General features: G+C 64.1%; 115 protein-coding genes, 2 tRNA genes and 2 riboswitches (2 of these 119 only partly in view). Of the genes, 33 read left to right on the plus strand and 84 right to left on the minus strand.

The window, feature by feature from the left end:
• The 3 genes from clpB to rluD all read right to left on the minus strand — a co-directional run.
• On the minus strand, positions 1-1,322 hold the 5' portion of the coding sequence (gene clpB / locus G7026_RS19315; RefSeq protein WP_181072594.1) for an ATP-dependent chaperone ClpB. 1,243 nt of this gene lie to the left of the window's left edge; only the first 1,322 of its 2,565 coding nucleotides appear in the window; its start codon is at positions 1,320-1,322; the stop codon falls past the left edge of the window.
• A gap of 137 nt (positions 1,323-1,459) precedes the next feature.
• Positions 1,460-2,209: a peptidoglycan editing factor PgeF gene (gene pgeF, locus G7026_RS19320; protein WP_181072595.1), complete on the minus strand. Its 750-nt coding sequence runs from the start codon at positions 2,207-2,209 to the stop codon at positions 1,460-1,462.
• Positions 2,206-3,180 (minus strand): 23S rRNA pseudouridine(1911/1915/1917) synthase RluD, encoded by a 975-nt coding sequence (gene rluD / locus G7026_RS19325; RefSeq protein WP_181072597.1) that lies wholly within the window; start codon positions 3,178-3,180, stop codon positions 2,206-2,208. The genes pgeF and rluD overlap by 4 nt, the downstream gene beginning before the upstream one ends.
• Positions 3,181-3,327: 147 nt before the next feature.
• Between rluD and G7026_RS19330 the strand changes: the two genes are divergently transcribed.
• The 4 genes from G7026_RS19330 to G7026_RS19345 all read left to right on the plus strand — a co-directional run bounded on the left by G7026_RS19330 (position 3,328) and on the right by G7026_RS19345 (position 7,704).
• On the plus strand, positions 3,328-4,326 hold the full coding sequence (locus G7026_RS19330; protein WP_181072599.1) for an outer membrane protein assembly factor BamD: 999 nt from the start codon (positions 3,328-3,330) through the stop codon (positions 4,324-4,326).
• Positions 4,327-4,424: 98 nt separating this feature from the next.
• Positions 4,425-4,658, plus strand: coding sequence for a PP0621 family protein (locus tag G7026_RS19335; protein ID WP_181072601.1), 234 nt, complete (start codon positions 4,425-4,427; stop codon positions 4,656-4,658).
• The gene (locus G7026_RS19340) at positions 4,648-6,240 is read left to right on the plus strand and encodes a sensor histidine kinase (protein ID WP_308811818.1); all 1,593 of its coding nucleotides are present in this window, start codon (positions 4,648-4,650) and stop codon (positions 6,238-6,240) included. Before G7026_RS19335 ends, G7026_RS19340 begins: the two co-directional genes overlap by 11 nt.
• Before the next feature lie 123 nt (positions 6,241-6,363).
• Positions 6,364-7,704: a sigma-54-dependent transcriptional regulator gene (locus tag G7026_RS19345; RefSeq protein WP_181072605.1), complete on the plus strand. Its 1,341-nt coding sequence runs from the start codon at positions 6,364-6,366 to the stop codon at positions 7,702-7,704.
• 66 nt (positions 7,705-7,770) lie between these two features.
• Here G7026_RS19345 and G7026_RS19350 read toward each other — a convergent pair whose 3' ends face one another.
• Entirely contained in the window at positions 7,771-8,829 is a 1,059-nt protein-coding gene (locus G7026_RS19350) for a DUF2333 family protein (RefSeq protein ID WP_181072607.1), read from the minus strand.
• A 277-nt stretch (positions 8,830-9,106) separates the two neighbouring features.
• On the opposite strand from G7026_RS19350, the gene G7026_RS19355 reads away from it, so the two are divergent.
• Complete coding sequence (locus G7026_RS19355; RefSeq protein WP_181072609.1) at positions 9,107-10,702, plus strand: response regulator; 1,596 nt, start codon at positions 9,107-9,109, stop codon at positions 10,700-10,702.
• A 110-nt stretch (positions 10,703-10,812) separates the two neighbouring features.
• A complete protein-coding gene (locus tag G7026_RS19360) occupies positions 10,813-12,783 on the plus strand; it encodes a methyl-accepting chemotaxis protein (RefSeq protein WP_181072611.1) in 1,971 nt (656 codons plus the stop codon).
• A 49-nt stretch (positions 12,784-12,832) separates the two neighbouring features.
• Here the strand turns inward: G7026_RS19360 and G7026_RS19365 are convergent, their stop codons facing one another.
• The 10 genes from G7026_RS19365 to rnr all read right to left on the minus strand — a co-directional run bounded on the left by G7026_RS19365 (position 12,833) and on the right by rnr (position 25,341).
• Entirely contained in the window at positions 12,833-15,127 is a 2,295-nt protein-coding gene (locus G7026_RS19365) for a YgiQ family radical SAM protein (RefSeq protein ID WP_181072612.1), read from the minus strand.
• Between the two features lie 111 nt (positions 15,128-15,238).
• Complete coding sequence (alr, locus tag G7026_RS19370) at positions 15,239-16,312, minus strand: alanine racemase (protein ID WP_181072614.1); 1,074 nt, start codon at positions 16,310-16,312, stop codon at positions 15,239-15,241.
• 92 nt (positions 16,313-16,404) lie between these two features.
• Positions 16,405-17,799 carry a replicative DNA helicase gene (gene dnaB, locus G7026_RS19375; protein ID WP_181072616.1) on the minus strand — a complete coding sequence of 465 codons (1,395 nt, stop codon included), beginning with the start codon at positions 17,797-17,799 and terminating at the stop codon, positions 16,405-16,407.
• A 108-nt stretch (positions 17,800-17,907) separates the two neighbouring features.
• Positions 17,908-18,354: a 50S ribosomal protein L9 gene (gene rplI / locus G7026_RS19380; protein ID WP_181072618.1), complete on the minus strand. Its 447-nt coding sequence runs from the start codon at positions 18,352-18,354 to the stop codon at positions 17,908-17,910.
• Between the two features lie 21 nt (positions 18,355-18,375).
• Positions 18,376-19,269, minus strand: coding sequence for a hypothetical protein (locus tag G7026_RS19385; RefSeq protein ID WP_181072620.1), 894 nt, complete (start codon positions 19,267-19,269; stop codon positions 18,376-18,378).
• 37 nt (positions 19,270-19,306) lie between these two features.
• Positions 19,307-19,537, minus strand: coding sequence for a 30S ribosomal protein S18 (gene rpsR / locus G7026_RS19390; RefSeq protein ID WP_003283112.1), 231 nt, complete (start codon positions 19,535-19,537; stop codon positions 19,307-19,309).
• A gap of 27 nt (positions 19,538-19,564) precedes the next feature.
• Complete coding sequence (gene rpsF / locus G7026_RS19395) at positions 19,565-19,984, minus strand: 30S ribosomal protein S6 (RefSeq protein WP_181072622.1); 420 nt, start codon at positions 19,982-19,984, stop codon at positions 19,565-19,567.
• 177 nt (positions 19,985-20,161) lie between these two features.
• Positions 20,162-21,835 (minus strand): ATP-binding protein, encoded by a 1,674-nt coding sequence (locus G7026_RS19400; RefSeq protein ID WP_181072623.1) that lies wholly within the window; start codon positions 21,833-21,835, stop codon positions 20,162-20,164.
• A gap of 198 nt (positions 21,836-22,033) precedes the next feature.
• Complete coding sequence (gene rlmB, locus G7026_RS19405; protein WP_181072624.1) at positions 22,034-22,777, minus strand: 23S rRNA (guanosine(2251)-2'-O)-methyltransferase RlmB; 744 nt, start codon at positions 22,775-22,777, stop codon at positions 22,034-22,036.
• Positions 22,774-25,341: a ribonuclease R gene (gene rnr, locus G7026_RS19410; protein ID WP_181072626.1), complete on the minus strand. Its 2,568-nt coding sequence runs from the start codon at positions 25,339-25,341 to the stop codon at positions 22,774-22,776. The genes rlmB and rnr overlap by 4 nt, the downstream gene beginning before the upstream one ends.
• A gap of 209 nt (positions 25,342-25,550) precedes the next feature.
• Between rnr and G7026_RS19415 the strand changes: the two genes are divergently transcribed.
• Positions 25,551-25,637 (plus strand) — tRNA-Leu (locus G7026_RS19415).
• Positions 25,638-25,754: 117 nt separating this feature from the next.
• Positions 25,755-25,841 (plus strand) — tRNA-Leu (locus G7026_RS19420).
• A 150-nt stretch (positions 25,842-25,991) separates the two neighbouring features.
• Here the strand turns inward: G7026_RS19420 and G7026_RS19425 are convergent.
• The 11 genes from G7026_RS19425 to G7026_RS19475 all read right to left on the minus strand — a co-directional run bounded on the left by G7026_RS19425 (position 25,992) and on the right by G7026_RS19475 (position 38,928).
• Positions 25,992-27,284, minus strand: coding sequence for an adenylosuccinate synthase (locus G7026_RS19425; RefSeq protein WP_181072628.1), 1,293 nt, complete (start codon positions 27,282-27,284; stop codon positions 25,992-25,994).
• 87 nt (positions 27,285-27,371) lie between these two features.
• Positions 27,372-28,559, minus strand: coding sequence for an ATP phosphoribosyltransferase regulatory subunit (locus G7026_RS19430; protein ID WP_181072630.1), 1,188 nt, complete (start codon positions 28,557-28,559; stop codon positions 27,372-27,374).
• 267 nt (positions 28,560-28,826) lie between these two features.
• Positions 28,827-29,693 (minus strand): protease modulator HflC, encoded by an 867-nt coding sequence (hflC, locus tag G7026_RS19435; RefSeq protein WP_181072632.1) that lies wholly within the window; start codon positions 29,691-29,693, stop codon positions 28,827-28,829.
• On the minus strand, positions 29,693-30,877 hold the full coding sequence (gene hflK / locus G7026_RS19440; protein ID WP_181072634.1) for an FtsH protease activity modulator HflK: 1,185 nt from the start codon (positions 30,875-30,877) through the stop codon (positions 29,693-29,695). The genes hflC and hflK overlap by 1 nt, the downstream gene beginning before the upstream one ends.
• Positions 30,878-30,975: 98 nt before the next feature.
• Positions 30,976-32,277, minus strand: a complete 1,302-nt coding sequence (gene hflX / locus G7026_RS19445; RefSeq protein ID WP_181072636.1) for a ribosome rescue GTPase HflX — start codon at positions 32,275-32,277, stop codon at positions 30,976-30,978.
• A gap of 10 nt (positions 32,278-32,287) precedes the next feature.
• Positions 32,288-32,542 carry an RNA chaperone Hfq gene (gene hfq, locus G7026_RS19450; RefSeq protein WP_181072638.1) on the minus strand — a complete coding sequence of 85 codons (255 nt, stop codon included), beginning with the start codon at positions 32,540-32,542 and terminating at the stop codon, positions 32,288-32,290.
• Positions 32,543-32,628: 86 nt separating this feature from the next.
• Entirely contained in the window at positions 32,629-33,600 is a 972-nt protein-coding gene (miaA, locus tag G7026_RS19455; protein WP_181072640.1) for a tRNA (adenosine(37)-N6)-dimethylallyltransferase MiaA, read from the minus strand.
• Positions 33,601-33,678: 78 nt separating this feature from the next.
• Positions 33,679-35,553 carry a DNA mismatch repair endonuclease MutL gene (gene mutL, locus G7026_RS19460; protein ID WP_181072642.1) on the minus strand — a complete coding sequence of 625 codons (1,875 nt, stop codon included), beginning with the start codon at positions 35,551-35,553 and terminating at the stop codon, positions 33,679-33,681.
• Positions 35,550-36,974 (minus strand): N-acetylmuramoyl-L-alanine amidase, encoded by a 1,425-nt coding sequence (locus G7026_RS19465; protein WP_219858511.1) that lies wholly within the window; start codon positions 36,972-36,974, stop codon positions 35,550-35,552. The genes mutL and G7026_RS19465 overlap by 4 nt, the downstream gene beginning before the upstream one ends.
• 5 nt (positions 36,975-36,979) lie before the next feature.
• Positions 36,980-37,450 carry a tRNA (adenosine(37)-N6)-threonylcarbamoyltransferase complex ATPase subunit type 1 TsaE gene (gene tsaE / locus G7026_RS19470; RefSeq protein WP_181072646.1) on the minus strand — a complete coding sequence of 157 codons (471 nt, stop codon included), beginning with the start codon at positions 37,448-37,450 and terminating at the stop codon, positions 36,980-36,982.
• Positions 37,438-38,928: an NAD(P)H-hydrate dehydratase gene (locus tag G7026_RS19475; protein ID WP_181072762.1), complete on the minus strand. Its 1,491-nt coding sequence runs from the start codon at positions 38,926-38,928 to the stop codon at positions 37,438-37,440. The genes tsaE and G7026_RS19475 overlap by 13 nt, the downstream gene beginning before the upstream one ends.
• 72 nt (positions 38,929-39,000) lie before the next feature.
• Here G7026_RS19475 and queG point away from each other — a divergent pair, with 72 nt between their 5' ends.
• Positions 39,001-40,074 (plus strand): tRNA epoxyqueuosine(34) reductase QueG, encoded by a 1,074-nt coding sequence (gene queG, locus G7026_RS19480; protein WP_181072648.1) that lies wholly within the window; start codon positions 39,001-39,003, stop codon positions 40,072-40,074.
• Here the strand turns inward: queG and G7026_RS19485 are convergent.
• Positions 40,071-41,027, minus strand: a complete 957-nt coding sequence (locus G7026_RS19485) for a LysR substrate-binding domain-containing protein (protein ID WP_258190362.1) — start codon at positions 41,025-41,027, stop codon at positions 40,071-40,073. The two genes, queG and G7026_RS19485, sit on opposite strands and share 4 nt — an antisense overlap.
• A 156-nt stretch (positions 41,028-41,183) precedes the next feature.
• Here G7026_RS19485 and G7026_RS19490 point away from each other — a divergent pair, with 156 nt between their 5' ends.
• Together G7026_RS19490 and G7026_RS19495 are read left to right on the plus strand one after the other, a co-directional pair.
• Positions 41,184-42,920: an IlvD/Edd family dehydratase gene (locus G7026_RS19490; RefSeq protein ID WP_181072650.1), complete on the plus strand. Its 1,737-nt coding sequence runs from the start codon at positions 41,184-41,186 to the stop codon at positions 42,918-42,920.
• Positions 42,921-43,027: 107 nt separating this feature from the next.
• Positions 43,028-44,173 carry an aldose epimerase family protein gene (locus G7026_RS19495; protein WP_181072652.1) on the plus strand — a complete coding sequence of 382 codons (1,146 nt, stop codon included), beginning with the start codon at positions 43,028-43,030 and terminating at the stop codon, positions 44,171-44,173.
• 51 nt (positions 44,174-44,224) lie between these two features.
• Here G7026_RS19495 and dgoD read toward each other — a convergent pair whose 3' ends face one another.
• From dgoD to G7026_RS19540, 9 genes are all read right to left on the minus strand, one after another.
• Positions 44,225-45,373 carry a galactonate dehydratase gene (gene dgoD / locus G7026_RS19500; RefSeq protein ID WP_181072653.1) on the minus strand — a complete coding sequence of 383 codons (1,149 nt, stop codon included), beginning with the start codon at positions 45,371-45,373 and terminating at the stop codon, positions 44,225-44,227.
• A 23-nt stretch (positions 45,374-45,396) separates the two neighbouring features.
• The gene (locus tag G7026_RS19505) at positions 45,397-46,020 is read right to left on the minus strand and encodes a 2-dehydro-3-deoxy-6-phosphogalactonate aldolase (RefSeq protein ID WP_181072655.1); all 624 of its coding nucleotides are present in this window, start codon (positions 46,018-46,020) and stop codon (positions 45,397-45,399) included.
• Positions 46,013-46,975 carry a 2-dehydro-3-deoxygalactonokinase gene (locus tag G7026_RS19510; RefSeq protein WP_181072657.1) on the minus strand — a complete coding sequence of 321 codons (963 nt, stop codon included), beginning with the start codon at positions 46,973-46,975 and terminating at the stop codon, positions 46,013-46,015. Before G7026_RS19510 ends, G7026_RS19505 begins: the two co-directional genes overlap by 8 nt.
• 39 nt (positions 46,976-47,014) lie before the next feature.
• A complete protein-coding gene (araH, locus tag G7026_RS19515) occupies positions 47,015-47,983 on the minus strand; it encodes an L-arabinose ABC transporter permease AraH (RefSeq protein ID WP_181072659.1) in 969 nt (322 codons plus the stop codon).
• Positions 47,984-48,004: 21 nt separating this feature from the next.
• Positions 48,005-49,519: an L-arabinose ABC transporter ATP-binding protein AraG gene (gene araG / locus G7026_RS19520; RefSeq protein ID WP_181072661.1), complete on the minus strand. Its 1,515-nt coding sequence runs from the start codon at positions 49,517-49,519 to the stop codon at positions 48,005-48,007.
• Positions 49,520-49,594: 75 nt separating this feature from the next.
• On the minus strand, positions 49,595-50,596 hold the full coding sequence (locus tag G7026_RS19525) for a substrate-binding domain-containing protein (protein WP_181072662.1): 1,002 nt from the start codon (positions 50,594-50,596) through the stop codon (positions 49,595-49,597).
• A gap of 122 nt (positions 50,597-50,718) precedes the next feature.
• The gene (locus tag G7026_RS19530) at positions 50,719-51,537 is read right to left on the minus strand and encodes an SDR family oxidoreductase (protein ID WP_181072663.1); all 819 of its coding nucleotides are present in this window, start codon (positions 51,535-51,537) and stop codon (positions 50,719-50,721) included.
• A gap of 61 nt (positions 51,538-51,598) precedes the next feature.
• Positions 51,599-52,477: an SMP-30/gluconolactonase/LRE family protein gene (locus tag G7026_RS19535; RefSeq protein WP_181072664.1), complete on the minus strand. Its 879-nt coding sequence runs from the start codon at positions 52,475-52,477 to the stop codon at positions 51,599-51,601.
• Positions 52,478-52,505: 28 nt separating this feature from the next.
• Complete coding sequence (locus G7026_RS19540) at positions 52,506-53,219, minus strand: FadR/GntR family transcriptional regulator (RefSeq protein WP_181072665.1); 714 nt, start codon at positions 53,217-53,219, stop codon at positions 52,506-52,508.
• 197 nt (positions 53,220-53,416) lie between these two features.
• Here G7026_RS19540 and G7026_RS19545 point away from each other — a divergent pair, with 197 nt between their 5' ends.
• On the plus strand, positions 53,417-54,370 hold the full coding sequence (locus G7026_RS19545) for a LysR family transcriptional regulator (protein ID WP_181072666.1): 954 nt from the start codon (positions 53,417-53,419) through the stop codon (positions 54,368-54,370).
• Positions 54,367-55,299, plus strand: coding sequence for a 2-hydroxyacid dehydrogenase (locus tag G7026_RS19550; protein ID WP_181072667.1), 933 nt, complete (start codon positions 54,367-54,369; stop codon positions 55,297-55,299). The genes G7026_RS19545 and G7026_RS19550 overlap by 4 nt, the downstream gene beginning before the upstream one ends.
• Before the next feature lie 59 nt (positions 55,300-55,358).
• On the opposite strand, the gene G7026_RS19555 is transcribed toward G7026_RS19550, so the two are convergent.
• The 3 genes from G7026_RS19555 to mpl all read right to left on the minus strand — a co-directional run bounded on the left by G7026_RS19555 (position 55,359) and on the right by mpl (position 58,268).
• A complete protein-coding gene (locus tag G7026_RS19555) occupies positions 55,359-55,655 on the minus strand; it encodes a YceK/YidQ family lipoprotein (RefSeq protein WP_181072668.1) in 297 nt (98 codons plus the stop codon).
• A 348-nt stretch (positions 55,656-56,003) separates the two neighbouring features.
• On the minus strand, positions 56,004-56,633 hold the full coding sequence (gene ubiX, locus G7026_RS19560) for a flavin prenyltransferase UbiX (protein ID WP_181072669.1): 630 nt from the start codon (positions 56,631-56,633) through the stop codon (positions 56,004-56,006).
• Positions 56,634-56,918: 285 nt separating this feature from the next.
• Positions 56,919-58,268, minus strand: a complete 1,350-nt coding sequence (gene mpl, locus G7026_RS19565) for a UDP-N-acetylmuramate:L-alanyl-gamma-D-glutamyl-meso-diaminopimelate ligase (protein ID WP_181072670.1) — start codon at positions 58,266-58,268, stop codon at positions 56,919-56,921.
• Positions 58,269-58,460: 192 nt separating this feature from the next.
• Between mpl and exaC the strand changes: the two genes are divergently transcribed.
• The 10 genes from exaC (at position 58,461) to G7026_RS19615 (ending at position 71,196) form a co-directional block, all read left to right on the plus strand.
• On the plus strand, positions 58,461-59,981 hold the full coding sequence (gene exaC / locus G7026_RS19570) for an acetaldehyde dehydrogenase ExaC (RefSeq protein ID WP_181072671.1): 1,521 nt from the start codon (positions 58,461-58,463) through the stop codon (positions 59,979-59,981).
• Positions 59,982-60,214: 233 nt separating this feature from the next.
• Positions 60,215-61,663 carry an ethanolamine permease gene (gene eat, locus G7026_RS19575; protein ID WP_181072672.1) on the plus strand — a complete coding sequence of 483 codons (1,449 nt, stop codon included), beginning with the start codon at positions 60,215-60,217 and terminating at the stop codon, positions 61,661-61,663.
• A 12-nt stretch (positions 61,664-61,675) separates the two neighbouring features.
• Positions 61,676-63,070: an ethanolamine ammonia-lyase subunit EutB gene (locus G7026_RS19580; RefSeq protein WP_181072673.1), complete on the plus strand. Its 1,395-nt coding sequence runs from the start codon at positions 61,676-61,678 to the stop codon at positions 63,068-63,070.
• 127 nt (positions 63,071-63,197) lie between these two features.
• A complete protein-coding gene (eutC, locus tag G7026_RS19585) occupies positions 63,198-64,004 on the plus strand; it encodes an ethanolamine ammonia-lyase subunit EutC (protein WP_181072674.1) in 807 nt (268 codons plus the stop codon).
• 85 nt (positions 64,005-64,089) lie between these two features.
• Positions 64,090-64,914 carry a M90 family metallopeptidase gene (locus G7026_RS19590; RefSeq protein WP_181072675.1) on the plus strand — a complete coding sequence of 275 codons (825 nt, stop codon included), beginning with the start codon at positions 64,090-64,092 and terminating at the stop codon, positions 64,912-64,914.
• A 144-nt stretch (positions 64,915-65,058) separates the two neighbouring features.
• Positions 65,059-65,586: an inorganic diphosphatase gene (gene ppa / locus G7026_RS19595; protein ID WP_138408884.1), complete on the plus strand. Its 528-nt coding sequence runs from the start codon at positions 65,059-65,061 to the stop codon at positions 65,584-65,586.
• A 171-nt stretch (positions 65,587-65,757) separates the two neighbouring features.
• Positions 65,758-66,000, plus strand: a complete 243-nt coding sequence (locus G7026_RS19600) for an exodeoxyribonuclease VII small subunit (protein ID WP_138408883.1) — start codon at positions 65,758-65,760, stop codon at positions 65,998-66,000.
• A complete protein-coding gene (locus tag G7026_RS19605) occupies positions 65,997-66,884 on the plus strand; it encodes a polyprenyl synthetase family protein (RefSeq protein ID WP_181072676.1) in 888 nt (295 codons plus the stop codon). The genes G7026_RS19600 and G7026_RS19605 overlap by 4 nt, the downstream gene beginning before the upstream one ends.
• Positions 66,885-67,024: 140 nt before the next feature.
• A complete protein-coding gene (gene dxs / locus G7026_RS19610; protein WP_181072677.1) occupies positions 67,025-68,950 on the plus strand; it encodes a 1-deoxy-D-xylulose-5-phosphate synthase in 1,926 nt (641 codons plus the stop codon).
• A gap of 29 nt (positions 68,951-68,979) precedes the next feature.
• Positions 68,980-69,189, plus strand: a riboswitch (cobalamin riboswitch).
• 99 nt (positions 69,190-69,288) lie between these two features.
• Positions 69,289-71,196, plus strand: a complete 1,908-nt coding sequence (locus G7026_RS19615) for a TonB-dependent receptor domain-containing protein (RefSeq protein WP_181072678.1) — start codon at positions 69,289-69,291, stop codon at positions 71,194-71,196.
• Here the strand turns inward: G7026_RS19615 and G7026_RS19620 are convergent.
• The 12 genes from G7026_RS19620 to nrdR all read right to left on the minus strand — a co-directional run bounded on the left by G7026_RS19620 (position 71,193) and on the right by nrdR (position 80,279).
• Positions 71,193-71,999 (minus strand): cobalamin-binding protein, encoded by an 807-nt coding sequence (locus tag G7026_RS19620; protein WP_181072679.1) that lies wholly within the window; start codon positions 71,997-71,999, stop codon positions 71,193-71,195. The two genes, G7026_RS19615 and G7026_RS19620, sit on opposite strands and share 4 nt — an antisense overlap.
• Positions 71,999-72,415 (minus strand): hypothetical protein, encoded by a 417-nt coding sequence (locus G7026_RS19625; protein ID WP_181072680.1) that lies wholly within the window; start codon positions 72,413-72,415, stop codon positions 71,999-72,001. Before G7026_RS19625 ends, G7026_RS19620 begins: the two co-directional genes overlap by 1 nt.
• Positions 72,412-73,029, minus strand: coding sequence for a GTP cyclohydrolase II (gene ribA / locus G7026_RS19630; protein WP_181072681.1), 618 nt, complete (start codon positions 73,027-73,029; stop codon positions 72,412-72,414). The genes G7026_RS19625 and ribA overlap by 4 nt, the downstream gene beginning before the upstream one ends.
• A gap of 274 nt (positions 73,030-73,303) precedes the next feature.
• A complete protein-coding gene (locus G7026_RS19635) occupies positions 73,304-73,945 on the minus strand; it encodes a retropepsin-like aspartic protease family protein (protein WP_181072682.1) in 642 nt (213 codons plus the stop codon).
• 116 nt (positions 73,946-74,061) lie between these two features.
• A complete protein-coding gene (locus G7026_RS19640; protein WP_181072683.1) occupies positions 74,062-74,562 on the minus strand; it encodes a phosphatidylglycerophosphatase A family protein in 501 nt (166 codons plus the stop codon).
• A gap of 42 nt (positions 74,563-74,604) precedes the next feature.
• Positions 74,605-75,564 (minus strand): thiamine-phosphate kinase, encoded by a 960-nt coding sequence (gene thiL / locus G7026_RS19645; protein ID WP_181072684.1) that lies wholly within the window; start codon positions 75,562-75,564, stop codon positions 74,605-74,607.
• Positions 75,565-75,577: 13 nt separating this feature from the next.
• Positions 75,578-76,066 (minus strand): transcription antitermination factor NusB, encoded by a 489-nt coding sequence (nusB, locus tag G7026_RS19650; RefSeq protein ID WP_181072685.1) that lies wholly within the window; start codon positions 76,064-76,066, stop codon positions 75,578-75,580.
• Positions 76,063-76,539: a 6,7-dimethyl-8-ribityllumazine synthase gene (gene ribH, locus G7026_RS19655; protein ID WP_181072686.1), complete on the minus strand. Its 477-nt coding sequence runs from the start codon at positions 76,537-76,539 to the stop codon at positions 76,063-76,065. Before ribH ends, nusB begins: the two co-directional genes overlap by 4 nt.
• A gap of 61 nt (positions 76,540-76,600) precedes the next feature.
• Positions 76,601-77,689: a bifunctional 3,4-dihydroxy-2-butanone-4-phosphate synthase/GTP cyclohydrolase II gene (gene ribBA / locus G7026_RS19660; RefSeq protein ID WP_181072687.1), complete on the minus strand. Its 1,089-nt coding sequence runs from the start codon at positions 77,687-77,689 to the stop codon at positions 76,601-76,603.
• A 14-nt stretch (positions 77,690-77,703) separates the two neighbouring features.
• Positions 77,704-78,366, minus strand: a complete 663-nt coding sequence (locus G7026_RS19665) for a riboflavin synthase (RefSeq protein ID WP_181072688.1) — start codon at positions 78,364-78,366, stop codon at positions 77,704-77,706.
• Positions 78,367-78,485: 119 nt separating this feature from the next.
• Positions 78,486-78,640, minus strand: a riboswitch (FMN riboswitch).
• Between the two features lie 68 nt (positions 78,641-78,708).
• Complete coding sequence (gene ribD / locus G7026_RS19670) at positions 78,709-79,815, minus strand: bifunctional diaminohydroxyphosphoribosylaminopyrimidine deaminase/5-amino-6-(5-phosphoribosylamino)uracil reductase RibD (protein WP_181072689.1); 1,107 nt, start codon at positions 79,813-79,815, stop codon at positions 78,709-78,711.
• Entirely contained in the window at positions 79,815-80,279 is a 465-nt protein-coding gene (nrdR, locus tag G7026_RS19675; RefSeq protein ID WP_181072690.1) for a transcriptional regulator NrdR, read from the minus strand. The genes ribD and nrdR overlap by 1 nt, the downstream gene beginning before the upstream one ends.
• A gap of 115 nt (positions 80,280-80,394) precedes the next feature.
• Between nrdR and G7026_RS19680 the strand changes: the two genes are divergently transcribed.
• The 4 genes from G7026_RS19680 to trxA all read left to right on the plus strand — a co-directional run bounded on the left by G7026_RS19680 (position 80,395) and on the right by trxA (position 82,973).
• Positions 80,395-80,823 (plus strand): YbaY family lipoprotein, encoded by a 429-nt coding sequence (locus tag G7026_RS19680; RefSeq protein WP_308811819.1) that lies wholly within the window; start codon positions 80,395-80,397, stop codon positions 80,821-80,823.
• Positions 80,824-80,879: 56 nt separating this feature from the next.
• The gene (locus G7026_RS19685; RefSeq protein WP_219858521.1) at positions 80,880-81,473 is read left to right on the plus strand and encodes a class I SAM-dependent methyltransferase; all 594 of its coding nucleotides are present in this window, start codon (positions 80,880-80,882) and stop codon (positions 81,471-81,473) included.
• Positions 81,474-81,490: 17 nt separating this feature from the next.
• Positions 81,491-82,021: an RNA 2',3'-cyclic phosphodiesterase gene (thpR, locus tag G7026_RS19690; protein ID WP_181072693.1), complete on the plus strand. Its 531-nt coding sequence runs from the start codon at positions 81,491-81,493 to the stop codon at positions 82,019-82,021.
• A gap of 79 nt (positions 82,022-82,100) precedes the next feature.
• On the plus strand, positions 82,101-82,973 hold the full coding sequence (gene trxA / locus G7026_RS19695; protein WP_181072694.1) for a thioredoxin: 873 nt from the start codon (positions 82,101-82,103) through the stop codon (positions 82,971-82,973).
• A 14-nt stretch (positions 82,974-82,987) separates the two neighbouring features.
• Here trxA and G7026_RS19700 read toward each other — a convergent pair whose 3' ends face one another.
• Complete coding sequence (locus G7026_RS19700) at positions 82,988-83,320, minus strand: hypothetical protein (protein ID WP_181072695.1); 333 nt, start codon at positions 83,318-83,320, stop codon at positions 82,988-82,990.
• A 101-nt stretch (positions 83,321-83,421) separates the two neighbouring features.
• On the opposite strand from G7026_RS19700, the gene G7026_RS19705 reads away from it, so the two are divergent.
• The 4 genes from G7026_RS19705 to G7026_RS19720 are packed head-to-tail and all read left to right on the plus strand — an operon-like array spanning position 83,422 to position 86,563.
• The gene (locus G7026_RS19705) at positions 83,422-84,033 is read left to right on the plus strand and encodes a DUF2796 domain-containing protein (RefSeq protein ID WP_181072696.1); all 612 of its coding nucleotides are present in this window, start codon (positions 83,422-83,424) and stop codon (positions 84,031-84,033) included.
• Positions 84,034-84,062: 29 nt separating this feature from the next.
• Positions 84,063-84,770 (plus strand): ABC transporter ATP-binding protein, encoded by a 708-nt coding sequence (locus tag G7026_RS19710; RefSeq protein ID WP_181072697.1) that lies wholly within the window; start codon positions 84,063-84,065, stop codon positions 84,768-84,770.
• A complete protein-coding gene (locus G7026_RS19715) occupies positions 84,771-86,036 on the plus strand; it encodes an ABC transporter permease (RefSeq protein WP_181072698.1) in 1,266 nt (421 codons plus the stop codon).
• A gap of 8 nt (positions 86,037-86,044) precedes the next feature.
• The gene (locus G7026_RS19720) at positions 86,045-86,563 is read left to right on the plus strand and encodes a DUF3299 domain-containing protein (protein ID WP_181072699.1); all 519 of its coding nucleotides are present in this window, start codon (positions 86,045-86,047) and stop codon (positions 86,561-86,563) included.
• A 29-nt stretch (positions 86,564-86,592) separates the two neighbouring features.
• On the opposite strand, the gene G7026_RS19725 is transcribed toward G7026_RS19720, so the two are convergent.
• Genes G7026_RS19725 through G7026_RS19750 form a run of 6 tightly spaced genes read right to left on the minus strand, consistent with a single transcriptional unit; the run spans position 86,593 to position 91,456 of the window.
• Entirely contained in the window at positions 86,593-87,681 is a 1,089-nt protein-coding gene (locus G7026_RS19725; protein ID WP_181072700.1) for a tetratricopeptide repeat protein, read from the minus strand.
• Position 87,682: 1 nt separating this feature from the next.
• Positions 87,683-88,384, minus strand: a complete 702-nt coding sequence (locus G7026_RS19730) for an energy transducer TonB (RefSeq protein ID WP_181072701.1) — start codon at positions 88,382-88,384, stop codon at positions 87,683-87,685.
• Positions 88,384-88,797, minus strand: a complete 414-nt coding sequence (locus G7026_RS19735) for an ExbD/TolR family protein (RefSeq protein WP_138408857.1) — start codon at positions 88,795-88,797, stop codon at positions 88,384-88,386. Before G7026_RS19735 ends, G7026_RS19730 begins: the two co-directional genes overlap by 1 nt.
• Before the next feature lie 10 nt (positions 88,798-88,807).
• Positions 88,808-89,350 (minus strand): MotA/TolQ/ExbB proton channel family protein, encoded by a 543-nt coding sequence (locus tag G7026_RS19740; protein WP_181072702.1) that lies wholly within the window; start codon positions 89,348-89,350, stop codon positions 88,808-88,810.
• On the minus strand, positions 89,343-90,689 hold the full coding sequence (locus G7026_RS19745) for a MotA/TolQ/ExbB proton channel family protein (RefSeq protein WP_181072703.1): 1,347 nt from the start codon (positions 90,687-90,689) through the stop codon (positions 89,343-89,345). Before G7026_RS19745 ends, G7026_RS19740 begins: the two co-directional genes overlap by 8 nt.
• Entirely contained in the window at positions 90,686-91,456 is a 771-nt protein-coding gene (locus G7026_RS19750; RefSeq protein ID WP_181072704.1) for a DUF3450 domain-containing protein, read from the minus strand. The genes G7026_RS19745 and G7026_RS19750 overlap by 4 nt, the downstream gene beginning before the upstream one ends.
• Before the next feature lie 263 nt (positions 91,457-91,719).
• Here G7026_RS19750 and G7026_RS19755 point away from each other — a divergent pair, with 263 nt between their 5' ends.
• Positions 91,720-92,403 carry an OmpW/AlkL family protein gene (locus G7026_RS19755; protein WP_181072705.1) on the plus strand — a complete coding sequence of 228 codons (684 nt, stop codon included), beginning with the start codon at positions 91,720-91,722 and terminating at the stop codon, positions 92,401-92,403.
• 64 nt (positions 92,404-92,467) lie between these two features.
• On the opposite strand, the gene G7026_RS19760 is transcribed toward G7026_RS19755, so the two are convergent.
• Genes G7026_RS19760 through G7026_RS19775 form a run of 4 tightly spaced genes read right to left on the minus strand, consistent with a single transcriptional unit; the run spans position 92,468 to position 96,177 of the window.
• Positions 92,468-93,394 carry an NAD-dependent epimerase/dehydratase family protein gene (locus G7026_RS19760; RefSeq protein WP_181072707.1) on the minus strand — a complete coding sequence of 309 codons (927 nt, stop codon included), beginning with the start codon at positions 93,392-93,394 and terminating at the stop codon, positions 92,468-92,470.
• Complete coding sequence (locus G7026_RS19765; protein ID WP_181072709.1) at positions 93,387-94,271, minus strand: sugar nucleotide-binding protein; 885 nt, start codon at positions 94,269-94,271, stop codon at positions 93,387-93,389. The genes G7026_RS19760 and G7026_RS19765 overlap by 8 nt, the downstream gene beginning before the upstream one ends.
• A 16-nt stretch (positions 94,272-94,287) precedes the next feature.
• A complete protein-coding gene (locus G7026_RS19770; RefSeq protein WP_181072711.1) occupies positions 94,288-94,776 on the minus strand; it encodes a single-stranded DNA-binding protein in 489 nt (162 codons plus the stop codon).
• A gap of 15 nt (positions 94,777-94,791) precedes the next feature.
• On the minus strand, positions 94,792-96,177 hold the full coding sequence (locus tag G7026_RS19775; protein ID WP_181072713.1) for an MFS transporter: 1,386 nt from the start codon (positions 96,175-96,177) through the stop codon (positions 94,792-94,794).
• Between the two features lie 131 nt (positions 96,178-96,308).
• Here G7026_RS19775 and uvrA point away from each other — a divergent pair, with 131 nt between their 5' ends.
• Positions 96,309-99,146 (plus strand): excinuclease ABC subunit UvrA, encoded by a 2,838-nt coding sequence (gene uvrA, locus G7026_RS19780; protein ID WP_181072715.1) that lies wholly within the window; start codon positions 96,309-96,311, stop codon positions 99,144-99,146.
• Between the two features lie 56 nt (positions 99,147-99,202).
• Here the strand turns inward: uvrA and G7026_RS19785 are convergent, their stop codons facing one another.
• The 23 genes from G7026_RS19785 to rplV all read right to left on the minus strand — a co-directional run.
• On the minus strand, positions 99,203-100,663 hold the full coding sequence (locus tag G7026_RS19785; RefSeq protein ID WP_181072717.1) for a catalase: 1,461 nt from the start codon (positions 100,661-100,663) through the stop codon (positions 99,203-99,205).
• Between the two features lie 164 nt (positions 100,664-100,827).
• The gene (gene rplQ, locus G7026_RS19790) at positions 100,828-101,217 is read right to left on the minus strand and encodes a 50S ribosomal protein L17 (RefSeq protein ID WP_102824664.1); all 390 of its coding nucleotides are present in this window, start codon (positions 101,215-101,217) and stop codon (positions 100,828-100,830) included.
• 45 nt (positions 101,218-101,262) lie between these two features.
• A complete protein-coding gene (locus G7026_RS19795) occupies positions 101,263-102,264 on the minus strand; it encodes a DNA-directed RNA polymerase subunit alpha (protein ID WP_138408828.1) in 1,002 nt (333 codons plus the stop codon).
• Between the two features lie 22 nt (positions 102,265-102,286).
• Positions 102,287-102,907: a 30S ribosomal protein S4 gene (gene rpsD, locus G7026_RS19800; protein ID WP_138408827.1), complete on the minus strand. Its 621-nt coding sequence runs from the start codon at positions 102,905-102,907 to the stop codon at positions 102,287-102,289.
• Positions 102,908-102,924: 17 nt separating this feature from the next.
• Entirely contained in the window at positions 102,925-103,314 is a 390-nt protein-coding gene (gene rpsK, locus G7026_RS19805) for a 30S ribosomal protein S11 (protein WP_002555466.1), read from the minus strand.
• Positions 103,315-103,332: 18 nt separating this feature from the next.
• Positions 103,333-103,689 carry a 30S ribosomal protein S13 gene (rpsM, locus tag G7026_RS19810; RefSeq protein ID WP_003289190.1) on the minus strand — a complete coding sequence of 119 codons (357 nt, stop codon included), beginning with the start codon at positions 103,687-103,689 and terminating at the stop codon, positions 103,333-103,335.
• 132 nt (positions 103,690-103,821) lie between these two features.
• Positions 103,822-103,938 (minus strand): 50S ribosomal protein L36, encoded by a 117-nt coding sequence (gene rpmJ / locus G7026_RS19815; protein WP_003281814.1) that lies wholly within the window; start codon positions 103,936-103,938, stop codon positions 103,822-103,824.
• Between the two features lie 28 nt (positions 103,939-103,966).
• Positions 103,967-105,295 carry a preprotein translocase subunit SecY gene (gene secY / locus G7026_RS19820; RefSeq protein ID WP_181072719.1) on the minus strand — a complete coding sequence of 443 codons (1,329 nt, stop codon included), beginning with the start codon at positions 105,293-105,295 and terminating at the stop codon, positions 103,967-103,969.
• Positions 105,296-105,730, minus strand: coding sequence for a 50S ribosomal protein L15 (rplO, locus tag G7026_RS19825; protein ID WP_138408825.1), 435 nt, complete (start codon positions 105,728-105,730; stop codon positions 105,296-105,298).
• Between the two features lie 3 nt (positions 105,731-105,733).
• A complete protein-coding gene (rpmD, locus tag G7026_RS19830; RefSeq protein WP_003281818.1) occupies positions 105,734-105,913 on the minus strand; it encodes a 50S ribosomal protein L30 in 180 nt (59 codons plus the stop codon).
• A 2-nt stretch (positions 105,914-105,915) separates the two neighbouring features.
• A complete protein-coding gene (rpsE, locus tag G7026_RS19835; RefSeq protein ID WP_181072720.1) occupies positions 105,916-106,416 on the minus strand; it encodes a 30S ribosomal protein S5 in 501 nt (166 codons plus the stop codon).
• A 3-nt stretch (positions 106,417-106,419) separates the two neighbouring features.
• On the minus strand, positions 106,420-106,770 hold the full coding sequence (rplR, locus tag G7026_RS19840) for a 50S ribosomal protein L18 (protein ID WP_181072723.1): 351 nt from the start codon (positions 106,768-106,770) through the stop codon (positions 106,420-106,422).
• A gap of 10 nt (positions 106,771-106,780) precedes the next feature.
• Positions 106,781-107,314 (minus strand): 50S ribosomal protein L6, encoded by a 534-nt coding sequence (rplF, locus tag G7026_RS19845; RefSeq protein ID WP_181072725.1) that lies wholly within the window; start codon positions 107,312-107,314, stop codon positions 106,781-106,783.
• Between the two features lie 12 nt (positions 107,315-107,326).
• Positions 107,327-107,719, minus strand: a complete 393-nt coding sequence (rpsH, locus tag G7026_RS19850; protein ID WP_181072727.1) for a 30S ribosomal protein S8 — start codon at positions 107,717-107,719, stop codon at positions 107,327-107,329.
• Positions 107,720-107,910: 191 nt separating this feature from the next.
• Positions 107,911-108,216 (minus strand): 30S ribosomal protein S14, encoded by a 306-nt coding sequence (gene rpsN, locus G7026_RS19855; RefSeq protein ID WP_138408820.1) that lies wholly within the window; start codon positions 108,214-108,216, stop codon positions 107,911-107,913.
• Between the two features lie 13 nt (positions 108,217-108,229).
• Complete coding sequence (gene rplE / locus G7026_RS19860; protein WP_138408819.1) at positions 108,230-108,769, minus strand: 50S ribosomal protein L5; 540 nt, start codon at positions 108,767-108,769, stop codon at positions 108,230-108,232.
• Between the two features lie 20 nt (positions 108,770-108,789).
• Positions 108,790-109,104 carry a 50S ribosomal protein L24 gene (rplX, locus tag G7026_RS19865; RefSeq protein WP_003293031.1) on the minus strand — a complete coding sequence of 105 codons (315 nt, stop codon included), beginning with the start codon at positions 109,102-109,104 and terminating at the stop codon, positions 108,790-108,792.
• A gap of 11 nt (positions 109,105-109,115) precedes the next feature.
• Positions 109,116-109,484: a 50S ribosomal protein L14 gene (gene rplN, locus G7026_RS19870; protein WP_181072729.1), complete on the minus strand. Its 369-nt coding sequence runs from the start codon at positions 109,482-109,484 to the stop codon at positions 109,116-109,118.
• Between the two features lie 23 nt (positions 109,485-109,507).
• A complete protein-coding gene (gene rpsQ / locus G7026_RS19875; protein ID WP_138408818.1) occupies positions 109,508-109,774 on the minus strand; it encodes a 30S ribosomal protein S17 in 267 nt (88 codons plus the stop codon).
• Between the two features lie 2 nt (positions 109,775-109,776).
• Complete coding sequence (gene rpmC, locus G7026_RS19880; RefSeq protein WP_003289209.1) at positions 109,777-109,968, minus strand: 50S ribosomal protein L29; 192 nt, start codon at positions 109,966-109,968, stop codon at positions 109,777-109,779.
• Positions 109,968-110,381: a 50S ribosomal protein L16 gene (rplP, locus tag G7026_RS19885; RefSeq protein WP_028238758.1), complete on the minus strand. Its 414-nt coding sequence runs from the start codon at positions 110,379-110,381 to the stop codon at positions 109,968-109,970. The genes rpmC and rplP overlap by 1 nt, the downstream gene beginning before the upstream one ends.
• 12 nt (positions 110,382-110,393) lie before the next feature.
• A complete protein-coding gene (gene rpsC / locus G7026_RS19890; RefSeq protein WP_138408817.1) occupies positions 110,394-111,080 on the minus strand; it encodes a 30S ribosomal protein S3 in 687 nt (228 codons plus the stop codon).
• Between the two features lie 13 nt (positions 111,081-111,093).
• Positions 111,094-111,326 carry the 3' portion of a 50S ribosomal protein L22 gene (gene rplV, locus G7026_RS19895; protein ID WP_003103908.1) on the minus strand. The gene runs 100 nt beyond the window's last position, so only the last 233 of its 333 coding nucleotides appear in the window; its start codon lies beyond the right edge, outside the window — the gene reads right to left on this strand; the stop codon is at positions 111,094-111,096.

Genomic DNA, 111,326 nt, shown 5'->3' on the forward strand with positions numbered 1-111,326 from the left:
AGACGCTTCTTGGTCGCCTCGTCGTCTTCCTTCTTCAGCGCCTCGCGCTCGATCTTCAACTGGATCAGGCGGCGGTCGAGCCGGTCCAGCTCCTCCGGCTTGGAATCGATTTCCATACGGATGCGGCTGGCCGCCTCGTCGATCAGGTCGATCGCCTTGTCCGGCAACTGACGGTCGGTGATGTAGCGATGCGAGAGCTTGGCGGCTGCGATGATGGCGCCATCGCTGATGCTCACCCCGTGATGCACTTCGTAGCGCTCCTTCAACCCCCGCAGAATGGCGATGGTGTCTTCCTCGCTCGGCTCATCCACCAGCACCTTCTGAAAACGTCGCTCGAGTGCGGCGTCTTTCTCGATGTACTGGCGGTACTCGTCCAGCGTGGTGGCACCAACGCAATGCAATTCGCCGCGCGCCAGGGCCGGCTTGAGCATGTTGCCGGCGTCCATCGAACCCTCGGCCTTGCCAGCCCCAACCATGGTGTGCAACTCGTCAATGAACAGGATGACGCGCCCTTCCTGCTTGGACAGTTCGTTGAGCACCGCCTTCAGGCGCTCCTCGAACTCGCCGCGGAACTTGGCGCCGGCGATCAAAGCACCCATATCCAGGGCGAGCAGGCGTTTGTCCTTCAGCCCATCCGGCACCTCGCCGTTGATGATGCGCTGGGCCAGGCCCTCGACGATGGCGGTCTTACCCACGCCCGGCTCGCCGATCAACACCGGGTTGTTTTTGGTCCGCCGCTGAAGCACCTGAATCGTCCGACGGATCTCGTCGTCGCGACCGATCACCGGGTCGAGCTTGCCGTCCTCGGCGCGTTTGGTCATGTCCACGGTGTACTTGTCCAGCGCCTGGCGCGCCTCTTCGGCGTTGGGGTCGTTCACCGCCTCGCCACCGCGCAGGTTGGCAACGGCATTCTCCAACGCCTTCTTCGATACGCCCTGCCCCAGCAGCAACTTGCCCAGCCGGGTGTTCTCGTCCATGGCGGCGAGCAGCACCAGCTCGCTGGAGATGAACTGGTCGCCCTTCTGCTGGGCCAGGCGATCGGCCTGATTGAGCAGGCGCGCCAGGTCCTGCGACAGGTTCACGTCACCGGTGGGGTTCTGGATTTTCGGTAGTTGATCGAGCTCTTTGGTCAGCGCTTTGCGCAGCCCATTGATGTCGAAGCCGACCTGCATCAGCAGCGGCTTGATGGAACCGCCCTGCTGCTCGAGCAGCGCCTGCATCAGGTGCAGGGGCTCGATGGCGGAATGATCGAGGCCAACGGCAACGGACTGGGCATCGGACAGGGCAAGCTGCAGCTTGCTGGTCAAACGGTCGATACGCATGGATTCACCCTCAAGTAAGGCAGGCCGGCGCAATGAACCGCACCTCGAACAAAGCCTGCGCGATTGCAGCTTAGATAAGGGTCATTGTTGGAGATTCAAGCCGAACAGGGTTGATTCAGGTCAGCAGCAAGCTGTGATCAGCAAGCTTGGCGGGAATCGATCCAGACCAGGCTGGCCAGTCGGCCGGTGCGTGGCGCCCGTCGATAGGAGTAGAAGCGCGCTTCGCTGAAAGTACACAGCCCGCCGCCGTAAACAGCCGCGACACCGTGCGAGGCCAGGCGAATACGCGCCAGGGCGTACAGGTCGCCCAACAATCGCCCGGCATTGGCGCTTGGCACGAAGGCGTCCATCGCCTCGGGGTGCCGGGCGACAAAGGCTTCGCGTACCTCCGGCCCCACCTCGAACACCGCGGGGCCGATGGCCGGGCCCAGCCATACCAGCAATTGATCGGCCGGCACCGCCAGCGCTTCCATCGTTGCTTCCAGGATGCCGCCGGCGAGTCCGCGCCAGCCGGCATGTGCCGCCGCCACGCGGGTGCCGTCCCGGTCGCAGAACAGCACCGGCAGGCAATCGGCGGTCAGCACGGCGCAGGCGATACCGGCGCGGGCGGTCCAGCAGGCATCCGCCTCTAACCCCCGAGCAGGATCGGCCTCGACGGCGATGGACGAGTGGACCTGGCTCATCCAGGCAGGACGGCAGCCCAGGGTATCGGCGAGCAACTGCCGGTTACGGGCCACTGCGACGGGGTCGTCGCCCACATGGTCGCCTAGATTGAATGTCTCGAAAGGCGCCTGGCTCACGCCACCGCTGCGGGTCGTCACGCAGGCTTTTATCCGTGCGGCGACCGGCCAGTCCGGAACGATCCAGTCCTGCGGCCAGGCGCTCACCCGACGAACGCCTCGCGGTCCTGCTGTAGCAGGGTCAGCAGCCAGACGAAGTCGTCAGGCAGGGTCGACTCCCACTTCATCCGTTTTCCAGTTGCCGGATGGTCCAGCTCGAGGAAGCGCGCATGCAGCGCCTGACGGGGAAAATCACGCAGCGATTGCACCAGCGTCTGGCTGGCCGCTGGAGGAATGCGGAAACGTCCGCCATAGGCCGGATCACCCACCAGCGGGAATCCTACATGGGCCATGTGCACGCGAATCTGGTGGGTGCGCCCGGTCTCCAGCTTGACCCGCACGTGGGTGTGGGAGCGGAAGCGTTCGAGCACCCGATAATGGCTGACCGCCGGCTTGCCGCCGTCGATTACCGCCATGCGCTGGCGCTGCTGGCCATGGCGTCCGATCGGCGCATCGACGGTGGCACCGGCAGTCACCACACCAATCACGATCGCCTCGTAGATACGACTGACGCTACGTTGCTGCAGCTGCTCGACCAGGCGCGTCTGCGCCTGCAGCGTCTTGGCCACCACCATCAGACCGGTGGTGTCCTTGTCCAGCCGATGAACGATGCCGGCCCGCGGTACGTTCACCAGATCAGGCACGTGGTGCAGCAGGGCGTTGAGCAGCGTGCCGTCCGCATGGCCGGCCGCTGGATGCACCACCAGCCCGGCGGGCTTGTTCAGCACCAGGATGTGCTCGTCTTCAAAAACGATGTCGAGCTCGATGTCCTGGGCGACCCACTCCCCCTGCGCCTGCTGCTCGGCGCTGAGCTCGAGCACCGAGCCGGCGTGTACGGTGTCGCGCGGGCGCAGCGACGCGCCGTCGACCGTGAGTTGCCCGTCTTTGATCCAGGCGGCCAGGCGCGAGCGTGAATGATCGGAAAACAGCTGCGCCGCGACCTGATCCAAGCGTTGCCCGCCCAGTTCGAAAGGCACTTCTGCACGCAGGTGGATGGTCTGGTTCGGGATAGTGGACATAGAGGACTGCGGCGAGGGCGCGGCCTTTGGTTCGGCTGCGCGCTTTGTGTTTAAATACGGCATCTTTGTCCCGGAAAATCCGGGGCGCTCATCATAACAGGACGGCTCCGCGCGAGACAGCCAGCCGTCACAGGGACGCAAGCCGCCATGCAAGTGAAACACCTGCTGCTTATCGCCATCCTCGCCCTTACCGCCGCCTGCTCCTCCAACGAACCCATCAGCGAGAACCTGAGCGAAGCGGAGCTGTATCAGCGCGCCCAAACCGACCTGGACAACCGCAACTACACCAGCGCCATCAACAACCTCAAGGCACTGGAATCGCGGTACCCCTTCGGCCGCTTCGCCGAGCAAGCGCAGCTGGAACTGATCTACGCCAACTACCGCAACCAGGAGCCTGCCGCGGCACGCGCCGCCGCCGAGCGCTTCATCCGCCTGCACCCACAGCATCCAAACGTCGATTACGCCTATTACCTCAAGGGCCTGGCCTCCTTCGACCAGGACCGCGGCCTGCTGGCGCGCTTTCTGCCGCTGGACATGACCAAGCGCGATCCGGGTGCGGCGCGCGACTCGTTCAATGAATTCGCCCAGCTGACCGCTCGCTACCCCAACAGCCGCTACGCACCGGACGCCAAGGCGCGGATGATCTACCTGCGCAACCTGCTGGCCGCCAACGAGATTCACGTCGCCCACTACTACCTCAAGCGCCAGGCCTATGTAGCCGCAGCCAATCGCGGGCGCTACGTGGTGGAGAACTTCCAGGAAACGCCGTCGGTCAGTGATGGCCTGGCGGTAATGACCGAAGCCTACCAGCGCATGGGGCTCGACGAGCCGGCCGCGAGCAGCCTGGCGACGCTGAAATTGAACTACCCGGATCACCCCAGCCTGCGCGACGGGCAGTTCGTGCCGCGCGAACGCGAAGAAGATTCGCGCTCCTGGCTGGCCAAGGCCACCCTCGGCCTGATCGATGGCGACGTACCGCGCCCGCAGAGCGCCACCCGCGCCAGCCAGGACGTGATCCGTCAGTACGAAAATGCCCAGCAGGACCTGCCCCGCGACCTGATCCCCGAACTCGAAGAAGCCGCCCAGCAGGAAGAAGGCCCACGCCGCTCCTGGTGGAGTCGCCTCACCTTCGGCCTGTTCGACTGAACGCAGCGCGGCGCCCGCAAGGGTCGACTTAGCACACCAGAGCCCGGCACCTTGCCGGGCTTTGGCCGACATCCACCCGGTTTTTCTGGAAGCGCGCCATGGGCCTGTTTCGTCTGTTGATACTGATCACACTGATCGCGGCGGCCGTCTGGCTGTGGCGACGGATGACGCAAAAGAAGCCGACCCGCAATGCCGAGCCCGGCGCCGCGCCGATGGTCCGCTGCGCCCATTGCGGAGTGCATGTACCGCGCCAGCAGGCGCTACTGGCGCATGGCCAATGGTTCTGCAGCCGTGCCCACCTCGAGCAGGGCGAGAAAGACGGTGGCCGATAAGCCGCTGTCCCTCGGCGGCAGCCAGGGACGTCGCATCCTTCGCCTCTACCATCTCTATCGCCTCACCATTGGCCTGGCGCTGGTGGCGCTGGTCACCAGCGACCTGCACAGCGATCTGCTGGAGATGGCCAACCCGACGCTATTTCGCCAAGGAGCCTGGCTCTACCTGGCGCTGAACATGCTCGCCGCGGTCCTTATCCAGAACCCCCGCCGCGGCGGTCATGTCTTCGCGCTCGCGCTGCTCGATGTCAGCCTGCTCTCGGCGTTGTTCTATTTCGCCGGCGGCACACCGAGCGGCATCGGCAATTTGCTGATCATCGCCGTGGCGATCGCCAACATCCTCCTGCGCGGACGGATCGGCCTGCTGATCGCCGCGGTCGCCGCCATCGGCCTAATCTACCTGACCTTCTACCTCAGCCTGAGCGTGCCGGCCGCCAATGGCCAGTTCGTTCAGGCCGCGGCCCTGGGCACCCTGTGCTTCGCCGCGGCGCTGCTCGTTCAGGAATTGAGCAAGCGTTTGCAACTGAGCGAAACCCTGGCCCAGCAGCGGGCCGAGGACGTGGCCAACCTCGAGGCGCTCAATGCACTGATCCTGCAGCGCATGCGCACCGGCATCGTGGTGGTGGATCGCCACAACCGTGTACTGCTGGCCAACCAGGGAGCGCTCAGCATGCTCGGCCAGGAAGCGCTGGCGGGCCAGCTCCTCGACCCACTCTGTCCGGAACTGGTCAAGCGCCTGCAACAATGGCACCACAACCCCACCCGGCGCCCGGCAAGCCTGCAGAGCAACGACAGCGGCCCGACGCTGCAGCCGAGCTTCGCCTCCCTGCAGCACGGCGAGCAGCACGACACTCTGATCTTTCTGGAAGACATCTCGCAGATCGCGCAGCAGGCTCAGCAACTCAAGCTCGCCTCGCTCGGGCGCCTCACCGCCGGCATCGCCCACGAGATTCGCAACCCGCTGGGTGCAATCAGTCATGCCGCGCAGCTGCTGCAGGAGTCCGAAGAACTCGAGGGCCCGGATCGCCGACTGGCGCAGATCATCCAGGACCACTCCCGCCGGATGAACCTGGTCATCGAGAACGTCCTGCAACTCTCGCGCAGGCGCCAGTCGGAGCCCCAGCTGCTGGACCTCAAATACTGGCTGCACCGCTTCGCCGGCGAGTTTCGCGTCGGTTTGTCGGCCAGCCAATCGCTGCACGTCGAGACCAGCGGCAGCTCGCTGCAGACGCGCATGGACCCCAACCAGCTGATCCAGGTGCTGACCAACCTGGTACAGAACGGCCTGCGCTTCAGCGGCAAGAATCACCCGCAGGCGCAGGTCTGGCTGCGCCTGTATCGTGACGCCGACAGCGATCTACCGGTGGTAGAGATTCTGGATGACGGGCCCGGCGTCTCAGACGAACAACGTCAGCATATTTTCGAGCCGTTCTTCACCACCGAAGCCAAGGGAACCGGCCTGGGCCTGTATATCTCCCGCGAGCTGTGCGAGAGCAACCAGGCGCGCCTGGACTATCGCCCGCGCGAGGAAGGGGGCAGCTGTTTCCGCATCTTCTTCGCCCACCCGCGCAAGCTCAGCTGAACGACCGCCACACGGCATGGCAACAGATCACACAACGGCCACGCCCCTGCGTACAGCCTGCCGTCTAAGGGGTAACATAAACGCCAATACTCCAGACCACCCGCCAGGACTGCAGACCGATACATGACTGCCCGCCAGAAAGCGCTGATCATCGATGACGAGCCGGATATCCGGGAACTGCTGGAAATCACTCTCGGCCGCATGAAGCTCGACACCCGCAGCGCACGCAACGTCAAGGAAGCGCGCGAGTGCCTCGCTCGCGAACCTTACGACCTGTGCCTCACCGACATGCGACTCCCTGATGGCACCGGGCTGGAGATCGTGCAGTACATCCAGCAGCAGCATCCGCAGATGCCCGTCGCGATGATCACCGCCTATGGCAGCCTGGACACCGCAATCAGCGCGCTGAAGGCCGGCGCGTTCGATTTTCTGACCAAGCCAGTCGATCTCACCCGCTTGCGCGAGCTGGTCAACACCGCTCTGCGGCTTCGCGAAGCCAGCGAAGAGGAGACGCCAGTCGACAACCGTCTGCTCGGCGACTCGCCTCCAATGAAAGCGCTGCGCAAGCAGATCGGCAAACTGGCGCGCAGCCAGGCGCCGGTCTACATCAGTGGCGAGTCAGGCAGCGGCAAGGAGCTGGTCGCCCGGCTGATCCATGAGCAAGGGCCGCGACGCGACGGCGCGTTCGTCCCGGTCAACTGCGGCGCCATCCCCTCTGAGCTGATGGAAAGCGAGTTCTTCGGCCACAAGAAAGGCAGCTTCACCGGCGCCACCGAAGAAAAGCTCGGCCTATTCCAGACGGCCAACGGCGGCACCCTCTTCCTCGACGAGGTGGCCGACCTGCCGCTGCCAATGCAGGTCAAGCTGCTGCGCGCGATCCAGGAAAAAGCCGTGCGGGCCGTCGGGGGCCAGCATGAACTACTGGTCGATGTACGCATCCTTTGCGCAACCCATAAGGATCTGGCCACCGAAGTGAGTGCCGGACGCTTCCGCCAGGATCTCTACTACCGCCTCAATGTGATCGAGTTACGCGTACCGCCGCTGCGCGAGCGCCGCGAAGACATCACCCAACTGGCAACGGTGATGCTTCAGCGCCTGGCCAAGGACTACGGCGAGAGCGCCGCCAGACTGCATCCCGATGCACTGGAAAAGCTGAAGAACTATCGTTTTCCTGGCAACGTCCGCGAGCTGGAAAACATGCTCGAGCGTGCCTACACGCTCTGCGAAGACGATCAGATCAAGCCGAGCGACCTGCGTCTGGCCGATGCGACTGGCGCCACCGAAAAGGGCGACGCGAGCCTGGCACAGATCGACAACCTGGAAGACCACCTGGAAGAGATCGAGCGCAAGCTGATCATGCAGGCGCTCGAGGAAACGCGCTGGAATCGCACGGCCGCTGCCCAGCGCCTGGGCCTGAGCTTTCGCTCGATGCGCTATCGGCTGAAGAAGCTCGGCCTGGACTGAAACCCGCCGGCATGAAAAAGGGGACGTGTCCGCATGGACCGTCCCCTTTTTTTTGGACCGACCGGCTCAGCCCTGGGCGAGCAGATTGCGCAGGTCGATGATCGCGGCGTTGGCCCGGGAAATGTAGTTGGCCATTACCAGCGAATGGTTGGCCAGCAGCCCATAGCCACTGCCGTTGAGCACCATCGGACTCCACAGCGGTTCCTGAGCGGCCTCGAGCTCGCGGATGATCTGTCGCACGCTGATCGTTGCGTTCTTCTTGGCCAACACATCGGCGAAATCCACCTCGATCGCGCGCAACAGGTGCGACAGCGCCCAGGCCTGGCCGCGCGCCTCATAGAACACGTTGTCGATCTGCAACCAGGGCGTCACCACGACCTCTTCCTTGACCTGCGGCGCGACGCCAGCCTGGGCCTGCTCCGGGTCGGCGTTGCCGTTCAGGCGCACACGCCCGACACTCGCCGACAACCGCTGGGACAGAGAACCCAGCCGCGTATTGACGTCACCGAGCCAGTTGTTGAGGTTGTCGGCGCGGGTATAGAACAGCGCCTGCGGCTCAGGCGCACTCAGCCGTCCGAGGTAGCGATCCAGCGCCCGGATCCCTTCGCGATACTCGGACTCCGATGCCGGCAGGGCCCAACTGCGGTTGTTGAAGTGAAACAGCGGCTCGCCCTTGGACAGGTCCGGATCCTCGGTCGACTGAGACTGTGAACGGGCGAAGTCCTTGCGCAACGCCCGGGTCAGATCGCGTACCTGCACCAGTACGCCATATTCCCAGCTGGGCATGTTGTCGAGCCAGACGCCGGGCGGCGCGATGTCGTTGGTCAGGTAGCCGCCAGGCTTGTCCAGCAGTGTGCTGGCAACATGACGCAGGGTCGCCACCGTGGTGTAACCGTTCACCAGAGGTCGCTGCGTTGCCTCGGCCATTTCGCGGGCGTTCTGCTGGACGGAGAAAGAGCCCGGCTCGCGACTCCAGTACCAACCGAGGATCAGTACCACAAGCAGGTAGAGCCCCAGCAGCAACGCCAGGCCGCGCAGTAGCGGATTGTCGACCCATCGGCCGGTGCGCGTAGCGCTACCGGGAGTGCGGCCGAAGCGACCGCCGCGATTCTTCCAGTCCAGCATGTCAATGTGTCCTTTCTCTCGAATTCATCGTTCGACCGCAGGGCCGTGACAGGGTTGCGAAGCAGGTCCCGCACTATAACGCAGGCCAGGGCATGCTCCGCGTCACAACGTCCGACGGCACGGTAAAAACTGCGACTGGCACCGCAGGCAACGGTGGTAGCATTACGCCATGCTCCACCCTCGACAGCACTGAACAGCATACCTGCCACGCCCCGCTCCCAAGCCGGCCTCCGGCCTGTTCATCCCTGGTCGACCACGGCGCTCTCAGGAAGCCAGCATGTCGGATCAAGAAATACTCAAACAGCTTTTTGCCCAGCGGGTCATACACCAGGCCCGCGAAGTGCTCGAGGTCTGGCAACGCCTGCAGCGCAGCGAATGGAACGCCGACTACCTCGCCGCGCTGGGCGACGCCAACCTGCGGCTGCGCCGCTTCGCCGACCGTTTCAAGCAGGCCGAGCATAGCGAACTCGCCACCGCCATCGGCGAGTGCCTGAGCGATGTACAAGACAACCGTGGACGGCTGTCCAGCGCGACCATCTCCTCGCTGAGCCATCTGATGCACCGCCTGGCACGAACCGGCCTGCGCCAGAACGACCCGCTGGAAAACACCTACCTGCCCCCGCTGCGCAAGCCGGTCTACCTTGCCCTCGAAGATCATGAGCGCGCCACGCGCCTGGTGCGCCAACTGGAGTTCTTCGGCATGTCGGCCCAGGCGTTCGACGACGTCACGGCCTTTCGCGCCGCGATGCGCGAGCGCCACCCGGCCGCCATCGTCATGGAGGTCGACTTCAGCGGTGCCGGCGAAGGCCTGCGTCTGGCCGAGCAGATCCAGCAAGGCGTCGAGCAGCGCATTCCGCTGCTGTTCTTCAGTGAAGACGAGACCGATACCCCCACACGCCTGGCCGCAGTACGCGCCGGCGGACTGGATTTCTTCACCGGCACCCTGGATGCCTCCAGCCTGCTGGAAAAGGTCGAGGTGGTGACCAGCTCGGCACACTACGAACCCTTCCGCGTGCTGATCATCGATGACTCGCGCGCCCAGGCCACCCACACCGAGCGCGTGCTCAACAACGCGGGGATCGTCACCCGCACGTTGATCGACCCGATCAATGCCCTGAACGCGCTGGCAGAGTTCCAGCCGGACCTGATCATCCTCGACATGTACATGCCCGATTGCATCGGCACCGAGCTGGCCAAGGTGATTCGTCAGCACGAGCGCTACGTCAGCGTACCGATCATCTACCTGTCCGCCGAGGACGACCTCGACAAGCAGCTCGACGCCATGAGCGAGGGCGGTGACGACTTCCTTACCAAGCCGATCAAACCCAGCCATCTGATCGCCACGGTCCGCACCCGTGCAGAACGCGCCCGCAACCTCAAGGCACATATAGTGCGCGACAGCCTCACCGGCCTGTTCAACCACACCCATACCTTGCAACTGCTCGAAGATGCCCGCCTGCGGGCGCGACGGGACAACCAGCCGCTGAGCTTCGCCATGCTCGACATCGATCATTTCAAGAAGGTCAACGACGAGTACGGCCATCCCATGGGCGACCGGGTCATCAAGAGCCTTGCGCTGTTCCTCAAGCAGCGCCTGCGCAAGACCGATCAGATCGGTCGCTACGGCGGCGAGGAGTTTGCCGTGGTACTGCCCGATACCGATGCCGCCTCGGCCGCCAAGGTGCTCGACGAGATCCGCCGGCGCTTTGCCGAGATTCGTTATCCCGCGCAGCCACAGGACCTGCTCTGCACCTTCAGCTGCGGCATCGTCGAACTGAGCGCCGATGCTGACGTGAAAACCCTCACCCAACGAGCCGACGAAGCGCTCTACCGCGCCAAGCGTGGCGGCCGCAACTGCGTCGAGTGCTTCTGAACCACTAGCCTGCCCCTGGCAGCGGCGCCCCGATGAGAGGAGCACCGCCGTCACTAGACTGACATCAAAACGCCATATCGTCAGCGCTCCCGTCTTACTGCGAGGCGAGCATGCGCCTGAAGTCGCTCACTACTCTAAATACCCTCCTCCTCATTGGCGTCTGCGCGGCGCTCGCTGCCACCCTATGGTGGTCGGAACGGGCACTGGAGAAGCCCTACCTGCTGATGGCTCGCTACCTGAGCATCTCGCAACAGTTTCAGCACGACGTTGAGCAGAACATCCAGGGCTACCTTGCCAGCGGCGATGCCATTCGGCACAGCGAAGCCTTACAAGCACTGCAGGCGCTTGAAGGCGAACTGCGCCAGGCGCTGCCCTCATCGCTGCTTGAGCAGGTTCGACCGAGCCTGCAGGACCTGCTCCGGTTCAGCGAAGCCGATTTGCTTGCGGCCGGGAAGCTCGCCGGTGATCCGCAGGGCCTGCTACTGCAGGCCGAACGGGAAATGATCGCGGCGCTCGGCACCCTTCATGGGTATACCGAGAACGCCCAAGCCTCGGTCGCGGCGGACTACCAAAGCGCACTGTTCGCCAGCGCTCAGCACCTGCTGCGCCTCGCCCATGCTCGTGGACGACTGATGGACAGCGGCCGCGAGGAACTAGCCGGCGACATCGATCAGATTCTGCAACTGTTGAACGCCGACGCTCGACGCCTCGACAGCCTCCCCGCCCTGGGCGTCAGCGAAGTCCAAAGCTCCACGACCGACGATTTCGCCGCGCTGCTGGGCCTTGAGCGTGACGCCGAGGCGGACAAGCCATCCGTAGACCCATCGGCATCGGTGAAGCGCGACTTCGCGAGCCTGGTAGGCCGCTATCCAGCCGAGCTGAAACGAACTCTCGAATCGACCCGACAGCGCATAACGCTGGCCGAGACCAGCCTGCGCAAGCTGGCCGACCTGCAGAGTGCCCTGGCTGGCCTGGAGCCCGCCGTCCGCCAGGAGCATGGAAGAATCCAGGGTGAAGTTCGCCTGGTTCAGGGCATCATCATCGGAGTCATCCTGCTGATCGCCTACGCCATCGACAGCCTGCAGCGCCAACTCACCCGCACGCTGGGAAGCCTCGCCCCGGCACTCGGCGCATGGGCAGCCGGCGACTTCAGCCAGCCGGCCACCGTCCGCTCGCGCACCCGGGAATTACTCGACATCGAAGCATCGCTCAACCACCTGCGCGCCTATCTGCTGCAATTGGTCGGCACACTGCGTCAGCATGCCGGCGAGGTGACGGACAGCAGCGGTCGCCTGGCACAGGTGAGTAATGAGCTGCATCAGGGCGCCCAGCGCCAGGCCGGAGGCACCGCCCAGATCCGCGACTCACTGAGCGAGCTCGAAGCCACTATCCAACAGGTCGCCGACGGGGCCAACCAAGCCGCACGCGCGGGCCGGGATGCAAGCCGAGCCGTGGTTCAAGGTCAGAAGGTCATCGGTGAGAGCTTCGGGGAACTTCGCGACCTGGTCGAAGAGGTTCAGCGTAACGAGCAGGCTATCGAGCACCTGGCGAACGAAACGTCCAGCATCGGCAACATCCTGGGCGTCATCCGTGCCATCGCCGAACAGACCAATCTGTTGGCGCTGAACGCGGCGATAGAGGCCGCTCGCGCAGGCAGCAATGGACGCGGTTTTGCCGTGGTGGCCGAAGAGGTGAGGTCTCTGGCCCAGCGCTCGAGCGCTGCCACCGAGGAGATACAGAAGCGCATTGTCAGCCTTCAGCAAGCCGCACAGCATTCGGTAGCAGGCATGCGCGCACAGGCCACGCAGGCCGAATCCACGGCGAAGGGCGCCAAGTCAGCCGATGGAGCCCTGGAAGCAATCGTCGCTGCCATCGCCACGATCGGCTCGATGGCCGACCAAATTGCCCAGGCGACCGCTCAACAGAGCGAGACCGTCAGCGAAATCCGCAGCAACGGCGAGCGAATCCACCAGCTTGGTGACGCCAATCTCGAGTACATCCGCCGAGCCCGCGACCAGAGCGAGACGCTGCTGAAGCTGGGCAGCGACCTGAGCGCCGCGACCCAGACGTTCCGGATCTGATGTTCGAGCAGGACCGATAAACCGACAAGCGCGGCCTGACCAGGCCCGATCAGCGCGGCGCCACGGGACGCTTGCCCGGCTTGCCCTTGCCGGCTGGCTTGCCGCCCGCCGCGCCACGGCGCCGCGCTTCGGCAGCCGCCTTGGCCTGTTCGCGCTTCTCCCATGGATTCCCATCGTGACTGCGCGGCGGCAGCCCGGTGTGCTGGGTCAGCAATGGCTTAGCGGCCTGCTTGCCGACTTTCTTGCTACCGGCCGGCGTGGAGTTCTTGCGCCGCGCACTCTGATACTCGTCCGTTGCCGGCTGGAAGGTCGGGATCAGTTGATGCTTGCCATTGCCGATCAGGTCGGCACGCCCCATGCGTTGCAACGCCTCGCGCAGCATCGGCCAACCCTTGGGGTCGTGGTAGCGCAGAAAAGCCTTGTGCAGGCGGCGCTGCTGCTCGCTCTTGACGATCTCAACGCTATCGCTCTTGTAGCTGACCTTGCGCAGCGGGTTCTTGCCCGAGTGGTACATGGCTGTCGCCGTGGCCATTGGCGAGGGGTAGAACGCCTGCACCTGATCGGCGCGGAAACCGTTGCGCTTGAGCCACAGCGCGAGATTCATCATGTCCTCGTCGGTGGTGCCCGGGTGCGCGGCGATGAAGTACGGGATCAGGTACTGCTCCTTGCCCGCCTCCTTCGAATACTTCTCGAACATCTGCTTGAAGCGGTCATAGCTGCCAATGCCCGGCTTCATCATCTTGTCCAGCGGGCCGCGCTCGGTGTGCTCCGGCGCGATCTTCAGGTAGCCGCCGACATGGTGAGTCACCAGTTCCTTGACGTACTCAGGCGACTCGACGGCCAGGTCGTAGCGCAGGCCCGAGGCGATCAGGATCTTCTTCACACCCGGCAGCGCGCGCGCCTTGCGATACAGCTCGATCAAGGACGAGTGGTCGGTGTTGAGGTTCTCGCAAATACCAGGGAACACGCAGGACGGCTTGCGACAGTGGCGCTCGATTTCCGGATCCTTGCAGGCGATGCGGTACATGTTGGCGGTCGGCCCGCCGAGGTCGGACACCACGCCGGTGAAGCCCGGCACCTTGTCGCGCATCTCCTCGATCTCGCGGATGATCGAGTCGTGGGAGCGGTTCTGGATGATCCGGCCTTCGTGTTCGGTGATCGAGCAGAAGGTGCAGCCACCAAAGCAGCCACGCATGATGTTCACCGAGAAACGGATCATGTCGTAGGCCGGGATCTTCTCCTTGCCATACGCGGGATGCGGAACCCGTGCGTAAGGCATGCCGAACACGTAGTCCATCTCTTCGGTGGTCATCGGGATGGGCGGCGGATTGAACCAGACGTCCACCTCGCCGTGCTTCTGCACCAGCGCACGGGCGTTACCCGGGTTGGTCTCCAGGTGCAGCACGCGGTTGGCGTGGGCATAGAGCACGGGGTCGTTGCGCACCTTCTCGAAGGACGGCAGGCGGATCACCGTCTTGTCCCGCTCCAGGCGAGGATGCGAGAGCAGTTGCACGACCTTGGCCTCATTGGGGTCCTCGGCTTCGTGCGCGCCCTTTTCCTGCTCGATGGCACAGGCAGCGGTGTCCTGGGTGTTGACGTAGGGGTTGATGATCTTGTCGACCCGACCCGGACGGTCGATGCGCGTGGAGTCGACTTCGAACCAGCCCTGCGGCGCATCGCGACGGATGAACGCGGTGCCGCGAATATCGGTGATGTTCTCGATGTTCTCGCCGAACGCCAGGCGCTGGGCGATCTCGACCACGGCACGCTCGGCATTGCCATAGAGCAGGATATCCGCCGTCGCATCCATCAGGATCGAGCGACGCACCTTGTCCTGCCAGTAATCGTAATGGGCGATGCGCCGCAGCGACGCCTCGATTCCGCCGAGCACCACAGGCACATTGCTGTACGCCTCCTTGCAACGCTGGCTATAGACCAGGCTGGCGCGGTCCGGACGCTTGCCGGCCAGGCCGCCAGGGGTGTAGGCATCGTCGGAGCGGATTTTCTTGTCCGCGGTGTAGCGGTTGATCATCGAGTCCATGTTGCCCGCAGCGACGCCGAAGAACAGGTTCGGCTGGCCGAGCTTCATGAAGTCGTCTTTGGAGCGCCAATCGGGCTGGGCGATGATGCCCACGCGAAATCCCTGGGCTTCGAGCAGGCGGCCGATGATCGCCATGCCGAACGACGGATGATCAACGTAGGCATCGCCGGTCACGATGATGATGTCGCAACTGTCCCAGCCGAGCGTGTCCATTTCCTCACGGCTCATGGGCAGGAAAGGCGCCGGACCGAAACATTCGGCCCAGTACTTGGGATAGTCGAAAAGCGGCTTGGCTGCTTGCATCACGGGGACCGGCGACAGGTTTTTCAGGGGCGCGGAATATAGCACAAAAAATGAACAAACCCGACCACCCCGCTCGGCCTTTACGACGAGCCGCGTCTGGCTGCCGGTCTGCTAGACATAGCGCCGTGGCACGCGCCGGGTGACTTTGGTCAGCAGCTCATAGCCGATGGTGCCGCAAACCTGGGCCAGCTCATCGACCGGCACCTGCGCGCCCCACAGCTCGACCGCATCGCCCAGCTGCGCGTCGGGCAGGTCGGTGAGGTCCACCGCCAGCATGTCCATCGAAACCCGGCCAGCCAGCGGGACGCGCCGCCCACGGATTGCCACCGAGGTGCCCGAAGGCGCGGTGCGCGGATAACCATCGGCGTAACCGCAACTGACCGTGCCGATTCGCGAAGGCCGCTGCGCCATCCAGCCCGCGCCGTAGCCGACGCTCTCGCCTGCGGGCACGTCCCGAATGGCGATCAGGCCGGCAGTGAGCGTCATCACAGGCTTGAGCCCCAGCGCTTCGGCCGACAGCTCGGAGAATGGCGTCGCGCCGTAAAGCATGATGCCGGGACGCAGCCAGTCCATATGCGCCGCCGCCAGGGTCAACACCGCGGCGGAATTGGCCATCGAGCGATGATCGAATGCCAGCTCCGAGAGACTACAAAACTGCTCCAACTGCAGATCGTTGAGCGGATGCCCTCGCTCATCGGCACAGGCGAAGTGGCTCATCAAATTCAGCTCGCCCACCTGGGTGGCCTGGCGCAACTTGGGATGCCACTCGCGCACCGCTTCCCCGGTGAAACCCAATCGGTGCATGCCCGAATCGAGCTTCATCCAGACATTCAGCGGTCGCGGCAACGACGCAGCGATCAATTGCTGCGCATGCACAGGGCTCTGTACCGCCACATCCAGCCGCAACTCGGCGGCAGCTTCGTATTCCGAGGCCTCGAAGCAGCCTTCGAGCAGAAGAATTCGGGCCTGCTCGTCAACCGCACGAATCTCGACGGCCTCTTCGAGGCTGCATACGGCAAAGCCGTCGGCCACGCCACTCAAGGCAGCAACGACCTGGCGTGCGCCGTGGCCATAGGCATCGGCCTTCACCACCGCGAAGGCCTTGCGCCCAGGCGCGCACTGGCGGGCCAGGCTGTAATTGTGGCGAAGGGCGGCCAGATCGACCGTGGCGATGAGAGGACGCATAGCAAGATCCCAGTGAGGAAGGTGACGCTAGCTTCAAGCTTCAGGCGCCAGGCTTCAAGCTCAACCGCTTGCAGAAGCGTCAGGCAGCACTCTTACTCATCGTCAAACTGGTAGCTGCCCGGTGCCAGGTTCTCGAAGCGCGAGTACTTGCCGAGGAAGGCCAGCCGCGTGGTGCCGATAGGCCCGTTACGCTGTTTGCCGATGATGATTTCGGCAACGCCCTTGTACTCAGTCTCCGGGTGATACACCTCGTCCCGGTAGACGAACATGATGATGTCGGCGTCCTGCTCGATGGCCCCCGATTCACGGAGGTCGGAGTTCACCGGACGTTTATTGGGCCGCTGTTCCAGCGAGCGGTTGAGCTGCGACAGCGCCACCACGGGGCAATTGAATTCCTTGGCCAGCGCCTTGAGCGAGCGCGAGATCTCGGAAATCTCGTTGACTCGGCTGTCACCGCTGGAACCGGGAATCTGCATCAGCTGCAGGTAGTCGACCATGATCATGGCGATCTCACCGTGCTCGCGCGCCAGGCGGCGGGTACGCGCCCGCATCTCCGAAGGGCTGATGCCGGCCGTATCATCGATGAACAGCTTGCGATCGTTGAGCAGGTTGACCGCCGAGGTCAGCCGCGGCCAGTCGTCGTCGTCCAGACGACCAGCACGGACCTTGGTCTGGTCGATGCGACCGAGCGAGGCCAGCATACGAATGACGATGGATTCGGCCGGCATTTCCAGCGAGTAGACCAGCACCGCCTTGTCGGTGCGCAACACGGCGTTCTCGACCAGGTTCATGGCAAAGGTAGTCTTACCCATCGACGGGCGTCCCGCGACGATAACCAGGTCCGCGGGCTGCAGGCCACTGGTCTGGCCGTCAAGATCGTTGAATCCGGTCGAGAGCCCGGTAATCGCATCGCCGTTGTTGAACAGGCTGTCGATCCGGTCGATGGCCTTGACCAGGATATCGTTGATCCCTATCGGACCGCCGGTCTTCGGCCGCGCTTCAGCGATCTGGAAGATCAGCCGCTCGGCCTCATCGAGTATTTCCTCGCCCGTACGGCCCTGGGGTGCATAGGCGCTGTCGGCGATTTCGTTGCTGATGCCGATCAGCTGGCGCAGGGTGGCCCGCTCGCGAATGATCTGGGCGTACGCCTTGATGTTGGCGACCGACGGCGTGTTCTTCGCCAACTCGCCGAGGTAGGCCAAGCCGCCGACTTGGGACAGTTGCCCCTCCTTGTCCAACTGCTCGGACAGGGTCACCACGTCAAACGGCGAATTGCGCTCGGCAAGCTTGAAGATGGCGCGGAAGATCAGCCGATGGTCGTGACGGTAGAAGTCGCCATCGGATACCTGGTCGAGGACGCGCTCCCAGGCGTTGTTGTCCAGCATCAGCCCGCCGAGCACGGCCTGCTCGGCCTCGATGGAATGGGGCGGCACCTTCAGCGCCGCGGTTTCCAGATCGTACTGCTGGGGAATGCTGATGTCGTTCATGGGACTCGAGAAAATAGGGGCTCAGAAAGACAAAGGGCACGTCCCGCTGACGCGGAAACGTGCCCGATGTTACTCGTCAGGCACCGTCGGTGCCAGACGACGGCTTTGTCAGCCAGCGACCACGATCAGCTTGACGGTGGCTTCAACGTCGGTGTGCAGGTGCACAGCCACGTCGTATTCACCGGTCTGACGGATGGTGCCGTTCGGCAGACGGACTTCGCTCTTGGCCACTTCGACGCCAGAGGCGGTCAGTGCGTCGGCGATGTCGTGGGTGCCGATGGAACCGAACAGCTTGCCCTCATCGCCCGCGGTCGCGGTGATGGTGACTTCCAGTTCGGCCAGCTGAGCCGCGCGGGATTCGGCCGAAGCCTTCTTATCGGCTGCAGCCTTTTCCAGCTCGGCACGACGCTCTTCGAAAGCGGCCACGTTGGCAGCAGTCGCAGCGGTCGCCTTGCCTTGCGGCAGCAGGTAGTTACGACCGTAACCGGATTTGACGTTTACCTTGTCGCCCAGGTTGCCCAGGTTGGCGATCTTTTCCAGCAGGATGACTTCCATTTGAGTCTTACCTCTTAACTTTTAACCTTCACCGTTCGCAGGCCCCGCACCGTTGTTTCGGGAGGCGCGGCCGCGAAAATCAAACAAGCTGTCGACAACGGCCACTACGGCCAGTAACGGATAAATCATGTGCATGAACAGCACCAGGGTGACGTACAGCCCGACCAACCAGAACCGCGCCAATCTGCCCTGCGCAACCAGCCCGTGGATCAGGGCCAGGCCGGCAAAGGCCAGTGGCACGCTGCACAACGGCGTTAATACCGCCATCTGCACACCGAGGTTCGGGCCGATCAACATGCCCATCAGCAGCAGGAATGCCAGCAGCGGCCGAAAGCGCAGCGTCTGGAACTCGCGGCCGAAGCCGCCAGGGTTGTACAACACCCCCTGCCAGTAACGGCCGAGCATCAGGCTCAGCAGCGTCACCATCTGCATCAGCGCCGCCAGCAGACCAGTCAGAACCGGTGCCAACAACCCTTCGAGCCGCTCACGCTCGGCTACCGAAAGCTGCTCATAGGCACCCGACAAGGCGCCTGGAAGGACTTTCTGCAGCTCGCCCGCGACGGCCGCAATCGGCTCGCCGAACACTTCACCCAAGGCCCAGGCATACAACAACCCAAGCCCCACACTGCACAACATCACGCGGCTCCACGAGCCACTGCTTCGCAGCAGCAGCGCCAGGCCCAGCGCCCCCAATAGCACCAACAGCGTGCGGGGATCGCCGAAATACCACCAGACCAATGCCGGCAGCAGCGCCCAACCGATGACGCCAATCGCGTCGTTCAGGCCTCGCCGCAGCAGCACCAGACAGCCTGCCGCGGCACTTAGCCAGAACAACAGCGGCAGCGCCGCGGAACCGACCACCACCAGGGTGGCCTGCATGCGCCCGCGCATGATGAACTCAGCCAGCGCGCGCATGCGATTTATCCTTTACGTCTTTGTCGAGCAACCTGGTTCAACGACCGTGGCTGTCGGTGTAAGGCAGCAGGGCCAGGTAGCGCGCACGCTTGATGGCCGTGGCCAGCTGACGCTGGTAACGGGCCTTGGTTCCGGTGATACGGCTGGGGACAATCTTGCCGGTCTCGGAGATGTACGCCTTCAGGGTGTTGAGATCCTTGTAATCGATCTCTTTTACGCCTTCAGCGGTGAAACGGCAGAACTTACGACGACGGAAAAAACGTGCCATGAATAGGCTCCTCAATAGACCCGTGGATTACTCGTCAGCGTTGTTATCGCTGCTGTCGCTGTCGCGCTCGTTGGAGCCATCAGCGTTATCAGGGCGATCACGACGCTCGCGGCGCTCGCTACGGTTTTCCTCGGCCTTGAGCATTTCGGACTGCTCGGTGACGGCTTCATCGCGACGGATGACGAGGTTACGGATGACGGCGTCGTTGTAGCGGAAGTTGTCTTCCAGCTCGGCCAGGGCCTTGCCGCTGCACTCGACGTTCAGCATGACGTAATGGGCTTTGTGCACGTTGTCGATGGCATAAGCCAGCTGACGGCGGCCCCAGTCTTCCAGGCGATGGATCTTGCCACCGTCTTCTTCGATCAGCTTGGTGTAACGCTCCACCATACCGCCGACCTGCTCGCTCTGGTCCGGATGAACCAGGAAGATGATTTCGTAATGACGCATAGATGCTCCTTACGGGTTGCAGCCTGCCGGCAAAGCGGTCAGGCAAGGAGTGAATGAGTAGTTATTCCTGCCGGCAAGACGGGCGCGCGAGCGCCTGCCGTACGGGCAAGGGGCGCCATTCTAGAGAAGGCCCCGCGCGCGTGCAAGGCGAATGATGGTTTTTTGACCAGCCGCCGATCAGTGCTGCGCCATGCCCTGCCGAGCTGACTGAATCCCGGCCAGCATATCCCGCACCCGGTGGATATCGTAGGGCTTGAGCATGGTGTGCAGCGGCTTGAGCCCCTCTTGCCGAGGATCGACCGCATAGCCCGATGCGATAACCACACTCAACTGCGGGTAGCGCTCCTGCACTTTTCGCACCAGCTCGATTCCGCTCATGCCAGCAAGCCCGACGTCGGTGAACAGAACATCGAAGCGCTCGTTCTCCAGACGCGCCAGCGCATCCTCGGCCGACTCGCTGAGACTCACCTCATGACCCAACTCCATCATCACCTCGCCGGTGAGCATGCGCAGGGTCGGGTCGTCCTCGACGAACAGCACCTTGAGGCCTGCCGACTCGTCGGCCACAGCCGCTTCTTCAGCGGGGATCGCCGCCGCCGAGGACTTGGCAGACGTCGATTCAGCTTCGACTTCGTTACGCGGCAGCAGGACCACTACCGTGGTGCCCTTGTCCACTTCGCTTTGCAACGTCACGTGGCCGCCGCTCTGCTTGACGAAACCGTACACCATGCTCAACCCGAGACCGGAAGCATTGCTGGCCTGCTTGGTGGTGAAGAAAGGCTCGAAGGCACGCGCCTGCACATCGGACGCCATTCCGGGACCATAGTCGGTCACCTGCAGCCGAACGTAGTCGCCGGGCGCCACCTCGGGATATTCCACCGAGCCCGCCTCGACCCTCTGGTTATGCACGCCAATCAGCAATTTCCCACCAGCGCCCATGGCGTCGCGGGCATTGACAGCCAGGTTGAGAATCACCGTCTCGAGGTTGGACACATCGGCGAAGACCGGCCAGGCGCGCGGATCGATGTCAACCTCGACGTCGGTCGCCTGGCCGAGCGAGCCGTGCAACAGCTCGAGCATGCGCGGCACCAGCTCACCGAGATGGATGGATTGGGGCTGCAGCGGCTGACGACTGGCGAAGGCGAGCAGCTGGCTGGCCAGTCGAGCGCCTTTTTCCACGCCACTGACCGCCGAATCGAGCCGGCGCAGTGCCGTGGCGTCGCCGGACAGGTTGCGCCGCAACAACTGCAGGTTGCCGCCGATGATCTGAAGCATGTTATTGAAATCGTGGGCGATACCGCCGGTCAACTTGCCGACGGCCTCGAGCTTCTGCGCCTGGAACAGCGCGGCCTCGGCTGCTCGCCGCTCCGCCTCGCTTCGCTCGAGCTCTTGAGTGCGCTCGCGGACCAGATCTTCCAGATGCTGACGATGGCTGGCCAACTCTACCTCGCTGCGTTGCTCGCGGGTCACATGCTGCAGGACCGCCGTGACCTCACCCTGCTCACCCATGATCGGCGTATGCGTCACACTCCAGCAGCGGTCGTCGTCAACCGCGCCCTGCCCACTATCACGGCCGATGGCATAACGAATCACTGGCAGTGAGTCGGCCACTTTGCGCTCGAGCGCGCGCGTGAAGGAATCCAGCAGTTCCTGCACGTGACTGGACTCGGGCTGCTCGGGATTGGCTGCGAACGCCTCATGCAGGCGCCGCCCGCGAATCTCGTCCAATGCTCGGCCGGTGAGGCGCAGGTAGGCCGCATTGGCGTCGAGGATGACCAGCTCGGGATCGAGCAGCACATAGGCATTTGGTGACAGCCGGAACAGGCTCTCGAACGACGGGCTTTGCAGCATTACCACCTCCAACACGCGGGCCTGGCGACGCACGGCGGCGTTCTTGACAGCCAGATCCCAGCAACTGGCTCAGGGCCTCGGACTTGATTAAAAAAGGAGCCGGGCTTTGCGGCTCGGGCTAGCCATTGACCGCGAAACCCGCTATCGGTTGCCGGCCGATCGCCAAAGTGCGAACCAACCGACAGGGCGCGCCGCCGATCAGCGTGCCCGACGCTGGCGCAACGCTTCGAACAGGCAGACCCCGGTGGCGACCGAGACATTGAGGCTGCTGACGCTACCTGCCATGGGTAGCCGTACCAGGTAATCGCAATGCTCGCGGGTCAACCGTCGCATGCCCTTGCCCTCGGCGCCCATGATCAGCACCGTTGGCCCAGTCAGATCCTGAGCATAGAGCTCCTGCTCCGCCTCGCCCGCGGTGCCGACGGTCCATAAGCCACGCTGGCGCAGTTTCTCGAGCGTGCGCGCAAGGTTGGTCACGGCCACCAGCGGAATCACCTCCGCCGCACCGCATGCCACCTTGCGCACCGTCGCATTAAGCGTGGCCGATTTGTCCTTGGGTACGATCACCGCGAGCACGCCAGCGGCATCCGCGGTGCGCAGACAGGCGCCAAGGTTGTGCGGGTCGGTGACGCCGTCGAGCACCAGCAGCAGCGGCGGCGTCTCGGTACGGTCGAGCAACTCCTCAAGCATCGCCTCGCCCCACACCTGGCTGGGGCTGACATCGGCGACCACACCCTGATGCACACCATCAACCCAGGCATCCATCTCGCGGCGCTCGCATTGTCCGACCGATACCCGCGCCTGCCCGGCGAGATCGAGCAGTACCTGAACGCGAGGATCACCGCGGCCTTCGGCGAGCCAGACCTGCTTGACCCGCTTGGGATGATGTCGCAACAGCGCTTCTACGGCATGCAGGCCGTAGATTTTTTCGAGATCACTCATGATTTGGCCTTGCGCTTACGAGGAGCCGAGCCCGCATCCTTGCTTGCGCTCGGTTTGGCAGCAGCCGGCTTGCTCGAGGTACTGCTGCGCTTTTCACCCTTCGGCGCACCGGCCTTGGCCTTTTTCGGCGCCTTGGCTTCGGCCAGTAGCGCCTTCTTCAACTCGCGACTCTTACGCACCTCGGCGTTGCCGCGCGTCTCGTCCGGCATGAAGGACTCGTCCGCGCCGCGCTTGGCGCTCTCGTCCTTACGCTTGCCGCGTGGAGCCTTGCCCGCAGTGGCCCCGTTCGATGCGCGGTCGCCACGGCCGACAGTACCGCCGCTGCTGAGCTCGAAATCGATCTTGCGCTCGTCGAGCGCAACGCGCATGACTTTGACCTGGACGGTGTCACCGAGACGGAAACTGCGCCCGGTCTTTTCGCCGGCGAGGCGATGATGCAGCGGATCGAAGTGGTAATAGTCGCCGGGCAGAGCGGTGACGTGGACCAAGCCTTCGACATAGATGTCGGTCAGCTCGACGAAGATACCGAAGCCGGTCACTGCCGTGATCACGCCTGGGAAAACCTCGCCGACGCGATCCTTCATGAACTCGCACTTGAGCCAGTTGACCACATCGCGCGTCGCCTCGTCGGCACGCCGCTCGGTCATCGAGCACTGCTCGCCGAGCTGTTCGAGCGCCGCCTCGTCGTACGGATAGATCTTGGCCTTGGGCATCACCGCTGCGCCCTCGCGCCGCACGTGCGGCGTCTCACGCTTGGAGCGGATGACGCTGCGAATGGCACGGTGAATCAACAGGTCCGGATAGCGCCGGATAGGCGAGGTGAAATGCGCATAGGCTTCGTAGTTGAGACCGAAGTGACCGTTGTTCTCGGCGCTGTACACCGCCTGGCTCAGGGAGCGCAGCATCACGGTCTGGATCAGGTGATAGTCCGGGCGCTCGCGAATGGCCTCGAGCAGTGCCTGGTAATCCTTGGGTGTTGGACCTTCCTTGCCGCGGTGCAGCGTCAGACCGAGTTCGGCGAGAAAGGCTCTCAGCTTTTCCAGACGCTCCGGCGGCGGGCCGTCGTGCACGCGGTAGAGCGCCGGTATTTCGTGCTTACGCATGAACTCGGCGGTCGCCACGTTGGCGCAGAGCATGCACTCTTCGATCAACTTGTGCGCATCGTTGCGTTGGGTCGGGCGAATCTCGGCGATCTTGCGCCCGGACCCGAAGATGATCCGGGTTTCCTGGGTTTCAAAATCGATGGCGCCGCGCGTATGACGGGCCTTGAGCAGAATCTTGTAGAGATCGTAGAGCTGCTTGAGATTCGGTAATACGCCCTCGTACTCGTTGCGCAGCTCCTTTCCCTCGGCGGAGCGCGCCTGCTCGAGCATGCAGCTGACCTTGTTGTAGGTCAGCCGGGCGTGGGAATGGATGACCGCCTCATAGAACTGGTAGTCGGTCATCTTGCCGGACTTGCTCAAGGTGATCTCGCAAACCATCGCCAGGCGATCGACATGCGGATTGAGCGAGCACAGGCCGTTGGAGAGCTCTTCCGGCAACATCGGCACGACGCGCTCGGGGAAATACACCGAGTTACCGCGATTCTTCGCCTCTTCATCAAGCGCCGAACCGACCCTGACGTAATGGGACACATCGGCGATCGCGACATACAGCCGATAGCCGCCGGAAAACAGCTTCCAGCCGCTGAGCTTCTCGCAGTAGACGGCGTCGTCGAAATCGCGCGCATCCTCGCCATCGATGGTAACGAACGGCAGGTGGCGAAGGTCGACGCGCTTCTGCTTGTCCTTCTCTTCCACCTCGGGCTTGAGCTTGGCCGCTTCGCGAACCACCGCCTCTGGCCAAACATGAGGAATATCGAAGCTGCGCAGGGCGACGTCGATCTCCATGCCCGGCGCCATGTAGTTGCCGATTACCTCGACCACATCGCCCTGCGGCTGGAAGCGCGGCGTGGGCCAATGGGTAATCTTGATTTCGACGAACTGCCCGGGCCGGGCATTCATGGTCCGCCCCGGCGTGACCAGCACTTCCTGCTGGATCTTCGGGTTGTCGGCCTGCACGAAGCCGATGCCGCTTTCTTCCTGATAGCGCCCGACGATGGTCTCGTGCGCCCGACTGATGACCTCGACGATGGCGCCTTCGCGGCGGCCACGGCGATCAAGCCCGGAAACCCTGGCCAGGCCGCGGTCACCGTCGAACACCAGGCGCATCTGTGCAGGACTGAGGAACAGGTCATCGCTGCCGTCATCCGGCACCAGGAAGCCGAAACCGTCCCGGTGCCCGCTGATACGGCCACAAATCAGGTCCAGCTTGTCCACCGGGGCATAGGTACCGCGGCGGGTATAGATGAGCTGGCCATCGCGCTCCATGGCGCGCAGGCGACGACGAAGGGCTTCGATGTCTTCTTCGGAAACGAGGCCGAACTCGTCCACTAGCTGCTCGCGACTGGCAGGCGAGCCACGCTCACTCAAGTGCTGGAGAATCAGCTCACGGCTGGGGATGGGATTTTCGTATTTTTCCGCCTCGCGGGCGGCCTCGGGATCGAGAGATTGCCAGTCGGCCATTAAGTGAAGTCACCTTTTATTCGTGTGCGGAGGCTGTTGCCTCTTGTCTGTTTCTATTGAAGCGCGAAACGCTCGTCGGAGGCACCTTTCAAGCGAATTATTTTTCGTAATCCGGGGTTTACAACCCAACACCCCCTCCGTATAGTTCGCGCCCACAATGTCGAGTAGATGTTGTAACACGGAAACAATTAAGTATCATCGTTTCCCGTGCCCAGGTGGCGGAATTGGTAGACGCACTAGGTTCAGGTCCTAGCGGTGGCAACACCGTGGAAGTTCGAGTCTTCTCCTGGGCACCACTTACAACGACACAAGGCTCAACCGATGGTTGCAGTTTTGTGGAGCGCAAGACGAAGTGACCGACTTCGGCTGATACATCAGCAAAACGGTCAGCCGATGAGTGATCATCGCAACGTGCCCAGGTGGCGGAATTGGTAGACGCACTAGGTTCAGGTCCTAGCGGTGGCAACACCGTGGAAGTTCGAGTCTTCTCCTGGGCACCACTCTTCATAAAAAAACCGAGCCACTGGCTCGGTTTTTTTATGTCCGCAAATCTCATCAGCCGGCTATGCGCCTGCCCTTCCCCTGGCGGCTGGAGATCTCTTCGACCACAAAAAAGCCGACCCTGGGTCGGCTTTTTTTACCAGCGCAAATCAGGCGTACGGATGACGCAGCACGATCGTCTCGTTGCGATCCGGCCCTGTGGAAATCACGTCCACCGGAGCGCCGACCAGCTCCTCGATACGCTTGATGTAGGCGCGGGCATTTGCCGGCAGCTCGTCGAGGCTCTTGGCTCCGACCGTGGATTCACTCCAGCCAGGCATATCTTCGTAGACCGGCTGCAGACCGTCATAGCTGTCAGCATCGGTGGGCGCCTCGATGACATTGCCGTCGCGATCCTTGTAAGAAGTACACAGACGCACCGTTTCCAGCCCGTCGAGCACGTCCAGTTTGGTCAGGCACAGGCCGGAGACGCTGTTGATCTCGATAGCGCGACGCAGCACAACGGCGTCGAACCAACCGCAACGCCGCGCGCGGCCAGTGGTGGAACCGAACTCGTTACCACGCTCGGCCAGGAACGCACCGGTCTCATCGAACAGCTCGGTAGGGAACGGGCCGGAGCCAACGCGGGTGGTATAGGCCTTGGTGATGCCGAGGATGTAATCCAGGTACAGCGGACCGAAACCGGACCCGGTCGCGGTGCCGCCAGCCGTGGTGCTGGAACTGGTCACATAAGGGTAGGTGCCGTGGTCAATATCCAGCAGCGAGCCTTGCGCGCCTTCGAACATAATTCGAGCGCCCTGCTTGCGCAGCTCGTGCAGGCGCGTCGCCACGTCAATGACCAACGGTTTGAGCGCTTCGGCGTAACCGAGGGCCTCGTCGAGAGTCTTCTGGAAATCCACCGGCTCGACTTTGTAGAAGTTCTGCAGGATGAAATTATGGTACTCCAACAGCTCGCGCAGCTTGACCGCGAAGCGCTCGGGGTTCAGCAGATCGGCGACCCGCAGCGCACGACGAGCGACCTTGTCTTCGTAGGCCGGGCCGATGCCGCGCCCGGTGGTGCCGATCTTGCCTTCGGAACGCGCTGCCTCACGCGCCTGATCCAGGGCGACGTGATAGGGCAGAATCAGCGTACAGGCCGGGCTGATCCGCAGGCGCTCACGCACCGGCACACCCTTCTCTTCGAGCTTGGTGATTTCGCGCATCAGCGCATCAGGCGCCAGAACCACGCCGTTGCCGATCAGGCATTGCACGTTCTCACGCAGGATGCCCGACGGAATCAGATGCAGAACGGTCTTCTCACCGTCGATCACCAAGGTGTGACCGGCATTGTGGCCACCCTGGAAACGCACGACGGCCGCCGCCTGCTCGGTCAGCAGATCGACAATCTTGCCCTTGCCCTCATCACCCCACTGGGTGCCCAGGACCACGACATTCTTACCCATAACCCTTTGCCCTCTTCGGCGAAGCTATGCCGGCGACGAGCCGGCGAAAATTCGTGCAGCGCTATTGGAGCGCCACGCTGTGGACGATCAACCAGCCAGCGGCCTCACCGCCCAGCCCCCGTCCTCGGGTACCAGCCGGCGATCGCAGCCGGCCATGGCAGCGGCGTGCTGATCCTGCCCATCGAGCGCCTGGACCACCCGCTCACCGGCCCGACGCAACTCGCATACCTGCTGCCAGAGCCCGGTATCGGTCGATTGCGGCGCCCAAATTCCGGTGGGCGCCGTGCACAGCTGCGCCACACCAAGGCTCACCAACGCCTTGAGATCGGTAGAAAAGCCCGTCGCTGGGCGCGCACGCCCGAAATCGGCACCGATGTCGTCATAGCGACCGCCCTGGGCGATCGACTGCCCCACGCCCGGGACGAAGGCGGCGAACACCACCCCGGTATGGTAGTGGTAGCCGCGCAACTCACCGAGATCGAAATACAGCGGTAGTTCAGGGTAGCGGAGCGCACACTGGTCTGCGATCTGGATCAACGTTTGCAGCGCGTCCTGCACCTGCGCGGGAGCGCCAGCGAGCTCACGCTCTGCCACATCGAGCACGTTGCGCCCACCACACAGGCCGACCAGGGCTCGAATCATCCGCGCCAGAGCCGGCTCGACAGCGGCCGTCAGCGCTTCGACCTCATCGATCGCCTTGCGCTGCAGCGCATCGAACACTTGCTGCTCGGCACTGCCAGACAGCCCGGCGGCACGCGCCAGCCCTCGATAGATGCCGACATGACCGAGATCCATGTGCACGTCCGGCACCTGCGCCAGCTCGAGCATCTCGAGCATCAGGCTGATCACCTCGATATCGCTGCCGACGCCGCCGTCACCATAGAGCTCGGCGCCCAGCTGGATCGGACTGCGCGAGGTCGACAGGGCCCGAGGCTTGGCATGCAGCACGCTGCCCGCGTAACACAGGCGGCTCGGCCCATCGCGACGCAGCGTATGGGCATCGACGCGCGCGACCTGGGGCGTGATGTCGGCACGCAGCCCCATCTGCCGCCCCGAGAGCGGATCAATCACCTTGAAAGTTTTCAGGTCGAGCTCCTGGCCAGCGCCGGTGAGCAGCGATTCGAGAAATTCGATATGCGGAGTGATGACCAGCTCGTAGCCCCAGCGCTGGAAAAGATCCAGAACCCGGCGTCGGGCGGTCTCGATGCGCGCCGCTTCGGGCGGCAGCACCTCTTCGATGCCATCTGGCAGGAGCCAGCGGTCTACCGTTGCCATTTCGCCATTCACCTCTCGATCCGGCAAGCCTAGTCAAGCAGACGAAGACCGTACCAGACCTGGCCAGCCTTCGTTTGACGTGCAGTTATGTGCGGTCCGCAGGACCTTCCCACCACCCGGACTGCTCCAGAGGGCGAGCCGCCCGGCCAATCGCTGGACGCAGACGCAAAAAAGCCGGGGTTTTCCCGGCCGGCGGATCATAGCAATGTTTTGCCGATGGGTCACCCGACGGCGCGTCGCGCCGTCGGGTGTTTCGACCCGATCAGGTTATTGACGCTTTTCCAGGTAGCGGAAAAATTCGCTGCTTGGATCGAGCACGAGCACGTCTTCCTTGCTCGAGAAGCTCTCGCGATAGGCTTGCAGGCTGCGATGGAAGGCATAGAACTCCCGATCCTGCCCATAGGCCTGGGCATAGATCGCAGCCGCTCGCGCATCACCGTCACCGCGCATCTCCTCGGCCTCACGGAAGGCCTCGGCCAACAGCACGCGGCGCTGACGATCGGCGTCGGCACGAATACCTTCGGCCAGCTCCTTACCCTTGGCGCGATGCTCGCGCGCCTCGCGCTCACGCTCGGAACTCATCCGTTCGAACACGCTGCGATTGACCTCACGCGGCAGGTCGATTGCCTTGACCCGCACATCGACCACCTCGATACCCAGCTCCTGCTGCGCCGCTCGATTGAGGCTCGCAGTAACCTGAGCCATCAGCTCGTCGCGCTGACCGGATACCGACTCGTGCAGGGTGCGCTTACCGAACTGGTCGCGAAGCGCCGCTTCCAGACGACGCGACAGACGCTCGTCGGCGATCTGCTTCATGCCGGACGTCGCAGTGTAGAAGCGCTCAGCATCATCCACACGCCACTTGGCATAGGCATCGACCATGAGCGCCTTCTTTTCCAGGGTCAGGAAGCGCGAGGTCGTCGAATCCAGCGTCATCAGGCGCGCATCGAACTTGCGCACGCTGTTGACGTACGGAATCTTCATATGCAGACCTGGCTGGACATCGGGCTCGACGATCCGGCCGAAACGCAGCATAACGGCGCGCTCGGTTTGCGAAACGATGTAGAAGCTATTCCACAGGACCAGCGCCAGCACCACGCCGACGATCAGCGCAGTCAGAGATTTATTGCTCATCAACGGCTCTCCCTGGTACGCAGATCACGCGGTTCCAACTCTGCTGGGAGACGAGTGGCCTGGCTCAACGGATCTGCACTGGCCGCTCTCGACTGAGGCGTATCACTACCACCAGAGCGATTGTTGATCATCTTGTCCAGCGGTAGATAGAGCATGTTGTTCTGCCCACTGTCGCCAGTGACCAGAACCTTGCTGGTATTGCTCATGAGTTCCTGCATGCTTTCAAGATACAGACGTTCACGGGTCACTTCCGGTGCACGGCGATACTCGGTGAGCAGTTTGGTGAAGCGATCCGCCTCACCCTGCGCTCTCGAGATGACCGCATCGCGATAACCGCTGGCCTCTTCCAGCATACGCTGGGCCTGACCACGCGCCTCCGGAATCACGCCGTTGGCGTAGGATTCGGCCTGGTTCTTTTCGCGCTGCTCGTCTTCACGGGCACGGATCACGTCATCGAAGGCTTCCTGCACTTCACGCGGGGCCGCCGCGCTTTGCAGGTTGACCTGGGTTACGAGGATGCCGGTGCGGTAGTTGTCGAGGAAACGCTGCAAACGCTCGCGCACGTCGGCCGCCATGGCCTCACGGCCCTCGGTGAGTACCTGATCCATCACGGTCGAACCGACCACGTGACGCACCGCGCTGTCGGTCGCATGCTGCAAACTGACTTCCGGCTGGTCGACGTTGAGCACGAAGGCTTGCAGGTTGTTGATCTTGTACTGAACGGTCAACGGCACTTCGATGATGTTCTCGTCTTCGGTCAACATCTGCCCCTGCTTACTGTAGGAGCGCTCGCGCGTGACGTTTTCCTGATACTTGCGATCGATCGGCGGGAAGTAGATGTTCAGGCCCGGACCAACGGTCTCGTAGTACTTTCCGAAGCGCAGCACGACAGCCTGCTCCTGCTCGTCGACGATATAGATCGCGTTGAACAGCCAGACCACCAGCAGCAGCGCAAGGCCGATCCAGATCAGACCGAAGCCACCTTTGCTACCGCCTCCGGTGCTTCCTCCACCACTGCGTTTTTTGCCGCCAAACATACCATTGAGGTTTTCCTGCAGTTTACGGAAAGCCTCGTCGAGGTCCGGCGGACCTTTCCTGTCTCCGCCGCCACCACCACCGCGACGGCCACCGCCGCCCCAGGGATCCTGATTGTTCGAGTTGCCACCCGGCTCATTCCAAGCCATAGCGCTCTCCATTCAAAAAAAGCTAAAGACGCGCCCACGGCACGCCCGCCAATGCTACAGAAAGCCCGAAAGCAGCGGCAAAGCCGCGCTTGCGGGCTTTATTGCAAAGTATGTTGCTCGAGGAACTCGGCAGGCTTCATGCCTTCGCGACTAATGAGGCGATACAGCTCCACACGCGGCACACGGACAGCCAGGACGCTGCCGCCCTGCTCGTCGTGATCTTCGCTCTGAACCGAATTGAGCTCGAACAGCTGTGCTCTAAAGCGTCCCAGCCGCTGCGGCAAACGCAACGTTCCGATGAAAAGGTCATTGCCGAGCAATTCGGCTACAGCCTGACGCACCAGATCCAATCCCAGACCATCCCGAGCCGATACCCAGACGCGCACGGGCTTGCCATCCGCGTCGCGCTGAATCTGCGGCTCGATCCCATCCATCAGATCGACCTTGTTATAGACCTCGAGGATCGGCAACGTCTCGGCGCCAATCTCGGCCAGCACCGCAAGGACTTGCTCGATCTGCTGCTCGCGCTCGGGCTCGTGCGCATCGATGACGTGCAGCAGCAGATCGGCGTTGCTGGACTCTTCCAGCGTCGCGCGGAACGACTCGACCAGCTTGTGCGGCAGATGCCTGATGAAACCCACCGTGTCGGCCAGTACGACCGGCCCCAGGTCCTCCAACTCGAGCCGGCGCAAAGTCGGGTCGAGGGTAGCGAACAGCTGGTTGGCGGCGTAGACCTCGGCGTCGGTCAGGGCGTTGAACAACGTCGACTTGCCGGCGTTGGTGTAGCCGACCAGCGAAACCGAGGGTATGTCCGCGCGACGGCGGCCACGACGAGCCTGCTCGCGCTGACTCTGCACCTTCTCCAGGCGCTGCTTGATCTGGCGGATACGCACGCGCAGCAGACGCCGGTCGGTTTCGAGCTGAGTTTCACCAGGGCCACGCAAGCCGATACCGCCCTTCTGCCGCTCAAGGTGCGTCCAGCCGCGCACCAACCGCGTACTCATGTGCTCGAGCTGGGCCAGTTCGACCTGCAGCTTGCCTTCGTGGGTACGTGCACGTTGCGCGAAGATATCCAGGATCAAGCCGGTGCGATCGAGCACACGGCATTCGAGCGCGCGCTCAAGGTTGCGCTCCTGGCTGGGCGTGAGGGTGTGATTGAAGATCACAAGCTCGGCCTCGTCCTGCTTGACGAGGTCGTGCAGCTCGTCGACCTTGCCGCTGCCTATCAGAAACTTGGCGGACGGCTGGTGACGGGCCACGTTGACGAAACCGACCGTCTCCGCACCTGCGGATCGGGCCAGCTCGCGAAACTCTTGTGGATCTTCACGCGCCGCAGGATCCTGGCCTTCCAGATGCACCAGGATGGCCCGTTCCCCTCCACCGGGGCGTTCGAAGAACAAGACCGCCGCCTCAGACGCTTCCCGAGTCGGCCTGGTCGTTTTCACCAGCGCTCGGCAAACGGACCGGGCGGCTCGGGACAACAGTGGAAATGGCGTGCTTGTAGACCATCTGGCTGACGGTGTTCTTCAGCAGGATGACGAACTGATCGAAGGACTCGATCTGGCCCTGGAGCTTGATGCCGTTGACCAGGTAGATCGAAACCGGGACGCGTTCCTTACGCAGGGTGTTGAGGTAAGGGTCTTGTAGCGAATGCCCTTTTGACATGTGCCGCACTCCTTAGAGGATCTTAGTAATATGAGGCCGAAAAACCGGCCGAATCGCCGTCCACATGGACGGTCGTTTTTGCAGTGTCAGCTCAATATGGTGAGCGATTGCAGGTATTTCAATGCTCGCGGCAGATTGTCGCACGCCAGGCTGTCCAACCAGTGTACTTCGTCCCAGCTTCGCAACCAGGTGAACTGCCGTTTGGCCAGTTGCCGGGTGGCGATGATGCCGCGCTGGATCATCTCGTCTCGGGAAAGCCTGCCCTCCAGATGATCCCAGACCTGCCGGTAGCCCACCGCTCGGATGGAGGGCAGACCGGGGTGCAGATCACCGCGGGCGTACAGGCCTTCGACCTCTTCGACGAATCCCTGTTCAACCATGCCCACGAAACGCCGCTCGATGCGTTGGTGCAACGTTTGGCGCTGCGCCGGCGCGATCGCGAGGTGCGCCACAGTATACGGGAAGAGATTCGCGCCTGCTTCGCCGCTGGCGCTTTTTTGCGACCGCTGCCGGGCCAGGTGCTCACTCATCGTCAGGCCGCTGACACGATACACCTCCAGCGCCCGGACCAGCCGCTGCGGATCGTTCGGATGAATGCGCGCAGCGGATTCCGGGTCGATCTCGGCGAGCTGGCGATGCAGCGAGGCCAGCCCTTCGGCATCCGCCTGCGCTTCGAGGTCGGCGCGAACCGCCGGGTCGGCACCGGGCATCTGGGCCAGGCCGTCGAGCAGCGCGCGGTAATAGAGCATGGTGCCGCCGACCAGCAGCGGAATCCGCCCGGCGGCGGTGATTTCCTGCATGACGGTCGTCGCGTCGTCGACGAATTCGGCTGCCGAATAACTCTGCGCGGGATCGCGGATGTCCACCAGGCGATGCGGATAGCGCGCCAGGATCTTGGGGGAAGGCTTGGCTGTGCCGATGTCCATCCCGCGATAGACCAGCGCCGAATCGACGCTCACCAGCTCGCAGGGGAGCACGCGGGCGAGTTCCAGCGCCAGGTCCGTCTTGCCGGAGGCGGTCGGCCCCATGAGGAAAATCGCAGGTGGCAAAGAGGGCATCTCAAGGCTCGGGCAAGGGGGCCGCATAGTTTCAGGGCAGCCCCGGAACGTCGCAAGAGGCCAGTTCCGCAGCGACGGTCAGCGACCGCGCATAAACAGCTTGTCCAGATCGTCCATGCCCATCTGGGTCCAGGTCGGACGACCATGATTGCACTGCCCGCTGCGCTCGGTGTGTTCCATGTCGCGTAGCAACGCGTTCATTTCCGGCAGGGTCAACCGGCGATTGGCCCGCACGGCGCCATGGCAGGCCATGGTCGCCAGCAGCTCGTTGAGATGCGCCTGGATGCGATCGCTGCTGCCATATTCCAGCAGGTCGGCCAGCACGTCGCGCACCAGCTGGGTGGCCACCGCCTGCTTGAGCAGCGAGGGTATCTGGCGGATCGCCAGCGACTCCGGCCCCAGGCGCTGCAGCTCGAAGCCGAGCTTCTGGAACCACTGCCCGTGCTCCTCGGCGCAGTCCGCCTCACGCTGGCTGACCGCAACGCTTTCCGGCACCAGCAACGGTTGGCTGCGCAACCCCTCGCTGGCCATCGCGGTTTTCAGGCGCTCATAGGTGATCCGCTCGTGCGCCGCGTGCATGTCCACCAGCACCATGCCCTGGGCATTCTCCGCCACGATGTAGACGCCCTTGAGCTGGGCGACCGCATAGCCCAGCGGCGGAATGTCGCCCTGGGTTTCAGGCAGGCCGACCGGCTCGGCGAGCGGCGCATAGTAGTCGCGATAGGCCCCCTGCACCTCGGCGGCCTGGGTCGGCCCGAGCGACGGCCGCGGCGCCTGGTAACCAGCTCCGGCGCCTTGCCAGGCCGGGACCTGCTGCAGCGGGCGCTCGAGCACGCTGGCCGACAGGCTCATCTCGTTCTGGCCGCGGAACTCGCCGGCCGCGGCACCTGACAACGGCGTCGCCACAGGCGCACCCGCTGGCGGGGCCAGTTGATCTTCGGGACGAACGTCGCCCAGCGCGCGATGCAGGGTGCCATAGAGGAAATCATGGACCATGCGGCTGTCGCGGAAACGCACCTCATGCTTGGTGGGGTGCACGTTGACGTCCACGACCGCCGGGTCGACGTCGAGAAACAGCACGAAGGTCGGATGACGGCCGTTGAACAGCACGTCGCGGTAGGCCTGGCGTACGGCGTGGGCGACCAGCTTGTCGCGCACCATGCGGCCGTTTACGTAGAAATACTGCAGGTCAGCCTGGCTGCGCGAGAAGGTGGGCAAACCGACCCAGCCCCACAGACGCAACCCGTTGCGCTCGATCTCGATGGGCAGCGCCTGCTCGAGAAAGGCCGGGCCGCACACCGCACCGACGCGCCGCGCCCGCGAGGCATCGTCCGCCGCCTCGTGCAGCGCGAGGATGCCCTTGCCGTTGTGCCGCAGATGGAAGGCCACGTCGAAGCGAGCCAGCGCGAGCCGCTTGATGACTTCCTGCAGGTGATCGAATTCGGTTTTCTCGGTACGCAGGAACTTGCGCCGCGCCGGGGTATTGAAGAACAGGTCGCGCACCTCGACCGAGGTGCCGACCGGGTGCGCGGCAGGCTGCACCCGTGCGTCCATGTCACGACCCTCGGTCTCGACCTGCCAGGCCTGCTCGGCGTCGGCGGTGCGCGAGGTCAGCGTCAGGCGCGAGACCGAGCTGATGGACGCCAGCGCCTCGCCCCGAAAGCCGAGGCTCATCACCCGCTCGAGGTCTTCGAGGTCGCGGATCTTGCTGGTGGCATGACGGGCAAGCGCCAGGGGCAGGTCATCGGCCGGAATCCCGCTGCCGTTGTCGCGCACCCGCAACAGCTTGATGCCGCCCTGCTCGACATCCATTTCGATGCGCCTCGCCCCGGAGTCCAGGCTGTTTTCCAGCAACTCCTTGATCACCGAGGCCGGGCGTTCGACCACTTCCCCGGCGGCGATCTGGTTTGCCAGCCGCGGATTGAGCAGCTGGATGCGCGGCATCTGGCTCATGGTTGCGCGGCCAGCGTCGTCGCTGGAATCGTCAGGGTCTGGCCGACCTTGATGACGTCGCCGCTGAGGTTGTTGGCGCTGCGCAGGGCCGCAAGGCTGATCTGATAGCGTTGCGCGAGCAGCGCCAGGCTTTCGCCGGAGCGCACCACATGCTCCCGGGGGCCATGGACGATCTTGCCCGAATCACGCTGCCAGGCCACGTAGGTTCCCGGCGGCGGGTTTTCCTGGAAGAACTGCTGCACGCCGCTACGGATCGAACGGGCCAGGGCCTGTTGGTGGGCGGCAGTCTGCAGCTTCTTCGCCTCGGACGGGTTGGAGATGAAGCCTGTCTCGACGAGGATCGATGGGATGTCCGGCGACTTCAACACCATGAAACCGGCCTGTTCGACGCGCTTCTTGTGCAGCGGCGTGATGCGTCCCATGTTGCTGAGCACCTTCTGCCCGACGTTCAGGCTCGAGGACAGCGAGGCGGTCATCGACAGGTCCAGCAGCACGCCAGCGAGCATCTGGTCCTTGTCGCCGAGGCTGACGTTGCCAGCACCGCCAATCAGGTCGGAGCGGTTTTCGCTGTCGGCCAGCCAGCGCGCGGTTTCCGACGTCGCGCCGCGGTCGGACAGCGCGAACACCGAGGCACCGTAGGCCGACGAACGCGGCGCCGCGTCGGCATGAACCGACACGAACAGATCGGCGCCCTTCTTGCGGGCGATCTCCGTGCGTTTGCGCAGCGGAATGAAGTAGTCACCGGTGCGCACCAGCTCGGCCTTGAAGCCTTTCTCGGCGTTGATCTGGCGTTGCAGCTCCTTGGCGATCTGCAGCACCACGTGCTTTTCATAGACCTTGCCGGGGCCGATGGCGCCCGGGTCCTCACCGCCGTGGCCGGCGTCGATGGCGATCACGATGTCGCGTTTGCTGCTCGGCACGATCGGCAACTTGGCTGCCGGCAGGGTCGGGCTGACGGGGGCGACGGGCGAGCTCGGCGCGGTATTCGCTGGCACATCGGCAGTAACCGGCGCCGCGCCCGGATCGAACAGGTCGACGACCAGGCGATGGCCATACTGTTGGTTAGGGGGCAGCGTGAAGCTCTTTGGCGTGACCTGGGACGACAGGTCGATCACTACGCGCAGCTCTTCCGGCGAGCGCTGCGCCGAACGCATGCCGGTGATCGGGGTGTCTTTCAGAGGCAGCTGATCCAGCGACGTGGTCAGGTTGGCACCGCTGACGTCGATGACGATGCGCTCAGGCGCCGAGAGAGTGAAGACGTTGTGCTGCACCGGCCCCGAGAGGTCGAAGACCAGCCGGGTGTTGTCCGGAGCCCGCCACAGGCGCACGCTTTGCACATCGGACGCAGCCCAGGTCTGGACCGCCACAAGCAGTAAAACCAATCCGGTAACCAGCGCGCGTATGCGCATACCCAACCCCATGCTTGTTATGACTCTCCGATGGTCAGGACGGCGCACCAGGCTTCGCCCCGCTCGCTGAGCGGCGACAGGCGCAGCGAACGGCCGGCCCCATGCGGCGTAATGGTAATGTCCATATCGGCCTTTGGCAAAATGCCTGCCCCGCGCTCCGGCCACTCGACCAATGTCAGGGCGTCGCCTTCGAAGTAATCGCGGATGCCGAGAAACTCCAGCTCCTCCGGATCGACCAGACGATAAAGGTCGAAGTGGAACACCCTGACCTCGCCGATCTCATAGGGCTCGACCAGTGTGAAGGTAGGGCTCTTGACCTTGCCCTGATGGCCGAACCCCTGCACCAAACCGCGTGACAGCGTGGTCTTTCCGGCACCCAGATCACCGTGCAGGTAGATGACGCCGCGCCCGCCCGTGGCGTGGGCGATGCGCCCGCCCAGGGCCGTCATCGCCGCTTCGTCGGGTGCCAACAGAGTTACTTCAGGCATGGCGACTGCTCCTCGAGGATTTGACGGATGGCGGGTATCAACTCGCTGGCGGCCAGGCCGCGCCCGAGACTGCCGAGCCTTTCGCCGGCCCGGGCGTGCAGCCAGGCGGCAAGGCAGGCCGCCTCGAAGGGCGCCAGATGCTGCGCCAGCAACGCCCCGATCAAGCCGGACAGCACATCGCCGAGGCCAGCCGTAGCCATGGCTGGATGACCGCGATCGCAAAGAGCCAGGCGACCTTCAGCATCGGCGATCAGGGTACCGGCGCCCTTGAGCAGCGCGACGCAACGATAGCGCTCGGCCAGGGCGCGCACCGCCGCTGGGCGATCGGCCTGTACCTCTGCCGTGGACCAACCGAGCAGGCGCGCCGCCTCGCCAGGATGCGGCGTGATCACGCAGCGCTGCGGCAGCTCCACTGCGCCAGCAGCCAGCAGGTTCAGCGCATCGGCGTCCCACACCTGGGGCATTTCGCACTGGCCGGTGATCGACAGCAGGCTTCGCCCCCAGGGCGCCTGGCCGAGACCTGGGCCGATCACCAGCACATCGGCGCGCTCGATCAGCGCCCCCAGGCCATAGGTGGACTCCACGCCGCTGCACATCACCTCAGGCTGGCGCACCAGCGAGGCAACGACGTGCTCCGGCCGGGTCGCCAGGCTGACCATGCCGGCACCGCTGCGCAACGCAGCCTCGGAGGCCAGCAGTGCGGCGCCTCCGGTGCCCAGATCACCGCCGATGACCAGCACCTGGCCGAAGCTGCCTTTGTGGGCGGTGCGCGAGCGCGGGGCGAGGGTCGGCAATTGCTCTCCGGCCAGCCGCTGTGCGGACGATGTCACCTGGGCCAGAATCTCGGCGCCGGCCTGCAGCTCGTCGAACACCAGTTCACCGGTCAGCGCAGGGCCTTCGCCGGTCAGCAGTCCGAGCTTGAGCCCGATGAAGGTCACGCAGAGATCGGCCCGTACCGCAACGCCGAGGACCCGCCCGGTGTCGGCGCACAGCCCGGACGGCAAATCCACTGCCAACACCGGCTGGCCGCTGGCATTGATCGCCGCGATGGCACTCGCGTAGGGCTCGCGCACCTCGCCCCGCGCGCCGGTGCCCAGCAGTGCGTCCACCAGCACGCCCTGCAACGGTGCCGTAATCGACCAGGGTTCGATATCGACCCCAGCGGCCCGTGCCTCGACCAGCGCCTGCGCCGCGTCTGCCCGCAACGCCGTCGGCTCGCCGACCGCCAGCACCTTGACCTGCCAGCCCGCCTTGCGCGCCAGTGCCGCCATCAGGTAACCGTCACCGGCGTTGTTGCCATGACCGGCCAGCACCGTAAGCTCGGCGGCCTCGGGCCAGCGTCTGCGCAGCGCGCGCCAGGCGGCGTGGGCGGCGCGGTGCATCAGCTCGAAGCCAGGCGTGCCGGCCGCAATCAGGCGAGCGTCGAGGTCGCGGACCTGGCTGGCCGAGTAAAGGGCACGGGGAAGTGGGTCGTTCATCAGTGGCATGGATCATCACATGGGATTGTCTGGCAGAATTATACGCCCCCGCCTCGCCAGCCGCCGTAGCCGATGTCCACCGCCACGCTCGATACCACCGAACTCGCCGATACCATCAAGCAATGGGGACGCGAGCTGGGCTTTCAGCAGGTCGGCATCACCGGCATCGACCTGGGCGAGCACGAGGCGCACCTGCAACGTTGGCTCGAGGCCGGCTACCAGGGCGAGATGGACTATATGGCCGCTCACGGCAGCAAGCGTTCCCGACCGGCCGAATTGGTGCCCGGCACGCTGCGCGTGATCTCCCTGCGCATGGACTATCTTCCGGGCGACACCCGGATGACCGAAAGGCTCGGCGAACCCGAGCGGGCCTACGTATCGCGTTATGCCCTTGGCCGCGACTACCACAAGCTGATCCGCAAGCGCCTGCAGCAACTGGCCGAACGCATCGAGGAACGGGTCGGGCCGTTCGGCTACCGCGCCTTCGTCGACAGCGCGCCGGTGCTGGAAAAGGCCGTCGCCCAGCAGGCAGGCCTCGGCTGGATCGGCAAGAACACCCTGGTGCTCAACCGTAAAGCCGGGAGCTGGTTCTTTCTTGGCGAGCTGTTCGTCGATATCCCACTGCCGGTGGACGCGCCACAGGAGACCAGCCACTGCGGCAGTTGCAGCGCCTGTCTGGACGTCTGTCCGACCGACGCCTTCGTCGGGCCTCAACTGCTGGACGCGCGCCGCTGCATTTCCTACCTGACCATCGAGCACAAGGGACCGATACCGGTCGAACTGCGCGCGAAAATCGGCAATCGCGTGTTCGGTTGCGACGACTGCCAGATCGTCTGCCCGTGGAACCGCTTCGCCCGCCCCACCGAACAGCCGGACTTCCAGCCGCGCCACAGCCTGGACAATGTCGAGTTGGCCGAACTGTTCCGCTGGAGCGAGGAGGAATTTCTCAGCCGCACCGAAGGCTCGCCGCTGCGCCGCGCCGGCTATGAGCGCTGGTTGCGCAACCTCGCGGTAGGGCTCGGCAATGCGCCATCGACGATTCCGGTGCTCGAGGCGCTGCAGTCGCGACGCGAACACCCCTCGGCGCTGGTGCGCGAACACGTCGACTGGGCGCTGGCGCAGCACGACGCGCAGCGCGCCAGCTAGCGCCCCACTCCGGCGGTCTGCCTGAGCAACCCAAGTACCGCCCTCGCCGCGGGCGAAAGCAGTGCCTCATCCTGGGTGATGATGCCGTACGCCATCAGGTTGCGATTGAGCGCCTCCTCGATGCCCTCCTCCAGCGCCACCGCCTCGAGCATGCCATAGCGAGCGTAGTGGGCCAGCACATCGCGGGGCAGCACCGTGAGCATGTCGCAGCTCTCCAGCAGGGTGGTCACCATCAGCAGGTTCTCGGCATTGACCACCCGCCCCGGCGGCGACAAGCCAACCCTGCGAAACAGGTCATCGAACTCCTGACGCAGCACGCTGCCCGACGGCGGCAGCACCCAGTCGGCCTGCCGCAGCCGCTCGAGCGACCAACGCCCCGCCGCCCGTCCGGGCCGGGCACACACGCAGAGGCGCTCGTTGTGCAGCGGCTCGAAGCGCAGGCCGACGTGCTGGCTCTGGGCGAAGAACCGCGCCACCAGAAAATCCAGCTCGCCGGCCTCGAGGTCGGCCATCAGGTCGCGGCTCGAACCGGTCCGCACGCTGATTTCCAGCGTCGGATAGGCCTGCCTCGCGTTGCGAATGACGGCCGGCAAAAGGTCCGCACAGGGCGTCAGTATGGTGCCAAACGCCACCTGCCCTCGGTGCCCGTCCCGCAAGGCGCTGACCTCGGCGAAGGCTTCGTCCAGACTGGTCAGCATGCGCCGCGCGTGGCGGATCAACGCCTCGCCGTATTCGGTCGGCACCACGCCGCGCGCGTGGCGCTCGAACAGCGTCACGCCCAGCCCTTCTTCCAGTTCCTTGAGCAGCTTGGAGGCTGCCGGCTGCGAGATGCCCAACCCCTCGGCCGCACGGTTGAGGTTCAAGGTGTCCCCCAGCCCCACCAGCAACGGAATGTGCCGGCTCTTGAGACGGACCCGCACGAACCAGTTCTGTGCCAGTGGCTTCATCAACATACCCATTCGTATATGTGGAAGGCGGAATCGGATATTTGTTGATGATGGCTCGACTGTCTAGCGTTTATCGAGCGCGTCGCGCGCACGCCTATAAAAACAAAAGGGAGGCCCAGGCCCGGACGTGTCTGGACCGCCCGCCGACCGGCAGGAAATCCCATGACCGACAAGCGCCCCTTGCGCTCCGCGCAGTGGTTCGGCACCACCGACAAGAACGGCTTCATGTACCGCAGCTGGATGAAGAACCAGGGTATCCCCGACCACGAATTTGACGGCAAGCCGATCATCGGTATCTGCAACACCTGGTCGGAACTCACTCCGTGCAACGCGCACTTTCGCAAGATCGCCGAGCACGTGAAGAAGGGTGTGCTGGAGGCAGGGGGCTTTCCGGTGGAGTTTCCGGTGTTTTCCAGCGGCGAGTCGAATCTGCGCCCCACCGCCATGCTGACCCGCAACCTCGCCAGCATGGACGTCGAAGAGTCGATCCGCGGCAACCCGGTGGACGCCGTGGTGCTGCTCACCGGCTGCGACAAGACCACCCCCGCGCTCTTGATGGGCGCGGCCAGTTGCGACGTGCCGGCCATCGTGGTCACCGGCGGGCCGATGCTCAACGGCAAGCACAACGGCCGCGACATCGGCGCCGGGACCATCGTCTGGCAGATGCACGAGGCCTATAAGGGTGGACTGATCAGCCTCGACGAGTTCCTCTCGGCCGAGGCCGGCATGTCGCGCTCGGCCGGCACCTGCAACACCATGGGCACCGCCTCCACCATGGCCTGCATGGCCGAAGCACTGGGTACCTCGCTCCCTCACAACGCAGCGATCCCGGCCGTGGATTCGCGCCGCTACGTGCTCGCGCACCTGTCCGGCATGCGCATCGTGGAAATGGTCTGGGAAGATCTGCGCCTGTCCAAGGTGCTGACCAAGCAGGCCTTCGAGAACGCCATCCGGGTCAACGCGGCCATCGGCGGCTCGACCAATGCGGTCATTCATCTGAAGGCGATCGCCGGGCGCATCGGCGTCGAGCTCGAGCTGGACGACTGGACCCGCATCGGCCGCGGCATGCCGACCCTGGTCGACCTGCAACCGTCCGGGCGCTTCCTCATGGAAGAGTTCTACTACGCGGGTGGGTTGCCTGCCGTGATCCGCCGGCTGGGCGAGCACGACCTGCTGCCCAATCCCGAGGCGCTCACCGTCAACGGCAAATCGCTCTGGGAGAACTGCGCCCTGGCGCCGATCTACGGCACAGACGAGGTCATCCGCACGCTGGACAACCCGCTGCGGGCCGACGGTGGTATCTGCGTGCTGCGCGGCAACCTGGCACCGGCCGGCGCGGTGCTCAAGCCGTCCGCCGCAACCCCGGAGCTGATGATCCATCGTGGCCGGGCTGTGGTGTTCGAGGACTTCGACGACTACAAGGCGCGCATCGCCGATCCCGATCTGGACGTCGACGAAACCTGCGTACTGGTAATGAAGAACTGCGGGCCCAAGGGTTATCCCGGCATGGCCGAGGTCGGCAACATGGGCCTGCCGCCGAAGGTGCTGGCCAAGGGCATCACCGACATGGTGCGCATTTCCGATGCGCGCATGAGTGGCACCGCCTACGGCACCGTGGTACTCCACGTGGCGCCGGAAGCCGCGGCGGGCGGCCCGCTGGCGGTGGTGCGCAACGGCGACATGATCGAACTGGACTGCAACGCCGGGCGGCTGCACCTGGACATCGACGATGAAGAGCTCGCCCGTCGCCTGGCCGATTGGCAACCGCCGCAAGGTCTGCTCTGGGACGGCGGCTATCGGCGCCTCTATGTGGACCACGTACTGCAGGCCGATCAAGGCTGCGATTTCGACTTTCTGGTGGGCTGCCGCGGCGCTGAAGTCCCCAGGCACTCCCACTGAGCAGCACAGGCCGGATCCGCCGTCCGGCCACCCAGGTCCGCCCCGTCCGTCATCGAACGGGCGCGCGACGATCCTCCACGAAAACAACAACGCAAACGGTGGTCAAGATGAAAGCGGCACCCCTTCTCAGCGGTATCGGACTTGCACTGATGATCAACTTATCTGCCCAGGCCGCCGGCCTGTCCAATGAGCGCGGCGCCTTCGGCCAGACGCCCGACGGCCAGGCGGTGGAGAAATTCACCCTGAAGAACAGCCATGGCGTCGAGGCGGTAGTCATTACCTACGGCGGCATCCTGCAATCGCTGAAGGTGCCGGACAAGAACGGCAAGCTCGACGATATCGTGCTCGGCTTCGACGATGTGGCCGGCTACGTCGAGAACGGCAACGTCTATTTCGGCGCGACCATCGGCCGCTTCGGCAATCGTCTGGCCAACGGCCGCTTCGAGCTCGACGGCACCACCTATCAGGTTCCGCAGAACGACGGCAACAACGCGCTGCACGGCGGGCCGCAGGGCTTCGACAAGCGCGTATGGGAGGCTCGGCAGGCCGACCAGGACGGCCGGGTCGGCGTCGAGCTGACCTACGTCTCGCCGGACGGCGAAATGGGCTTTCCCGGTACCCTGACCACCCGGGTGACCTACAGCCTGGACGACGACAACACCTTGCGCATCCAGTACCACGCCACCACCGACAAGCCGACGGTGCTGAACCTGACCAACCACAGCTATTTCAACCTGTCCGGTGCCGGCAGCCCAAGCATCCTGGAGCAGGTCGCCACACTGCATGCCTCGCGCTATACGCCGGTGACCGAGAAGCTGATTCCCACCGGCGAGCTGCCCGAGGTGAAAGGCACCCCGATGGACTTTCTCACGCCCACCGCCTTTGGCGCCCATATCCGCGACGACCATCCGCAGCTGAAATTCGCCGAGCCCGAGCAGGGCGGCTTCGACTTCAACTGGGTGCTCGATACCGAGGGCGATGTGAGCAAGCTCGCCGCCGAGGTGCATGACCCGGCGTCAGGGCGAAGGCTGTTGATGTACACCACCGAGCCGGGCGTGCAGCTCTACACCAGCAACTTCCTCGACGGCAGCATCAAGGGCAAGGGCGGCAAGACCTACCCGCACTGGAGCGCCTTTACCCTCGAGACCCAGCACTTCCCGGATGCACCCAACCAACCCGACTTCGCCAGCACACGGCTGAATCCGGGGCAAACCTACACCCAGACCACGCTGTACCGCTTCCCGACGCCCTGACGGCGCCGAGCGCTGACATCCCGGCGGCGATCAGCCGCAGGGCTGCCCGACTCACCACTCCGCCAGGCTGCCATCGGCATGGCGCCAGATCGGGTTGCGCCAGCGGTGCCCGATGCGGGCCTGCTCGATGACGAACTCCTCGTTCACCTCGATGCCCAGCCCCGGCCCGTTCGGGATCGCGACGAAGCCGTCCTGATAATGGAATACGTCGGGGTTGGCGAGGTAGTCCAGCAGGTCGCTGCCCTGGTTGTAATGAATGCCGAGGCTCTGCTCCTGAATGAACGCGTTGTAGCAGACGCCGTCGAGCTGCAGGCAGGCCGCCAGCGCAATCGGGCCGAGCGGGCAATGCAGCGCCAGGGCGACATCGTAGGCCTCGGCCATGGTCGCGATCTTGCGCGTCTCGGTGATGCCGCCTGCGTGGGAGGTGTCGGGCTGGATGATGTCGACATAGCCCTCGGCGAGGATGCGCTTGAAGTCCCAGCGCGAGTAGAGCCGCTCGCCCAGCGCGATGGGGGCACAGGAAAGCGGCGCCAGCTCCTTGAGCGCCTCGTAGTTTTCGCTCAGCACTGGCTCCTCGATGAACATCGGCCGATAGGGTTCGAGTTCCTTGATCAGGATCTTGGCCATGGGCTTGTGTACCCGGCCGTGGAAGTCCACGCCGATGCCAATGTCTCTGCCCACCGCGTCGCGCACGGCGGCCATGTTCGCCAGCACCGCATCGACCTTGGCGTGGCTGTCGACGAACTGCATTTCTTCGCTGGCGTTCATCTTCACCGCGCTGAAACCGCGCGCCACCGCCTCACGCGCGGCATTGGCGGTGTCGGCCGGGCGATCGCCGCCGATCCAGGAATACACCCGGATCCGCTCGCGCACGCGCCCACCCAGCAGCTCGCTGACCGACACGCCCAGCGCCTTGCCCTTGATGTCCCATAGCGCCTGGTCGATGCCGGCCACGGCGCTCATGTGGATTGGCCCGCCGCGGTAAAAACCGCCGCGGTACATCATCGTCCAGAGGTCCTCGATGTTTCGCGGATCGCGGCCGACCAGGTAGTCGGCCAATTCCTGCACCACGGCAGCGACGCTGTGCGCCCTGCCCTCGACCACGGGCTCGCCCCAGCCAGCGATGCCCTCGTCGGTTTCGATCTTCAAAAACAGCCAGCGCGGCGGCACCACGTGGGTGGTCAGGCGAGTGATTTTCATCGTCGTTCTCTCGAGGGTTGCGATCAGCCCGCCGTCATGTGGCGAGCTTGGATGAAGGTCTGCGCCAGGCGTCCGACCTCGGCGGACGACATGCCCGGACGGTAGAGCGCGCCGCCAAGGCCAAAACCGACCGCGCCTGCGGCGAGATACGGCGCCATCCGTTCGGGTGTGATACCGCCGACCGGCAGCAGCGCAGTGTCCTCCGGCAGGACAGTCAGCCAGGCCTTGAGCGCACCGGGGCCTATCTGCTCGGCGGGGAAGATTTTCAAGGCATCGGCGCCTGCAGCCAGCGCCGCGAAGGCCTCGCTCGGAGTCGCCACGCCCGGCGCGCATGACAGGCCAGCCGCTACGGCCGCCTGTATGACCGTTGCATCGCAATGGGGCATGACCACCAGCTGCCCCCCCGCATCCTTGAGGTGCTGCACCTGCTGCGCGTGGAGCACCGTACCGGCACCGACCAGGCAATCCTCGGGCAGGGTCCGGCGCAGGGTTTCGATGCTGCGCAGCGGCTGGGGCGAATTGAGCGGGACTTCGACGATGCGTATACCCGCCGCGTACAGCGCCTGGCCGATCGCCTCGGCCTCGTCGGGTGCGATACCGCGCAGGATGGCGATCAGCCCGTTGCGGGCCAGAGCCGTGTCAAACATGAGCGCTGCTCCCTGACGAGGCGCCAACCAACCCGGCGCCGACAGCGATCTTCCACAGCCCCGTCACGGTGGCTTGCGGAGCAAAGCGCAGCGACTCGAAACCGCAGTGCTCCAGCGCCCAGAGATAACGCGAGCAGAGCGCGCCGTTGCCGATCAGCACGATGGGCTGATCCGCCGACGCGTGGCACAGCGTGCGCATCGCCATCAGCTCATGACCGATCAGCAGCCCGGAGAGGTAATCGGGCTGCGCCTCGCCGCTCAGGGCACCGGTGAGCACCAGCGTGCGGCTGCTGAAGATGGTCGACAGCGGCCCGCCCAGCCCGTCGCTCGACTGCGCCACCCGCAGGCCGCGCTCGAACGCCTGGGCGTCGAAGGCATCCCTCATGACCGCCGTGCGACCGAGGATCGTATGGGCGAGCAAGGCGCTGTAGACCTCGCCGGTCATGAACGTGTGAAAGCGACTGAGCTGCCCCTGCTCGACCGTGACCCATTTGCTGTGGCTGCCGGGCAAACCGATCAGCAGCGAGCCCTGGTCCTGCGAATGTTCTTCGAGCAGACCGAACACCTGGGTTTCCTCGCCGCGCATCACGTTGGGCAGCGCGCCGCGTTGAATCACCCCTGGTACTAGCCACAGCGGCATGCCATCGGTGCGCTCGACCGGCCGCAACGCGGCGCCGAGGTCCGCAGCAGTCAGTGGCGCCTCGACATAGGCGGCCTCACGCCAGCCCTGGACGCTGCCAACCATGCCGCAGGCGATCAGAGGCACATGTGGGTCGGCCTCCTGCCAATCCCCGCAGGCCTGTTGCAGCGCCCGCTCGAAGCCGGCATCGCTGCCGTCCAGCTGCATGATGCCGAGCGCCAGGCTGCGCTCCTCGATCAGCTGGGCAGCCGCACCCAGCCGATATGCGCGCAAGGAACTGGTGCCCCAGTCCAGCGCGATCAGTTCTGTCTTCACGAGGCAGTCTCCAGGCGCCGTCTCGGCGGCGCGGCGGTATCAGCGCTGCTTGAGCCGATCGATGATCACCGCCAGCAGCAGGATGGTCCCGCGGATGACGTACTGGTAGAAGGTGTCGATGTTCTTCAGGTTCATCGCGTTCTCGATGATCGCGAGGATCAGCACCCCGGCGATCACATGACGGATCATGCCGATGCCGCCGCTGAGGGAGACGCCGCCGAGTACGCAGGCGGAAATCACCGTCAGCTCGAAACCCTGGCCGATCATCGGCTGGCCCGAGGTCATCCGCGAGGCCAGCACCACACCGGCCAGCGCACCGACCAGGCCGTGAACCGCGAAGATGATGATCTTGGTCCGGTCGACGTTGACCCCGGCCAGCAGCGCGGCTTCCTGGTTGCCACCGATGGCCATGGTGTTGCGCCCGTAGGTGGTGTAGTTGAGCAACCAGCCGAAGAAGATGAAGCAAGCGATGGTGATCAGGATCGGCACCGGCACGCCGAACAGCTGGCCGTTGCCGAAGATGAAGAAGTCTTCCTGCATCACTCCGACCGCCTTGCCGTTGGAGAAGATATAGGCCAGCCCGCGGACGATCTGCATCGTCGCCAGCGTCGTGATCAGGGCGTTGATGCGCAGCTTGGCGATGACGATACCGTTGATCAGCCCGACCACCAGCCCCATGGCGAGCGCCGCAGCGACGCCAAGCATCACGCTTTCGGTATCGCGCATCACCACCGCCGCGACCACCCCGGCGCAGGCGATCACCGACCCCACCGAGAGATCGAAATGCCCTGACGCCAGGCAGAACAGCATGGTGCAGGCGGCGATGCCCACGGTGGAAATCGCCAGCCCCAGTCCGCGCATGTTCAGCGGCGAGAGGAAGTTGTCGATGAACAGCGCCGACAGCGCGAAGATGCCCAGCGCCGCCAGCAGCATCACCCAGTCATCGAGAAAGCGGCGCATGTTCAGACCCTGCCGTGGCGCGGCCAGGGCGTTTTGTTGAGCGGACATAAAGCACCTCGTTCTTGTCGTTCAGCCGCGCGTACGCGGGAGTGCCAGTTGCAACAGGCGGGACTCTTCGGCCTGCTCGCGCGGGACTTCACCGGTAATGGCGCCCTCGCTCATCACCAGGATGCGGTCGGAGATGCCGATCACTTCCATCAGGTCGCTGGAAACCACGATCACCGCGATGCCGCTGGCGGCGAGGTTGTGGATGATCTGGTAGATCTCGGCCTTGGCGCCGATGTCGATGCCCCGGGTCGGCTCATCGAGCAACAGCACCTTCATCTCCATCGAGAGCCAGCGGCCGAGGATGACTTTCTGCTGGTTGCCACCGGAGAGAAACATGATCTGCTGTTCGGGCGAAGGGGTCTTGATGTTCAGAGCGCGGATCTGCCGTTCGGCGTTGTCGCGCTCCCAGCGCCCTTGCACCAGGCAGCCCATGCGGGCGTTGCGCCGGCGCGCGCCGATGTTGATGTTCTCCGCGACGCTGGCCAGCGGCACGATGCCCTCCTTCTTGCGATCTTCCGGGCAGAGCAGGATGCCGGCCTCGATGGCGTCGCGTGGCGAGCGCAGTGCCAGCGCCTTGCCTTCGAGCGCGAGCGTGCCGGCCTTGTGGGAGGCGAGCCCGGCGAGCAGGCGCAGCAGCTCGGTACGCCCGGCGCCGACCAGGCCGAAGAAGCCGAGCACCTCGCCACGGCTGACCGAAAAGCTCACCGGCTCCTGCAGGCCGTGACCGAGCAGGCCTTCCACCCGCAGCGCTTCGCCCTGGTGTTCGCGGGGGCGGTAGTTGTAGATGTCCTGGATATCCCGGCCGACCATGCAGGTCACCAGCTGATCATGGGTGAGCTCGCTCATCTGATCGAAGGTGCGCACGAAGCGGCCGTCCTTGAAGACAGTGACGGCGTCGCAGATGCGGAAGATCTCTTCCATCCGGTGCGAGACGTAGAGCACCACCCGCCCCTCGTCGCGCAGCCTGGCGATGATCGCCATCAGCCGCTCGATCTCGCGTGAGGACAGGCTGCTGGTGGGTTCGTCGAAGGCGATCACATGGGCGTTGCGCGACATCGCCTTGGCGATTTCGACCAGCTGCCGCTGCCCAAGCGACAAGCTGCCGAGCCGGGTGCCGGGGTCGATCTCATCGGCCAGCCCCTTGAGCAGCTCGCGCGCCTGACGCTGCATGGCGCGCCGGTTGACCAACCCGAAACGCGCCGGCATGTGGCCGAGCAACAGGTTCTCGGCCACGGTCATTTCCGGCACCAGATGCAGCTCCTGATGGATCACTGCAATACCGCTGGCAATGCTCTCGCCGGCCGATTTGAAGGCCATGGTGCGCTCGCCGATCTGCAGGTTGCCGCTGCTCGGCGCATAGGCGCCGCCGAGGATCTTCAGCAGCGTCGACTTGCCGGCGCCGTTCTCGCCCATCAGCGCGTGCACGGTGCCGGGCCGGGCGACGAAGCTGATGTCCGACAACGCACGCACGCCCGGAAAATTCTTGCCGATGGCATTGAAGCGCAGGCTGTCGCCCGCTTTGACTTGCTCGAACATGCTGCCTCCACCCCTCGCCCGATGGGCGAGGTATCTGATCCAGGCCTTTTCAGGCCATCCGGGAGCGCACCGACCTCAGTTCCAGAGGCCGATCTTTTCCAGCTCCTGCTGGAAGTTCTCACGGGTAATCAGGGTGACTTCGTCCATGGCGGTGTACTTGGGCGGCTCCTTGCCGGTAGTGACCCACTCGAACATCATCCGCGCGGTTTCGTAGCCCTCGATGTGGGGGCTGGGCAGCATCGAGCCGAAGAAACCGCTGTTGGGCTTTTTAAGCTCGCCGATGGCATCGGTGCCGTTGATGCCGATGCCGATCACGTTCTCGGCTTTGAAACCCGCACTCTCGGTCGCGCGCACGCCGCCGAGCACGGTGTTGTCGTTCATGCCGCCGATGATCAGGTTCTTCGCGCCGCGCGGCAGCTTGACCAGGGCCGAGTTGGTCGCGTCCATGCTGCCCGGCACGTCGAGGGTCTTCTGCGCGGTGAACAAGATGTGGTCCTCGGGGAAGCCGGCCTTCTTCAGCGCATCCACCGATCCGTCCGTGCGTCTCTTACCGGTATCGAGCTCGTTGTAGGTGTTGACCACCGCATAGGTTTCGCCCCAGTCCCAGCCGCGCTTCTTCGCCTCCTCGGCCATCGCCGCGCCCTGCTTCTGGCCGACCTCGAAGGCCGCCATGCCGAGATAGGGGACCTCTTCCATGAACTCGCCCTTGGCATCGACGAAACGATCGTCGACGGCCATGACCTTGAGGTCGTTGAGCTTGGCCTTGGCGACGATGGCCGGGCCGAGCGCCACGTCGGGCGGGCAGATGACGAAGCCCTTGGCGCCGTTGGCGGCCAGGCTGTCGATGGCGGCCAGGGTTTTCTCGCCGTCCGGCACGGCGATCTTCAGCACGGTGAAACCGTGCTCCTTGCCGGCCTTCTCGGCGAAGGCCCATTCGGTCTGGAACCAGGGTTCTTCGGGCTGCTTGACCAGGAAGCCGATCTTCACCTCTTCGGCAGAGGACAGGCTGGAAAAGCCGACCGCGCCAGCGGTCAGTGCGGCAAAGCACAGGGAGCGGATCCCATGGCGACGAAACATAGCTACCTCCTTATTTTTATTGAATAGCTACAGCGTCCAGCGATTTGGCGCGCGTCGCCGAGTGGCAACGGCGTCATTCATTAAGTCATATCATATTATCAATGGCGCAACGTAACGTAGTGTCACTCGTGGTACATCACCGAGCGGCCACCGTCGATGGTGATGCAGGATGCGTTGATGAATGGGGCTTCGTCGGTGGCCAGGAACAGCGCCGTCATCGCCACTTCGATCGGCTGCCCGATGCGCCTGGGCGGATGCATATCCAGCGCACGCTGGCGCTCGACATGGGGGTCGTCGAAGCCGTTCCAGTAGTCGATGTTGAGCTGGGTTTCGATGTAGCCGGGCGCGATGGCGTTGACCCGGATGCCCTTGGGCGCGTACTCGATGCCCAGCGCCCGGGTCAGCCCCAACAGGCCGTGCTTGGCCACCGGATAGGGAAAGCAGCCGGGAATGATGTTGGTCGAGTGCACCGAGGCGATGTTGATGATGTTGCCAACACCGCGCTCGAGCATGTGCGGCAGCGCCGCCTTGCAGCCGTACCAGACGCCATCCAGATCGATGGCGAAGCAACGGCGCCAATCCTCGTCGGTCATCTCGAGCGGGTCACGGAACACGTTGACCCCGGCGCAGTTGACCAGCACATCGACACGACCGTAACGCTCGATGGCCATGCCGATCAGCGACTCTAGCTGGGCCGGCTGGGTGACATCGGCCTGCATTGCCCAGACCTCCCCACCCCGCTCGCGCCAGCCGGCGGCGACCCGCTCGACCTTCTCGCCCTGGATGTCGCCGACCACCACGCGGGCCTGCTGAGCCTGAAAGCACGCCACGATCGCCTCGCCGATGCCTTGGGCACCGCCCGTGATCACCACCACCTTGTCCTTCAGACGTTCGCCACGCAGCGGCTCGGGGACCGGGGGTAAAGAAAGAGGTGTCGCCATTTTCGGTACGCTCCTGAGACTAACGGGGTGCACCGAACGGGCCGGCACACGGGAAGGGAAATCAGCCGGCGAAACGGGTACAGGGCGTGCCAACCACGCCGACATCGGCCACCAGCACGGCGCCATCCAGAGGGTTGTCGCTGCCCGGAACCGCCGCACTGGTGACGAACAGCTGGTCAAGATCGCGACCGCCGAAGACGCAACTGGTGGGCTGACTGACCGGCAGCTCGACCACCCGATCGAGGCTGCCGTCCGGCGCGAACCTCAGCAGGCAATGGCCGCCCCAACGGGCATTCCAGACGAAACCCTCGGCATCGAGCGCGGAACCGTCCGGTGCGCCGCGCGGGTGCTCGGCCACCCAGACTTCGCGCGCACCGAGGGCGCCGTCCGCCTGAATCGGGTATCGGTAGATGACGCCATCGAGCGTGTCAGCACAATAGAGATGCGCCGACGTCTCGCTCCAGAGCAGCGTGTTGACGATGCCGAAATCGCTGGCCAACTGCGTGACCGAAGCGTCGGCGTCGATCCGGAAAAGCCCGCCCGAGCGGCGGGTGATCGGCAGATCGCCGCCTTGAGGATCCAGGTTGTTCTGCATGCTGCCCAACCACAGCCGTCCGTATCTGTCGCAGCGCGCCTCGTTGGCGCGGTTGCCGACCGTGCGGTCCGGCACGCAGAGTGGAGTGAGCGCTGGCGTTTCGGCATTGACGCCGGGATCGAAGCGGTAAACGCCGCTGGCCAGCGTGACGAGCGCATCGCCGCGGTCGGTCGGAATGAACGCGGAGATCGGCTCGTGAAATCGCCATTGCTCGAACCGACCCTCGGTCAGCCGGCAAGCCAGGTGTGCGGCGATATCGACCCAATACAGAGCCTGTTGCGGGCCGTCCCAGAAGGGACCTTCGGCCAACGTGAAGCGGTGTTCCGACACGGGCAGCCATTGCATAGCGGCCTCCGATTTATTGTTGTTCTGTTCATTCGCGGCGCTGTGCAACCAGCTCCGGGTAAAACTGGGCGATGGTCACCGCCGCCCGCTCGATCAGACTCATGCAGGCCCAGACCCCGCGTGCCGCGTCTCGTGTCGCGATCGCATCGGCCAGATCCTTGTGCAGTGGCAGGGTCTTGCCCAATTCCTCGGGCACCGTGGAGGACACCTCGAAGGACACCGCCAGCAGCGCGCCGAGTGCCGGCAGCATCTGCTCGATGAACTGGTTGTGGCTGGCCGCCAGCACCGCCTCGTGAAACCGGCGATCGGCCAGGTTGTAGTCGCCCTTGTCACCCAGCGAAGCCTCAAGCATCCGATAGGCCTCCTGGATCTCCTCGATCTGCGCCGGCGTGGCGCGCTCGCAGGCCCAGCGCACCGCCATTGGTTCGATACTGCGGCGCAGATCCAGCAGGTCCATCACGAAGTTTTCCGGCAGTCCCTTGGCCGCCAGCCAACCCACGACCTGCGGGTCGAACAGGTTCCAGCTGCGCACCGGCAGCACCCGGGTACCTACCTTGGGCCCCACGTCGAGCATGCCCTTGGCCACCAGCGTCTTGATCGCCTCGCGGACCACCGTCCGGCTCACGCCCAGCTCTTCGCAGAGCACCGCTTCGACCTTGAGGGTCTGCCCGGCCGCCACGGCGCCCGAGGCGATCAACAAGCCTAGGCGATCCACGGTCGCTGCATGAAAACTGCTGGACATCCGCACCTCTAAGGTTCCGCCTGACGGCACTGCATTTGAGGCTAATCATCATATGATTGACTGTCAAATGCGGCGACCTTGATCTAAACCCTGTGCAAACGCCTCGCCTGGACAACAACCGCAGGGGCCACTTTAAAAATCGGGGTCGTTGCTGCCTAATGACAGCTGTTGATTGAGCGATAACTGGCGCTTATCCCATGATCGCACCGCTTACCACCATCGCTTCACGGCTGCGCATCAAGCAGTTGCGGTTGCTCATCGCCCTCGACGAGCAGGGCTCGCTGCATCGCGCCGCAGAGCAGGTCGCCATCAGCCAGCCGGGCGCGACCAAGGCGCTGCACGAGATCGAAAGCACCTTCGGCACCCCGCTCTTCACCCGCACCAGCCAGGGCCTGGTGGCCAACGACCTGGGACGTTGCGTGATCCGCTACGCGCGACTGATCCATAGCGACCTCGCCCATCTGCGCGAAGAAATGGTTGGCATCAGCCAGGGCTTCGGTGGGCGCCTCGCGGTCGGCATCATCATGGGCGCGGTACCGCTGCTGATGCGCGGACTCACCCGGCTTCGAGCCAAGCAACCGGAGCTGTCGGTGGAGATCATCGAAGACACCAGCGCGCGCCTGCTCGGGCTGATCGATCAGGGCCGGCTGGATCTGGCCATCTGCCGCAACAGTGTCAGCCGCAGGCCCGACGCCTATACCTGCGTCAGCCTGCACGAGGAGCCGGTGGTGCTGGTCGCCCATCCCGAGCATCCGCTGGCGGGCAGCGCCCAGTTGGAACTGGGCCAGCTGCAGGGTTACCGCTGGGTGATCTTCCCGACCAACATGCCGATGCGCCTGTTGCTCGAGCGCGAGTTCAGCCAGGCCGGCCTGGAATTTCCACGCTACCCGCTGGAAACGGCCTCCACCTTCACCACCCTCAGCCTGTTGCGCGAAGACCGCGAACTGGTGGCCTTGATGCCGCGTGATGTCGCCCAGTTCAGCGAAGGCTTCGGCATGATCCGCCGCCTCCCCCTGACGCTGCAGTCACGCAGCGAACCCTACGGGGTGGTGACCCGCAGCGGCGCCAGCCTTGCGCCCCCCGCACAGCTGCTACTCGAAGAACTTCAGCGCGAAAGCGCAGCCGACCCTAGCTCCGAGGACCTTGCATGAAACCGCAGCTGCTGATTCTCGCGCCCCTTTCCGCCGACAGCCTCGAGCGCATCAGCCAAGGCTACGACACGCTCTACGCACCGGACGCCGCCAGCCGCGATAAAGCGGTGATCGAGCACGGCGCAACGATCCAGGCAGTGCTGACCATCGGCACCATCGGACTGAGTGCCGATGAAATCGAGCGGATGCCGCAGCTCTCTTTCGTCGCCGCGCTGGGCGTGGGCTACGAGAAGATCGACCTGGACGCCGCTCGAGCGCGGGGCATCGTCATTGCCAACGGCGCCGGCAGCAACGCCGCCTGCGTCGCCGACCACGCCATGGCGCTGCTGCTCGCGGTGATCCGCGATCTCAACCGGCTCGATCGACTCTGCCGCGAGGGCGTCTGGCGCGACGCCCTGCCGATGCAGGATGGCGTGACCGGCAAGCGGCTGGGCATCTTGGGCCTGGGCAGCATCGGCGAGCAGCTGGCACGCCGCGCCACGGCGTTCGACATGAGCGTCGGCTACCACAGCCGCCGCGCCCGTAACGACTACGCGTACCGCTACTTCGCCGACGTGCACGAACTCGCGCACTGGTGCGATTGCCTGGTCGTGGCGATTCCCGGCGGCGCCGCCACGCACCACATGGTCGATGCCTCGGTGCTGCAAGCCCTGGGGCCGGAGGGTTACTTGGTGAACGTCGCGCGCGGTAGCGTCGTCGACACCGCGGCGCTGGCTCACGCGCTGGAAGAAAAGCAGATCGCCGGGGCGGCACTGGATGTCTACGAAAGCGAACCGGAACCGCCACAGGCGCTGCTACACCTGGACAACCTGATCCTCACACCCCATGTCGGCGGGCGCTCACCCCAGGCGCTGGAGCAATCGATCCAGCTGTTCCTGCAGAACATCGACCGCCATTTCGCTGGCGAGCCACCGCTCACGCCCGTCTAGCCTGACCGGGTCTACCCGACGGGTCAGGCCCTGACCGGGTCCAGGCTGCCTCGGCGGGCTCAACGACCGCCCTGCACGTTGAGCCCCAGCCCCAGCACGGCCGCCAATGAGAATGGCAACAACAGGGTGTCGAGCAGCAGGCTGCCCGGCAGGTCGAACGCCGCGTGGCGCGGGGCCTCGGCTCCGAAGCGATCCAGTGGGCAACAGCCGCCATGGAGCGAGTACCAGTCCAGCCGGGTGCCGGCATACACGAGCGGCGCCCCCGGCTTCGATGCATCCAGGGTACGCACGGTGGCGCAGCCGTTGAGCAACAGCGATGAGGTGAGGGCCACTGCGATCCATGGGAATCGTTGCATGTGCTGCCTCCGATGGTGATGCTCGGGTTGCGGGGTGCCGACGGTGCTTGGTATCCGACTGCCTTCTATGGACCACCGCCCTTGGCGCACTGCACCGGGCGCGCATGTCATATTGCATGCCGGCTTGAGCGGTGATGGTGCGTGGTGTCAGGTCGCGACCATGGCTATCTGGAGGCCCGCTCGCGGTCAAGACTGGGCGTCCCCGACCGCTCCCACGACTGCGGGAGGCCTCGTCCGATCAAGCAGTCGAGTCGCAGCACTCGCCTGAGCCTTCACACGAGGCTCCACCGCAAAGCGACCGCACCGACCCGCCAATACGGCCGGCGCCCTTCATTCGCGCCTTTGCGGCTACTCGTCACTGACCAGGTGATGCTCGCCCCAACGCGGCAGCATGTCCTGGGGGATGTTGAGCAGGTTGAGGATGCGCGCCACGACGAAGTCGATCAGGTCGTCCAGCGTCTGCGGCTGGTGATAGAAGCCGGGCGACGCCGGGAGGATCACCGCGCCAAGGTTCGACAGCTTGAGCATGTTTTCCAGGTGGATGCTCGAATACGGCGCCTCGCGCGGCACCAGGATCAACTGGCGGCGCTCCTTGAGGGCCACATCCGACGCGCGCTCGATGAGGTTGTTGCAGGCACCGGTGGCGATGGCCGACAGGGTTCCGGTGGAACAGGGCACCACCACCATCGCGGTCGGCGCGCCGGAACCGGAAGCCGGTGGCGCCATCCAGTCCTCCTTGGCGAACACACGGATCTGCCCGGCGGCCGCACCGGTGTATTCCGACAGAAACGCCTGCATCGCTTGGGGCTTGGCCGGCAGCGTCACGTCGGTCTCGGTGGCCATTACCAGCTGCGCCGCCTTGGAGATGAGGAAATGCACCTCGCGATCTTCCTGCACCAGGCAATCGAGCAGGCGCAGGCCGTATTGCGCGCCGGACGCGCCGGTCATGGCCAGGGTGATGCGTTCCGGTCCGCTCATCGATCTGCTCCGTCGGGCGGGTGCAGCCCCGCCAATTCATTCATGCGGGATGCACCCGCGCTACTGGCTGAAAATACGTGGAAACGCCTTCGGTGATTTCCACCGTGCGACCGCCCTGTCCGTAGGGTGGAAAACCGCGAAGCGTTTCCACCCTCACGTCCGCACGCGTGGAGGAAAAGCCTTCGGCCTTTCCACCCTACAACCGCTCTGTCTTCGTAGGGTGGAAACCGCGAAGCGTTTCCGCCATCACGTCCACACGGGGAAAAGCCTTCGGCGTTTTCCACCCTACGCCAGGGCGTCTGCCAGCTTGACGTGCAAGCCGCCGAAGCCGCCGTTGCTCATGATCACCACTTGGGTACCCGGCTTCGCATCGGCCTTGACCTTGGCGATGATCGCCTCGAGCGAGCCGCACACCGTCGTCTCGACGGGCGAGCCGGCCACGGTCGCGGCCAGGTCCCAGCCCAGGTTCGGCGGCGCGTACCAGATCGCCTGATCGGCCAGCGCCACCGATTCGGCCAGGCCCTCGCGGTGCGCGCCCAGCTTCATGGAGTTGGAGCGCGGCTCGACCACGGCGATGATCGGCGCATCGCCCACGCGCTTGCGCAGGCCGTCGAGCGTCGTGGCGATGGCGGTCGGGTGATGGGCGAAGTCGTCATAGAGCGTGACGCCTTTGATCTCGGCGACCTTCTCCATGCGCCGCTTGACGCTCTTGAATTCGCTCAGCGCTTCGGCGCCCTGTCGGGGCAATACACCAACGTGACGCGCCGCCGCCAGGGTCGCCAGGGCATTGCTGACGTTGTGCAGCCCGGTCAGCTCCCAATCGACCACGCCTTGCACGGCACCATCGAAGATCACCTCGAAGCGCGAGCCGTCGGCGCTGAGCAGGTTGGCCTGCCACTGTCCGCCTTCACCGGTGGTCTGCACCGGCGTCCAGCAACCCATGCCGATCACGCGCTTGAGCGCCTCTTCCGATTGCGGGTGGATGACCAGCCCTTCGCCCGGAATGGTGCGCACCAGATGATGGAACTGCCGCTCGATCGCCGCAAGGTCCGGGAAGATGTCCGCATGATCGAACTCGAGATTGTTCAGGATCGCCGTGCGCGGGCGGTAGTGGACGAACTTGCTGCGCTTGTCGAAGAAGGCGCTGTCGTACTCGTCCGCCTCGACCACGAAGAACGGCGTGCCGCCCAGGCGCGCCGAAATGCCGAAGTTCTGCGGCACGCCACCGATGAGAAAACCCGGGCTCATGCCGGCGTGCTCCAGCACCCAGGCCAGCATGCTGCTGGTGGTGGTCTTGCCATGGGTCCCGGCCGCCGCGAGGACCCAACGCCCCTGTAGCACATGGTCGGCCAGCCACTGCGGGCCGGACACATAGGGCAGCCCCTTGTTCAGCACGTATTCGACCGCAGGGTTACCGCGCGTCATCGCGTTGCCGACCACCACCAGATCCGGTGCGGGCTCCATGTGCGCCGGCTCATAGCCTTGCATCAGCTCGATGCCTTGGGCTTCGAGCTGAGTGCTCATCGGCGGGTAGACATTGGCATCCGAACCGGTGACCCGATGGCCAAGCTCCTTGGCCAGCACGGCCAGCGAACCCATGAAGGTGCCGCAGATGCCGAGAATATGGATATGCATGTCGTTTCTCTGCAAAGGGGTGAGGCGCGCTCGAAAGGCGCGGCTGAGGCCGCCGATGGCAGCCAGGAATGGGCCGCAGATTACCACAGGGCCTGTTGGCGATCGGCGGATCACTTCGTTCGCCGGTTGCCAGCCGGTGATCTACGCTTGATGCACAGCAGTCCATCACAATTACAAGATCAGGAGACTCCCATGCGTTACGCCCATCCCGGCAGCGAAGGTGCCCTCGTTTCCTTCAAGTCTCGCTACGGCAACTACATCGGCGGCGAATTCGTCGAGCCGGTCAAAGGCCAATATTTCACCAATTTGTCTCCCGTCAACGGCCAGCCCATCGCCGAATTTCCGCGCTCCGATGCCGCCGATATCGAGAAGGCGCTGGACGCCGCCCACGCCGCCGCCGATGCCTGGGGCAAGACCAGCGTACAGGCGCGCTCGCTGATCCTGCTGAAGATTGCCGATCGCATCGAGCAGAACCTCGAGATGCTCGCCATCACCGAGACCTGGGACAACGGCAAGGCCGTGCGTGAAACCCTGAACGCCGACATCCCCCTGGCCGCCGACCACTTCCGCTACTTCGCCGGCTGCATTCGCGCCCAGGAAGGCACCAGCGCCGAGATCGACGAACACACCGCCGCCTATCACTTCCACGAGCCGTTGGGCGTGGTTGGGCAGATCATTCCCTGGAACTTCCCGATCCTGATGGCCGCGTGGAAGCTCGCCCCGGCGCTGGCTGCCGGCAACTGCATCGTGCTCAAGCCCGCCGAGCAGACCCCGCTGGGCATTGCCGTACTGATGGAGGTGATCGGCGATCTGCTGCCACCGGGCGTGCTCAACGTCGTGCAGGGCTACGGCCGCGAAGCCGGCGAAGCCCTGGCTAGCAGCAAGCGCATCGCCAAGATCGCTTTCACTGGCTCCACGCCGGTGGGCTCGCACATCATGAAGCGCGCCGCCGAGAGCATCATCCCGAGCACCGTGGAGCTGGGCGGCAAGAGCCCGAACATTTACTTCGAAGACATCATGCAAGCCGAGCCGACCTTCATCGAAAAGGCCGCCGAAGGCCTGGTGCTGGGCTTCTTCAACCAGGGCGAGGTCTGCACCTGCCCGTCTCGGGCCCTGGTGCAGGAATCGATCTACGCGCCCTTCATGGAAGCGGTGATGAAGAAGGTCGCGCAGATCAAGCGCGGCGACCCGCTGGACACCGACACCATGGTCGGCGCCCAGGCCAGCCAGCAGCAGTTCGACAAGATCATGTCGTATCTCGAAATCGCCCAGCAGGAAGGCGCCGAAGTACTCACCGGCGGCGGCGTGGAAAAGCTCGAAGGCTCGCTCGCGACCGGCTATTACATCCAGCCGACCCTGCTCAAGGGCACCAACAAGATGCGCGTCTTCCAGGAGGAGATCTTCGGCCCGGTGATCGGCGTCACCACCTTCAAGGACGAAGCCGAAGCGCTGGCCATCGCCAACGACACCGAGTACGGCCTTGGCGCGGGCGTCTGGACCCGCGACATCAACCGCGCCTACCGCATGGGCCGGGCGATCAAGGCCGGACGCGTCTGGACCAACTGCTACCACCTCTACCCCGCCCACGCGGCCTTCGGCGGCTACAAGAAGTCCGGTGTCGGGCGCGAGACCCACAAGATGATCCTCGATCACTACCAGCAGACCAAGAACCTGCTGGTGAGCTACGACATTAACCCGCTGGGCTTCTTCTGAGTCACGGCGAGGCGGGCACCCGCAGGGCTGCCCGCCTGGTGTTCATCGATCCGGAGCCCAATATCCCGGCTGACGCACCGTGTGTGCCACACCGGCCCCATGCGGCGCCCCAAATGCGTGCAGAACGTAGGCCCAACACCGCGCCGACCGGCACGAATCGGCCTTCCCAGCCCAGGGCACACCGCTTGCTAGCAGAACCGTCGTAGGCCCAACCTTCTCCAGAGGATTTCCGCATGGCTCTTGAACACGGCAGTTCAACCCCATCCAGCAACGCCATCGATTTCGAAGCGGTAGGCAGCCAATACTTCCAGCAACGTGAACTGAAAAAAGGGGCCGCCGGCTGGGTGCTGCTGGTCGGCCTCGGCGTCGCCTATGTGATTTCCGGTGATTACGCCGGATGGAACTTCGGCCTAGCCCAGGGCGGCTGGGGCGGGTTGTTCATCGCCACGCTGCTGATGGCGACCATGTACCTGTGCATGTGCTTCTCGCTGGCCGAGCTCTCCTCGATGATTCCCACCGCCGGAGGCGGCTACGGCTTCGCACGCAGCGCGTTCGGCCCGCTGGGCGGGTTCCTCACCGGCACCGCGATCCTCATCGAATACGCCATCGCCCCGGCCGCCATTGCGGTATTCATCGGCGCCTACTGCGAGTCGTTGTTCGGTATCGGCGGCTGGGCGATCTACCTCGCCTTCTACATCATCTTCATCGGTATCCACATCTTCGGTGTCGGCGAAGCACTCAAGCTGATGTTCGTCATCACCGCCATCGCCGCGCTGGCGCTGGCCGTGTTCATCGTGGCGATGGTGCCGCACTTCTCCGTCGACAAGCTGCTCGACATCACCCCGACCACGGCGGCAGGCGCCAGCGCCTTCCTGCCATTCGGCTACGTCGGCATCTGGGCGGCGATCCCTTATGCGATCTGGTTCTTCCTCGCCGTCGAAGGCGTGCCGCTGGCCGCCGAGGAAACCAAGAACCCGCAACGCGACATGCCGCGCGGGCTGATCGGCGCCATGCTGATACTCGTCGCCTTCGCCGGGCTGATCCTGCTGGTGGGGCCGGGCGGCGCAGGCTCCAGCACCCTGGTCGAGTCCGGCAACCCGCTGGTCGAAGCACTGACCACGGCCTATGGTTCGTCGACCTGGATGAGTGGCTTCGTCAACCTGGTCGGCCTGGCCGGCCTGATCGCCAGCTTCTTCTCCATCATCTATGCCTACTCGCGGCAGATCTTCGCGCTATCGCGAGCCGGCTACCTGCCGCGCAAACTCTCGCTGACCAACAAGAACAAGGCGCCGGTAATGGCGCTCATCATTCCGGGCGTGATCGGCTTTCTGCTTTCGCTGACTGGCCAGGGCGACCTGCTGATTCTGGTGGCGGTGTTTGGCGCGACCATCTCCTACGTGCTGATGATGGCCTCGCACATCGTTCTGCGCCTGCGCCGGCCGGATATGCATCGCCCGTACAAGACGCCCGGCGGCATCCTGACCTCGGGCGTCGCCCTTGTGCTGGCCTGCATCGCGGTCATCGCGGGCTTCTTGGTCGATCCGCGGGTGATCATTGGCGCGGCGATTATCTATGGCATCTTCATCGCCTACTTCGCCTTCTACAGCCGCCACCATCTCGTCGCGGGCACGCCCGAGGAAGAGTTCGCGGCCATCGAGAAGGCCGAGGCAACGCTCAACTGACTGGAGGCGACGATGGCGGGTTACTCCTATAGCGTGGGCGGCACCACCTGGCGCTTCGACAGCCTGCGGGAGGTGATGGCCAAGGCCAGCCCGGCGCGCTCCGGCGACTACCTCGCCGAAATCGCGGCGGGCAGCGACGCCGAACGGGTCGCCGCGCAGATGTGCCTGGCGCAGCTGCCGCTCAAGCGTTTCCTCAACGAGGCGCTGATTCCCTACGAAACGGATGAGGTCACCCGCCTGATCATCGACAGCCACGACGCCGAGGCCTTCGCCCCGGTCAGCCACCTGACCGTCGGCGATTTCCGCAACTGGCTGCTGGGCGACGAGGCCGACGAGGCATCGCTCAGGGCTCTGGCGCCGGGGCTGACGCCCGAGATGGTCGCCGCGGTATCGAAGATCATGCGGGTGCAGGACCTGATCCTGGTGGCGCAGAAGGTTCGGGTGGTGACCCGTTTTCGCAATACCATCGGCCTACGCGGACGCATGTCCACCCGCCTGCAACCTAACCATCCCACCGACGACGGTGCAGGCATCGCGGCCAGCATCGTCGACGGGTTGCTCTACGGTAACGGCGACGCGGTGATCGGCATCAACCCGGCCACCGACAGCACCAGCGGGATCTGCGAGCTGCTGAAGATGCTCGACGCCATCATCCAGCGCTACGAGATCCCCACCCAGGGCTGCATCCTCACCCACGTCACCACCTCGATCGAGGCCATCGCGCGCGGCGCGCCGCTGGATCTGGTATTCCAGTCCATCGCCGGCACCGAAGAGGCCAACACCAGCTTCGGCATCAACCTCGCGATGCTGCAGGAAGGCTACGAGGCGGGCCTGTCGCAAAAGCGCGGCACCGTCGGCGACAACCTGATGTACTTCGAGACCGGCCAGGGCAGCGCGCTTTCGGCCAATGCCCATCACGGCGTCGACCAGCAGACCTGCGAGGCCCGCGCCTATGCCGTGGCGCGCCGCTTCAAACCGCTGTTGGTGAACACCGTGGTCGGTTTCATCGGCCCGGAATACCTCTATAACGGCAAGCAGATCATCCGCGCCGGGCTGGAAGACCACTTCTGCGCCAAGCTGCTCGGCGTACCCATGGGCTGCGACATCTGCTACACCAACCATGCCGAAGCCGACCAGGACGACATGGACGTGCTGCTGACCCTGCTCGGTACCGCCGGCATCAACTTCATCATGGGTATCCCGGGTTCGGACGACGTGATGCTGAACTACCAGACCACCTCGTTTCACGACGCGCTCTACCTGCGCCAAAGCCTGGGGCTCAGGCCCGCGCCGGAGTTCGAGGAGTGGCTGGCGAAGATGGAGATCCTGCGTCAGGACGGCGGCCGCATCCAACTGGGCGAGCAGTTGCCCGCCGCGTTCCGCCAGGCACTGGAGCGCATGGCGTGAGTCGCCCCGACCTGGTGGCAGATGCGGCCTCCGCTACTGCTATCCAGCAGGCCGACCTCCATCCATCGCACCGCACCCGCTTGCCCTTGCAGCGAGCCTGCCAACCGTCCAGTGATCCGAGGCCACCATGCCCGAGAAGCCCACCACCGTCGCCAACCCCTGGAACCACCTGCGCCAGCTCACCCCGGCCCGCATCGCGCTGGGACGCGCCGGTGCCAGCCTGCCCACCGACGCCCAGCTGGACTTCCAGTTCGCCCATGCCCAGGCGCGTGATGCCGTGCACCTGGCGCTGGATACCGACGCGCTCGCCGAACGACTCGAGCAGGCAGGCTTCGACAGCCTGCAATTGCACAGCGCCGCCGCGGATCGCAACACCTACCTGCAACGGCCCGATCTCGGCCGCCGCCTGGACGAAGCCTCGACCGCGACACTGGACAACCATGCCGCAGCGCACCCCGACGGTTATGACCTGGCCGTGGTGATCGCCGACGGCCTGTCCGCCCTCGCCGTCGAGCGTCACGCCCTGGCGCTGCTCACCCGCTTCGCCGAGCAGGCCGCAGCCGATGGCTGGTGCCTGGCGCCGATCTGCCTGGTGCAACAGGGCCGTGTGGCGCTGGGCGACGAGGTTGGCGAACGGCTCAGGGCGAAAATGACGGTCATGCTCTTGGGCGAACGCCCGGGCCTCAGCTCGCCGGACAGCCTGGGCCTGTACTTCACCTATGCCCCGAAAGTGGGCCGCACCGATGCCGACCGCAACTGCATCTCCAACATTCGCCTGGAAGGGCTGAGCTACAACCTGGCCGCCCATCGCCTGCTCTACCTGATGCGCGAGGCCTGCCGGCGTCAGCTCTCCGGTGTGAAACTCAAGGACGACGCACAGATGCTCAGCGTTGACGACGACGCGCCTAAGCACGGCAATTTCCTGCTGGGTTAGATCGGCCCGTCATCGAGGACGCTTCGGCTTGCCGCTATCCAGCGGCCCGCTTAAGGTTGTCGCCTTCCCCGCTGGAAACTCTCCCATGTGGTCATTTCGCGACTGGCGCCGCAAACGCACCCTCGCTCGCCTGGCGGTCGAACCCGCGCTCTGGCAGAGCGTGCTCGACAGCCTGCCGATACTGGATGGCCTGAGCCTCGACGAGACCGAGCGTCTGCGTGAACGCAGCCTGTTGTTCCTGCATGCCAAACGCCTGACCACCCTGCCCGGCGTCGAGCTCGACATCGCCGATCGCCTGCGCCTGGCCGCACAGGCACAGCTGCCGCTGCTGCATCTGGCCGACCTCAACTGGTACCAGGGCTTTCACGAAATCGTGATCTATCCCGACGACTTTCGCAGCCCACAGAAACACCGCGATTCGGCGGGCGTCGTGCATGAGTGGGATGCCGAGCACAGCGGCGAAGCCTGGCTGCAGGGGCCGGTGATCCTCGCCGCGCCCGGGGTGCAGGAGAGCGGAGGCTGGGAGGCCTACAACCTGATCATCCACGAGCTGGCCCACAAGCTGGACATGCTCAACGGCGACGCCAACGGCCTGCCACCCCTGCATGCCTACATGCGCATCACGGACTGGGCGCAGGCCATGCAGAGCGCCTACGACACACTCAATGCCACGCTCGATGCCGACCCCGGGGCACAGACGCCGATCGATCCCTACGCCGCAGAAGATCCGGCCGAGTTCTTCGCCGTCACCAGCGAATATTTCTTCAGCGCACCAGACCTGCTGCTGGAGGCCTTTCCAGCGGTCTACGAGCAGCTCAAGGGCTTCTATCGCCAGGACCCGGCGGCGCGCCTGCGTCAGCTGCAGGCCGAACATCCCGAATATGCCGTGCCACCAACGGAACCCGCCTGACTTCCACACGTCGAATGGCGACCCGCAATCACGACCATTGGCTAGCCCCCTCGGTCATGGCAACGAAACGGGAATCTGCCTATAATCGCGGCCACTTTTTCCGCCCCACCAGGCCAGCGCTGGCCGATCACGGAGCCTTCATCCATGAGCTACAGCAAGATCCCGGCCGGTAAAGACCTGCCGAATGACATCTACGTCGCCATCGAGATCCCGGCCAACCACGCGCCGATCAAGTACGAAATCGACAAGGACAGCGACTGCCTGTTCGTCGACCGTTTCATGGCCACTCCGATGTTCTACCCGGCCAACTACGGCTACATCCCCAACACCCTGGCCGACGACGGCGACCCGCTCGACGTGCTCGTGGTCACCCCCTACCCCGTCGCGCCCGGCTCGGTGATCCGCGCCCGCCCCGTCGGCGTACTGCACATGACCGACGAAGCCGGCGGTGACGCCAAGCTGATCGCCGTCCCCCACGACAAGCTCAGCCAGCTGTATGTGGACATCAAGGAATACACCGACCTGCCTGCCCTGCTGCTCGAGCAGATCAAGCACTTCTTCGAGAACTACAAGGATCTGGAGAAGGGCAAGTGGGTCAAGGTAGAGGGCTGGGGCAACGCCGACGCGGCCCGCGCCGAAATCACCAAGGCGGTTGCGGCTTACCAGAAGTAAGCCTGCGCCACCCCCTGAAGCCGGCCACAAGCCGGCTTTTTTATTGCCCGCGTTTCAGCCAGCACGATCGAACGCCCTGCCCGTCGCAGCCTGCAACAGCCCGGCGTTGGCGATAGCGGACAAGCTCTGCTAGTGTCGCGCCGGTTCAGCCGCCCCACACAGGTTTCCATCATGGCCCGCAAGAAAGCCGCGCTCGATTTCGAACAGTCCATCGCCGACCTGCAGCAGCTGGTCGAGCGCCTCGAGAGCGGCGAGCTCTCGCTTGAGGACTCGCTGACCTGCTTCGAGCAGGGTATCCGCCTGACCCGCGACTGCCAGGCTGCGCTGACCCAGGCCGAGCAGAAGGTACAGATTCTGCTCGAGCGTGACGGAGAACTGCAGGAAGCGCCTTTCGAGACGGATACCGACGCATGATCGTCCAGTACCAAAAGGCCTGCCAGGCTCGCGTCGACGGCTGTCTCAGTACCCTGTTCCAACCGCCGCGAACCGAGCTCACCCGGCTCTATCAGGCGATGCGCTACAGCGTGATGAACGGCGGCAAGCGGGTTCGACCGCTGTTGGTCTACGCCGCCAGCGAAGCCCTCGGCGGCGATCCGGTGCAGGCCGACGGCGCGGCCTGCGCCGTCGAGCTGATTCATGCTTACTCGCTGGTGCACGACGACCTGCCCGCGATGGACGACGATGATCTGCGCCGGGGTCAGCCAACCACCCACAAGGCCTTCGACGAAGCCTGCGCGATCCTTGCGGGCGACGGGCTGCAGAGCCTGGCGTTCGAAGCGCTTGCCGTCAGTGAACTCAACCCGGCGGATGCAAGCCTGCGCCTGGAGATGCTGGTGACGCTCGCACGCGCCGCCGGTCCGTCGGGAATGGTCGGCGGGCAGGCGATCGACCTCGGATCGGTGGGACACAAGCTCGACCGCCAGGCGCTAGAGACCATGCACCGGCATAAGACTGGCGCACTGATCGAAGCCAGCGTTCACCTCGGCGCGCTGGCCAGCGGCAACGCCAGTCCCGAAGCCCTGGCAGCGCTCGGTGAATACGCCCGGGCGATCGGGCTGGCTTTCCAGGTGCAGGACGACATCCTGGATGTCGAGAGCGATACCTTGACCCTCGGCAAGCTTCAGGGTGCCGATATCGCGCGCGATAAACCCACCTACCCGTCACTGCTCGGTCTCGTGCCCGCCAAGGCCTATGCCATCGAGCTGTGCGACCAGGCACTGGCGGTTATCGAACCTCTGGGCGCTCCCGCGCAACCGCTTCGCGAGCTGGCTCGCTTCATCGTCGAACGGCGCAGCTGAGGGCCCCGGCCCGGCGCCGCGTATGTCGGCTTTTTGCCAGAGCCCACGGCCCGCGCCGCACCTTGAGGTCGAGCGGCGTTCTTATCAGGGAATCCATCGGTTAAACTGCCGCTCTTTTTCCAAATAAAACGATTCGCCTGATGCCCAAGACGTTCCATGAGATTCCTCGGGTGCGCCCGTCGACGCCCGTTCTTGACCGCGCGGCCACGCCCGAGCAACTGCGCCGGCTGGGCGAAACGGAGCTGGAGGTCCTCGCAGACGAGCTGCGCCAGGAGCTGCTGTTCAGCGTCGGCCAGACCGGCGGGCACTTCGGCGCCGGGCTCGGCGTCATCGAGCTGACCATCGCCCTGCACTATGCCTTCGACACGCCCGACGACCGACTGGTATGGGACGTTGGCCATCAGGCCTATCCGCACAAGATTCTCACCGGACGCCGCGAGCGCATGGCCAGCCTGCGCCAGAAGGACGGTCTTGCCGCCTTCCCGCGCCGCACCGAAAGCGAGTACGACACCTTTGGCGTCGGCCACTCGAGCACATCCATCAGCGCAGCCCTGGGCATGGCGATCGCGGCACGCCTGCAGGGCCAGTCGCGCAAGACGATCGCCGTCATAGGCGACGGCGCGCTGACCGCCGGCATGGCCTTCGAGGCGCTCAACCACGCCCCCGAAGTCGGCGCCGACATGCTGGTGGTGCTCAACGACAACGACATGTCGATCTCACGCAACGTCGGCGGGCTGTCCAACTACCTGGCCAAGATCCTCTCCAGCCGCACGTACAGCAGCATGCGCGAAGGCAGCAAAAAGGTGCTCTCGCGGCTGCCGGGGGCCTGGGAAATCGCTCGGCGCACCGAGGAATACGCCAAGGGTATGCTGGTGCCCGGCACCCTGTTCGAAGAACTCGGCTGGAACTACATCGGCCCCATCGACGGCCACGACCTGCCGACCCTGATCGCCACACTGCGCAACATGCGAGACCTGAAAGGCCCGCAGTTCCTGCACGTCGTGACAAAGAAGGGCAAAGGCTTCGCGCCTGCCGAGGTCGATCCGATCACCTGGCATGCGATCAGCAAGCTGGACCCGGTCGACGCCCCGAGCGCCCCCAAACCCGTCACCGGCCCGAAGTATTCCAACGTCTTCGGCCAGTGGCTGTGCGACATGGCCGAAGCCGACCCACGCCTTGCCGGCATCACCCCGGCGATGAAGGAAGGTTCGGATCTGGTGGCATTCAGCGAACGCTTCCCGGATCGCTACTTCGACGTCGCGATCGCCGAACAGCATGCCGTCACCCTCGCTGCCGGCATGGCCTGCGAAGGCGCCAAACCGGTGGTGGCGATCTACTCGACCTTCCTCCAGCGCGCCTACGACCAGCTGATCCACGACGTCGCCGTGCAGAACCTCGATGTGCTCTTCGCCATCGACCGTGCCGGCCTGGTCGGCGAGGACGGCCCAACCCACGCCGGCAGCTTCGACCTCTCCTACCTGCGCTGCATCCCGGGCATGCTGGTGATGACGCCCAGCGACGAGAACGAGATGCGCCGCATGCTCACCACCGGTTTCCACTACACCGGCCCGGCGGCGGTGCGCTACCCGCGCGGCAACGGACCGAACGCCGCGATCGAGCCGGGCCTGCAGCCGTTGGAAATCGGCAAGTCGGTGGTTCGCCGCGAGGGCAAGCGGACTGCGCTGCTGGTCTTCGGTGTGCAGCTGCCGCAGGCGATGGAGGTGGCCGAGAAGCTGGATGCGACGGTCGTCGACATGCGCTTCGTCAAGCCCTTGGATGAAGCCCGCGTGCGTTCGCTGGCCGAGCAGCATGAGCTGCTGGTGACCATCGAGGAAAACAGCGTCATGGGCGGTGCCGGCAGTGCGGTCAGCGAGTACCTCGCCGCCCAGGGCATCGTGGTTCCGCTGCTGCACCTCGGTTTGCCGGACACTTACGTCGAGCATGCCAAGCCGAACCAGATGCTCGCCGAGTGCGGGCTGGATGCCTCCGGCATCGAGGTCTCGGTCCGTGCACGGCTGGCCGCGCTCGACGCCGCGACGCCACGTACCGCCGGCTCTGGCGCTTGAGTTTTATCCGACCGCGACTTATGGTGCGCGGCGTTTCGATTGACCGAGGTCGCCCGCACTGAAGGTGCGGGCGTTAAAAGGGAAGCAGGTGCGCCAATTGGCAAAGCCTGCGCTGCCCCCGCAACGGTAAGTGACCGCGATCTTTGATCGCCGCGTTTCCGACAACCACTGGGCGTGCCCGGGAAGGTGGAAAAGTGAGCGTCGCAAGCCCGGAGACCTGCCTCGGACAGTAGCGACTGGTGCTGCGGAGGGCTGCACCGTCAAGCGCAGCCCGCCGCGACTGCCTGCGCTTGCTCCTGCCCTCCTCAAAAAGCTGTTCGATTTTTTGAGGATTCCCAATGAAATTGCTCCCTGTTGTCCTGGCCGTGGCACTCCTGCCCGCGGCTGTACATCACGCCTGCGCCCAAGGCAGGCCCGACCTGCTGCTCGACGATGTGGTGATCACCGCCAACCGCAGCGCACAACCCCGCAGCGAAAGCTCCGCCGCCGTCACGGTGTTCACCCGCGAGGACATCGAGCGCCTGCGCCCCGGCAGCGTCACCGAGCTTCTCGAACGTGTACCCGGCGTGCAGGTGGTGCATAACGGCGGTCGTGGCAGCAACGTCACGCTGCTGATGCGCGGAACCAGCAACGACCAGACGCTCCTGCTGATCGACGGCCAGCGCAGCGGGCCGATTTCGGCCGGCGGCGGCAGCCTGCAGTACCTCAGTGTCGAACAGATCGAGCGCGTGGAAGTGCTGCGCGGTTCCCGCTCTGCGCTCTACGGGGCTGACGCCATTGGCGGCGTGGTGCAGATCTTCACCCGCCGCGGCAGCGGCCAGGGACTCGAGCCTCGTCTGCGCATCGCCGGCGGCAGCCAGGGCACCTGGGAGCGCAGCCTCGGTCTCTCAGGCGGAAATCAACGAACCCGCTTCAGCCTCAACGCCAGCCTCGAGGAAACCAGCGGCATCGACCACACCGGCCCGTCCTACCAGACCGATGCCGACCACGACGCCTATCGCAACCAGTCCTTCGCGCTCTCGCTCGTCCACCACTTCAGCGACGCCCTGGAGGGCGGGCTGAACCTGCTCGACCAACGCGGCAAGAGCGAGTACGACAACCCCTACGGACGCGAGGACCCGTTCTGGAACACCTTCGCCCAGGATCCCTACAACCATTTTGCGGTGAGTAACGCCAGCGTCTATCTGGACGGCGAGATCAACCGGGTCTGGTCCAGCCGCGTAGAACTCGGCCATTCCGAGGACAAGCTCGACAGCCGCGACAAGCTGTTCCCCCAGAGCGACCGATTCAACAGCTACCGGGATTCGGCCACCTGGCTCAACACGCTTCGGCTCGGTGAGCGCCACAGCCTGCTGCTCGGCGCCGATTACCTCAACGACAAGCTGCGCAGCAACACGTCTTATGACGAGCAGAGCCGCTGGAACCAGGCCGGATTCGTCCAACACACCTATCGCGGCCGGGGCTTCTCCACCGAGCTCGGCCTGCGTCATGACAAGAATCAGCAGTACGGCAGCGAGAACACCTGGAACGCCGCGCTGACGCTTCCCGTCGACGAAGCCAATACGCTGGTCCTGTCGTATGCCGAAGGCTTCCGCGCGCCGACCTTCAACCAGCTGTATTACCCGGCCAGCCCCGTCTTCGGCCGAAGCAGCAACCCCGACCTGTCCCCTGAAACCTCCAAGAGCTACGAGCTCCAATGGCGCAGCCAACTGGCCGAGCGCACGCGGCTCGAGGCCTCGGTCTACCGCACCGACATTCGCGACCTGATTGCCTATGACACCGCCTCGTCGAACAACCAGAACGTCGCCACGGCCAGAATCAACGGCTTCGAGGCGGCACTGACGCATGAAATGCTCGGCTGGCAGGCCAACCTGGCGATCGGCGTGATCGATCCACGCAACCGCGAATCCGGCAAGACCCTGGCGCGTCGCGCCAAACGCACCCTGAACCTGGACCTCGATCGTCGTTTCGGTGCCATCGGGGTGGGCGCCAGCTGGCTGGCCGTCAGCCGCAGCTACGACGACGCCGCCAATAGTCGAGAACTGGCCGGATATGGCGTGCTCGACCTGCGCGGCAGTTGGCAGGCAAGCAGCGAGCTGAGCTGGGACGTCAAGCTGATCAACCTGCTGGACAAGCAATACAGCCGCGCCCTGTACTCCTCCACGGCCAACGGTTACAGCTACTACGGCTACGAGTCCATTCCGCGCAGCCTGATGGTCGGCTTCACCTGGACGCCGTCGCTCTAGTCGCTGCGCGCGTTCTCCAGCCGCTCGCACAGCCGCTCGGTCGCATCGAGCATCTGCAGGCTGGGCCGCTCGAGCCCGCGGTCGGGGACGGCCCAGACCTGATCTCGGCGCACCGCCGTCAGCTGCGGCCAGCGCTTCCAGGCATCGCGCTGGTTCGGCTCGCTGGTGAGGATGACGGCCGGATCGCGCGCCAGCACCGCTTCGATACCGACCTGGGGTGCCGGTAACCGCAGGTCGTCGAACAGGTTGCGGGCCCCGCAGGTCGCCAACGCATCGGATATCACCTGCGTTCCACCAATGGTATACAGCGGCTCGTCCCATATCTGATAGAACACCGGGACGGGGGGCGCCCGCCGATAGCGCTCCCGCAAGCGCGCCAGCCGCTCGCGCAGACGTGCCGCCCGCATGCGCCCGGCTTCGGCACGACCGATGCGCCCGCCAATCGCCTCGAGCTGGTCGGCGAGGTCGTCCAGTCGCCTCGGGGTTGCCTGGTAGAGCGGGATGCCGAAACCGGCGAGCTGTTCGCGCTGTGCGCTGCTGATGCTGTCCGGCCAGAGCAGGATCAGATCGGGCTGCAGGCTCAGCAGGGTTTCCAGCTCCAGCTTGCCGTAGCGGCCCACCGAGGGAATACCCGCGAGCACTGCGGGCCGCTCGCCGCCATCGAGCACGCCCACCAGCAATTCACCTGCCCCCAGTTCGAGCATGACTTCACTCATCGAGGGCGCCAGGCTGACCACACGCTCTGCCGCATTTGCGGTGAACGCGCCCAGCAGGGCCAGCGACAGCAGCAGCCGCGTGCGCATCAATCCAGCTGTCGCGGTATGCGGTAGAGCAGCAGCAGCGCCAGGCTGCCGACGACCAGCAGCCACTGCGCCACCGGTTCGAGCCCCAGGAGCACGCCGATCGCCGCCAGCCAGGCAGGAAGCGCCGCACCGAGCAACGCACGGCGACGCACCCGACGCAAATCGGACCAGGCAGCGGTTTCGGCATCGGTGTCGAGCGCACGCTCGGTGGCGATCAGGGCATGCTTGAAGGCGGTGAAGCGTGCCAGGCTGAAGAAGAACGTCAGCAGGCTCGCGCAGAACAGCGGCAACGCCAAGTGAGGAAAGAACTGAACGTCGGAGAACAGCAGCCTGCTGATCATCAACGGAAGCAGCACCAACGGCCATTGCAGCCAGCTATCACGCGCAAGCTGGCGCCGAGCCGCCTTGCGCGTCATGACTGCTCGGCTTCGCCCTGGTGGATTTCGCCGAGCATATGGCCCAGCTTGCCGGCCTTGGTGGCCAGGTACTTCTCGTTGTGGGGGTTGTGCGCGATCTGCAGCGGCTTGCGCTCCACCACGCGGATCCCGTAGCCCTGCAAGGCCTTCACCTTGCGCGGGTTGTTGGTCATCAGCTTGATTTCGGCGATGCCCAGATGCTCAAGCATCGGCAGGCAGATGGCGTAGTCGCGCATGTCGGGGGCGAAGCCCAGGCGCTCGTTGGCTTCGACCGTGTCGGCACCGGTGTCCTGCAGGGCGTACGCGCGGATCTTGTTCAAGAGCCCGATGCCGCGTCCTTCCTGACGCAGGTAGAGCAAGGCTCCACGGCCCTCCTGGGCGATCGCCCGCAGCGCCGCCTCGAGTTGAAACCCACAATCGCAGCGCAGGCTGAACAGCGCATCACCGGTGAGGCACTCCGAATGCAGGCGGCCCAGCACCGGCTTGCCATCGGCCACGTTCCCCATCGTCAGGACCACATGCTCCTTACCAGTTTCCTGGTCGAGAAAACCATGCATGGTGAACACGCCGAAAGGCGTCGGCAGTTGGGAGGCGGCGACGAAGACGACAGGCACCGGAGAGACTCCAGAAGGCAGAAAAGGGCAATATTGTAACCTAACCGGAAGCTGGAAGCTGGAAGCTGGAAGCTGGAAGCTGGAAGCTGGAAGCTGGAAGCTGGAAGCTGGAAGCTGGTCAGCCTGAGACGCACTGGTACCGCGTCAACCGCGAGGCCCTTGCCATAGCCACTTGTAGAAGCGAGCCATGCTCGCGGTAACGCCAGCAGAGCAGCAAATCGAAGAAGTGGCGGTTTGCACCCACCTACGCCAGCTTCTGGCTTCAAGCTGCTTCTTAGATCTTCGACTCCAGGCGGAGCATGCCCTGGTCCTCACGCCAGCTGACGCGGTTGAGAAAACTCATGCCCAGCAGCGCCTCGGTGGGCGAGCCGCCTTCGATCACCACGGCTTCGACACCCAGCACTTCGAGCGGGCCGATCTTGACGCTGCTCAGGTGCACGCGCCAGGCATTGGCGGTGCCGCTGGCCGTGCTCACCACCATCGGCTTGCCATTCACACGGTAGTCGATGCCCAGTCGCCGCGCCTGCGCCTCGTTGAGGGCGACGGAGGACGCACCGGTGTCCACCAGGAACTGCACCGGCTGGGAATCGATCGAACCGGCAACCCAGTAATGACCACCCGCGCCCTGGGCGATGCTCATCTGCGCCCGGCTCGGTGCGGCGAAGCCCGCGCTGTATTCGCGGCTGAGCTCGTATCGGCGCTCGACGCCATCGACACGCAGCACGGCGCCGCGCGAGTCGGCGCTGATTACCTGAACGCCGCCAGGGCCAGTCTGCCCGGCCCTGACCAGCTTGCGCTGCCCATCGACATAAACCACTGCCGCGTTTGGAAACAATCCGACCACCTGGACCTGGGTCGCTGCCGCAGTCGCCAACGGCATCGCCAGCAGCACGCCGGCAAACAGCATCGAACGCATCGTCTCACTCCGCAAAATATCCGGCCTCGCCGCCACGCGCCAAGCATAGCGCCGCGGCACGGTCGATTCCGGGTAGCAGGTCAGGTTCACGCGCATCCGTGTGACGCTTCGCCCGTTCAGACCAGCGCCCAAACCAGCCCCTGCATGACCAGCCAGGCGGCGACCCCGGCGAGCACGTCGTCGAGCATGATACCCAGGCCGCCGTGCACGTTGCGGTCGACCCAGCTGATCGGCCAGGGCTTGGCGATATCCATCACCCTGAACACCACGAAGCCGGCCAGCAGCCAGTACCAGCCCTCGGGCACCAGCCACAGCGTGATCCAGATACCCACCATCTCGTCCCAGACGATGCCTTCATGGTCATGCACACCCAGATCCCGGGCGACCTTGCCGCACAGCCAGCAGCCGAACAGCATGGCCACGCCGAGCAGCAGCCAGTAACCCCAGTCCGGCAACAGCTGCCAGAGCGGAACGAACGGCAGCGCAACCAGCGAGCCCCAGGTTCCGGGTGCCTTGGGCAGGGTACCGGAGCCGAAACCGAATGCCAGGTTGTGCCAGGGGTTGCTCCATACCGAGGGTGGCACCGGCGTAGCGGGCGCCTGCAGCGAATCAGTCAAACCGGATCCTTATTCGTGTAAAAGCGAGTCCAGCCGAACACATCAGCTGGAAAAATGCCGATAACCCTGATTGGCGAAAGCCACAGGCGCGCCAGCCTTGTCGACCAACCGGACTCCACTGCCCGCCTCGACCGTGCCGATCGGATGGACAGGCCAACCCTGCGCCTGCAGCGGCGACAGCTGGTCGGGCGGCAGGGTAAAGGCCAGCAGGTAGTCGTCGCCACCCGCCAGCGCGGCAGCCAGGGCCTGCTCGTGTCCGAGGAACTGGAGCAGCGGCGCCGACAGCGGGATGCGCTCGGACTCGATACGCAGCGCCACGCCAGACGCTGACGCGATATGGCCACAATCGCCCAGCAGACCGTCGGAGATGTCCAGCGCGGCACTGGCATGGCCACGCAAGGCCTGGCCCAGTTCGAGCTGCGGTCGTGGCACCCAGTAGCGGGCCAGCAAGGCGTCGGCCACAGGCGGTGACGCCTGACGTTGGCCGAGCACCAGCGCCAGCGCACCCGCTGCATCGCCGAGCGGACCGCCGACGCAAAGCAGGTCGCCCGGTCGGGCGCCACTCCGGGTCAGTGCCGCACCGCATGGCAGGCGACCGAAGACGGTGAGCGTCAGGCTGAGCGGGCCGCGGGTGGTATCGCCGCCGAGCAGCCGCATCCCGCAGCGAGCCGCCATGGCATCCAGTCCTCGGGAAAACGCCTCTAGCCAGGATGGCTGTGCGTCGGGCAGGGTCAGCGCCAGGGTGAAGCCGATAGGCGTGGCGCCCATCGCCGCAAGGTCGCTGGTCGATACACCCAACGCCCGTTGCGCCAGCAACTCGGGATCGCAAGCAGCGGGAAAATGCACGGCCTCGACCAACGTATCGGTGGAGACGGCCAGCACTTCACCGGCCGACAACGCCAGCAGGGCACAGTCGTCGCCGATCCCGAGCAGCACTTCGCCGCCGGGCCTGGCACAGGCCGCGGCGGCGAAGTATTGGCGGATCAGCTCAAACTCACCCACCGCACGACAACTCTCAGCGTCGGTCGCCACGTACTTCGGCGCTACGCAGGCTCGGTGCCAGCTTGTCCAGCACGCCGTTGACGAACTTGTGTCCGTCGGTGGCGCCGTAGACCTTGGCCAGCTCGATACCTTCGTTGATCACGACCCGGTAAGGCACGTCCAGACGCTGCATCAGCTCGTAGGTGGACAGGCGCAGAATGGCCAGCTCCACCGGGTCGAGTTCGTCCAGCGGGCGATCGAGCAGCGGCTCGATGGCCTGGTCGATCTCGGTCTTGCTGCGCGCAACGCCGGTGAGCAGCTCGTGGAAGTAGGCGCCATCGACGCCGGCGAAATCGTTGTCGACGCGAAACTGCGCCTCGATTTCATTGAGGCTTTGCCCGGCCATGTGCCACTGATACAGCGCCTGCATCGCCAGGCTGCGGGCCACACGGCGGGTGGCGATGCGCCCTTTGGCCGGCTTGGCCGGCTGGGCGTCGGGACTGTCGTCGCGATTCAGACTCACTTGGCCTCCAGCTGCGCCAGCAGGCTCACCATTTCAAGTGCCGAGAGTGCGGCCTCGGCGCCTTTGTTGCCGGCCTTGGTGCCCGAGCGCTCGATGGCCTGCTCGATGGAGTCGACGGTCAGTACGCCGAAGGCGACCGGCACACCGAATTCCATGGAAACCTGCGCCAGGCCCTTGGTGCACTCGCCCGCCACATATTCGAAGTGCGGGGTGCCGCCGCGAATGACCGCGCCGAGCGCGATGATGGCGTCGTACTCGCCCTGCTGGGCGACCTTCTGTGACACCAACGGAATCTCGAAAGCACCCGGCGCGCGAATGATGGTGATGTCGCTTTCGTTGATGCCGTGGCGCAGCAGCGTATCGACGGCGCCGCTCACCAGGCTTTCGACGACGAAGCTGTTGAAGCGGCCAACCACCAGGGCGAATTTGCCGCTGGGGGCGATGAAGGTACCTTCGATGGTCTTCAGGGTCATATCGTTACTCATCTCTTTAAAGAACGAAGGCGCCGCGATCTTGGCGGCGCCTCTGCATCGGTCATTCGGCGGACAGATATTCTACAACTTCCAGATCGAAGCCGGATATCGCATTGAACTTCATCGGCGAACTCATCAGGCGCATCTGCCGCACGCCCAGGTCGCGCAGAATCTGCGATCCCGCACCGACGGTGCTGTAGGTGCCGGGCGTCTTGGCCTGACCGCTGGTGCCTTCACGCACATGGGCCAGCAGATCTTCGCTGCCCAGCGGATGGCCGAGCAGCAGGACCACGCCGCTGCCGGCCTCGGCCACCTGCGCCATGGCCGCACGCAAGCTCCAGCGACCAGGCTGACGCACCATCAACAGGTCGCGCAACGGGTCCATGTTGTGCACCCGCACCAGCGTCGGCGTGTCGCCCTGGATCTGCCCGAGGGTCAGCGCCAGATGCACTTCACCTTCGACCGAATCGCGGTAGGTGACCAGGTTGAACTGGCCCAGCTCGCTGTCGATCGGCTGCTCGGCGACGCGCTCGATGGTGCGCTCGTGCAGCAGGCGGTAATGGATCAGATCGGCGATGGTGCCGATCTTGATGCCATGCTGCTCGGCGAACACTTCCAGCTCCGGACGACGCGCCATGGTGCCATCGTCATTCATGATCTCGCAGATCACTCCGGCCGGCTCGAAACCGGCCATCCGCGCCAGGTCGCACGCGGCTTCGGTGTGCCCGGCCCGCGCCAGGGTGCCGCCGGGCTGAGCCATCAGCGGGAAGATATGCCCGGGGCTGACGATGTCTTCGGCCTTGGCGTTGCGTGCCGCGGCGGCTTGCACGGTCCGCGCCCGATCGGCGGCGGAGATGCCGGTGGTCACTCCCTCGGCGGCCTCGATCGAGACGGTGAATTTGGTGCCGAAACCCGAGCCGTTGCGCGGCGCCATCAGCGGCAGCTTCAGGGTTTCGCAGCGCTCGCGGCTCATCGGCATGCAGATCAAGCCACGCGCGAAGCGGGCCATGAAGTTGATGTGCTCAGGTTGTACACATTCGGCAGCCATGATCAGGTCGCCTTCGTTCTCGCGATCCTCGTCGTCCATCAGGATGACCATCTTGCCGGCGCGAATGTCTTCGATCAGTTCATCAATGCTGTTGAGTGCCATCGTGGCGGATTCCTTCAATTCTTCAGGTAGCCGTGCTCGGCCAGAAAACCTTCGCTGATGCCGGATGCGCTGGGCTCGGCAGCCTTGTCGCCCAGCAGCAGGCGCTCGATGTAGCGCGCCAGCAGGTCTACCTCCAGGTTCACCTGCCGACCGGGGCGGTAGTCGGCCATGATGGTTTCGGCCAGCGTGTGCGGCACGATGGTCAACTCGAACTCCGCGCCGTTGACCGCGTTCACGGTCAGGCTGGTGCCGTCGACCGTGATCGAGCCTTTGAGGGCGATGTACCTGGCGAGCTCGCGGGGCGCGCGGATGCGAAATTGCACCGCACGGGCATTGTCCTGACGGGAAACGACCTCGCCGACGCCGTCCACATGGCCGCTGACCAGATGCCCGCCCAGGCGGCTGGTGGGCGTCAATGCCTTTTCCAGGTTGACCGGGCTGCCGGCCTTGAGGTCGATGAAGGCGGTTCGCGCCAGAGTTTCGCGGCTGACATCGGCCCAGAAACCGTCGCCGGACAGCACCACGGCTGTCAGGCAAACGCCGTTGACCGCGATGCTGTCGCCCAGTTTGACGTCGGCCAGATCCAGCTTGCCGGTCGCGACATGCACGCGCACATCGCCCCCCTTGGGGGTCAGCGCCTTGATGCTGCCGATCGCTTCGATTATTCCAGTGAACATACGGCCTCCGTGTCGAGGCGGCGTGGGTGAGGCATGTGACGAACTCCTGTTTATGAAAAACAGGGCACTGCAGATCGATAGGGATCGTGACGCGCGCGCGAACGGCGCCCGTCGAGGCATCCCGCTCTCTCTCATCCGGACTATACCGTCGGCCCCGGAATCGCACCGGGTCTGCTGACCTTGCCGATTGGCAAGCGCTCGCGGGCTAGCGCAGAGGGCTTGCCTGCTGCGCATTACCGCCGGTGGGGAATCGCACCCCGCCCTGAGAACGTGACCGCATTGCGGCCGACGGCGTTTTTACCATACTCCGGGATTTCGTGCAGCCGCCGCCGAGCCGGCGCCCTAGTGCGCGACGGGTTGAGCGGTGATCCGCCAGTCGTCACCCACGGCCCGCATATCCAGGATGCGCAACTCCCGCGCCTCGGCCATTCGCTCCAGCGGCAGCTCCAGCAGCGGACGCGCCGACGAGCCGAGCAGCTTGGCGGCGAAGTAGATCCGGTACTCATCGACCAACCCTTGCGCCGCAAAAGCGCCCGCCAGACGTGGACCGGCCTCGACCAGCACCTCATTGGCGCCGCGCGCCCCAAGCGCCGCCAGCAGCGCCGGTAAGTCGACACGCTCATGACCGGCCAGCGCCAGCAGTTCGTGACCGGCCGCCCGATAACGCGCCGCGCAGGTGTCGTCGAGCGTCGCCACCAGCGCGGGGCCGGCCTGGAAGAAAGGCGCCTCGAGCGGCACACGAAGCCGACCGTCGATCAGCACGCGCAACGGCGGTCGTTGCAGGGCCAGCGCCGCGAGCGAAGGCTCCAGACCGAGTTCTTCGCCACGTACGGTCAGCCGCGCCTTATCGACAAGAACCGTATCGGCTCCGCTGAGCACCACGCTCGAACGCGCCCGCAGACGCTGCACATCGGCCCTCGCGGCCGGCCCGGTGATCCACTGGCTCTCGCCCGAGGTCATGGCCGTGCGGCCATCCAGGCTCATCGCCAGCTTTATCCGGACGAATGGCAGTCCACCCTCCATGCGTTTGATGAAGCCGGGATTGAGCTCGCGCGCTTCGGCCTCGAGCACGCCGCAGACCACATCAATCCCGGCGTCACGCAGCCGCTGCAGGCCGCGCCCGCCCACCTGCGGATTGGGGTCCTGCATCGCCGCGACCACCCGGGCCACGCCGGCCTTCACCAGCGCATCGGCACAAGGCGGCGTGCGCCCGTGATGGCTGCACGGCTCGAGGGTGACGTAGGCGGTCGCGCCGCGCGCACGGTCGCCGGCCATACGCAGCGCATGCACTTCGGCGTGGGGCTCGCCGGCACGCTGGTGCCACCCCTCACCCACGACTTGGCCGTCACGCACGATGACGCAGCCGACGCGGGGATTGGGATCGGTGGAATACAGGCCCTGGCGCGCCAACTGCAGCGCACGCGCCATAGGCTGGTGATCGGTAGCCATCACGCCTTCGACGGCTCGCGCGACAGACGCTCGATTTCCTCGCGGAACTCGTTGAGGTCCTGGAAGCGCCGATAGACCGAGGCGAAGCGGATGTAGGCCACTTCGTCGAGCTTCTGCAGTTCGGCCATCACCAACTCACCGAGCACCAGCGATTTGACCTCCCGCTCGCCGGTGGCGCGCAGCTTGCTCTTGATGTGGGCGATGGCCTCCTCGAGGCGCTCCACGCTCACCGGCCGTTTTTCCAGTGCGCGCTGCATACCGGCACGCAGCTTTTCCTCATCGAACGGCTGGCGGCTGCCGTCCTGCTTGATCAGTCGTGGCATCACCAGTTCGGCGGTCTCGAAGGTGGTGAAACGCTCGCCGCAGGCGAGGCACTCGCGGCGACGCCGGACCTGGTCGCCCTCGGCAACCAGGCGCGAATCGATGACCTTGGTATCGTTCGCACTACAGAAGGGACAATGCATGAGAAAGGCGGGAGTCAGACGTCGGGAAAGCCATGGTAGCGCATCCGACCGTCAAGACAAGTCGAGGGATTTGCTGCTATACAGCGGCCATTCCACCCGTTTCGAGGAGCCTTCCGTGCCGTTATTTCCCGCAGTCCTGTCCGGTCTCCTGCTGCTTCTCGCCGGCTGCGCCAGCCAGCCTCCAGAACCGCCGGCCGCACCGCCTGCGCTCGAGCAACAACCGGCAGTCGAAGGCAAGCTGCTGCACGAACTCAGCGGCACGCTGATCGGCGCGCCGGCCGGCGCCGAAGTCGAACTCGCGCTGCTCGATGTCGACCACGAGCAGCCCGATCGCCTGCTGGCCAACGTCAAACTCAACGGTCGCGGCACCGACCTGCCTTTCATCCTCAGTTTCAACCCCGAAACCTTCGCCAAGAGCCAGCGCGTGGAATTGCGTGGGCGTGTCACCCAATCCGGCCAGCTGATCATGCGCCTGCCCGCCCGCCAGATCCGCAGCAGCGCCAGCCAGGCGCTCGGCCCGCTCAGGCTGGAACAGGCGCCGTGACGGCTTCCGAAGGGCTGCAGGCGGCGCTGAACGAGCGGCTGGGCGAGGCTCGCCTGATGGTCGAGACGCTGCCGGGCACCGACATCCAGCTGTGGCTGATCGATGCGACGAACATGGACCGCGCCTTCAGCCCCGATGAAACCCGACGTATTCTGGAAGAGCCGCCGTATTGGTGCTTCTGCTGGGCCAGCGGCCTGGCGCTGGCCCGCTGGCTGGCCGAGCGCCCCGAGTATCTGACGGGCAAGCGAGTACTGGATTTCGGCAGCGGTTCGGGCGTCGCCGCGATCGCCGCAGCAAAAGCCGGTGCGGTGCAGGTCGTGGCCTGCGACCTCGATCCTCTAGCGCTTGAGGCGTGCCGCGCCAATGCCGCCCTCAACGGCGTGACGCTCGAATACTCGCCGGACTTCTTCGCCGAGACCGCACGCTACGATCTGATCATCGTCGCCGACGTGCTCTACGACCGCGCCAACCTGCCGCTGCTCGACGCCTTCCTCGGTCGCGGACGCGAAATACTGGTGGCCGACTCACGTGTACGCGATTTCGACCACCCGGCTTATCAACGCCTGGCCGTGCTCGACGCCTGCACCTGGCCGGATCTTGCCGAACCCGCCGAATTTCGCCGGGTGAGCCTGTACCAGGCCTACAGCTGAGTGCTTGCGGAGCGGCCATGAGCGATCCGACCCTGCGCCTGTTCTTCGCCCTGCCCTGCCCCGGCCCGCTGCGCCCGAGCTTGTGCGGCTGGCGCGACAGCCTGGGCATATGTGGGCGCCCGGTCGCCCCAGCCAACCTTCACCTGACCCTGGCGTTTCTCGGCAGCCAACCGTCCACATGCCTGCCGAAACTGCGTCAGATCGGTGCCGCGCTGCAGGGCCACCCCCGCTTCGAGCTGCACCTGCAGCGGCTCGAACAGTGGAAGAATGGCCTCACTGTTCTGACCTGCGAGTCGCCACCGGAGGCCCTGCTGGACCTGCAGCGCGACCTGCACGAACGCCTGGAGGCACAGGGGTTGGCCCTGGACAGCCCCGACTTCCGCCCCCACGTGACCCTGTTCCGGCACGCCGAACCGATCGCCCGGTATCCGGACGTCTCGCTACGCTGGTCGGCCGAACGGGTCGTGCTCTACCTGTCCGAAAACCTGCCCGGCGGCGTACGCTATCGTGAGATGGACAGCTGGCCGCTCCAACCCGGCGCCCACTGACCGCGCCCTTGTTTCCTGCCCAGGCGCCTCCATTTACCATGCACCCACTTTCAGTCGTCCCGACGTGTCGAGTATTCCCATGAACGATACCCCTTACATCTTCGAGGTATCCGGCGCCGCCGCTTTCGAGCAGCTGGTGGTCGAGAATTCCTTCCACAAACCGGTGCTGGTGGATTTCTGGGCCGAGTGGTGCGCCCCCTGCAAGGCGCTGATGCCGCTGCTGGCCAAGATCACCGAGGAGTTCCAGGGCGAACTGCTGCTGGCCAAGGTCAACTGCGACATCGAACAGGACATCGTGGCGCGCTTTGGCATCCGAAGCCTGCCGACCGTGGTGTTGTTCAAGGACGGGCAACCGGTAGACGGCTTCGCCGGCGCGCAGCCGGAATCGGCCATCCGCGCCATGCTGCAGCCGCACGTGCAGGCCCCCGCCGCGCCACAGGCCGATCTGCTGGAAACCGCCCAGGCCGCGTTCACGGAGGGGCGGATCGCTGACGCCGAAACCCTGCTCAAGCAATTGCTGGGCGAAGACAACGAAAATGCCGCTGCGCTGATTCTTTACGCCCGCTGCCTGGCCGAACGCGGCGAACTCGGCGAAGCTGAAGCGGTGCTCGGTGCTGTCAAGAGCGACGAGCACAAGCAGGCATTGGCCGGCGCGCGGGCGCAGCTGACATTCCTGCGCCAGGTCGCCGAACTGCCGGAAGCCGCCGACCTTAAAAGCCGCCTGGCGGCCAATGCCCAGGATGACGAAGCGGCGTATCAGCTGGCCATCCATCAACTGGCGCGTCAGCAATACGAGCCGGCGCTCGAAGCCCTGCTCCAGTTGTTCGTGCGTAACCGTAGCTATGCCGACGGCCTGCCGCACAAGACACTGCTACAGGTGTTCGACCTGCTGGGTACCGATCACCCGCTGGTGACCCTGTACCGGCGCAAGCTGTACCAGGCGCTGTACTGAGCCCATCGACCGGGTTAGGGCTCGACCCAGAAAAAGGTCGGCGCGTCCTTGCCGGTCTCCAGGCGTACCCGGTCGCTATGGCGCAGGCGAACCATCAGCCGCTTTCCCGCCTGAGCATTACCCGCCAGGGCTTCGAGGGCCGCCAGTAGCTGCGGTCCCTCCAACTCCCCGGCCTGGCGCAATACCTGCTGCGCCGCCTCCCAAAGCGCGTCGACCGGACGCTCGGCCGGCATTGGCTGAGCGGCGGCGACGGGTACCTCAGGACTCAGTCGCGCCCAGTCCTCGGCATCCAGCTCGACGCTGAGGTCCACCGGCCAATCGCCTATACGTCCTTTGATTCTGATCATCGCTGCGGTCTCCTGAGTCGACGCCATGCTACATGTCGATTGAGCAAACGCCAGCGCGGAGGTACAGTTGTTATAACATTACCAAAACTAACGAGGTCCCCATGCGTCGCTTGCTGCTAGCGCTTCCCTTTGCCCTCATACCCCTGGCCCACGCGGCCGAGCACAGCCACGATCATGATCACGACCATGAGCACGGCAGCCTTTCCGCTCACGAGCATGGCGTCGCTCGACTTAACGTTGCACTGGACGGCCAGGCCCTGGAGCTGGAACTGGAAAGCCCGGCGATGAACCTGGTCGGCTTCGAACACGCTGCCACCAGCGATGCGGACAAGGCCACGCTGAAAGCCGCACGCGAATCGCTGGAGCAGCCGCTGACGCTGTTTTCCCTGCCTGCCCAGGCCGGCTGCAGCGTAGCGTCCACTGAGCTGGAGAGCCCTCTGTTCGGCCGAAAGGAACACTCGCACGAGCACACGAAAGAGCACGGACACACACATGCCGAGGAACACGGCCATGGCGATCACGATCATGAGCACAGCGACATCAGCGCGCACTACCAGCTGAGTTGCTTCACGCCGGCCGCGCTGAAAACTTTGGACTTGAACGCACTGTTCCAGCGCTTCCCCGATACCCGGACAATTCAGGTACAACTGATCGGCCCGAGCGGGCAGCAAGGCGTCGAGCTGACCCCGAGCAACCCGCGACTGAACTTCTGAGCCACGACCCTCGGCCTAAGCGGTAACGCATGACCCAACCCCTGATCGAGCTACATGACCTCGGTTTCGCCTGGCCCGGCCAGGCGGAGCTGCTGGATATTCCCCACTTTCAGCTGCACGCTGGCGAGAGCCTTTTTCTCAAGGGCCCGTCGGGCAGCGGCAAGACCACCCTGCTCGGCCTCCTCGGCGGCGTCCAGGTGCCCGGACGTGGCAGCGTACGGCTGCTTGGGCGCGAGCTGGAAAAGCTTTCGGCCAGCGCCCGAGACCGCTTCCGAGTCGACCACACCGGCTATATCTTCCAGCAGTTCAACCTGCTGCCCTTTCTCTCGGTGCGCGAGAATGCCACCCTGCCGTGCCGTTTCTCACGGCAGCGCAGCCAGCGTGCCATCGCCCGCCACGGCAGCGTGGACAAGGCCGCCGCCGAACTGCTGGCCCACCTGGGCTTACCGCAGGGGTTGCTCGACAGACGCGCCGAGGCCCTGTCGATCGGCCAGCAACAGCGCGTCGCCGCAGCCCGCGCCCTGATCGGCCAGCCGGAGCTGGTGATCGCCGACGAGCCGACCTCGGCACTCGACGCCGATACCCGCGAGGCCTTCCTGCAGCTGCTGTTCGCCGAATGCCGCGCAGCCGGCTCCAGCCTGTTGTTCGTCAGCCATGACCAGAGCCTGGCGCCGCTGTTCGACCGTAACCTGTCGCTGTTGGAACTCAACCGCGCCGCGCGGCCCTCGGAGATCTGAATGCACCTGCTACGCCTGGCCCTGGCGAGCCTGAACAATCGCCGTTTCACCGCGCTTCTCACGGTATTCGCCATCGCCCTGTCCGTCTGCCTGTTGCTGGCGGTCGAGCGGGTGCGCACCGAAGCCCGCGCCAGCTTCGCCAGTACCATCAGCGGCACCGACCTGGTAGTGGGCGCCCGCTCCGGCTCGGTCAACCTGCTGCTGTACTCGGTGTTTCGCATCGGCAACGCGACCAACAACATTCGCTGGGAACATTTCCAGCATTTCGCCGAACACCCGCGCGTGAGCTGGGCAATACCGCTTTCACTCGGGGACTCCCATCGCGGCTACCGGGTACTGGGCACCAGCCAGAGCTATTTCGAACACTACCGCTACGCTCGCCAGCAACCGTTGCAGATCGCTGAAGGCCGCGCGTTCGAAGAGGATCCGTTCGAGGTGGTGCTTGGCGCCGAAGTGGCCGATGCGCTGCGCTATCGGCTCGGCGAAGAGATCGTGCTGGCCCATGGCGTGGCACGGGTGAGCCTGGTCCAGCACGACGACAAGCCCTTCAGAGTCGTCGGCATTCTGAAGCGCACCGGCACGCCCGTGGACCGTACGCTGCATATCTCGCTGGCCGGTATGGAGGCGCTGCACATCGACTGGCAGAACGGCATGCCGGCACGGGGCAATGCCCGTATCGATGCCGAACAGGCTCGCCACATGGACCTGCAACCCAAACAGATCACCGCGTTCATGCTCGGCCTCACCAGCAAAGTGGCGACCTTCAGCCTGCAGCGTGAAATCAACGAATTCCGCGGAGAACCCCTGCTGGCGATCCTGCCCGGCGTGGCGCTGCAGGAGTTGTGGAGCCTGATGGGGACCGCCGAGCAGGCGCTCTTCGTAGTCTCGCTGTTCGTGGTGCTGACCGGCTTGATCGGCATGCTCACCGCGATTCTCACCAGCCTCAACGAACGACGCCGGGAGATGGCCATCCTGCGCTCGGTCGGGGCTCGGCCCTGGCACATCGCGGGCCTGCTCGTGCTCGAGGCGTTCGCCTTGTCCCTGGCCGGGCTCGTGCTGGGCCTCATCCTGCTCTATGCCGGCATCACCATTGCCCAAGGGCCGCTGCAAAGCAGCTACGGCCTGTACCTGCCGCTGGCACTGCCGAGCCCCTATGAGTGGCGTCTGCTCGGCGCTATTCTGGGCGCCGCCCTGCTGATGGGCTGCGTACCGGCCTGGCGCGCCTATCGGCAGTCGCTGGCCGATGGCCTATCGATCCGACTGTGAGGACCTCCATGCCGCGCGCCCTTTTGATCCTGCTACTGGCATTCGCCGCCCCCGTCTGGGCGGCCGACTCGCCGCGCGAACTGAACTGGTCCGAGCTGGTGCCCGCCGATGCGCCGCCACCGCCGCCGCCGATTCCCGTGCACGACTTCTCGCAGCTGTCCGATGCGCTCGGGGAAAGCGGCCCGGCCGCTCTTCAGCAATCGCCGTCAGCACCGGTGGTCAAGGAGCTGGACGGTCAGCGCGTGAAACTTCCGGGGTATATCGTGCCGCTGGACATGACGGACGAAGGGCGGGTGATCGAGTTTCTACTGGTCCCCTACTTCGGGGCGTGCATTCACGTTCCGCCACCGCCGTCGAATCAGATCGTGCATGCGACCAGTGAGGTCGGCGTGATGGTGGACGTACTCTACGAGCCCTTCTGGATCGAAGGGCCGCTGCGCGTCGAGCATGCGAGCAGCGAACTGGCCGAGGCCGGTTACCAGATGGATGCCCAGAAGATCTATCCCTACGAGCTGCCGGACAGCTGATCGACTCGCCCGCCATCCGGACTGGGTCGTCAGCGCAGCTGAGCCACCTGGCGTTCGCGCTCGAAGCTCAGCTCACTCTCGGCCCACTCTCGCCACGCACGCACCTGACGCCGCTCTGCACCGGCTCGCTCGGCCTGGCGCAAGGCATCGAGTCCAGCCTGCCAATGCGCCTGTTCGAGTTCCAGCTGAGCCAGATTCAGCCAATGCTTGGAATTGCCGGAACGGCCCGCCAGGTTGCGGTAGATGGACGCTGCGGCGCCGCGCTCGCGGGCCTGCCACCAGAGCATGCCCAGCCGCTCTTCGCGGGTCGCGCTGTTGGCCAGCAGACCGGACTTCAACATGCCCTCCAGCAGCCTGGCGCCCTGCCAGGGCTGCCCTGCGGCGCTGGCCAGCAGCACCAGGTTGTCCAGCTCCGACTCGCTGAAGGCGACACCTTTGGCCTGCGCCGCCCGCAAGGTTGCCAGCGCCTTGTCGTCGGCACCGGCCATCTGCTGCAACGCGGCCAGCTGGCGCCAGTCTCGAGCACGGTCAGGATGACGCGCCAACAGCACGCGCTGCCAGCGCTCGGCGGCCTGGTAGCGCTTGAGCTCGGCATTGCCGGCGACCAACAGCTGGTACCAGGTATCGGCCGCTTTCGGATTGCGCTGCACGTAACGCTCGGCCAGCGGCAGCGCCTTGGTGTGCTGGCCAAGGCCCTGATAGGCCTGCACCAGCATCTGCAGCACGTCCTCGTCGGCGTTGCCCTGCGCCGACAGCAGGCTGACCACCTGGGCGTAGCGGCGTTCACCTAGGTTCAACCGCGCCAGGTTGAGGCGCTCACGGACCTGGGACTCGTCGTCGAGCTTGCCGCTGTTGAACGCCCTGCCCAGGAAATCCAGCGCCTGCGCGTTGTTGCCCTCGGCCCAGGCGAGATAGCCGCGGCTGCGCCACAACAGCGCTTCCTCAAGGCTGCCGGGACGCGGCGTAGCGCCTTCCAGCGCGCGCCGGGCGGCCGCGTAGTCACCCTTTTGCTGGGCGGACTGGGCGGTGTCGAGGGCGCGGAACACGCCCGGATCGATACTCTGCGCCGCACAGGAGAAGGACGCGACCAGCATCAGCAAAGGCAGCAAACGTGTCATTTCAGCCTCCTTCGAGTTTGAAGTGCAAGGTTTTGACCGCTTCGCGCGATACCGCAGCGCCGCCCTCGGTGCGCGGTGCGAAACGCCAACGCGCCGCCGCACGCCGGGCCTCGCGATCGAACACATTACGCGGCGACGCTTCGAGCACGCGGATGTTTTCGACCCGCCCCTGGGGCGTGATGGTGAACGCCAGCTTGATGTGGCCCTCAATCCCCTGCTGCCGGGCTCGGTAGGGATACTCCGGCCGTATGTCGTTGAGCGGTGTGACCTCCTGCTCGGGTCCGCCGGACTGTGCCGCGGGCGCCGCCGGGCTGGACGGTGCCGCGGGCGCGGGGGCCGGTGCGGGAGCCGGCGCAGCGGCGGTCAACCCGGAAAGGCTCGGTGTGGGCGCCGCAGCGACGGCGACCCCGGTATCGATATTCGGCATGTCCAGATCGAGCTTCGGCAGGCTGGCGTTGGGCGTGCTCATCGCCGGGGTCGGAGGCGTCGGTGGCTGCGGTGTCTTCGGCTGTGGCGGTTCGGGCGCCTGCTGCCGAGAGCGGGGCGAGCTTTCGCTGCTGCGGTTGTCCATGCGCACGAAATTGGCGATCGCCACCGGATCGTCCTCGACCATGCTGCGTGGTGGCGAGACCATGCTCAGCATCAGGGCGAAGAGCGCCAGTGCCATGAGGCAGGCGCCGATGAAGGACAACCCCAGGCGCATCACCGCCCTCCCGCGCTGGCCGCCAGCGCGACATCCTGCACACCGGCCAGGCGCGCCTGATCCATGACCTGGACCACCAGCCCGGTACGCGCATCCTGGTCGGCCTGAACCACCACGGCGCCATCAGGCTGATCGACCCGCATCTTCTCGACGTGGGCACGAACGCTGCGCACGTCGACCGGCTGCTTGTCGATCCAGACCTGGCCGTCGGCGGTCACCGCGATCAGGATGTTGCCCTTGTCCTGGGCGCTGGCCGTATCGGCCTGGGGCCGCTGCACTTCGACACCCGACTCCCTGATGAAGGAGCTGGTGACGATGAAGAAGATCAGCATGATGAAGACCACATCGAGCATCGGCGTGAGGTCGATGCCGGTGTCTTCTTCCTGCTGGTAATGGTGACGACGCATTCGCATCAGAACATCCTCAATCGTGACGCAGCTGGTCGGCCAGCCGGTCGAGAGCCTGCCGCGCGTTTCGCTCGAGGCGCGCCAGGCTGAAAAGTCCGGTAATGGCCAGCACCATGCCGGCCATGGTCGGCAAGGTCGCTTGCCATACGCCCGCAGCCATACCGCGCGGGTTGCCGGTGCCGTTGAGCGCCAACACGTCGAACACCGCGATCATGCCGGTGACGGTGCCGAGCAGGCCGAGCAGCGGATACATCGCCACCAGCGTCTTGCTCAGCCGCAACGGCATGGTCAGCTGCTGCTGGGCCTGCGCCAGCCAGGCACTGCGCACGGCACGCTGGCGGCTGTGGCTGAGTTCCAGCCGATGCCAGGCGGCGCGGCGTTCCTCGACCCAGCGCGGGAACACCCGACGCATGAACCACAGCCGCTCGAACACCAGCGTCCAATAGACCACGCAGAGTGCCGCCAGGGCCCACATCACCATGCCGCCCGCAGCCATGAAGTCGAGCAACGCATAACCGCTGTCGACCAGCCGCAGCCAGTGGGTGTGGAAATCAGTCACGGCGCGGCGCTCCAGACAGGTGCAGTGCGATCAAACCGGCGCTCTGCTGCTCCAGCATCTGGATCAGCGCCTTGCTGCGGCTGGCCAGCAGGCTGTGCAGGAACAGCAGCGGAATGGCCACCACCAAGCCGAGCACGGTGGTCACAAGGGCCTGCGAGATGCCGTCGGCCATCAGCCGGGAATCGCCGCCACCGCTCTGGGTAATGGCCTGGAAGGTGACGATCATGCCGGTCACGGTGCCCAGCAACCCGAGCAGCGGCGCCACGGCACTGAGCAGCTTGAGCAGCGGCTGGCCCCGCTCGAGCGGCGGCGTTTCCTGCAGAATCGCCTCGTCCAGCTTGAGCTCCAGGGTTTCCAGATCCGCCAGCTGCGGCTTAGGGCCCAGCACGCCGATGACGCGACCCAGCGGGTTGTCGTCGCGCGGCGTGCTCAGTTCACGGACCTGGCGGCTGACCTTGCGCCCGACGCCAGCGAGATAGACCATCCGCCAAATGGCCAACAGCAGGCCGAACACCCCCAAGGCAATGATCACCCAGCCCACCAGACCGCCCTGCTGAACGCGATCCCACAGATTCGGCTGACGCTGCAGCTGGGCCAGCAAAGTGCCGCGACTGGGGTCGACCGGCAGCGTGGCGAGCTCGGCATCGCTGTTCAGATAATCGCGCACCATCCCCTGCCCGGACGGCTGCCGAGCCGGAGCCAGCAGATCGCCCGTGTCGGCGTCGTAACGCAGGAAGCTGTCATCGGTAAACGCGGAGAAGGTACCAACGCGCAATACCGACTGCCGGCTGCGGCTGCCATCGGCGGCCACCACAGGCAGCTCGACACGCTCGACTCGGCCGCTGGCTGCGAGATCTTCGAGCAGGGTCATCCAGAAGCCGTCCAGGTCTTCGGCCGACGGCAGAGCGCGGCTCTCGGCCAAGGCACGTAAGCGCTTGACGCGCTCGGGGTATTGCACGTTGAGCATGCTGTCCTGCCACTGCCCGGAAATATCCCCGGCGCTTTGGCGCACCACGCCGAACAGCTCACCCAGGTGGCCGACCCGCTGAGACAGCAATTTTTCCTGTTCGCCCAGCTCCGCTTCCTGACGATCGAAATCGGCCTTCAGTCGCTCAGCCTCTGCCTTCTGCTTGTTCAACTCGGCCTGAGCTTGCGACAACAGACGGGACTGCTCGCTGCGATCGGCAAGGAATGCCTGCTCGCGCTGCTGCATAGCGGCGACTTCAGCGGCGCGATCGCTGCGAATGCGCTGTAGCAGCTGGTCGGGCGTGAGGGGATCGGCGGCCTGCGCCAGGGCGGGCGCCAGGCCAACGAACAGCAGGAAGAACAGACGACTCATTGCGCGGCCTCCTGGGCCAGGGTTTTCACCGGCAACTGCAGATAGGCGGGTGCCTGTTGCTGCCGGGCAATTGCGATGGCCTGGGTAAGCGGTCGTCGGGCACTACCGTCGAGCACTTCCCAGCGCTGGGCCTTGGGATTCCACCAGCCACTCTCGTGGGCATCGAGGGTCTGGTAATAGAGCATTGCGCGGCCGAGCCTGAAGAATTCGACGCTGCGTGTCGCGTCGCCCTCGCCAAGCTCGCCGCGCCAGGCCTCCAGCGTGCGGCCGTAATCGCTTTCGATCTGATAGGCCTCGAGGATGCGGCGGTATTTGTCGGCCAGGCTGATGTCCGCACGCGGCAGCATGTCCTGCAGCTGTGCCAGCCGATCGGCGCGTTCGTCCGGCAGGAACGGCAGATCCGCCGCGATGAATTCGCCCAATACCTGGACCATCCGGCTCATTTGCGGCGTGACGGCTTCCTGAGTGCGCTCGATATTGTCGAGCTGACGCTGGAAACCTTCGAGTTCCTTGCGCTGCGCTGCGGTGAGCTCGCGCAGCTGTTCGTTGTAGGCCTTCAACGCCTCGGCTTGCTGAACGGCGCTGCGGTAGTCGAGAAGCGCCTGTCTGGCAGCATCGTCCAGCTGCTCGATCCGTGCCTGGGAGGCCTTCGCCTCGGCCGCCAGGCGCTGACTCTCGTCGAGAGCCTCGTCCAGCGGGGCAGCCTGCAACGGCAGACAGAACGACAACAGGACGCCTGCGAGCAAGCGAGTCGGGTACAGATTCATGCGGAGTGGACCCTCGGGTTCGCGAAACGAAGCGTTATGTTATAACAATAGTCAACGAATGCAGTGCCAGTTTGCATCGATACTGACAATGGGATGCAGCAGCAGATTCAGAAAGAGAAACATTATCATCTGCAAGCAGAGCACAACGCAACCGACTCCCTCCGCGCAGGCCGGCAGGCTTTATTGAGCTGGATCAAAGCGCTCCTGACGCAGCGACCTACCATGTGCCTCAGTCGCAACACACCTGCTCGATGGAGTTCACTATGCGCAAGTCCCTGATCACCCTTTCCGTGCTCGCCATGGCACTTACCGCCCCTCTGGCCCAGGCACATCAGGCCGGCGACATCATCGTTCGGGCGGGCGCCGTCACCGTCGACGCTCGCGAGGACAGCTCGGGCATCAAGCACGGCGCTCTCGGCGACCTTGGCGGACAAGCCACACTGGACAGCGACACCCAACTGGGTCTGAACTTCGCCTACATGCTGACCGACCGGGTCGGTATCGAGCTGCTGGCCGCCACCCCGTTCAGCCACAGCGTCGGCATCAAGGGCTCACCGGCGGGCCTGGACGCGCTCAACGGCAAGCTCGGGGACATCAAGCAGCTGCCACCGACCCTGAGCCTGGTCTACTACCCGCTCGACACCAAGTCGGCCTTCCAGCCCTATGTCGGCGCCGGTATCAACTACACCTGGTTCTTCGATGAGTCGGTCTCCAGCAGCGCAGAGGCCAAGGGCTTCGATGGGCTGAGCCTGAAGAACTCCTGGGGCTTCGCCGCCCAGGTCGGCATGGACTACATGCTCAGCGACAACCTGATGATCAACGCACAGGTGCGCTACATCGATATCGACACAACCGGCTACACCCACCTCGACGGCGTGGGTCGTTTAAAGGTCGACGTCGATGTCGACCCGATGGTCTACATGGTCGGCCTGGGCTACAAGTTCTAAGCCAGCCGCAAAAACGAAACAGGCGCCCTCGAGGCGCCTGTTTTCGCTTTTGGAAGATCCCGGATCAGGACGACAGCAGACGCGCCAGCCCTTCTCTCATCTCGGTGGCAGGCGGCATCCGGTAGCGCTGCAACAACCGAGCGTTGTTGGCGCATGAGTGGCGGATATCACCCAGGCGGGCCGGCAAATGCTTCACGGGGGGCAGCCCCCCGGAGACCGCCCCGATATCGGCCAGCAGCTGATTGAGGCTGGTCGCATGGTTGAGTCCTACGTTGACCGCCCCCTCCTCCACCACCGGCACGTCCAGCGCCTGCTGAAGTATCGACACCAGGTCGGCGACATAAAAGAAGTCCCGCGTCTGCTCGCCATCGCCAAAGACGCTGATCGGCAAACCCTTCTGCGCCCGCTCGGTGAAGATGCTGATCACCCCGGAATAGGGCGAGGACGGATCCTGCCGCGGCCCGTAGATATTGAAGAAGCGAAAGATCGCCGGCTCCAGGCCGTGCCGCCGCCGGTAGAACTCCAGATAATGCTCGCTGGCCAGCTTGTCCGCGGCATAGGGCGTCAAAGGCGCCTTGGGCGTGTCCTCGTCGACCGCACCGCCGTCGCCATTGTTGCCGTAGACCGCCGCGCTGGAAGCGAACAGCACGCGGCGCACGCCTGCCCTGCGCATGGCCTCACAGACGTTGAGCGTACCGATGAAATTGCTCTGATGGGTACCGACCGGATCGTCCACCGACGCTTGCACCGAAGCCACCGCAGCGAGGTGAACCACGGCCCGGCAGCCATCAACCGCCCGCTCGACCAGAGAAGCATCGGCCACGCTGCCCTCGATGAACTGCAGACGGGAGTCATCCGGCAGATTGCTGCGCTTGCCGGTGGACAGATCGTCGAGCACACGCACCTGATGACCTTGCGCGAGGAGTGCATCGATCAGGTTGGAGCCGATGAAACCGGCGCCACCGGTGACCAGGATGGGTGCATCAGTCATGGCGGTAATAGCGATCCAGTAGGCTCGGCAAGCCCGAACGCCAGGCGCGAGGCTTGATGCCGAAGGTGTTGAAGATTTTCTTGCAGGCAAGCACGCCGTGCTGCGGCTCGGTCGCCGCGTCGGGCAGATCGGCATGAGCCATCGGCGTGAGCTCCTGCAACCTGGGCCGTCGGAACTGCCCAGCCTCGCTGTAGACCGCCTGTCCCACCACCAGCGGTGTCGCCGCTTCGTGTCCGCCATAGTGGTAGGTGCCCCAGAGCGGGGCCGTGCAGTCGAGCTGCTTGAGGACCGCAAGGATGACCCGCGCCGCGTCGTCAACCGGCGTTGGATTGCCGCGTCGATCGTCCGCCAGGTACAGCGGCTCGTCATGCTCCAGCCGCTCGAGGAACCGCCCCAGCAGCCCATCGGCGCTGTCGTCGAGCAACCAGCCGAATCGCAGCAGGACATGCCGCGGGCACAGCGCACGTACGCTTTGCTCGAGACGCCAGAGGGCATGCCCACGGGCGTCGAGCGGCGCCGGCTCGTCCTTCTCGCCATAGGCGGTCGCCCGCGAACCATCGAATACCCGGTAGCTCGAAGGCTGCAGCAACACCAGCCCATAGTGCTGGCACAGCTCGGCCAGGCGCTCGACAGCACGTCCCTGGGCAGCCAGCGAGCGCTCGTCGGCCTGTCCGCGCTGGAACCAGTCGAAGTAATAGGCGAGGTTGACGACCACGTCCGGTCGGTTGATGTCCAGCAGCTGGGTCAGGCTGGGCGCGTCCCAGCCCTGCTCCGGCGGGCGCGGCGCGAGGAATCCGATGTCTTCCTCGGCGCCAAGGCGGATCAGCGCCTGACCCAGGGCATTGCCGCCGCCCAACAGCATCAGGCGCATTCGCATTGGCTAGAACAGCTCCTTAGAACGGGATGTCGTCGTCGAAGCTGTCGTAGTCCGGGGCGGGCTGCTGCGCGGCAGGCTGCGGCTGCTGGCGTGGCGCCTGCTGAGGCTCGCGCTGCGGACGCGGTTGGGACTGGCGCGGTGCGGAATCGCCGCTGTCGTTGTTGCGGCCACCGAGCAGCTGCATGGTGCCTTGCATGTCGACGATGATTTCGGTGGTGTAACGCTTCACACCGTCCTTTTCCCACTCGCGGGTCTGCAGCTTGCCCTCGATGTAGACCTGCGAACCCTTGCGCAGGTATTCGCCAGCGATCTCGGCCACCTTGCCGAACAGTGCGACACGGTGCCATTCGGTCTTCTCGACCTTCTGCCCGGTCTGCTTGTCGGTCCACTGCTCGCTGGTGGCCAGACTCAGGTTGGTCACGGCATTGCCACTGGGCAGGTAACGGGTTTCGGGATCCTGTCCGCAGGTACCCACCAGAATGACTTTGTTAACCCCACGGGCCATAACGTTCTCCTAGCTTCAGCACGTCACCGGCGCCGCCTGGATCAGGCGCTCGAGCGAGGTACGGTCCAATTGTTGAGTGTCCATCTTGATATACAGGGCGGCTTCATCTGCCACCACGACGGCATCCGCCACACCGGGGATTGCCTTCAAGCGCTCGGCCAGGCCTGCTTCGGCAAGGGCGGCTGTGCTCAGCGGCACACGCAGGCTGGTGACATAAGGCGGTTCGCGCATAGTAACAGCAAAGCCCAGCCAGAGAAGAGCCAGCGCCGCGCAACCGAGAAACACGCCGGACAGTCCGTAATGCTGGTACAGCCAGCCCCCCATGATCCCGCCGAGCGCCGCGCCGAGGAACTGGCTGGTGGAGTAGACCCCCATGGCCGTGCCCTTGCCACCGGCCGGCGCCACCTTGCTGATCAGCGAAGGCAGCGAGGCCTCCAGCAGGTTGAATGCGGTGAAGAACACGACGGTTCCGATAACCAGCCCATGGAGGTTGCCGCCGAAGCGCCAGAAGAACAGCTCGCATGCAAATAGCACGACCACGGCGCCGATGAGCACGCTACGCATGCGACGCTTCTTTTCGCCATAGATGATGAAGGGAATCATCCCGAAGAAACCGACCAGCAGCGCCGTCAGATAGACCCACCAGTGCTGCTCCTTGGGTAATCCGCCCTGCTCGACCAGGGCCAGCGGCAGCGCGACGAAGCTGGCCATCAGGATGGCATGCAGGGCCAGGATGGCGAAATCGAGCCTTAGCAGGTCAGGGTGACGAAGTGTCACACCCATGGCCTGGCGCGCCACACCGGATTCCCGATGCTGCACATGTTTTTCAGCACGCGGCATCAGAGCGACGACGACGATGCCCAGCAACGCCATCCCCGAGGTAACCCAGAACAACCCCGACAGGCCGTAGGCGCGGGTCAGCAGCGGCCCAACCACCATTGCCACGGCGAAGGACAGGCCAATGCTCATGCCGATCATGGCCATGGCCTTGGTGCGGTGTTGCTCGCGTGTGAGGTCGGACAGCAACGCCATCACCGCCGCAGAAATCGCCCCGGCGCCTTGCAATACGCGCCCCGCGATCACCATCCAGATCGAGTCGGCCGTAGCCGCAAGCGCCGCACCCGCAGCGAAGATCAGCAAGCCGGCGTAGATCACCGGCAACCGCCCGATGCGATCGGAAAGCACGCCGAACGGAATTTGCAGCACCGCTTGGGTCAAACCATATGCACCAATGGCCAGGCCGATGAGGGCAGGCGTCGCTCCGGCGAGGTCCATGCCGTAGGTTGCCAGTACCGGGAGAACCATGAACATGCCGAGCATGCGAAAAGCGAATACGAGTGCCAGCCCACCCGCCGCACGGGTTTCCCTGGAGCTCATGCGCTCGCTGTACGGATCCTGCATGTGAGTTCTCGTGTGATTGACCGGCGGCGATTCTATCAGCCCTCCCCCCATCGTCACAGGCGCCGCTGTTTTGCTGCTGCGTCGCCGCTGGCCGTATACTTTCGGGTTTTCGCCCGCCATGCGAGGCTGTTTTGGACAAGATTCTGATTCGTGGGGCACGTACCCATAACCTCAAGAACATCGACCTGACCCTGCCGCGCGACAAGCTGATCGTGATTACCGGCCTGTCCGGTTCCGGCAAATCCTCCCTGGCCTTCGACACGCTCTATGCCGAGGGTCAACGCCGTTATGTCGAATCGCTCTCGGCGTACGCGCGGCAATTCCTCTCGATGATGGAAAAGCCCGACGTCGACACCATCGAGGGTCTGTCGCCGGCGATCTCCATCGAGCAGAAATCCACATCGCACAACCCGCGTTCCACGGTTGGCACCATCACCGAGATCTACGACTACCTGCGCCTGCTCTACGCGCGTGTCGGCACACCGCGCTGCCCGGACCACGACGCTCCGCTCGAGGCGCAGACCGTCAGCCAGATGGTCGACCAGGTACTGGCATTGCCCGAAGGCCGCAAGCTGATGCTGCTCGCCCCGGTGATCCGCGAGCGCAAGGGAGAACACCTGGCCGTCTTCGACGAACTGCGCGCGCAGGGCTTCGTTCGCGCCCGGGTCAACGGCAGGCTTTACGAGCTCGACGAACTGCCCAAGCTGGACAAGCAGAAGAAGCATTCGATCGACGTCGTGGTGGATCGCTTCAAGGTACGCGAGGATCTTCAGCAGCGCCTGGCCGAGTCCTTCGAGACAGCCTTGAAGCTGGCCGATGGAATCGCCCTGGTCGCCTCGATGGAGGAGGACGCCACCGACGAGGAGATGATCTTCTCCGCGCGCTTTGCCTGTCCGATCTGCGGCCACTCGATCAGCGAACTCGAGCCCAAGCTGTTCTCCTTCAACAACCCGGCCGGCGCCTGCCCCACCTGTGATGGCCTCGGGGTCAAACAGTTCTTCGACGCCAAGCGCCTGGTCAATGGAGAACTGACCCTCGCCGAGGGCGCGATCCGCGGCTGGGATCGGCGCAACGTCTATTACTTCCAGATGCTCGGCTCACTCGCCTCGCACTACGGCTTCAGCCTGGACGAACCTTTCGACAGCCTCCCTGCCGAGCAGCAGAAAGTGATCCTGCGCGGCAGCGGGCGCGAAAGCATCGAATTCCGCTACCTCAACGACCGCGGCGACATCGTTCGCCGCTCGCATCCGTTCGAAGGCATCGTGCCGAACCTCGAGCGGCGCTATCGCGAAACCGAATCGAACACCGTGCGCGAAGAGCTGGCCAAGTACCTCAGCACCCAGCCCTGCCCCGAGTGCCGGGGCACCCGCCTGCGGCGCGAGGCACGCCACGTGTGGGTGGGCGACAAGACACTGCCGGCGGTCACCGGCCTGCCGGTTGGCGATGCATGCGAATACTTCGGCGGGCTTCACCTGAGCGGGCGCCGCGGGGAGATCGCCGACAAGATCCTGAAGGAGATCCGCGAACGACTGGAATTCCTGGTCAATGTCGGGCTTGACTACCTGACCCTGGACCGCAGCGCCGACACCCTGTCCGGTGGCGAAGCACAGCGTATCCGCCTGGCCAGCCAGATCGGCGCTGGCCTGGTCGGCGTGATGTACATCCTCGACGAGCCTTCGATCGGCCTGCATCAGCGCGATAACGAGCGCCTGCTCGGGACCCTCACCCACCTGCGCAATCTAGGCAACACGGTAATCGTGGTCGAGCACGACGAGGACGCCATTCGCCTGGCCGACTACGTGGTCGACATCGGGCCGGGCGCCGGTGTGCATGGCGGCCAGATCGTCGCCGAGGGCACGCCTGACGAGGTCATGGCGCACCCCGACTCGCTCACAGGCAAGTACCTCTCCGGCCGGGTCAAGATCCTCTATCCACCGCAGCGCACGCCGCGCGACAAGAAGAAGCAGCTGGTTCTCAAGGGCGCACGCGGCAACAATCTGCAGAATGTCGACCTCGAGATCCCGGTCGGATTGCTGACCTGCATCACTGGCGTCTCGGGCTCGGGCAAATCGACGCTGATCAACAACACCCTGTTCCCGATCACCGCCACCGCCCTCAACGGCGCCAGTACGCTGGAGGTCGCGCCTTACGACAGCTTCGACGGCCTTCAGCACCTGGACAAGGTGGTCGACATCGACCAGAGCCCGATCGGCCGCACGCCCCGCTCCAACCCGGCCACCTATACCGGGCTGTTCACCCCGATACGCGAGCTGTTCGCTGGCGTGCCCGAAGCGCGCTCGCGCGGTTATGGCCCGGGCCGATTTTCGTTCAACGTCAAGGGCGGGCGATGCGAGGCCTGCCAGGGCGACGGCGTCATCAAGGTGGAGATGCACTTTCTGCCGGACATCTACGTGCCATGCGACGTGTGCAAGGGCAAGCGCTATAACCGCGAGACCTTGGAAGTGAAATACAAGGGCAAGAGCATCACCGAAGTACTCGACATGACCATCGAAGAAGCGCGCGACTTTTTCGACGCCGTGCCGGCTATTGCGCGCAAATTGCAGACGTTGATGGATGTCGGCCTGTCCTACATCAAGCTCGGCCAGAGTGCCACGACACTGTCCGGAGGCGAAGCCCAGCGGGTGAAGCTGTCACGCGAGTTGTCCAAGCGTGACACCGGCAAGACGCTCTATATCCTTGACGAGCCGACCACGGGCCTGCATTTCGCCGATATCCAGCAGCTGCTCGATGTCCTTCATCGACTGCGCGATCACGGCAATACGGTGGTAGTCATTGAGCACAACCTGGATGTGATCAAAACGGCCGACTGGCTGGTGGATTTGGGTCCGGAAGGAGGCTCCAAAGGCGGCCAGATCATCGCCTGCGGCACCCCAGAAGAGGTCGCCGCGATGACCCAGTCGCACACCGGCCACTTCCTCAAGCCGCTCCTCGAACGCGACAGGGCCTGATCGAGGGGTAAAGAAAAGCCGGGCTAGCGCCCGGCTTTTTCATGTCGCCTCGACCGTCAGACGACCTGACTGGTGTCGATACCCAGCCCCTGGGCGACACCGGCGCCGTAGGCCGGATCGGCCTTGGCGAAGTGTGCCAGCTGTCGCAGCTGCACGTCGCGCGTCACCGACTGCATGGCTCCAGTGATGTTGCTGATCAGCAATGCCTGCTGTTCGGCATTCATCAGGCGGAACAGCGCGCCGGCCTGGCTGTAATAGTCATCATCCATACGATGGTCGTAGCGATCGGCCGCACCACTGAGCGCCAGTGGCGGCTCGGCATACTGCGGTGCCTGCTTCGGCGCATTGGCGTAGCTGTTCGGCTCGTAGTTGGCCGCCGACCCGCCATTACCGTCGAAGCGCATCGCCCCGTCACGCTGGTAGTTCTGGTATGGGCAACGTGGCGCGTTGACCGGCAGTTGCTGATGGTTGGTACCGATGCGATAGCGATGCGCATCGGCGTAAGCGAATACGCGCCCCTGCAGCATGCGGTCCGGCGAAAGACCGACTCCGGGCACCACGTTGCTTGGCGCGAAAGCCGCCTGCTCGACCTCGGCAAAATAGTTCTGCGGGTTGCGGTTGAGCTCTATCACGCCCACCTCGATCAGCGGGAACTCCTTCTGCGACCAGGTCTTGGTCACGTCGAACGGGTTTTCGCGGTGCTCGTTGGCCTGCGCCTCGCTCATCACCTGCATACACACGCGCCACTTCGGGAACTCGCCGCGCTCGATCGCCTGAAACAGGTCGCGCTGGGCGTAATCGGGGTCGGTACCGGCCAACCGGGCAGCTTCGTCAGGCGCTAGATTCTTGATGCCCTGCATCGACTTGTAGTGCCACTTGACCCAATGCCGCTCGCCCTGCGCATTAATCAGGCTGAAAGTGTGGCTGCCGAATCCGTGCATGAAACGATAGCCGTCAGGAATGCCGCGATCTGAAAACAGAACGGTCACCTGATGCAGCGATTCTGGCGACAACGACCAGAAATCCCACATCATTTGCGGACTCTTCAAGTTCGTCCAGGGATCACGTTTTTGGGTGTGGATGAAGTCCGGAAACTTGATCGGATCGCGCAGGAAGAACACCGGAGTGTTGTTGCCCACCACATCCCAGTTGCCCTCTTCGGTGTAGAACTTCACCGCGAAGCCGCGCGGATCGCGCTCGGTATCGGCCGAACCCCGCTCGCCGCCCACGGTGGAGAAGCGCAGAAACATCGGGGTCTGCTTGCCAACCGACTCGAACAGCTTGGCGCTGCTATAGCGGGTGATATCAGCAGTCGTAACGCTGAAGGTACCGTATGCGCCCGAGCCTTTGGCATGCACACGACGCTCGGGAATTACCTCCCGGTTGAAATGAGCTAGCTTTTCAATCAGATGAAAATCATCCAGCAGCAGCGGGCCGCGAGGACCAGCGGAGCGTGAATTTTGGTTATCAGCAACGGGCGCACCGCTGGCTGTGGTGAGAGTGAGACGATCGCTCATGCTTAAGCTCCTTAGGTAAATCCGCCGCTGCGGTATAGACGCTACGATAAGGAGAACAGAGGAAAAGCCCCAATTTATTGATTCAAGCCACCCGATAGAAAAAGCACAAAACCACAAGCATAAAAAAACCGGGCCAGGCCCGGTTTTTCTAAAAGCACGCTGCCTTACTCGGCAGCAGCTTCGACTTCGCCAGTGACCGGACGGTCAACCAGCTCGACGTACGCCATAGGCGCGTTGTCGCCAGCGCGGAAACCGCACTTGAGGATACGCAGATAACCGCCCTGACGGGTGGCATAGCGCTTGCCCAGATCGTTGAACAGCTTGCCAACGATGGCCTTCGAACGGGTGCGGTCGAACGCCAGACGGCGGTTGGCTACGCTGTCTTCTTTGGCCAGGGTGATCAGCGGCTCGGCAACGCGACGCAGTTCCTTGGCCTTGGGCAGGGTGGTTTTGATCAGTTCGTGCTCGAACAGCGACACTGCCATGTTCTGAAACATGGCCTTGCGGTGTGCGCTGGTGCGGCTCAGATGCCGGCCACTTTTACGATGACGCATGATTGAAATTCCTTACCAAACGTACAGTTCGGTGACTATTGGCGATCAGGCCGTAGCCTTATCGTCCTTCTTGAGACTTGCCGGCGGCCAGTTGTCGAGGCGCATACCGAGGGACAGACCGCGCGAAGCCAGAACATCCTTGATTTCGGTCAGGGACTTCTTGCCCAGGTTCGGCGTTTTCAACAGCTCGACTTCGGTGCGCTGAATCAGGTCACCGATGTAGTAGATGTTTTCTGCCTTCAGGCAATTGGCCGAACGTACGGTCAGCTCCAGGTCGTCGACCGGGCGCAGCAGGATCGGATCGATCTCGTCTTCCTGTTCCACAACCACCGGCTCGCTGTCGCCCTTGAGGTCGACGAACGCGGCCAGCTGCTGCTGGAGGATGGTGGCAGCACGACGGATCGCTTCTTCAGGATCCAGGGTGCCGTTGGTTTCCAGATCGATGACCAGCTTGTCCAGGTTGGTACGCTGCTCGACACGGGCGTTCTCAACAACATAAGCCACGCGGCGAACCGGGCTGAAGGTGGCGTCGAGCTGCAGACGGCCAATACTACGGCTTTCGTCTTCATCGCTCTGACGCGCATCTGCAGGCTCATAACCGCGGCCGCGAGCGACCTTGAGCTTCATGTTGAGCGCACCGTTGGACGCCAGATTGGCGATCAGGTGATCGCCATTGACGATTTCAACATCATGATCCAGTTGGATATCGGCTGCGGTTACAGCGCCCGCACCCTTCTTCACCAGGCTCAGGGTCACTTCATCACGGCCGTGAAGCTTGATGGCGATTCCCTTGAGGTTGAGCAGGATTTCAATGACGTCTTCCTGAACGCCCTCGATGGCGCTGTACTCGTGGAGCACACCGTCGATCTCAGCCTCGACCACAGCGCAGCCGGGCATGGAGGACAACAGAATGCGACGCAGCGCGTTGCCCAGGGTATGGCCGAAACCACGCTCGAGAGGCTCGAGCGTAATCTTGGCGCGGGTCGGACTGACCACCTGCACATCAATATGGCGGGGGGTCAGGAACTCATTTACCGAACTCTGCATGGATACACCTATTTTCTAGCCCTTACTTGGAGTAGAGCTCGACAATCAGGTTTTCGTTGATGTCGGCGGACAGATCGCTGCGGGCCGGCACACTCTTGAACACACCGGATTTCTTCTCGGCGTCCACGTCGACCCACTCCACACGGCCGCGCTGGGCGCAGAGATCGAGGGCCTGGGCGATGCGCAGCTGATTGCGGCACTTCTCGCGAACAGCAACCACGTCACCGGCCTTGACCTGGTACGACGGGATGTTCACGGTCTGACCGTTAACCGTGATGGACTTGTGCGACACCAGCTGGCGCGATTCCGCGCGAGTGGAACCGAAGCCCATACGGTATACGACGTTGTCCAGACGGCACTCGAGCAGCTGCAGCAGGTTCTCGCCGGTAGCGCCCTTGCGGCTGGCAGCTTCCTTGTAGTAACCGCTGAACTGACGCTCGAGGACGCCATAGATACGGCGCACTTTCTGCTTTTCACGCAGCTGAGTGCCGTAATCCGACAGGCGACCACGGCGCTGACCGTGTACGCCCGGAGGCGTTTCGATGTTGCACTTGGATTCGAGCGCGCGCGCACCACTCTTCAGAAAGAGATCGGTGCCTTCACGACGAGACAGTTTGCACTTGGGACCAATATAACGAGCCATTTTTCACTGTCTCCTGATTACACGCGGCGCTTCTTCGGCGGACGGCACCCGTTGTGCGGGATCGGCGTCACGTCGGTGATGCTGGCGATTTTGTAGCCACAGCCGTTCAGAGCACGAACGGCGGACTCACGACCCGGACCTGGACCCTTGACATTGACGTCGAGGTTCTTCAGACCGTACTCCAGCGCAGCCTGACCGGCGCGCTCAGCCGCCACCTGGGCAGCGAATGGAGTGCTCTTGCGCGAGCCACGGAAGCCCGAACCACCGGAGGTAGCCCAGGACAGGGCGTTGCCCTGACGATCCGTGATGGTGACGATGGTGTTGTTGAACGACGCGTGGATGTGGGCGATGCCATCAACCACCGTCTTTTTTACTTTCTTACGAGGACGAGCAGCAGGTTTTGCCATGACTAAATTCCTACGCGATTACTTGCGGATCGGCTTGCGCGGGCCCTTGCGGGTACGGGCGTTGGTCTTGGTACGCTGGCCGCGGACCGGAAGACCACGACGATGACGCAGGCCGCGATAGCAACCCAGGTCCATCAAGCGCTTGATTTTCATGTTGACTTCGCGACGCAGGTCGCCCTCAACGATGAATTTGCCGACTTCGCCGCGCAGCAGTTCAACCTGCTCGTCGGAGAGATCCTTGATCTTCGCCGCCGGATTGACACCGGTAGCGGCACAGATTTCCTGTGCACGAGTGCGGCCTACACCGTAGATGTAGGTCAGCGAGATAACAGTGTGCTTGTTATCCGGAATGTTGACGCCTGCAATACGGGCCATTCAGTGAAACTCCAATTGACAGCTACCTACGCCCCGGAAGCCAAGAAATAGGGCGCGAGATATTAGCGCTGTAATAACAAATATTCAACCCGGCAGCACACTAGCTGCCGGGCTCTTACGCTGGATCCACAATCAGCCTTGGCGCTGCTTGTGACGCGGCTCTGCGCTGCAGATCACCCGCACGACACCGTCGCGACGGATGATTTTGCAGTTACGGCACAGCTTTTTGACCGATGCACGAACTTTCATCACCAACTCCTCGAACCTTACGGGTATCTCAGCGGATCATTCCGCCGCCATAACCCTTCAGGTTGGCTTTTTTCATCAGGGACTCGTACTGGTGCGACATCAGATGCGATTGCACTTGGGACATGAAGTCCATGACAACCACAACCACGATCAGCAACGAGGTCCCGCCAAGGTAGAACGGTACATTAGCCGCCACCACAAGGAACTGCGGAAGCAGGCAGACGGCCGTAATGTAAAGGGCACCGAACATGGTCAGACGAGTCATTACGCCATCGATATAGCGCGCAGACTGCTCACCTGGGCGAATACCCGGGATAAAGGCACCAGACTTTTTCAGGTTCTCGGCCACATCCTTCGGGTTGAACATCAGTGCCGTGTAGAAGAAGCAGAAGAAAATGATCCCTGCACTAAACAGCAAAATATTCAACGGCTGCCCCGGCGCGATGGCCTGGGAGATGTCCTGCAGCCAGCCCAGACCTTCGGACTGCCCGAACCAGGTACCCAGCGAAGCGGGGAACAACAGCAGGCTGCTGGCGAAAATCGCCGGAATCACGCCCGCCATGTTGACCTTCAGCGGCAGGTGGCTGGTCTGCGCAGCAAAAACCTTACGGCCCTGCTGACGCTTGGCGTAGTGCACGGCGATCCGCCGCTGGCCACGCTCGATGAACACCACGAAACCGATGATCGCGACGGCCAGAAGCCCGATACCGAGCAGCGCGATGATATTAATATCACCCTGCCGCGCCGACTCGAACGACTGCCCGAAAGCACCCGGCAGGCCAGCCACGATCCCGGCGAAGATGAGCATCGAGATACCGTTGCCCACCCCTCGCTCGGTGATCTGCTCACCCAGCCACATCATGAACATGGCACCCGAAACGAACGTCGTGACCGCTACGAAGTAGAAGCCGAAGTCGTTGCTGAACGCCACGCCCTGTCCGGCGAGCCCCACGGACATGCCGATTGCCTGAACGAAAGCGAGCAGCAGCGTCCCGTAACGGGTGTACTGACTGATCTTGCGTCGACCAGACTCGCCTTCTTTCTTCAACTGCTCCAGCTGCGGGCTGACAGCGGTCATGAGCTGCATGATGATCGACGCCGAAATGTACGGCATGATCCCCAACGCAAAGATACTCATCCGCTCCAGCGCGCCGCCGGAGAACATGTTGAACAAGCTAAGGATGGTTCCCTCATTCTGTCGGAACAGTTCGGCGAGCCGGTCAGGGTTGATCCCTGGCACCGGGATATGTGCGCCTATCCGATAGACGATAATCGCCATGAACAGAAAGCGCAGACGTGCCCAGAGCTCGGACAGCCCACCGTTACTCAACGCGGAGAGAGCACCTTGCTTAGCCATTTAGTCCTCGAACTTGCCGCCAGCTGCTTCGATAGCCGCACGTGCGCCTTTGGTGGCACCAATGCCCTTCAGGGTGACCGCACGACCAACCTCGCCCGACAGCATGACTTTCACACGCTGTACGTTCTGGTTGATGACGTTGGCATCCTTCAGGCTTTGCACGGTCACGACATCGCCCTCGACCTTGGCCAGTTCGGACGTACGCACTTCTGCGCGGTCCATGGCCTTGAGCGAGGTAAAGCCGAACTTCGGCAGGCGACGATGCAGAGGCTGCTGGCCGCCCTCGAAGCCGGGAGCGATGGTGCCGCCGGAGCGGGAAGTCTGCCCCTTGTGGCCGCGGCCGCCAGTCTTGCCCAGACCGCTACCGATACCACGGCCCGGACGCAGCTTTTCGCGACGGGCACCCGGCGCGGAACGCAGATCGTTCAGTTGCATGGCTTAGCCCTCCACACGGAGCATGTAATAAGCCTTGTTGATCATGCCGCGATTTTCAGGGGTGTCCTGAACTTCTACGGTGTGACCAATGCGACGCAGGCCGAGACCCTTGACGCACAGCTTGTGATTGGGGATGCGACCGCTGACGCTCTTGATCAGCGTGACCTTGACGGTATTAGCCATGATCAAAAAATCTCCTCGACGCTCTTGCCACGCTTGGCAGCAACAGATTCAGGCGACTGCATGGCTTTCAGCCCTTTGAACGTAGCGTGAACCACGTTGACCGGGTTGGTGGAGCCATAGCACTTGGCCAGAACGTTGTGCACGCCAGCGACTTCAAGGATGGCGCGCATGGCACCACCGGCGATGACACCGGTACCGTCGGATGCTGGCTGCATGTACACCTTCGAAGCGCCGTGAGCGGACTTCACCGGATACTGCAGAGTGGTACCGTTCAGGTCGACCTGGATCATGTTGCGGCGCGCAGCTTCCATGGCCTTCTGAATCGCAGCAGGCACTTCGCGGGACTTGCCACGACCGAAGCCGACACGACCCTTGCCATCACCGACGACAGTCAGCGCGGTGAAGGTGAAGATACGACCACCCTTTACGGTTTTGGCGACGCGATTAACCTGAACAAGCTTCTCGATGTAGCCTTCGTCGCGCTTTTGCTCGTTATTTGCCATAACTTAGAACTCCAGCCCGCCTTCACGAGCAGCATCAGCCAGTGCCTTGACACGACCGTGGTACTTGAAGCCAGAACGGTCGAATGCGACCTGGGTGACGCCGGCGGCTTTCGCACGCTCAGCCACCAACTGACCAACCTTCTTGGCAGCGTCGACGTTGCCGGTCGCTGCTTCACGCAGCTCTTTGTCCAGAGTCGAAGCGCTGGCCAGCACCTTGCCGCCGTCGGCCGAAATGACCTGGGCGTAGATGTGCTGAGCGGAGCGGTGCACGCAAAGGCGCACGGTTTCCAGCTCGCGCATCTTCAGGCGTGCCTTGCGAGCGCGACGCAGACGAGTTTCTTTCTTTACGCTCATTTGCTATGCCCTACTTTTTCTTGGCTTCTTTACGACGGACCACTTCATCCGAGTAACGCACGCCTTTGCCCTTGTAAGGCTCAGGACGACGGAAATCACGGATTTCAGCGGCCACCTGACCGACCAGCTGCTTGTCGACACCCTTGATCAGGATATCGGTCTGGCTGGGGGTCTCAGCGGTAACGCCTTGCGGCAGTTCGTAGTCCACCGGGTGCGAGAAGCCCAGAGCCAGCGAGAGCACTTGACCTTTGGCTTGCGCCTTGTAACCAACACCAACCAGTTGGAGCTTGCGCTCGAAGCCCTGGCTGACGCCGATTACCATGTTGTTTACCAGTGCACGGGTAGTACCGGCCATGGCGCGATTTTGCTGATCGCCGTTACGGGCGGCAAAACGCAGCTCACCGGCTTCCTGAGTGACTTCCACGGAGGGATGAACATTCAGTTCGAGAGCGCCCTTGGCACCCTTCACCGACAACTGCTGGCCGGCCAGCTTGATTTCAACGCCAGCGGGCAGCTTGACGGGGTTCTTAGCAACGCGAGACATGCTTATCCCCCCTTAGAACACAGTGCAGAGCACTTCGCCGCCAACGCCAGCGGCACGAGCAGCACGGTCAGTCATCACACCTTTGTTGGTGGAGACGATCGAAACGCCCAGACCACCGCGAACTTTCGGCAGTTGATCGACGGATTTGTACTGGCGAAGGCCAGGACGGCTGACGCGCTTTAGTTCCTCGATGACCGGACGGCCCTCGAAATACTTAAGCTCGATGGACAGCTGCGGCTTGGCGTCGCTGCTGACCTGGTAACCCGTGATGTAGCCTTCGCTCTGGAGAACATTGGCTACCGCCACCTTCAGCGTGGAAGACGGCATGCTTACGACAGACTTTTCAGCCATCTGGGCATTACGGATACGAGTTAGCATGTCCGCTAACGGGTCCTGCATACTCATGGGCTTGTGGCTCCTGATAAAAAGAAACAGCCTTCTGGAGGCTCTTTGTCGCCTGCTCTTTGCGCAGACAGGAAAATGCCAGGCTCAGGCGAGCCGGACATTCTAGAGACTACCCATAAACGAATCAAGCCCCATAAGGGGCTTGATTGAAACCTGAGCTCACCGCGTAAGCGGCGAGCCTGGCCTGGAACTTACCAGCTGGCCTTGACCAGACCCGGAACGTCCCCACGCATAGCGGCCTGGCGCAGCATGTTACGCGCAAGACCGAACTTGCGGTAAACGCCATGCGGACGCCCGGTCAGGCGGCAGCGGTTACGCAGGCGCGAGGCGCTGGCGTCACGTGGCTGCTTCTGCAGGGAAACCTGAGCTTCCCAGCGCGCTTCCGGTGTGGAGTTCGGGTTGGCGATGACAGCCTTGAGCGCCGCACGCTTCTGGGCGTACTTGGCAACCGTCTGCTGACGCTTCAGCTCGCGGTTCTTCATGCTTTGCTTTGCCATGTGCCTACTCCAATCAGTTACGGAACGGGAATTTGAAAGCGCGCAGCAGAGCGCGACCTTCGTCATCCGTCCGAGCGGTCGTGGTCAGGGTGATGTCTAGGCCACGCAGCGCATCGATCTTGTCGTAATCGATTTCCGGGAAAATGATCTGCTCTTTCACACCCATGCTGTAGTTGCCACGTCCATCGAAGGATTTGGCATTCAGGCCGCGGAAGTCACGCACGCGCGGCAGGGAGATGGAAAGCAGACGATCCAGGAACTCGTACATACGATCGCGACGCAGAGTGACCTTGACGCCGATCGGCCAGCCTTCGCGGACCTTGAAGCCAGCGATAGACTTGCGGGCATGGGTCACGACGACCTTCTGACCGGTGATCTTCTCAAGATCGGCTACAGCGTTTTCGATGATTTTCTTGTCACCGATCGCTTCGCCAAGACCCATGTTGAGGGTGATTTTGGTGATGCGCGGAACTTCCATCACGTTCGCAAGCTGAAGTTCTTCCTTCAGCTTGGGCGCGATTTCCTTCCGATAAACTTCTTTTAGTCGTGCCATGGTCATTTACCTAAGCAGTCTCAAGCGTCAACCGGCTTTTGGGTCGACTTGAAGACACGAATTTTCTTGCCTTCTTCAACCTTGAAACCCACGCGGTCGGCCTTGTTGGTTTCGCCATTGAAAATGGCAACGTTAGAGACGTGCAGAGGCGCCTCTTTCTCGACGATACCGCCCTGAACGCCCGACATCGGGTTCGGCTTGGTGTGGCGCTTGACGAGGTTGACCCCACCGACGACCAGACGGTCGTCAGCGAGAACCTTGAGCACCTTACCGCGCTTACCCTTGTCTTTGCCGGCGATGACGATGATCTCGTCGTTGCGACGAATCTTTTGCATGCGGCTACTCCTTACAGCACTTCTGGGGCGAGCGAGACGATCTTCATGAACTTCTCAGAGCGAAGTTCACGCGTCACGGGCCCGAAGATACGCGTGCCGATCGGCTCCTGCTTGTTGTTCAGCAGAACAGCAGCGTTGCCGTCGAAACGAATGATGGAGCCGTCTGCACGACGAACGCCATGACGGGTACGGACGACGACAGCGGTCATTACCTGACCCTTCTTCACCTTGCCACGCGGAATCGCTTCCTTGATCGTGACCTTGATGATGTCGCCAATACCGGCGTAACGGCGATGGGAACCGCCGAGCACCTTGATGCACATGACGCGACGGGCACCGCTGTTGTCGGCCACATCGAGCATGGATTGAGTCTGAATCATATAATTTCTCCGACCCTTAGCCCTTAGACTTCAACGGCACGTTCGACGACGTCAACCAGCATCCAGGACTTGGTCTTGGCCAGCGGACGAGTCTCGCGGATGGTGACCTTGTCGCCGATACGGCACTGGTTGGTTTCGTCGTGGGCGTGCAGCTTGGTCGAACGCTTCACGTATTTACCGTAGATCGGGTGCTTGACGCGGCGCTCGATCAGAACGGTGATGGTCTTGTCCATCTTGTCGCTGACGACACGTCCGGTCAGCGTACGAATGGTTTTCTGAGCTTCAGCCATGATCACTTACCTGCCTGCTGGTTGAGCACAGTCTTGACACGAGCGATGTCGCGCTTGACTTGCGAGAGCAGGTGAGACTGCCCCAACTGGCCAGTCGCTTTCTGCATACGCAGATTGAACTGGTCGCGCAGCAGCTCGAGCAATTGCTCGTTCAGCTGCTGAGCGGATTTTTCACGAAGTTCATTCGCTTTCATCACATCACCGTCCGCTTAACAAAGGAGGTGGCGAGCGGCAGCTTTGCAGCAGCCAGGGCGAATGCCTCACGCGCCAGCTCTTCGGAAACACCCTCGATCTCGTAGAGCACCTTGCCCGGCTGGATCTGGGCTACCCAGTACTCGACGTTACCCTTACCTTTACCCATACGAACTTCGAGGGGCTTCTTGGTAACCGGCTTGTCGGGGAATACACGGATCCAGATCTTGCCGCCACGCTTCACGTGACGAGTCAAGGCACGACGAGCGGCCTCGATCTGGCGCGCAGTCAAACGACCACGGGAGACGGACTTCAGCGCGAACTCGCCGAAGCTGACCTTGCTACCGCGCTGAGCCAGACCACGGTTGTGGCCGGTCATCTGCTTGCGGAATTTTGTACGCTTGGGTTGCAACATTTGGCGTACCCCTTATTTAGCAGCTTTTTTACGAGGCGCAGGCGCTTGAGGCTTGAGCTCTTCTTGGCGACCACCAATCACTTCGCCTTTGAAGATCCAGACCTTGACGCCGATCACACCGTAAGTGGTGTGTGCTTCGTAGGTGGCGTAATCGATATCCGCACGCAGGGTGTGCAGGGGCACACGACCTTCGCGATACCATTCGGTACGAGCGATTTCAGCACCGCCAAGGCGGCCGCTCACCTGAATCTTGATGCCTTTGGCACCAATGCGGATGGCGTTCTGTACGGCGCGCTTCATGGCGCGACGGAACATCACGCGACGCTCCAGCTGCTGGGCTACGCTCTGGGCAACCAACATGGCGTCGAGTTCCGGCTTGCGGATCTCTTCGATGTTGATGTGAACCGGAACACCCATTTGCTTGGTCAGGTCCTGACGCAGCTTCTCCACGTCCTCACCCTTCTTCCCGATGACGATGCCGGGACGAGCGGTGTGGATGGTGATGCGTGCGGTTTGAGCCGGACGATGGATATCGATACGGCTTACGGACGCGCTTTTTAGTTTGTCTTGGAGGTACTCACGCACATTCAGATCTGCGAGCAAATAGTCCGCATAAGTCCGACCGTCTGCGTACCAGACGGAGGTGTGCTCCTTGACGATTCCCAGGCGAATGCCAGTGGGATGTACTTTCTGACCCATCTGATCGACTCCGTTACTTGTCCGCAACCTTGACAGTGATATGGCAAGACCGCTTGACGATGCGATCAGCGCGGCCTTTGGCTCGCGGCATGATGCGCTTCAGCGAACGCCCCTCGTTGACGAAGACAGTGGAGACCTTGAGGTCATCGACGTCTGCGCCTTCGTTGTGCTCGGCGTTGGCCACGGCCGACTCCAGCACTTTCTTCATGATCTCGGCGGCTTTCTTACTGCTGAAAGCCAGGAGGT

It is taken from the genome of Stutzerimonas azotifigens (assembly GCF_013522725.1).
In the GTDB taxonomy this organism is placed as follows: domain Bacteria; phylum Pseudomonadota; class Gammaproteobacteria; order Pseudomonadales; family Pseudomonadaceae; genus Stutzerimonas; species Stutzerimonas azotifigens_A.

What these genes read in the sequence shown, in the direction of transcription:
- rluD (WP_181072597.1), bottom strand. Translation starts at nt 3,180, where the DNA reads ATGTCCACTATCCCGAACCAGACCATCCACCTGCGTGCAGAAGTGCCT.
- G7026_RS19330 (WP_181072599.1), top strand. Translation starts at nt 3,328, where the DNA reads ATGCAAGTGAAACACCTGCTGCTTATCGCCATCCTCGCCCTTACCGCC.
- G7026_RS19335 (WP_181072601.1), top strand. Translation starts at nt 4,425, where the DNA reads ATGGGCCTGTTTCGTCTGTTGATACTGATCACACTGATCGCGGCGGCC.
- G7026_RS19345 (WP_181072605.1), top strand. Translation starts at nt 6,364, where the DNA reads ATGACTGCCCGCCAGAAAGCGCTGATCATCGATGACGAGCCGGATATC.
- G7026_RS19350 (WP_181072607.1), bottom strand. Translation starts at nt 8,829, where the DNA reads ATGCTGGACTGGAAGAATCGCGGCGGTCGCTTCGGCCGCACTCCCGGT.
- G7026_RS19355 (WP_181072609.1), top strand. Translation starts at nt 9,107, where the DNA reads ATGTCGGATCAAGAAATACTCAAACAGCTTTTTGCCCAGCGGGTCATA.
- G7026_RS19360 (WP_181072611.1), top strand. Translation starts at nt 10,813, where the DNA reads ATGCGCCTGAAGTCGCTCACTACTCTAAATACCCTCCTCCTCATTGGC.
- G7026_RS19365 (WP_181072612.1), bottom strand. Translation starts at nt 15,127, where the DNA reads ATGCAAGCAGCCAAGCCGCTTTTCGACTATCCCAAGTACTGGGCCGAA.
- alr (WP_181072614.1), bottom strand. Translation starts at nt 16,312, where the DNA reads ATGCGTCCTCTCATCGCCACGGTCGATCTGGCCGCCCTTCGCCACAAT.
- dnaB (WP_181072616.1), bottom strand. Translation starts at nt 17,799, where the DNA reads ATGAACGACATCAGCATTCCCCAGCAGTACGATCTGGAAACCGCGGCG.
- rplI (WP_181072618.1), bottom strand. Translation starts at nt 18,354, where the DNA reads ATGGAAGTCATCCTGCTGGAAAAGATCGCCAACCTGGGCAACCTGGGC.
- G7026_RS19385 (WP_181072620.1), bottom strand. Translation starts at nt 19,269, where the DNA reads ATGCGCGCGCTGGCTGAGTTCATCATGCGCGGGCGCATGCAGGCCACC.
- rpsR (WP_003283112.1), bottom strand. Translation starts at nt 19,537, where the DNA reads ATGGCACGTTTTTTCCGTCGTCGTAAGTTCTGCCGTTTCACCGCTGAA.
- rpsF (WP_181072622.1), bottom strand. Translation starts at nt 19,984, where the DNA reads ATGCGTCATTACGAAATCATCTTCCTGGTTCATCCGGACCAGAGCGAG.
- G7026_RS19400 (WP_181072623.1), bottom strand. Translation starts at nt 21,835, where the DNA reads ATGCTGCAAAGCCCGTCGTTCGAGAGCCTGTTCCGGCTGTCACCAAAT.
- rlmB (WP_181072624.1), bottom strand. Translation starts at nt 22,777, where the DNA reads ATGAGTGATCTCGAAAAAATCTACGGCCTGCATGCCGTAGAAGCGCTG.
- rnr (WP_181072626.1), bottom strand. Translation starts at nt 25,341, where the DNA reads ATGGCCGACTGGCAATCTCTCGATCCCGAGGCCGCCCGCGAGGCGGAA.
- G7026_RS19425 (WP_181072628.1), bottom strand. Translation starts at nt 27,284, where the DNA reads ATGGGTAAGAATGTCGTGGTCCTGGGCACCCAGTGGGGTGATGAGGGC.
- G7026_RS19430 (WP_181072630.1), bottom strand. Translation starts at nt 28,559, where the DNA reads ATGGCAACGGTAGACCGCTGGCTCCTGCCAGATGGCATCGAAGAGGTG.
- hflC (WP_181072632.1), bottom strand. Translation starts at nt 29,693, where the DNA reads ATGAGCAATAAATCTCTGACTGCGCTGATCGTCGGCGTGGTGCTGGCG.
- hflK (WP_181072634.1), bottom strand. Translation starts at nt 30,877, where the DNA reads ATGGCTTGGAATGAGCCGGGTGGCAACTCGAACAATCAGGATCCCTGG.
- hfq (WP_181072638.1), bottom strand. Translation starts at nt 32,542, where the DNA reads ATGTCAAAAGGGCATTCGCTACAAGACCCTTACCTCAACACCCTGCGT.
- miaA (WP_181072640.1), bottom strand. Translation starts at nt 33,600, where the DNA reads ATGCCCTCTTTGCCACCTGCGATTTTCCTCATGGGGCCGACCGCCTCC.
- mutL (WP_181072642.1), bottom strand. Translation starts at nt 35,553, where the DNA reads ATGAGCCAGATGCCGCGCATCCAGCTGCTCAATCCGCGGCTGGCAAAC.
- G7026_RS19465 (WP_219858511.1), bottom strand. Translation starts at nt 36,974, where the DNA reads ATGGGGTTGGGTATGCGCATACGCGCGCTGGTTACCGGATTGGTTTTA.
- tsaE (WP_181072646.1), bottom strand. Translation starts at nt 37,450, where the DNA reads ATGCCTGAAGTAACTCTGTTGGCACCCGACGAAGCGGCGATGACGGCC.
- G7026_RS19475 (WP_181072762.1), bottom strand. Translation starts at nt 38,928, where the DNA reads ATGAACGACCCACTTCCCCGTGCCCTTTACTCGGCCAGCCAGGTCCGC.
- queG (WP_181072648.1), top strand. Translation starts at nt 39,001, where the DNA reads ATGTCCACCGCCACGCTCGATACCACCGAACTCGCCGATACCATCAAG.
- G7026_RS19485 (WP_258190362.1), bottom strand. Translation starts at nt 41,027, where the DNA reads ATGTTGATGAAGCCACTGGCACAGAACTGGTTCGTGCGGGTCCGTCTC.
- G7026_RS19490 (WP_181072650.1), top strand. Translation starts at nt 41,184, where the DNA reads ATGACCGACAAGCGCCCCTTGCGCTCCGCGCAGTGGTTCGGCACCACC.
- G7026_RS19495 (WP_181072652.1), top strand. Translation starts at nt 43,028, where the DNA reads ATGAAAGCGGCACCCCTTCTCAGCGGTATCGGACTTGCACTGATGATC.
- dgoD (WP_181072653.1), bottom strand. Translation starts at nt 45,373, where the DNA reads ATGAAAATCACTCGCCTGACCACCCACGTGGTGCCGCCGCGCTGGCTG.
- G7026_RS19505 (WP_181072655.1), bottom strand. Translation starts at nt 46,020, where the DNA reads ATGTTTGACACGGCTCTGGCCCGCAACGGGCTGATCGCCATCCTGCGC.
- araH (WP_181072659.1), bottom strand. Translation starts at nt 47,983, where the DNA reads ATGTCCGCTCAACAAAACGCCCTGGCCGCGCCACGGCAGGGTCTGAAC.
- araG (WP_181072661.1), bottom strand. Translation starts at nt 49,519, where the DNA reads ATGTTCGAGCAAGTCAAAGCGGGCGACAGCCTGCGCTTCAATGCCATC.
- G7026_RS19525 (WP_181072662.1), bottom strand. Translation starts at nt 50,596, where the DNA reads ATGTTTCGTCGCCATGGGATCCGCTCCCTGTGCTTTGCCGCACTGACC.
- G7026_RS19530 (WP_181072663.1), bottom strand. Translation starts at nt 51,537, where the DNA reads ATGGCGACACCTCTTTCTTTACCCCCGGTCCCCGAGCCGCTGCGTGGC.
- G7026_RS19535 (WP_181072664.1), bottom strand. Translation starts at nt 52,477, where the DNA reads ATGCAATGGCTGCCCGTGTCGGAACACCGCTTCACGTTGGCCGAAGGT.
- G7026_RS19540 (WP_181072665.1), bottom strand. Translation starts at nt 53,219, where the DNA reads ATGTCCAGCAGTTTTCATGCAGCGACCGTGGATCGCCTAGGCTTGTTG.
- G7026_RS19545 (WP_181072666.1), top strand. Translation starts at nt 53,417, where the DNA reads ATGATCGCACCGCTTACCACCATCGCTTCACGGCTGCGCATCAAGCAG.
- G7026_RS19550 (WP_181072667.1), top strand. Translation starts at nt 54,367, where the DNA reads ATGAAACCGCAGCTGCTGATTCTCGCGCCCCTTTCCGCCGACAGCCTC.
- G7026_RS19555 (WP_181072668.1), bottom strand. Translation starts at nt 55,655, where the DNA reads ATGCAACGATTCCCATGGATCGCAGTGGCCCTCACCTCATCGCTGTTG.
- ubiX (WP_181072669.1), bottom strand. Translation starts at nt 56,633, where the DNA reads ATGAGCGGACCGGAACGCATCACCCTGGCCATGACCGGCGCGTCCGGC.
- mpl (WP_181072670.1), bottom strand. Translation starts at nt 58,268, where the DNA reads ATGCATATCCATATTCTCGGCATCTGCGGCACCTTCATGGGTTCGCTG.
- exaC (WP_181072671.1), top strand. Translation starts at nt 58,461, where the DNA reads ATGCGTTACGCCCATCCCGGCAGCGAAGGTGCCCTCGTTTCCTTCAAG.
- eat (WP_181072672.1), top strand. Translation starts at nt 60,215, where the DNA reads ATGGCTCTTGAACACGGCAGTTCAACCCCATCCAGCAACGCCATCGAT.
- G7026_RS19580 (WP_181072673.1), top strand. Translation starts at nt 61,676, where the DNA reads ATGGCGGGTTACTCCTATAGCGTGGGCGGCACCACCTGGCGCTTCGAC.
- eutC (WP_181072674.1), top strand. Translation starts at nt 63,198, where the DNA reads ATGCCCGAGAAGCCCACCACCGTCGCCAACCCCTGGAACCACCTGCGC.
- G7026_RS19590 (WP_181072675.1), top strand. Translation starts at nt 64,090, where the DNA reads ATGTGGTCATTTCGCGACTGGCGCCGCAAACGCACCCTCGCTCGCCTG.
- ppa (WP_138408884.1), top strand. Translation starts at nt 65,059, where the DNA reads ATGAGCTACAGCAAGATCCCGGCCGGTAAAGACCTGCCGAATGACATC.
- G7026_RS19600 (WP_138408883.1), top strand. Translation starts at nt 65,758, where the DNA reads ATGGCCCGCAAGAAAGCCGCGCTCGATTTCGAACAGTCCATCGCCGAC.
- G7026_RS19605 (WP_181072676.1), top strand. Translation starts at nt 65,997, where the DNA reads ATGATCGTCCAGTACCAAAAGGCCTGCCAGGCTCGCGTCGACGGCTGT.
- dxs (WP_181072677.1), top strand. Translation starts at nt 67,025, where the DNA reads ATGCCCAAGACGTTCCATGAGATTCCTCGGGTGCGCCCGTCGACGCCC.
- G7026_RS19615 (WP_181072678.1), top strand. Translation starts at nt 69,289, where the DNA reads ATGAAATTGCTCCCTGTTGTCCTGGCCGTGGCACTCCTGCCCGCGGCT.
- G7026_RS19620 (WP_181072679.1), bottom strand. Translation starts at nt 71,999, where the DNA reads ATGCGCACGCGGCTGCTGCTGTCGCTGGCCCTGCTGGGCGCGTTCACC.
- G7026_RS19625 (WP_181072680.1), bottom strand. Translation starts at nt 72,415, where the DNA reads ATGACGCGCAAGGCGGCTCGGCGCCAGCTTGCGCGTGATAGCTGGCTG.
- G7026_RS19635 (WP_181072682.1), bottom strand. Translation starts at nt 73,945, where the DNA reads ATGCGTTCGATGCTGTTTGCCGGCGTGCTGCTGGCGATGCCGTTGGCG.
- ribH (WP_181072686.1), bottom strand. Translation starts at nt 76,539, where the DNA reads ATGACCCTGAAGACCATCGAAGGTACCTTCATCGCCCCCAGCGGCAAA.
- ribBA (WP_181072687.1), bottom strand. Translation starts at nt 77,689, where the DNA reads ATGGCACTCAACAGCATTGATGAACTGATCGAAGACATTCGCGCCGGC.
- G7026_RS19665 (WP_181072688.1), bottom strand. Translation starts at nt 78,366, where the DNA reads ATGTTCACTGGAATAATCGAAGCGATCGGCAGCATCAAGGCGCTGACC.
- ribD (WP_181072689.1), bottom strand. Translation starts at nt 79,815, where the DNA reads ATGGCTACCGATCACCAGCCTATGGCGCGTGCGCTGCAGTTGGCGCGC.
- nrdR (WP_181072690.1), bottom strand. Translation starts at nt 80,279, where the DNA reads ATGCATTGTCCCTTCTGTAGTGCGAACGATACCAAGGTCATCGATTCG.
- G7026_RS19685 (WP_219858521.1), top strand. Translation starts at nt 80,880, where the DNA reads ATGGTCGAGACGCTGCCGGGCACCGACATCCAGCTGTGGCTGATCGAT.
- thpR (WP_181072693.1), top strand. Translation starts at nt 81,491, where the DNA reads ATGAGCGATCCGACCCTGCGCCTGTTCTTCGCCCTGCCCTGCCCCGGC.
- trxA (WP_181072694.1), top strand. Translation starts at nt 82,101, where the DNA reads ATGAACGATACCCCTTACATCTTCGAGGTATCCGGCGCCGCCGCTTTC.
- G7026_RS19700 (WP_181072695.1), bottom strand. Translation starts at nt 83,320, where the DNA reads ATGATCAGAATCAAAGGACGTATAGGCGATTGGCCGGTGGACCTCAGC.
- G7026_RS19705 (WP_181072696.1), top strand. Translation starts at nt 83,422, where the DNA reads ATGCGTCGCTTGCTGCTAGCGCTTCCCTTTGCCCTCATACCCCTGGCC.
- G7026_RS19710 (WP_181072697.1), top strand. Translation starts at nt 84,063, where the DNA reads ATGACCCAACCCCTGATCGAGCTACATGACCTCGGTTTCGCCTGGCCC.
- G7026_RS19715 (WP_181072698.1), top strand. Translation starts at nt 84,771, where the DNA reads ATGCACCTGCTACGCCTGGCCCTGGCGAGCCTGAACAATCGCCGTTTC.
- G7026_RS19720 (WP_181072699.1), top strand. Translation starts at nt 86,045, where the DNA reads ATGCCGCGCGCCCTTTTGATCCTGCTACTGGCATTCGCCGCCCCCGTC.
- G7026_RS19725 (WP_181072700.1), bottom strand. Translation starts at nt 87,681, where the DNA reads ATGACACGTTTGCTGCCTTTGCTGATGCTGGTCGCGTCCTTCTCCTGT.
- G7026_RS19730 (WP_181072701.1), bottom strand. Translation starts at nt 88,384, where the DNA reads ATGCGCCTGGGGTTGTCCTTCATCGGCGCCTGCCTCATGGCACTGGCG.
- G7026_RS19735 (WP_138408857.1), bottom strand. Translation starts at nt 88,797, where the DNA reads ATGCGAATGCGTCGTCACCATTACCAGCAGGAAGAAGACACCGGCATC.
- G7026_RS19745 (WP_181072703.1), bottom strand. Translation starts at nt 90,689, where the DNA reads ATGAGTCGTCTGTTCTTCCTGCTGTTCGTTGGCCTGGCGCCCGCCCTG.
- G7026_RS19750 (WP_181072704.1), bottom strand. Translation starts at nt 91,456, where the DNA reads ATGAATCTGTACCCGACTCGCTTGCTCGCAGGCGTCCTGTTGTCGTTC.
- G7026_RS19755 (WP_181072705.1), top strand. Translation starts at nt 91,720, where the DNA reads ATGCGCAAGTCCCTGATCACCCTTTCCGTGCTCGCCATGGCACTTACC.
- G7026_RS19760 (WP_181072707.1), bottom strand. Translation starts at nt 93,394, where the DNA reads ATGACTGATGCACCCATCCTGGTCACCGGTGGCGCCGGTTTCATCGGC.
- G7026_RS19765 (WP_181072709.1), bottom strand. Translation starts at nt 94,271, where the DNA reads ATGCGAATGCGCCTGATGCTGTTGGGCGGCGGCAATGCCCTGGGTCAG.
- G7026_RS19770 (WP_181072711.1), bottom strand. Translation starts at nt 94,776, where the DNA reads ATGGCCCGTGGGGTTAACAAAGTCATTCTGGTGGGTACCTGCGGACAG.
- G7026_RS19775 (WP_181072713.1), bottom strand. Translation starts at nt 96,177, where the DNA reads ATGCAGGATCCGTACAGCGAGCGCATGAGCTCCAGGGAAACCCGTGCG.
- G7026_RS19785 (WP_181072717.1), bottom strand. Translation starts at nt 100,663, where the DNA reads ATGAGCGATCGTCTCACTCTCACCACAGCCAGCGGTGCGCCCGTTGCT.
- rplQ (WP_102824664.1), bottom strand. Translation starts at nt 101,217, where the DNA reads ATGCGTCATCGTAAAAGTGGCCGGCATCTGAGCCGCACCAGCGCACAC.
- G7026_RS19795 (WP_138408828.1), bottom strand. Translation starts at nt 102,264, where the DNA reads ATGCAGAGTTCGGTAAATGAGTTCCTGACCCCCCGCCATATTGATGTG.
- rpsD (WP_138408827.1), bottom strand. Translation starts at nt 102,907, where the DNA reads ATGGCTCGTTATATTGGTCCCAAGTGCAAACTGTCTCGTCGTGAAGGC.
- rpsK (WP_002555466.1), bottom strand. Translation starts at nt 103,314, where the DNA reads ATGGCAAAACCTGCTGCTCGTCCTCGTAAGAAAGTAAAAAAGACGGTG.
- rpsM (WP_003289190.1), bottom strand. Translation starts at nt 103,689, where the DNA reads ATGGCCCGTATTGCAGGCGTCAACATTCCGGATAACAAGCACACTGTT.
- rpmJ (WP_003281814.1), bottom strand. Translation starts at nt 103,938, where the DNA reads ATGAAAGTTCGTGCATCGGTCAAAAAGCTGTGCCGTAACTGCAAAATC.
- secY (WP_181072719.1), bottom strand. Translation starts at nt 105,295, where the DNA reads ATGGCTAAGCAAGGTGCTCTCTCCGCGTTGAGTAACGGTGGGCTGTCC.
- rplO (WP_138408825.1), bottom strand. Translation starts at nt 105,730, where the DNA reads ATGCAACTGAACGATCTGCGTTCCGCGCCGGGTGCCCGTCGCGAAAAG.
- rpmD (WP_003281818.1), bottom strand. Translation starts at nt 105,913, where the DNA reads ATGGCTAATACCGTCAAGGTCACGCTGATCAAGAGCGTCAGCGGTCGC.
- rpsE (WP_181072720.1), bottom strand. Translation starts at nt 106,416, where the DNA reads ATGGCAAATAACGAGCAAAAGCGCGACGAAGGCTACATCGAGAAGCTT.
- rplR (WP_181072723.1), bottom strand. Translation starts at nt 106,770, where the DNA reads ATGAGCGTAAAGAAAGAAACTCGTCTGCGTCGCGCTCGCAAGGCACGC.
- rplF (WP_181072725.1), bottom strand. Translation starts at nt 107,314, where the DNA reads ATGTCTCGCGTTGCTAAGAACCCCGTCAAGCTGCCCGCTGGCGTTGAA.
- rpsH (WP_181072727.1), bottom strand. Translation starts at nt 107,719, where the DNA reads ATGAGTATGCAGGACCCGTTAGCGGACATGCTAACTCGTATCCGTAAT.
- rpsN (WP_138408820.1), bottom strand. Translation starts at nt 108,216, where the DNA reads ATGGCAAAGCAAAGCATGAAGAACCGCGAGCTGAAGCGTCAGCAGACG.
- rplE (WP_138408819.1), bottom strand. Translation starts at nt 108,769, where the DNA reads ATGGCACGACTAAAAGAAGTTTATCGGAAGGAAATCGCGCCCAAGCTG.
- rplX (WP_003293031.1), bottom strand. Translation starts at nt 109,104, where the DNA reads ATGCAAAAGATTCGTCGCAACGACGAGATCATCGTCATCGCCGGCAAA.
- rplN (WP_181072729.1), bottom strand. Translation starts at nt 109,484, where the DNA reads ATGATTCAGACTCAATCCATGCTCGATGTGGCCGACAACAGCGGTGCC.
- rpsQ (WP_138408818.1), bottom strand. Translation starts at nt 109,774, where the DNA reads ATGGCTGAAGCTCAGAAAACCATTCGTACGCTGACCGGACGTGTCGTC.
- rpmC (WP_003289209.1), bottom strand. Translation starts at nt 109,968, where the DNA reads ATGAAAGCGAATGAACTTCGTGAAAAATCCGCTCAGCAGCTGAACGAG.
- rplP (WP_028238758.1), bottom strand. Translation starts at nt 110,381, where the DNA reads ATGTTGCAACCCAAGCGTACAAAATTCCGCAAGCAGATGACCGGCCAC.
- rpsC (WP_138408817.1), bottom strand. Translation starts at nt 111,080, where the DNA reads ATGGGTCAGAAAGTACATCCCACTGGCATTCGCCTGGGAATCGTCAAG.